The sequence below is a fragment of the Alistipes sp. AF48-12 genome, assembly GCF_003477565.1.
Taxonomy (GTDB): domain Bacteria; phylum Bacteroidota; class Bacteroidia; order Bacteroidales; family Rikenellaceae; genus Alistipes_A; species Alistipes_A hominis.
The window spans coordinates 57,672-173,014 of the sequence record NZ_QUDJ01000004.1 but is presented as its reverse complement, the minus strand read 5'-3'; the positions used below and the strand labels follow the sequence as shown (position 1 = coordinate 173,014).

The 115,343-nt window shown below is 55.1% G+C and carries 99 protein-coding genes, 1 tRNA gene, 1 other RNA gene and 8 pseudogenes (1 of these 109 only partly in view); 50 read left to right on the top strand and 59 right to left on the bottom strand.

Annotated elements, in window-relative coordinates:
* Positions 1–694 carry the 3' portion of a malonyl-ACP O-methyltransferase BioC gene (gene bioC, locus DW082_RS04085; RefSeq protein WP_055204125.1) on the top strand. It extends 68 nt beyond the left edge of the window, so the window shows 694 of its 762 coding nt (coding positions 69–762); its start codon lies off the left edge, out of view; it ends in the stop codon at positions 692–694.
* Between the two features lie 3 nt (positions 695–697).
* On the opposite strand, the gene rnpB is transcribed toward bioC, so the two are convergent.
* Positions 698–1,098: RNase P RNA component class A (gene rnpB, locus DW082_RS04080), an RNA gene on the bottom strand.
* A 160-nt stretch (positions 1,099–1,258) separates the two neighbouring features.
* Positions 1,259–2,416 carry an FN3 domain-containing metallophosphoesterase family protein gene (locus tag DW082_RS04075; RefSeq protein WP_118457474.1) on the bottom strand — a complete coding sequence of 386 codons (1,158 nt, stop codon included), beginning with the start codon at positions 2,414–2,416 and terminating at the stop codon, positions 1,259–1,261.
* A gap of 131 nt (positions 2,417–2,547) precedes the next feature.
* Between DW082_RS04075 and DW082_RS04070 the strand changes: the two genes are divergently transcribed.
* The 12 genes and pseudogenes from DW082_RS04070 to DW082_RS04020 all read left to right on the top strand — a co-directional run bounded on the left by DW082_RS04070 (position 2,548) and on the right by DW082_RS04020 (position 16,304).
* Positions 2,548–3,753, top strand: coding sequence for an S-adenosylmethionine:tRNA ribosyltransferase-isomerase (locus DW082_RS04070; RefSeq protein WP_118457472.1), 1,206 nt, complete (start codon positions 2,548–2,550; stop codon positions 3,751–3,753).
* 2 nt (positions 3,754–3,755) lie between these two features.
* On the top strand, positions 3,756–5,498 hold the full coding sequence (locus tag DW082_RS04065; RefSeq protein ID WP_101570661.1) for a YgiQ family radical SAM protein: 1,743 nt from the start codon (positions 3,756–3,758) through the stop codon (positions 5,496–5,498).
* A gap of 74 nt (positions 5,499–5,572) precedes the next feature.
* Positions 5,573–7,164: pseudogene (dnaB, locus tag DW082_RS04060) on the top strand (replicative DNA helicase).
* A 73-nt stretch (positions 7,165–7,237) separates the two neighbouring features.
* The gene (locus DW082_RS04055; protein ID WP_118457471.1) at positions 7,238–8,773 is read left to right on the top strand and encodes a YifB family Mg chelatase-like AAA ATPase; all 1,536 of its coding nucleotides are present in this window, start codon (positions 7,238–7,240) and stop codon (positions 8,771–8,773) included.
* 15 nt (positions 8,774–8,788) lie between these two features.
* The gene (locus tag DW082_RS04050; protein ID WP_118457469.1) at positions 8,789–10,309 is read left to right on the top strand and encodes a ComEC/Rec2 family competence protein; all 1,521 of its coding nucleotides are present in this window, start codon (positions 8,789–8,791) and stop codon (positions 10,307–10,309) included.
* Positions 10,310–10,330: 21 nt separating this feature from the next.
* Positions 10,331–11,518: a THUMP-like domain-containing protein gene (locus DW082_RS04045; protein ID WP_118457467.1), complete on the top strand. Its 1,188-nt coding sequence runs from the start codon at positions 10,331–10,333 to the stop codon at positions 11,516–11,518.
* A 6-nt stretch (positions 11,519–11,524) separates the two neighbouring features.
* Positions 11,525–12,184: a hypothetical protein gene (locus DW082_RS14945; RefSeq protein WP_259335498.1), complete on the top strand. Its 660-nt coding sequence runs from the start codon at positions 11,525–11,527 to the stop codon at positions 12,182–12,184.
* Entirely contained in the window at positions 12,075–12,998 is a 924-nt protein-coding gene (locus tag DW082_RS14940; RefSeq protein WP_259335500.1) for a Na+/H+ antiporter NhaC family protein, read from the top strand. The genes DW082_RS14945 and DW082_RS14940 overlap by 110 nt, the downstream gene beginning before the upstream one ends.
* 33 nt (positions 12,999–13,031) lie before the next feature.
* Positions 13,032–14,339 carry a YhjD/YihY/BrkB family envelope integrity protein gene (locus tag DW082_RS04035; protein ID WP_101570652.1) on the top strand — a complete coding sequence of 436 codons (1,308 nt, stop codon included), beginning with the start codon at positions 13,032–13,034 and terminating at the stop codon, positions 14,337–14,339.
* A complete protein-coding gene (locus DW082_RS04030) occupies positions 14,323–15,135 on the top strand; it encodes a Rossmann-like and DUF2520 domain-containing protein (RefSeq protein ID WP_153498052.1) in 813 nt (270 codons plus the stop codon). The genes DW082_RS04035 and DW082_RS04030 overlap by 17 nt, the downstream gene beginning before the upstream one ends.
* On the top strand, positions 15,111–15,647 hold the full coding sequence (locus tag DW082_RS04025) for an HAD family hydrolase (protein ID WP_055204144.1): 537 nt from the start codon (positions 15,111–15,113) through the stop codon (positions 15,645–15,647). The genes DW082_RS04030 and DW082_RS04025 overlap by 25 nt, the downstream gene beginning before the upstream one ends.
* A gap of 36 nt (positions 15,648–15,683) precedes the next feature.
* On the top strand, positions 15,684–16,304 hold the full coding sequence (locus DW082_RS04020; RefSeq protein WP_118457465.1) for a DUF4923 family protein: 621 nt from the start codon (positions 15,684–15,686) through the stop codon (positions 16,302–16,304).
* A gap of 16 nt (positions 16,305–16,320) precedes the next feature.
* On the opposite strand, the gene xerD is transcribed toward DW082_RS04020, so the two are convergent.
* Positions 16,321–17,223 (bottom strand): site-specific tyrosine recombinase XerD, encoded by a 903-nt coding sequence (gene xerD, locus DW082_RS04015; RefSeq protein WP_118457463.1) that lies wholly within the window; start codon positions 17,221–17,223, stop codon positions 16,321–16,323.
* A 131-nt stretch (positions 17,224–17,354) separates the two neighbouring features.
* On the opposite strand from xerD, the gene prmA reads away from it, so the two are divergent.
* The gene (prmA, locus tag DW082_RS04010) at positions 17,355–18,206 is read left to right on the top strand and encodes a 50S ribosomal protein L11 methyltransferase (protein ID WP_118457501.1); all 852 of its coding nucleotides are present in this window, start codon (positions 17,355–17,357) and stop codon (positions 18,204–18,206) included.
* Between the two features lie 24 nt (positions 18,207–18,230).
* A complete protein-coding gene (locus DW082_RS04005) occupies positions 18,231–18,803 on the top strand; it encodes a porin family protein (RefSeq protein ID WP_118457462.1) in 573 nt (190 codons plus the stop codon).
* Positions 18,804–18,891: 88 nt separating this feature from the next.
* On the opposite strand, the gene DW082_RS04000 is transcribed toward DW082_RS04005, so the two are convergent.
* Positions 18,892–19,938 (bottom strand): DUF2776 family protein, encoded by a 1,047-nt coding sequence (locus DW082_RS04000; protein ID WP_118457460.1) that lies wholly within the window; start codon positions 19,936–19,938, stop codon positions 18,892–18,894.
* A 204-nt stretch (positions 19,939–20,142) separates the two neighbouring features.
* On the opposite strand from DW082_RS04000, the gene DW082_RS03995 reads away from it, so the two are divergent.
* From DW082_RS03995 to DW082_RS03960, 8 genes are all read left to right on the top strand, one after another.
* Complete coding sequence (locus DW082_RS03995) at positions 20,143–20,595, top strand: DUF2059 domain-containing protein (protein WP_118457458.1); 453 nt, start codon at positions 20,143–20,145, stop codon at positions 20,593–20,595.
* Positions 20,596–20,817: 222 nt separating this feature from the next.
* Positions 20,818–22,146 carry a TolC family protein gene (locus DW082_RS03990; RefSeq protein WP_118457456.1) on the top strand — a complete coding sequence of 443 codons (1,329 nt, stop codon included), beginning with the start codon at positions 20,818–20,820 and terminating at the stop codon, positions 22,144–22,146.
* Positions 22,147–22,167: 21 nt separating this feature from the next.
* Positions 22,168–23,343, top strand: a complete 1,176-nt coding sequence (locus tag DW082_RS03985) for an efflux RND transporter periplasmic adaptor subunit (RefSeq protein ID WP_055204158.1) — start codon at positions 22,168–22,170, stop codon at positions 23,341–23,343.
* Positions 23,344–23,369: 26 nt separating this feature from the next.
* Positions 23,370–24,116 carry an ABC transporter ATP-binding protein gene (locus tag DW082_RS03980; protein WP_055204160.1) on the top strand — a complete coding sequence of 249 codons (747 nt, stop codon included), beginning with the start codon at positions 23,370–23,372 and terminating at the stop codon, positions 24,114–24,116.
* A gap of 10 nt (positions 24,117–24,126) precedes the next feature.
* Positions 24,127–25,347 carry an ABC transporter permease gene (locus DW082_RS03975; RefSeq protein ID WP_055204161.1) on the top strand — a complete coding sequence of 407 codons (1,221 nt, stop codon included), beginning with the start codon at positions 24,127–24,129 and terminating at the stop codon, positions 25,345–25,347.
* A gap of 57 nt (positions 25,348–25,404) precedes the next feature.
* Positions 25,405–26,463, top strand: coding sequence for a sensor histidine kinase (locus tag DW082_RS03970; protein ID WP_118457499.1), 1,059 nt, complete (start codon positions 25,405–25,407; stop codon positions 26,461–26,463).
* Positions 26,464–26,465: 2 nt separating this feature from the next.
* A complete protein-coding gene (locus tag DW082_RS03965; RefSeq protein WP_118457454.1) occupies positions 26,466–27,194 on the top strand; it encodes a LytTR family DNA-binding domain-containing protein in 729 nt (242 codons plus the stop codon).
* Positions 27,195–27,250: 56 nt separating this feature from the next.
* Entirely contained in the window at positions 27,251–27,505 is a 255-nt protein-coding gene (locus tag DW082_RS03960; protein ID WP_055204168.1) for a TIGR03905 family TSCPD domain-containing protein, read from the top strand.
* A gap of 21 nt (positions 27,506–27,526) precedes the next feature.
* On the opposite strand, the gene DW082_RS03955 is transcribed toward DW082_RS03960, so the two are convergent.
* Both DW082_RS03955 and feoB read right to left on the bottom strand, forming a co-directional pair.
* Complete coding sequence (locus DW082_RS03955) at positions 27,527–27,706, bottom strand: hypothetical protein (RefSeq protein WP_055204170.1); 180 nt, start codon at positions 27,704–27,706, stop codon at positions 27,527–27,529.
* Positions 27,707–27,718: 12 nt separating this feature from the next.
* Complete coding sequence (gene feoB, locus DW082_RS03950) at positions 27,719–30,190, bottom strand: ferrous iron transport protein B (RefSeq protein ID WP_118457453.1); 2,472 nt, start codon at positions 30,188–30,190, stop codon at positions 27,719–27,721.
* Positions 30,191–30,545: 355 nt separating this feature from the next.
* Between feoB and DW082_RS03945 the strand changes: the two genes are divergently transcribed.
* From DW082_RS03945 to DW082_RS03925, 5 genes and pseudogenes are all read left to right on the top strand, one after another.
* Positions 30,546–32,675, top strand: a complete 2,130-nt coding sequence (locus tag DW082_RS03945; protein WP_118457451.1) for a DUF5722 domain-containing protein — start codon at positions 30,546–30,548, stop codon at positions 32,673–32,675.
* A 92-nt stretch (positions 32,676–32,767) separates the two neighbouring features.
* Positions 32,768–34,609 (top strand): hypothetical protein, encoded by a 1,842-nt coding sequence (locus tag DW082_RS03940; RefSeq protein ID WP_118457449.1) that lies wholly within the window; start codon positions 32,768–32,770, stop codon positions 34,607–34,609.
* A gap of 17 nt (positions 34,610–34,626) precedes the next feature.
* Positions 34,627–36,771, top strand: coding sequence for a hypothetical protein (locus tag DW082_RS03935; RefSeq protein ID WP_118457447.1), 2,145 nt, complete (start codon positions 34,627–34,629; stop codon positions 36,769–36,771).
* Between the two features lie 69 nt (positions 36,772–36,840).
* Positions 36,841–39,146, top strand: a pseudogene (locus DW082_RS15415) (GH92 family glycosyl hydrolase).
* A 5-nt stretch (positions 39,147–39,151) separates the two neighbouring features.
* On the top strand, positions 39,152–40,243 hold the full coding sequence (locus tag DW082_RS03925; protein ID WP_228385774.1) for a PKD domain-containing protein: 1,092 nt from the start codon (positions 39,152–39,154) through the stop codon (positions 40,241–40,243).
* A gap of 209 nt (positions 40,244–40,452) precedes the next feature.
* On the opposite strand, the gene DW082_RS03920 is transcribed toward DW082_RS03925, so the two are convergent.
* The 7 genes from DW082_RS03920 to DW082_RS03890 form a co-directional block, all read right to left on the bottom strand.
* Positions 40,453–40,893 carry an N-acetyltransferase gene (locus tag DW082_RS03920; protein ID WP_101570626.1) on the bottom strand — a complete coding sequence of 147 codons (441 nt, stop codon included), beginning with the start codon at positions 40,891–40,893 and terminating at the stop codon, positions 40,453–40,455.
* Between the two features lie 111 nt (positions 40,894–41,004).
* Positions 41,005–41,367: a preprotein translocase subunit SecG gene (secG, locus tag DW082_RS03915; RefSeq protein WP_055204184.1), complete on the bottom strand. Its 363-nt coding sequence runs from the start codon at positions 41,365–41,367 to the stop codon at positions 41,005–41,007.
* A gap of 35 nt (positions 41,368–41,402) precedes the next feature.
* Positions 41,403–41,774, bottom strand: a complete 372-nt coding sequence (locus DW082_RS03910; protein WP_118457443.1) for a hypothetical protein — start codon at positions 41,772–41,774, stop codon at positions 41,403–41,405.
* Between the two features lie 112 nt (positions 41,775–41,886).
* A complete protein-coding gene (locus DW082_RS03905; protein ID WP_055204553.1) occupies positions 41,887–42,399 on the bottom strand; it encodes an LptE family protein in 513 nt (170 codons plus the stop codon).
* A 35-nt stretch (positions 42,400–42,434) separates the two neighbouring features.
* Positions 42,435–43,655 (bottom strand): sigma-54-dependent Fis family transcriptional regulator, encoded by a 1,221-nt coding sequence (locus DW082_RS03900; protein ID WP_101570622.1) that lies wholly within the window; start codon positions 43,653–43,655, stop codon positions 42,435–42,437.
* Positions 43,656–43,726: 71 nt separating this feature from the next.
* Positions 43,727–43,972, bottom strand: a complete 246-nt coding sequence (locus DW082_RS14680) for a hypothetical protein (protein ID WP_220452635.1) — start codon at positions 43,970–43,972, stop codon at positions 43,727–43,729.
* Positions 43,973–44,394: 422 nt separating this feature from the next.
* Positions 44,395–44,643: a hypothetical protein gene (locus tag DW082_RS03890; protein WP_118457440.1), complete on the bottom strand. Its 249-nt coding sequence runs from the start codon at positions 44,641–44,643 to the stop codon at positions 44,395–44,397.
* Positions 44,644–44,905: 262 nt separating this feature from the next.
* Between DW082_RS03890 and DW082_RS03885 the strand changes: the two genes are divergently transcribed.
* A complete protein-coding gene (locus DW082_RS03885) occupies positions 44,906–46,297 on the top strand; it encodes a decarboxylase (RefSeq protein WP_055204192.1) in 1,392 nt (463 codons plus the stop codon).
* A gap of 141 nt (positions 46,298–46,438) precedes the next feature.
* Here the strand turns inward: DW082_RS03885 and DW082_RS14935 are convergent, their stop codons facing one another.
* Genes DW082_RS14935 through DW082_RS03870 form a run of 4 tightly spaced genes read right to left on the bottom strand, consistent with a single transcriptional unit; the run spans position 46,439 to position 51,928 of the window.
* Complete coding sequence (locus tag DW082_RS14935; protein WP_259335497.1) at positions 46,439–47,092, bottom strand: TolC family protein; 654 nt, start codon at positions 47,090–47,092, stop codon at positions 46,439–46,441.
* Complete coding sequence (locus tag DW082_RS14930; protein WP_259335496.1) at positions 47,089–47,775, bottom strand: TolC family protein; 687 nt, start codon at positions 47,773–47,775, stop codon at positions 47,089–47,091. The genes DW082_RS14935 and DW082_RS14930 overlap by 4 nt, the downstream gene beginning before the upstream one ends.
* Complete coding sequence (locus tag DW082_RS03875) at positions 47,772–50,891, bottom strand: efflux RND transporter permease subunit (protein ID WP_118457438.1); 3,120 nt, start codon at positions 50,889–50,891, stop codon at positions 47,772–47,774. The genes DW082_RS14930 and DW082_RS03875 overlap by 4 nt, the downstream gene beginning before the upstream one ends.
* A complete protein-coding gene (locus tag DW082_RS03870) occupies positions 50,891–51,928 on the bottom strand; it encodes an efflux RND transporter periplasmic adaptor subunit (RefSeq protein WP_118457436.1) in 1,038 nt (345 codons plus the stop codon). The genes DW082_RS03875 and DW082_RS03870 overlap by 1 nt, the downstream gene beginning before the upstream one ends.
* Positions 51,929–52,133: 205 nt before the next feature.
* Here DW082_RS03870 and DW082_RS03865 point away from each other — a divergent pair, with 205 nt between their 5' ends.
* Positions 52,134–52,985 (top strand): helix-turn-helix domain-containing protein, encoded by an 852-nt coding sequence (locus DW082_RS03865; protein ID WP_101570612.1) that lies wholly within the window; start codon positions 52,134–52,136, stop codon positions 52,983–52,985.
* Between the two features lie 130 nt (positions 52,986–53,115).
* Here DW082_RS03865 and DW082_RS14925 read toward each other — a convergent pair.
* A pseudogene (locus DW082_RS14925) lies at positions 53,116–53,344 on the bottom strand (phage integrase SAM-like domain-containing protein); the annotation flags it as partial.
* A 203-nt stretch (positions 53,345–53,547) separates the two neighbouring features.
* On the opposite strand from DW082_RS14925, the gene DW082_RS03855 reads away from it, so the two are divergent.
* A complete protein-coding gene (locus tag DW082_RS03855) occupies positions 53,548–55,113 on the top strand; it encodes a hypothetical protein (protein ID WP_118457434.1) in 1,566 nt (521 codons plus the stop codon).
* 131 nt (positions 55,114–55,244) lie between these two features.
* On the opposite strand, the gene DW082_RS03850 is transcribed toward DW082_RS03855, so the two are convergent.
* Positions 55,245–55,658 (bottom strand): thioesterase family protein, encoded by a 414-nt coding sequence (locus DW082_RS03850; RefSeq protein WP_055204196.1) that lies wholly within the window; start codon positions 55,656–55,658, stop codon positions 55,245–55,247.
* 5 nt (positions 55,659–55,663) lie between these two features.
* Complete coding sequence (locus DW082_RS03845) at positions 55,664–56,230, bottom strand: L-threonylcarbamoyladenylate synthase (RefSeq protein WP_118457432.1); 567 nt, start codon at positions 56,228–56,230, stop codon at positions 55,664–55,666.
* A 106-nt stretch (positions 56,231–56,336) separates the two neighbouring features.
* Here DW082_RS03845 and DW082_RS03840 point away from each other — a divergent pair, with 106 nt between their 5' ends.
* Both DW082_RS03840 and DW082_RS03835 read left to right on the top strand, forming a co-directional pair.
* Entirely contained in the window at positions 56,337–57,071 is a 735-nt protein-coding gene (locus DW082_RS03840) for a YebC/PmpR family DNA-binding transcriptional regulator (protein ID WP_055204200.1), read from the top strand.
* A gap of 174 nt (positions 57,072–57,245) precedes the next feature.
* A complete protein-coding gene (locus DW082_RS03835; RefSeq protein ID WP_118457431.1) occupies positions 57,246–59,267 on the top strand; it encodes an FAD-dependent oxidoreductase in 2,022 nt (673 codons plus the stop codon).
* A 70-nt stretch (positions 59,268–59,337) separates the two neighbouring features.
* Here the strand turns inward: DW082_RS03835 and DW082_RS03830 are convergent, their stop codons facing one another.
* From DW082_RS03830 to DW082_RS03820, 3 genes and pseudogenes are all read right to left on the bottom strand, one after another.
* Entirely contained in the window at positions 59,338–60,639 is a 1,302-nt protein-coding gene (locus DW082_RS03830) for an NAD(P)/FAD-dependent oxidoreductase (protein ID WP_118457429.1), read from the bottom strand.
* Between the two features lie 111 nt (positions 60,640–60,750).
* Positions 60,751–62,154, bottom strand: a complete 1,404-nt coding sequence (locus DW082_RS03825; RefSeq protein WP_055204207.1) for a CCA tRNA nucleotidyltransferase — start codon at positions 62,152–62,154, stop codon at positions 60,751–60,753.
* Positions 62,155–62,156: 2 nt separating this feature from the next.
* Positions 62,157–62,869, bottom strand: a pseudogene (locus DW082_RS03820) (pyridoxine 5'-phosphate synthase).
* Positions 62,870–62,929: 60 nt separating this feature from the next.
* On the opposite strand from DW082_RS03820, the gene DW082_RS03815 reads away from it, so the two are divergent.
* The 5 genes from DW082_RS03815 (at position 62,930) to DW082_RS03795 (ending at position 68,328) form a co-directional block, all read left to right on the top strand.
* Positions 62,930–63,817: an NAD(+)/NADH kinase gene (locus DW082_RS03815; protein ID WP_055204211.1), complete on the top strand. Its 888-nt coding sequence runs from the start codon at positions 62,930–62,932 to the stop codon at positions 63,815–63,817.
* An 87-nt stretch (positions 63,818–63,904) separates the two neighbouring features.
* Positions 63,905–64,630 (top strand): isoprenyl transferase, encoded by a 726-nt coding sequence (locus DW082_RS03810; RefSeq protein WP_055204213.1) that lies wholly within the window; start codon positions 63,905–63,907, stop codon positions 64,628–64,630.
* Positions 64,631–64,764: 134 nt separating this feature from the next.
* Positions 64,765–67,203, top strand: coding sequence for an outer membrane protein assembly factor (locus tag DW082_RS03805; protein ID WP_101570596.1), 2,439 nt, complete (start codon positions 64,765–64,767; stop codon positions 67,201–67,203).
* Between the two features lie 16 nt (positions 67,204–67,219).
* Positions 67,220–67,732 (top strand): OmpH family outer membrane protein, encoded by a 513-nt coding sequence (locus DW082_RS03800; RefSeq protein WP_101570594.1) that lies wholly within the window; start codon positions 67,220–67,222, stop codon positions 67,730–67,732.
* Positions 67,733–67,749: 17 nt separating this feature from the next.
* Positions 67,750–68,328, top strand: a complete 579-nt coding sequence (locus DW082_RS03795) for an OmpH family outer membrane protein (protein ID WP_070103301.1) — start codon at positions 67,750–67,752, stop codon at positions 68,326–68,328.
* A gap of 70 nt (positions 68,329–68,398) precedes the next feature.
* Here DW082_RS03795 and DW082_RS03790 read toward each other — a convergent pair whose 3' ends face one another.
* From DW082_RS03790 to DW082_RS03775, 4 genes are all read right to left on the bottom strand, one after another.
* Entirely contained in the window at positions 68,399–69,562 is a 1,164-nt protein-coding gene (locus DW082_RS03790; RefSeq protein ID WP_118457427.1) for a Gfo/Idh/MocA family protein, read from the bottom strand.
* A 165-nt stretch (positions 69,563–69,727) separates the two neighbouring features.
* Positions 69,728–71,620 (bottom strand): membrane protein insertase YidC, encoded by a 1,893-nt coding sequence (yidC, locus tag DW082_RS03785; protein ID WP_118457425.1) that lies wholly within the window; start codon positions 71,618–71,620, stop codon positions 69,728–69,730.
* An 18-nt stretch (positions 71,621–71,638) separates the two neighbouring features.
* Entirely contained in the window at positions 71,639–73,276 is a 1,638-nt protein-coding gene (locus tag DW082_RS03780; protein ID WP_055204223.1) for a CTP synthase, read from the bottom strand.
* Positions 73,277–73,280: 4 nt separating this feature from the next.
* Positions 73,281–75,287, bottom strand: a complete 2,007-nt coding sequence (locus DW082_RS03775; protein ID WP_118457497.1) for a DUF349 domain-containing protein — start codon at positions 75,285–75,287, stop codon at positions 73,281–73,283.
* Between the two features lie 212 nt (positions 75,288–75,499).
* Between DW082_RS03775 and DW082_RS03770 the strand changes: the two genes are divergently transcribed.
* From DW082_RS03770 to buk, 5 genes are all read left to right on the top strand, one after another.
* Positions 75,500–76,147 (top strand): DedA family protein, encoded by a 648-nt coding sequence (locus tag DW082_RS03770; protein ID WP_101570586.1) that lies wholly within the window; start codon positions 75,500–75,502, stop codon positions 76,145–76,147.
* Positions 76,148–76,330: 183 nt separating this feature from the next.
* Entirely contained in the window at positions 76,331–77,335 is a 1,005-nt protein-coding gene (gene pta / locus DW082_RS03765; protein WP_055204228.1) for a phosphate acetyltransferase, read from the top strand.
* Between the two features lie 31 nt (positions 77,336–77,366).
* Complete coding sequence (locus DW082_RS03760) at positions 77,367–78,584, top strand: acetate/propionate family kinase (RefSeq protein ID WP_055204229.1); 1,218 nt, start codon at positions 77,367–77,369, stop codon at positions 78,582–78,584.
* A 103-nt stretch (positions 78,585–78,687) separates the two neighbouring features.
* A complete protein-coding gene (locus tag DW082_RS03755; protein WP_101571571.1) occupies positions 78,688–79,593 on the top strand; it encodes a phosphate acyltransferase in 906 nt (301 codons plus the stop codon).
* 6 nt (positions 79,594–79,599) lie between these two features.
* Positions 79,600–80,676: a butyrate kinase gene (gene buk / locus DW082_RS03750; RefSeq protein ID WP_118457423.1), complete on the top strand. Its 1,077-nt coding sequence runs from the start codon at positions 79,600–79,602 to the stop codon at positions 80,674–80,676.
* A 58-nt stretch (positions 80,677–80,734) separates the two neighbouring features.
* Here the strand turns inward: buk and DW082_RS03745 are convergent, their stop codons facing one another.
* The 3 genes and pseudogenes from DW082_RS03745 to DW082_RS14670 all read right to left on the bottom strand — a co-directional run bounded on the left by DW082_RS03745 (position 80,735) and on the right by DW082_RS14670 (position 84,415).
* Positions 80,735–82,069 carry a serine hydrolase gene (locus DW082_RS03745; RefSeq protein WP_228385775.1) on the bottom strand — a complete coding sequence of 445 codons (1,335 nt, stop codon included), beginning with the start codon at positions 82,067–82,069 and terminating at the stop codon, positions 80,735–80,737.
* A gap of 181 nt (positions 82,070–82,250) precedes the next feature.
* Positions 82,251–82,760, bottom strand: a pseudogene (locus DW082_RS15410) (cytochrome c biogenesis protein); the annotation flags it as partial.
* On the bottom strand, positions 82,643–84,415 hold the full coding sequence (locus tag DW082_RS14670) for a cytochrome c biogenesis protein ResB (protein ID WP_118457421.1): 1,773 nt from the start codon (positions 84,413–84,415) through the stop codon (positions 82,643–82,645). The pseudogene DW082_RS15410 and the gene DW082_RS14670, both read right to left, overlap by 118 nt.
* Before the next feature lie 437 nt (positions 84,416–84,852).
* Here DW082_RS14670 and DW082_RS03730 point away from each other — a divergent pair, with 437 nt between their 5' ends.
* Both DW082_RS03730 and DW082_RS03725 read left to right on the top strand, forming a co-directional pair.
* Positions 84,853–86,130, top strand: a complete 1,278-nt coding sequence (locus DW082_RS03730; protein WP_118457419.1) for an aldose epimerase family protein — start codon at positions 84,853–84,855, stop codon at positions 86,128–86,130.
* 93 nt (positions 86,131–86,223) lie between these two features.
* A pseudogene (locus DW082_RS03725) lies at positions 86,224–87,671 on the top strand (tryptophanase).
* A gap of 161 nt (positions 87,672–87,832) precedes the next feature.
* Here the strand turns inward: DW082_RS03725 and pyk are convergent.
* Together pyk and aroQ are read right to left on the bottom strand one after the other, a co-directional pair.
* Positions 87,833–89,290 carry a pyruvate kinase gene (gene pyk, locus DW082_RS03720; protein WP_055204242.1) on the bottom strand — a complete coding sequence of 486 codons (1,458 nt, stop codon included), beginning with the start codon at positions 89,288–89,290 and terminating at the stop codon, positions 87,833–87,835.
* 55 nt (positions 89,291–89,345) lie between these two features.
* On the bottom strand, positions 89,346–89,762 hold the full coding sequence (gene aroQ, locus DW082_RS03715; RefSeq protein ID WP_055204244.1) for a type II 3-dehydroquinate dehydratase: 417 nt from the start codon (positions 89,760–89,762) through the stop codon (positions 89,346–89,348).
* Positions 89,763–89,888: 126 nt separating this feature from the next.
* On the opposite strand from aroQ, the gene thiL reads away from it, so the two are divergent.
* The 3 genes from thiL to DW082_RS03700 all read left to right on the top strand — a co-directional run bounded on the left by thiL (position 89,889) and on the right by DW082_RS03700 (position 92,133).
* Positions 89,889–90,839 carry a thiamine-phosphate kinase gene (gene thiL, locus DW082_RS03710; protein WP_182424083.1) on the top strand — a complete coding sequence of 317 codons (951 nt, stop codon included), beginning with the start codon at positions 89,889–89,891 and terminating at the stop codon, positions 90,837–90,839.
* A 165-nt stretch (positions 90,840–91,004) separates the two neighbouring features.
* Positions 91,005–91,808 (top strand): bifunctional hydroxymethylpyrimidine kinase/phosphomethylpyrimidine kinase, encoded by an 804-nt coding sequence (thiD, locus tag DW082_RS03705; RefSeq protein ID WP_118457417.1) that lies wholly within the window; start codon positions 91,005–91,007, stop codon positions 91,806–91,808.
* A 40-nt stretch (positions 91,809–91,848) separates the two neighbouring features.
* The gene (locus DW082_RS03700; protein WP_055204248.1) at positions 91,849–92,133 is read left to right on the top strand and encodes a septum formation initiator family protein; all 285 of its coding nucleotides are present in this window, start codon (positions 91,849–91,851) and stop codon (positions 92,131–92,133) included.
* Between the two features lie 103 nt (positions 92,134–92,236).
* Here the strand turns inward: DW082_RS03700 and DW082_RS03695 are convergent, their stop codons facing one another.
* Positions 92,237–92,866 (bottom strand): 7-carboxy-7-deazaguanine synthase QueE, encoded by a 630-nt coding sequence (locus DW082_RS03695; protein ID WP_055204250.1) that lies wholly within the window; start codon positions 92,864–92,866, stop codon positions 92,237–92,239.
* Positions 92,859–93,407 (bottom strand): hypoxanthine phosphoribosyltransferase, encoded by a 549-nt coding sequence (gene hpt, locus DW082_RS03690; RefSeq protein WP_055204252.1) that lies wholly within the window; start codon positions 93,405–93,407, stop codon positions 92,859–92,861. The genes DW082_RS03695 and hpt overlap by 8 nt, the downstream gene beginning before the upstream one ends.
* Before the next feature lie 121 nt (positions 93,408–93,528).
* Between hpt and purE the strand changes: the two genes are divergently transcribed.
* Positions 93,529–94,041 carry a 5-(carboxyamino)imidazole ribonucleotide mutase gene (gene purE, locus DW082_RS03685; RefSeq protein WP_118457415.1) on the top strand — a complete coding sequence of 171 codons (513 nt, stop codon included), beginning with the start codon at positions 93,529–93,531 and terminating at the stop codon, positions 94,039–94,041.
* Between the two features lie 113 nt (positions 94,042–94,154).
* On the opposite strand, the gene DW082_RS03680 is transcribed toward purE, so the two are convergent.
* From DW082_RS03680 to DW082_RS14920, 10 genes are all read right to left on the bottom strand, one after another.
* Positions 94,155–95,948, bottom strand: a complete 1,794-nt coding sequence (locus DW082_RS03680; RefSeq protein ID WP_118457413.1) for a hypothetical protein — start codon at positions 95,946–95,948, stop codon at positions 94,155–94,157.
* 106 nt (positions 95,949–96,054) lie between these two features.
* Entirely contained in the window at positions 96,055–96,630 is a 576-nt protein-coding gene (gene rsxA / locus DW082_RS03675) for an electron transport complex subunit RsxA (protein WP_055204258.1), read from the bottom strand.
* A 2-nt stretch (positions 96,631–96,632) separates the two neighbouring features.
* The gene (locus DW082_RS03670) at positions 96,633–97,220 is read right to left on the bottom strand and encodes an RnfABCDGE type electron transport complex subunit E (RefSeq protein ID WP_118457412.1); all 588 of its coding nucleotides are present in this window, start codon (positions 97,218–97,220) and stop codon (positions 96,633–96,635) included.
* Positions 97,213–97,794 (bottom strand): RnfABCDGE type electron transport complex subunit G, encoded by a 582-nt coding sequence (locus DW082_RS03665; RefSeq protein ID WP_101570561.1) that lies wholly within the window; start codon positions 97,792–97,794, stop codon positions 97,213–97,215. Before DW082_RS03665 ends, DW082_RS03670 begins: the two co-directional genes overlap by 8 nt.
* A gap of 6 nt (positions 97,795–97,800) precedes the next feature.
* Positions 97,801–98,844 (bottom strand): RnfABCDGE type electron transport complex subunit D, encoded by a 1,044-nt coding sequence (locus DW082_RS03660; protein WP_055204264.1) that lies wholly within the window; start codon positions 98,842–98,844, stop codon positions 97,801–97,803.
* Between the two features lie 17 nt (positions 98,845–98,861).
* Complete coding sequence (gene rsxC / locus DW082_RS03655; protein WP_118457410.1) at positions 98,862–100,205, bottom strand: electron transport complex subunit RsxC; 1,344 nt, start codon at positions 100,203–100,205, stop codon at positions 98,862–98,864.
* Positions 100,206–100,219: 14 nt separating this feature from the next.
* On the bottom strand, positions 100,220–101,080 hold the full coding sequence (locus DW082_RS03650) for a Fe-S cluster domain-containing protein (RefSeq protein ID WP_118457408.1): 861 nt from the start codon (positions 101,078–101,080) through the stop codon (positions 100,220–100,222).
* Positions 101,081–101,162: 82 nt separating this feature from the next.
* Positions 101,163–101,585 (bottom strand): SoxR reducing system RseC family protein, encoded by a 423-nt coding sequence (locus DW082_RS03645; protein WP_153498063.1) that lies wholly within the window; start codon positions 101,583–101,585, stop codon positions 101,163–101,165.
* 21 nt (positions 101,586–101,606) lie between these two features.
* Entirely contained in the window at positions 101,607–102,761 is a 1,155-nt protein-coding gene (gene nadE, locus DW082_RS03640; protein WP_259335495.1) for an NAD(+) synthase, read from the bottom strand.
* A gap of 94 nt (positions 102,762–102,855) precedes the next feature.
* The gene (locus DW082_RS14920) at positions 102,856–103,314 is read right to left on the bottom strand and encodes a nitrilase-related carbon-nitrogen hydrolase (RefSeq protein ID WP_259335494.1); all 459 of its coding nucleotides are present in this window, start codon (positions 103,312–103,314) and stop codon (positions 102,856–102,858) included.
* On the opposite strand from DW082_RS14920, the gene DW082_RS03635 reads away from it, so the two are divergent.
* A tRNA-Phe gene (locus DW082_RS03635) sits at positions 103,307–103,379 on the top strand. The genes DW082_RS14920 and DW082_RS03635 overlap by 8 nt on opposite strands.
* A gap of 128 nt (positions 103,380–103,507) precedes the next feature.
* Here DW082_RS03635 and DW082_RS03630 read toward each other — a convergent pair.
* The 15 genes and pseudogenes from DW082_RS03630 to DW082_RS14250 all read right to left on the bottom strand — a co-directional run bounded on the left by DW082_RS03630 (position 103,508) and on the right by DW082_RS14250 (position 115,105).
* A pseudogene (locus DW082_RS03630) lies at positions 103,508–106,509 on the bottom strand (helicase-related protein).
* An 82-nt stretch (positions 106,510–106,591) separates the two neighbouring features.
* Positions 106,592–107,717, bottom strand: a pseudogene (locus DW082_RS03625) (hypothetical protein).
* A gap of 13 nt (positions 107,718–107,730) precedes the next feature.
* Positions 107,731–108,039 (bottom strand): hypothetical protein, encoded by a 309-nt coding sequence (locus DW082_RS03620; protein WP_118457406.1) that lies wholly within the window; start codon positions 108,037–108,039, stop codon positions 107,731–107,733.
* Positions 108,026–108,649, bottom strand: coding sequence for a hypothetical protein (locus DW082_RS03615; protein ID WP_118457404.1), 624 nt, complete (start codon positions 108,647–108,649; stop codon positions 108,026–108,028). The genes DW082_RS03620 and DW082_RS03615 overlap by 14 nt, the downstream gene beginning before the upstream one ends.
* 98 nt (positions 108,650–108,747) lie before the next feature.
* On the bottom strand, positions 108,748–109,269 hold the full coding sequence (locus DW082_RS03610) for a hypothetical protein (protein ID WP_147386957.1): 522 nt from the start codon (positions 109,267–109,269) through the stop codon (positions 108,748–108,750).
* Positions 109,270–109,333: 64 nt separating this feature from the next.
* Complete coding sequence (locus DW082_RS14460; RefSeq protein WP_182424082.1) at positions 109,334–109,498, bottom strand: hypothetical protein; 165 nt, start codon at positions 109,496–109,498, stop codon at positions 109,334–109,336.
* Between the two features lie 159 nt (positions 109,499–109,657).
* Complete coding sequence (locus DW082_RS03605; RefSeq protein ID WP_118457401.1) at positions 109,658–110,440, bottom strand: PRTRC system ThiF family protein; 783 nt, start codon at positions 110,438–110,440, stop codon at positions 109,658–109,660.
* Positions 110,437–111,129 carry a PRTRC system protein B gene (locus DW082_RS03600; RefSeq protein WP_101572921.1) on the bottom strand — a complete coding sequence of 231 codons (693 nt, stop codon included), beginning with the start codon at positions 111,127–111,129 and terminating at the stop codon, positions 110,437–110,439. The genes DW082_RS03605 and DW082_RS03600 overlap by 4 nt, the downstream gene beginning before the upstream one ends.
* The gene (locus DW082_RS03595) at positions 111,126–112,241 is read right to left on the bottom strand and encodes a hypothetical protein (protein ID WP_147386956.1); all 1,116 of its coding nucleotides are present in this window, start codon (positions 112,239–112,241) and stop codon (positions 111,126–111,128) included. Before DW082_RS03595 ends, DW082_RS03600 begins: the two co-directional genes overlap by 4 nt.
* Before the next feature lie 43 nt (positions 112,242–112,284).
* Positions 112,285–112,506 carry a PRTRC system protein C gene (locus DW082_RS03585; RefSeq protein ID WP_055204290.1) on the bottom strand — a complete coding sequence of 74 codons (222 nt, stop codon included), beginning with the start codon at positions 112,504–112,506 and terminating at the stop codon, positions 112,285–112,287.
* A gap of 29 nt (positions 112,507–112,535) precedes the next feature.
* Positions 112,536–113,246: a PRTRC system protein E gene (locus DW082_RS03580; protein ID WP_118457395.1), complete on the bottom strand. Its 711-nt coding sequence runs from the start codon at positions 113,244–113,246 to the stop codon at positions 112,536–112,538.
* 20 nt (positions 113,247–113,266) lie between these two features.
* On the bottom strand, positions 113,267–113,818 hold the full coding sequence (locus DW082_RS03575; protein ID WP_118457393.1) for a hypothetical protein: 552 nt from the start codon (positions 113,816–113,818) through the stop codon (positions 113,267–113,269).
* A 3-nt stretch (positions 113,819–113,821) separates the two neighbouring features.
* Positions 113,822–114,619: a DUF3560 domain-containing protein gene (locus DW082_RS03570; protein WP_118457391.1), complete on the bottom strand. Its 798-nt coding sequence runs from the start codon at positions 114,617–114,619 to the stop codon at positions 113,822–113,824.
* An 80-nt stretch (positions 114,620–114,699) separates the two neighbouring features.
* Positions 114,700–114,891, bottom strand: a complete 192-nt coding sequence (locus tag DW082_RS03565) for a hypothetical protein (protein WP_055204299.1) — start codon at positions 114,889–114,891, stop codon at positions 114,700–114,702.
* Entirely contained in the window at positions 114,869–115,105 is a 237-nt protein-coding gene (locus tag DW082_RS14250) for a hypothetical protein (protein ID WP_147386955.1), read from the bottom strand. Before DW082_RS14250 ends, DW082_RS03565 begins: the two co-directional genes overlap by 23 nt.
* Positions 115,106–115,343 lie beyond the last annotated feature (238 nt).

The window sequence follows — 115,343 nt, the reverse complement described above, 5'->3', positions numbered from 1 at the left end:
CGTCGTTCAGCAGGAGATCTGCGGCCAGTTGGACGAAATGATCGGGCGGATCTGCCCCGGGCGGATCGGCCGGGCGATGGAGGTCGGCTGCGGAACCGGCTTCCTTACGCGCTACCTGCTGCGGCGCTATCCGGACGCCGAATGGATCGTCAACGACCTGATCGAAGAATCGGAAATCTATTTGCGGCCTTATGCGTCCGGACACTATGTGGAATACCTGTGGGGCGATGCGGAACTGCTGCCGCTGCCCGGAGAGCTGGATATGATCGCGTCGGCGTCGGCCGTGCAGTGGTTCGACAACCTGCCGCTTTTTATCGACCGCGCGGTCGGGAGCCTTTGCTGCGGCGGTTACTTCGCGTTTACGACGTTCGGTACCGACAATTTCCGGGAGATCCGGGCTACGACCGGCGAAGGGTTGCATTACTATACCAGCGAGCAGTTGCAGGAGTTGTTGACCGCTGCCGGATACGGGATCGTCGAAACGCTCGAATACACGCGCCATCTGCCGTTCGACACTCCGGCCGACGTATTGCGGCATATCAAGGCCACCGGCGTGAACTCGATCCGCAAGGCGCGCTGGGGAAAGCAACAGTTGATGGATTTCGAAACGGCTTACCGGGAACATTTCAGTATGCCGGACGGTCGCGTCGCGCTGACCTACCATCCGATCCTCGTCCTGGCGCAGAAAAAGTAAAAAAGCACAGCAGGGCTTGTAAGCCGGGTTCTGTACCTTCGCGAGCGAAGGCCTCTGTCATTTATCTAGGCCGGCGGTCACCCGCACGGCTCGTCAGCAACCTACCCCCCGACATCGGACGAGCAGCCCTACAACTGCCGGTATACATGGTCTTGCAACCCGCGGGACGTACTGACCGGCACGTGTCGCCACGGCCGCGGTGGGCTCTTACCCCGCCTTTTCACCCTTACCGTCCTTGCGGACGGCGGTCGTTTTCTGTTACGCTTGCCATTCCCTCGCGAGAATCTTCCCGTTAGGAAGCGCGGCGCTCTGCGTTGCCCGGACTTTCCTCCCCTCCCGTATGCGAACCAAAATATCGTCGAATGCATTCCGGCCCCGGGAGCAGCGACAGAGCTTCCCTGCTGTGCCCCGCAAAGGTAATCAAATGAAACCGAAATACGGGCCGTCCCGCCGTTAATTTTATCTTCCGGAGAATCGTCGTCCGGAAGTTCCTGCCGGTAGGCCGTGAAAAAAGCCGGCACCTTATTTTCAGGCGCCGGCCTTGTAGAAAGTCGATACGGCGGGTTACTTGCTGATTGTAAATTCTTTGAGCGTGTTGCCTCCGGTGTCCGTCACCTTCGCTTTCAGCGTGCGTCCGTCGATATCGATCCGTGCGACGCTTTCGGTGCTGTTGACGATTACCGGGAAAGTCAGTCGGTCGTACTTGTCCGGCGACATGAATTCGTAAGCGTGGGTGTGCCCGGAAATCATCAGGTCGATCTTCGCTTGGTTGTACAGCGGTAGGAATTTGTCCGTGATGTCCTGTATCCCGTGGCGCTCGGGATTGTCGCTCTCCATGTGCGAAAGCGGCGGGAAATGGTTCATCACGATGCGCCATTTCGCGCTTTTGTACGCTTTCGAGCGTATCAGTTCGCCGAACCAGGCGGCCTGTTCGGTACGGTATCCGTCGAAGTCGGTCAGTCCGGCGTAGACCCAGAAATCGTCCGGCTTGTCCTCGCCGCAGTCGAACACGATGAACATGATGTCGCCCACGCGGTAGGCTCCGTAATATTTTCCGCTGCTTTTCGGAACGTAGCGGGCGTATTCGCGGGCCATGTTGCCGCGCGTTTCGTGGTTGCCGCGCACCAGTACGAACGGTTTTTCCGAGGCGAACAGCTCGACGCTTTTATCGATGAAGCTCCGGAACGGCGTTTCTTCGTTGTCGTAGTAATTCATCATGTCGCCGACGTAGAAAATCATATCGGCGCTGCCGACGCCGGCCTGGTTCAGCAGGCGGCCCAGTTTATCGGGCTGCTGATGCATGTCGCTCAGCGCGATGAACGAGCAGGCGGTCGCTTTCGGATCCGGAGTCGAGAAGCGGCGCCAGGGCGAGACGATGCTGTCGCCGAACGTCACTTTGTAAGGCTGGAAGTCGGCGATTTGCTTCGAACAGAGCCGGTACTGGTAACGGGTGTCCGGCCGGAGGTTTTCGACGCGAATCACGTTGAACGTGTTGTAGGCGTCGCGCAAGCCGTTCCTGACGGTGTAGTGTCGTTCGGCTTCTCCGCCGTCCGGTTTCACTTCCACCCACGAAAAGCCTTTGTCGCTGGTCGTAAAGACGAATGTGACCGCGTGTTCGGAGAGTTCTTGCAGATATGGGCCGTGGTTGAACGTGTACGACTGTGCCGACGCGGTATATAATACGGCCAGTAGGCCGAGAAAACAAAAGACGATTTTTTTCATCGAGATGTTCGTTTAGTGATTTTTCGAATACCAAAAGTACGAAAAAAAGGGATTCGCCGGTCGGATATGGCTCGAAACCGTTCGTTTTTTATTTCCTTTGCAGGAAAATCCGGTTCGCCGGTCAACTGTGCATGAAACAAAATATCTGTATATCCGATTACGATTATCCGCTGCCCGAGGAGCGGATCGCCAAATTTCCGCTGGAACGCCGCGAGCAGTCGAAACTGTTGCTCTGCCGCGACGGACGGGTTTCGGAAGACCGTTTTTTCGAAGTGGGGAAATACCTGCCCGAAGGCAGCCTGTTGGTGTTCAACAATACGAAAGTAATCCGGGCGCGGCTCGTTTTCTATAAGGAAACCGGAGCCCGGATCGAAATATTCTGCCTCGAACCGCATGATCCGGCCGATTACGAGCGGGCGTTCGCCGCCAAAGAAAGTTCCGAGTGGTCGTGCATCGTCGGTAACCTGAAAAAGTGGAAGGACGGCCCGTTGCATATCGATTTCGAACTGAGCGCATGTTCCTGCCGCCTGAGCGCCGAAAAGGTATCCGCCGGGGAGAAGGAACAAATCGTCCGGTTCCGCTGGGATGTCGACTTGTCGTTCGGGCAACTGCTCGAAACGCTCGGGCGGATTCCGATTCCGCCCTATTTGCGCCGCGAAAGCGAGGAACTGGACAACAGCCGCTACCAGACAGTCTATTCGAAGTTCGAGGGATCGGTCGCCGCGCCGACCGCCGGCCTGCATTTTACGCCCGAACTGATCGAATCGCTGCGTCGGGCCGGGCATCCGACCGACGAGGTGACCCTGCACGTCGGGGCCGGCACTTTCCTGCCGGTCAAAACGGACCGCGTGATCGACCACCGGATGCATACCGAGCATTTCGAGTTTTCGGTTTCCACGATCCGGAATCTGATCGCATACGACGGGCGCGTTACCGCGGTGGGAACGACCAGCGTGCGGACGCTCGAATCGCTGGCGGCGCTCGGCTACCGCATTGTCCGCGACGGGGAGCCGGATCCGGAACGAGTCGTCGGGCAATGGGAAATTTACGACATTCCCGACGGGCTGGACGGCCGGGAATTGCTGGCGGCGTTGGCGGACTATATGGAACGGGAGCGGTTGCAGAAGATCAAAACCTCCACGCGGATCATGATTATGCCCGGATACCGGTTTCGGGTCGTGAACAGCCTGATAACCAACTTTCACCAACCGAAGAGCACGCTGTTGCTGTTGGTGTCAGCCTTTATCGGCGAGGATTGGCGCAGGGCGTACCGCTATGCGTTGGACAACGGGTTCCGGTTTTTAAGTTACGGGGACAGTTCGCTGTTGATTCGGTAAAGATGGGGATTTCGTATAAGATAACGGATTGGCTGCCGACTTCGGTCAAAGAGGTTCGGGCGCGCGGGTGGGACGAACTGGATGTGATCTTGTTCTCCGGGGACGCTTATGTCGATCATCCGTCGTTCGGGGCCGCCGTGATCGGCCGGTTGCTGGAGGCCGAAGGACTGCGCGTGGCGATCGTGCCGCAGCCGAACTGGCGGGACGACCTGCGCGATTTTCGCAAGCTGGGCAAGCCGCGGCTGTTTTTCGGCGTGTCGGCCGGAAGCATGGACTCGATGGTCAACCACTATACGGCCAACAAGCGGCTGCGCAGCGACGACGCCTATACGCCCGGCGGAAAGGCCGGTTTCCGGCCCGATTATGCCGTAACGGTTTATACCCGCATTTTAAAACGGCTTTTCCCGGATACGCCGGTCGTGATCGGCGGGATCGAGGCTTCGCTGCGCCGGGCCGCGCATTACGATTACTGGAGCGACTCTCTGAAACCTTCCGTGCTGGTCGACAGCGGGGCCGATCTGCTGACTTACGGCATGGGCGAACGGGTGGTGCTCGACATCGCGCGGGCGATGCACAACGGTTACAACCTGAACCTGCTGCGCAAATTGCGTCAGGTGGCCTTCCTGGCCGACGATAGGTATGTGGATTCGCTCGGCGACGAGGCGTTGAGGCTGCACGGTTTTGAAAAATGTCTGAAAGATAGGCGGGCGTTCGGCGAGAATTTCGTCCGGATCGAAACCGAATCGAATCGGATGGAAGCCCGGACGCTGGTCGAGCCGGTCGGCGACCGTTTCGTCGTGATCAATCCGCCGTATCCGAAACTGTCCGAACAGGAGCTGGACCACAGTTTCGGCCTGCCCTATACCCGCTTGCCGCATCCGCGCTATAACGGCAAAGGCGATATTCCGGCTTACGAGATGATTAAATTTTCGGTGAACCTGCATCGGGGCTGTTTCGGCGGGTGCAGTTTCTGCACGATTTCGGCGCATCAGGGCAAGTTCGTTTCGAGCCGCAGCGAGGAGTCGGTGCTCGACGAAGTGCGGAAACTGACGCGGATGCCGGGTTTCAAAGGATATATTTCCGACCTGGGCGGGCCGTCGGCCAATATGTACCGGATGGGCGGGCGCAACGAAGCGTTGTGCCGCAAATGCAGCCGTCCGTCGTGCATCTATCCGTCGCTGTGCCGCAACCTGAACAACGACCACCGGCCGTTGATGGAACTGTACCGTAAGGTAGACCGGTTGGCCGGAGTCAAAAAATCGTTTATCGGCAGCGGAATACGCTACGATCTGTTCGGCGACAACAACCGGGATTACCTGCGCGAAGTGGTCGTGAACCACGTATCCGGGCGGCTGAAAGTGGCTCCCGAACATACCGAGGACGGCGTGCTGCGGCTGATGCGCAAACCGTCGTTCGCGCTGTTCCGCGACCTGAACGAACGTTTTCAGAAAATATGCCGGGACGAGGGATTGAATTATCAGTTGATCCCCTATTTCATTTCGAGCCATCCGGGGTGTACCGAACGGGATATGCGCAACCTGGCGGCCGAGACGCGGCGGCTGCATTTCCGGCTCGAACAGGTGCAGGACCTGACCCCCACCCCGATGACGCTGTCGTCGGTGATGTTTTACACGGGCGAAAATCCGTACACGGACGAAAAAGTGTATGTCGCGCGTTCGCAGGACGAAAAGCGAAGGCAGAAAAGTTATTTTTTCGGATGGAAAGACCGGCGCGGCGAACGGTAAGTCCGAAAAATCGCCGCGGTCTTTCCCCGTGTCGATTAAAATCGTATCTTTACATGACCGTTGAGAATTGAATTATGGCAAAACGTTACACCCCGAATCCGAACAATGAAGAGGCTGCGGCCGCGCTGACCGATACGGTCGGGTTGATTCCGCCGCAGTCCGTCGAACTGGAAGAGGCCGTGCTCGGCGCCTGATGCTCGAAAAGGACGCCGTGATCGAAATACAGGGGATCATCACTCCCGAAGCTTTTTACAAAGAGGCGCACCAGATCATCTACAAGGCGATCATGGAGCTGTCGATGGAACTCAAACCGATCGACCTGTATACCGTTACCGAAAAACTGAAGCAAACCCGCAAACTGTCTGCAGTGGGCGGTGCGGCCTACCTCGCGCAGTTGACCCAGAAGGTGGGATCGGCGGCGCATATCGAATTTCACAGCAAAATTATCGCCCAGAAGTTCGTCCAGCGCGAGCTGATCCGCGCGGCGACCGAGATACAGAAGAAAGCGTACGACGAGTCGATGGACGTAACCGACCTGATCGACTTGGCCGAAGGCGAGATTTTCAAAGTGTCCGAAGGCCACGTGAAGCGCGACGTGCAGAAGTCGCGCGATATCCTGACTAAAACGCTGCTCGCGATCGAGGAGGCTTCGAAACGCGAGGGCGGGTTTAGCGGCGTGCCGACCGGGTTTACGCACCTTGACCGGCTGACGCTCGGCTGGCAGCCTTCCGACCTGATTATCATTGCGGCGCGCCCGTCGATGGGTAAGACGGCTTTCGTGTTGTCGCTGGCGCGCAACGTGGCGGTCGATTTCGAAAAAGGGGTTGCCTTCTTCTCGCTCGAAATGAGCGCCGAGCAGTTGATGATGCGTCTGATCGTCGGCGAGTCGGGACTCGACTCGCGCGACGTGCGCAACGGACAGTTGACGCCCGAGCAGTGGAAGCATCTCGAATCGTCGATCAAGCCGTTGGCCGGTGCGCCGCTGTTTATCGACGATACGCCGGCCCTGTCGATTTACGAGTTTCGTTCGAAGGTGCGCCGGCTGAAGACGCAGTACGATATCCAACTGGTGATTATCGACTACCTGCAGTTGATGACCGCCGCGGTCGATACGCGCGGCGGAAATCGCGAGCAGGAGGTGGCGATGATTTCGCGTTCGCTGAAGGCGATCGCCAAAGAGCTGAACATCCCGATCATCGCGCTTTCGCAGTTGAACCGTTCGGTCGAGTCGCGCGGCGGCAACAAACGGCCGCAACTGTCCGACCTGCGTGAATCGGGCGCCATCGAGCAGGACGCCGACTTGGTGGCCTTTATCCACCGCCCGGAGTATTACGGGCTGATGACCGACGAGGACGGCACTCCCACGCAGGGCATGGCCGAGATCATCGTCGCCAAGCACCGTAACGGCGCGGTTGATACGATTAAGTTGCGTTTCCGCAAAGAACAGGCGAAATTCATGGATTACGACGATATTTCCGGCGACGGGTTTTCGATGGACAGCAGCATGAATTCCGAATTCGGATCGGCTATCGACGGCGGAAATGCCGGCGGCGGAGCAATGAACGATTTCGGCGGGTATGGCGAATTCGGCGTGCCGTCGGGATCGGCGCCGAACAAGCTCGGCGGTTTCGGCACGCCGCCGGACGATGAGAATCCGCCGTTCTAAACGAGAAAAGGATTTGATTTTTGAATAACCGCTTCGGATCTGTCCGGGGCGCGTAGCAACGCAACAGACTGTTATGTTCGTTAAGAGTTACGGAAGCGCCGTTGTCGGCATCGAGGCGATCACGGTCGCCGTCGAGGTGAATATCTCGGCGGGGATCGGACTCTACATGGTCGGACTGCCGGACAATGCGGTGCGCGAAAGCCAGGAACGTATCCGGGCCGCTTTCGAAAACTGTTCGTACAAGATGAGCGGTCGGAAGGTGATCGTCAACCTTGCCCCGGCCGATATCCGCAAAGAAGGGTCGGCTTACGATCTGCCGATCGCGGTGGCTGTTTTGGCGGCTACCGAACAGGTGGATTCGGCTCCGCTGGCTCGTTATGTGCTGATGGGCGAGTTGTCGCTGGACGGTTCGCTGTTGCCGGTACGGGGCGCGTTGCCGATCGCCATACAGGCGCAGAAAGAGGGATTTAAAGGGGTTATCCTGCCGAAACAGAATGCGGCGGAGGCGGCGGTCGTCGGATCGCTGGAGGTTTACGGAGCCGGTCATCTGCGCGAGGTGGTCGGATTCCTGTGCGGGGAGCATACCCTTTCGCGGACAACGGTCGATCTCGAAGGACGATTCCGGGAAAATGCCGAACGGTTCGACGTCGATTTCGGCGACGTCCGGGGGCTGGCGCATGTGAAACGGGCGCTGGAGATCGCGGCGGCCGGCGGGCACAACGTACTGATGATCGGGCCTCCGGGGTCGGGCAAAACGATGCTGGCGCGGCGTATGCCGTCGATTATGCCGCCGATGACGTTGCAGGAGGCGCTCGAAACCACGAAGATACATTCGGTAGCCGGGAAGCTCGGCGCCGAAACGGGTCTGTTGGTGACGCGGCCTTTCCGGTCGCCGCATCATCTGACTTCTCAGGCCGCTCTGGTCGGCGGCGGAACGTCGCCCCAGCCCGGCGAAATATCGCTGGCCCACAATGGAATCCTGTTCGCCGACGAACTGCCCGAGTTCGGACGCAGCCTGTTGGAGACGCTGCGTCAGCCGATGGAAGATAAAGTAATCACGGTCTCCCGTTCGAAATACACGGTGCAGTATCCGGCCAATTTCATGCTGGTCGCTTCGATGAACCCGTGTCCGTGCGGTTATTATAACCATCCGACCAAAGCGTGCGTCTGTTCGCATGGGGCGGTATCCAAATACCTGAACCGGATTTCGGGGCCTATGCTCGACCGGATCGACCTGCACATTGAGGTGATTCCTGTGGATTTTTCGGAGTTGTCGCAACCGGGGGCTGCGGAGAGCAGCGCCGCAATCCGCAGCCGCGTGGTGGCTGCACGGCAGGTTCAGACCGAACGTTTCGCCGGAACACCGGTATATACCAACGTCATGATGAACAGCCGTCAGTTGCGGGAATTCTGTCCGCTTTCGGCCGAATCGAGCGCTTTGTTACGCAAGGCGATGGAACGTTTCAACCTGTCGGCGCGGGCCTACGACCGGATTCTCAAGGTTTCGCGGACGATCGCCGATCTGGCAGGAGGCGGGCGGATCGAACCGGCGCATATCGCCGAGGCGATCGGTTACCGGACGCTTGACCGCGATACGTGGGGCGCTTAAAAACCGACGGACGCGATGCAACTTTCCGATAAAATCGACATAACGCCTTTTGCGAGGATACTTCCGTTTTTCGCGGCGGGTATTCTCGCTTTCCGGTATGTGACCGCCCCCGACTGGCTGATCGTCGCGGCCGCCGTTATCGGCTATGCCGTCGCATGGCGGCAGCGTAAAGGTTCCTGCCGGTGGTGGACGGTGGCTGTCGCGCTCTTCTTTTCGGGGATACTGGTTACGGCCGTGAGCGCCCGGAAGGAAGCGATGCCGCGCGGCGAAAGGCTGGCTATGGTGCTCGAAGTCGGACAGAATCCGGTTTCGAACGGCCGGTGGCGGCAGACCGTGGCTCGTGTGGGGGCATACCGGCCGCTGGACTCTGCCGGGAGCGGTTGGCGGGGCGTCGATGAAAAAGTCGAATTGCGGGTCGATACGGCGGAACGGATCGCCGTGGGCGAGCAATTGTACGTGGTGGGCTACCTGAATCCCGTAGATACGGCCGGGAGTCGCTACGGGACGCTAATGCGCAGCCGCGGAATCGGCGCGCGCGTCTATGTGCGCGGGGATCAGGTGATTTCGCGCCTGCCAGGGAACGGGCGCCGGGCGACCCGTTATGCGGCGGCGCTGCAACGGTGGGCGGTCGAACGTATCCACCGGCTGCATGTCGGCGAGAGGGAACAGGAATTGCTGTCGGCTCTGATCGCAGGGGATAAACGGAACCTTGACCGCAGGCTGAAAGCGGACTATTCGAAAACCGGCGTGGCGCATATTCTGGCCGTGTCGGGACTGCATATGGGATTCGTGCTGGTGATTGCCAACCTGCTGTTCGGTTGGACGGTGCTGCTGCGGTACGGTCATGTGGCGAAAAACGTACTGGTCATATCGGCGTTGTGGTTTTATGCCGTGATGGCGGGGCTGTCGCCGTCTGCTGTGCGGGCGGCGCTGATGCTTTCCGCCGCACAGTTGGCCCTGGCCTGTTCGGTTCCGGGAAACGGTTACAACGTCGTGCTCGGCGCGGCGACGCTGATGCTCGCCGCCAATCCGTTCTATCTTTACGACCTCAGTTTCCAGTTGTCGTTTATGGCCGTGCTGTCGATCCTGTTTTTCTATCCGCGACTGTATCGCAGAAAACTATGCCGCAACCGGATCGCCGATGCGGTGTGCAGTTCGGTGCTGCTCGGCGCGGCGGCGCAGATCGGGACGCTTCCGCTGGTCGCCTGGAATTTCGGGAATGTGCCTATAATTTCGCTGATCATTAATCCGTTGGTTATCCTGACGGCCTTTTTGTCCGTTTTTACGGGGATTTTGTGGGTGCTTTTCGCTTTTCCCGGACTCAGCGCGGTCTTCAGCGCAGTAGCGGGTGCTTTGTTGCAGGCGCAGAACGGGATCGTAACGTGGGCCGCCGGCACGCCCGTCGCTTCGGTTTCGGGCGTGCGCTTCGACGGGTACGGCGCGGCGGCCGCTTATGTCGTATTGGCGGCGTTGGCCGTCGGGTTGAAATGGCGGGAGGATTCTCGCAAAGAATATTTCGGGGGAGTCGCCCGTTGAATTTGGAACGAATGATCGAACATGACGCACGAAGAAGTTGATTGGTTGTTGCGGGAAGAGTCCCGGCAAACGGTTTTGAAATATCTGGACGAGCGGCCGGAACGACTCGCGCTGCGGCTGGGCGGCGGCGGAGCGTTGCTGGCCACCCAGTTGAAATATTTACAGCGTGCCCGGACCAAACTCCCGTCCTATTACCGGGCCCGCTGTATTTTGCCGCCGCTGGCGTTCGAGCAGGCCAGCAGCGAGGCGGTCGCCGCCGAAAAACGGTACGGAGGTGCGCTCTGCATCGATCTGACCTGCGGTCTGGGCGTCGATTCGGCCCATTTTTCGAAAAGTTTCGACCGGGTGATCGCCGTCGAACGCGATCCGGTTACGGCCCGGGTCGCCGCCGTGAATTTTTCGCTGCTGGGGATTTCGAACATAGAGGTGGTGAACGACTCCGCCGAACATTTCATAGAGTCGTTTTCCGGGACGGCCGATCTGGTGTATGCGGATCCGGCGCGGCGCGGCGAAGGGAACCGGAAAGTGTTCCGGTTCGAGGAGTGTTCTCCGGACATCGTCTCGCTATTGCCGGCGATCCGGGAGAAAACGCGCCGGGTCGTGGTCAAGGCGTCGCCGTTGTTCGACATAGACGAGGCGTTCCGACTGTTCGGCGACCGCATAACCGTCGATATCGTTTCCCGGCAGGGCGAGTGCAAAGAGGTGTTGATCGATGTTCCTTCGGCGCCGGACGCGCCGGCCGGAAGCGTCCGGGCGGTCGCGGCCGGCTGCGGTTCGCTCGTATTCGGACGGGGGGACGGCGAGCCGGCGCAGACGTCGGATTTCGAGCCGCCGTACGGGTATCTGTTGGTGCCGGACGTGTCGCTTTGCAAGGCCCGTCTGGTACGGAGATACGCTGCCCGGATCGGATGCTACGCCGTATCGCAGAGCGGTTACTGCCTGTCGCGGCAGGCGCCCGACCGGTTCTTCGGCCGGGTCTACCCGATCCGCGAGATGGCATTCTATCAGCCGAAAAAGCTGAAACAAGCCCTGAAAGCGGCGGGAATTTCCCGCTGCAATCTACTGAAAAAAGAGTTTCCGTTCGATGCCGAAAGAATTGCCCGCGCGCTGGGCATCCGTCAGGGCGGGGACGATTCTTTCGCTTTTACCCGGATCGAAGGAAAATTGTACGCCCTGATGCTCGGGGAGGAAATCCCATCAAAAAGATGACCGACGATGCGGAAGACCGTTAAATCCCCCACTGTTTTTCAGTCCCTTATTCCGGTCGCCGTACTGATCGTGCTGATCGGGCTTAACGTGACGCTGCTGGGCGACGAGACCCTCGCGGGAGCCAATCAGATGTCGCTGCTGATCGCTTCGGGCGTTACGGCCTGCATCGCGATTCGCAACGGGAAAACGTGGGGGGATATTCTGGAAGGAATCGTGCGGACGCTGACCGGAGCCATTCCGGCGATCTTGATTCTGCTGATGATCGGGGTGCTCTCCGGAACGTGGATGCTCAGCGGAATTATTCCCGCGATGATCCATTACGGGCTGTATGTGCTGCGTCCCGAATACTTCCTGCCGGCTACGGTGGTCATTTCGGCGCTGATTTCGCTGGCTACGGGCAGTTCGTGGTCGACGGTGCACCGTCGGGGTGGCGTTGCTGGGAATCGGACGGACGCTCGGGTTCGGAGACCCGGTGATCGCCGGAGCCATCATTTCGGGGGCATATTTCGGCGACAAGGTTTCTCCGCTGAGCGATACGACCAACCTCGCCGCGGCGATCGCCGGAACGAATCTCTTCACGCATATCCGTTACATGCTGTACACGACTCTGCCCACGATCTTCGTAACGCTGATTATTTTTACGATACTGTCGATCGGCGGCGGTAAAATTGCAGCGGATGTTTCGGTAGCCGATACGCAGCGGATGATTACGGATTATTATTACATTTCTCCGGTGCTGTTTCTCGTGCCGTTGGCGGCGGTGGCGATGATCGTGTTCAAAATGCCTCCGGTGCCGGTGCTTTTCGTCGGCAGCCTGCTCGGCGGCGTGATGGCGGTCGTATGCCAGCCGGAACTGATCGGTTCGCTCAGCGGCGACGGGACGTTGACGGCCGGGGGCGCTTACCGTGTCGTCAGCCGGGCGATGTACGGGACGGTATCGCCGGAAACGGGCGATCCGATGGTCGATTCGCTGTTTACGTCGAGGGGAATGGCCGGGATGCTGAATACCGTCTGGCTGATTATCACGGCGATGATTTTCGGCGGCGTGATGGAGGCCGGACAGTTTTTGGAGCGGATCACGACGGCGCTCATCCGCCGCGTACGTTCGACCGGAGGACTCGTGAGCGCGACGGCGGGAACCTGCGTACTGTTCAATTCGACCGCATCCGACCAGTACCTCGCCATCGTGATCCCCGGCAAAATTTTCGGCAGCGCGTACCGGCGCAAAGGGCTGGCTCCCGAAGTGCTGAGCCGGACGCTGGAAGACGCCGGTACGGCCACCTCGGTGCTGATCCCGTGGAATACCTGCGGCGCGACGCAGGCCGGCGTGCTGAACGTGGCGACGGTCGCTTACCTGCCCTACGCTTTTTTTTGTTACATCAGTCCGCTGATGTCGATCCTGTTCGCCTGGCTGGGTTTGCGTATCCGCAGAATCCCGCCGCAGGGCGCTTTGCCGGAAACGGAAAATCGAAATAAATAGTTACCTTTGTTACACGGCCAAGGAAGCGAAAATATGATTAGGAAAATCATTCAGTATATCACGCACGACATCTGGGTAAAGAAAGAACACGAATACAAGTCCCGGAAAATGCGTTGGGCGGTGCGCCAGTTCAAAGTGTTCATCTTTACGGCGCAGGGCTTCGGGCAGCACGGGATTCTGGTGCGCTCGGCCGCGCTGACTTTCTATACGCTGATGTCGATCGTTCCGGTCGCCGCGCTCGTATTCGGGATCGCCAAGGGGTTCGGACTCGAAACACGCCTGAACGAGTATCTTTACAACCAGTTCCCGCAGTATACCGTCGTGATCGACCAGGTGATCGCATTCGCCAACGCGATGTTGCTGCGTACCAAGGGCGGACTGATCGCTTCGGTGGGTTTGGTCGTGCTGTTCTGGGCCGTGCTGAAAGTATTCGGGAACATCGAAAGCGCTTTCAACAACATTTGGGAAGTGCGCCGTTCGCGCAGTTTCGCACGCAAATTCAGCGATTATACGACCGTGATCGTCGTAACGCCGATCCTGTGGATCATCTCCAGCAGTATCGGGCTGCAGATACAAAAACATCTAATGCACCTTACTTCGTCGCCCGTGGTCAGCGTATTCCTCGGACTCGCTTCGCTGGTGATGATCTGGCTGATGTTCGCATTCGTCTATCTGGTGATGCCGAATACGAAAGTGAAGCTGCGCAGCGCCGTTTCGGCCGGGGTGATTGCCGGGACGATCTTTCAGTTGTTCCAGATCGCCTATATTTTCATTCAGTCGCGACTGACCAGTTATAATGCGATATACGGCAGTTTTGCCGCCGTGCCGTTGTTCCTGATTTGGTTGCAGAGCAGTTGGCAGATCGTGCTGTTCGGCGCCGAGCTGTCGTTCGCCTACCAGAACATCCGGAAGTTCGAGTTCGAAAAGATCGCCAAGGAGATGAGTTACGAGTACCGCAAGAAGGCGCTGCTCGTGGTGATGCACCAGATTATCGCGCATTTTCTCGCGCGCGACGGAGCCGTATCGTCCGAAACGGTGGCTCAGGATCTGAACCTGCCGGTGCGCATCGTGCGGGATGCCGTTTTCGACCTCGAAAAGGCTGGGCTGATCGTGTCGACGGTCAGTAAAGAAGATAAGGTCAACCTGTACGTGCCGGCCCGCGACGTGCATACGCTGCGGGTCTGCGACGTGATCCAGCAGGTCGAGGCGAGCGGAATGGCGTCGCTCGATTTGCAGCAGAGTCCCGAGTTCCGGCAGATCGACGCGATCGTGAACCGGCTGAACCTGACGGTCAGTCGCAGCGCGGACAATGTTTTACTGATGGATGTACGAACGGAATAAAGATATTTACAGCCGGAACGGAGTGAAAAGAGTCGTTATCATAGGAAGCGGAAACGTGGCCGAGGCGCTGGCGAAAGCGATCGGAGCCAGTCGTTACGAATTGGTGCAGATCTATGCCCGCAACCGGGAACGCGGGCAGGCGATTGCCCGGGCGGTTCGTTGCGCCTGCGCCGACGATCCGAAGCGAATCGCCGAAGCGGATATCTACCTGATGGCGGTCAGCGACCGCGCCGTACCGAAATTGTCCGAGAGTTTCGACTTCGGGGATGCGGTCGTCGCGCATACGGCCGGCAGCGTCGCGCTCGGAGAACTGGCCCCCCGCATCCGGAACAAAGGGGTCTTTTATCCGTTGCAGACTTTTACGGCGGGGCGCAGTCTCGAACTGAGCGACGTTCCTCTTTTTATCGAGGGAAACAACGATTTTACGGTCGATGCGCTGGCCGGACTGGCCGGGGCGCTGAGTACGCGGGTGCGGATCGCCGATTCGCGGCAGCGGATGCGACTTCATCTGGCGGCCGTGTTCGCCTGCAATTTCGCCAACCACATGTTCGCCGTCGGGCAGCAGTTATTGCAGGAGTACGGCCTGCCCGCCGACCTGATCAAGCCGCTGATCCGGGAAACGGTCGCCAAGGCGCTCGACAGCCCGTCGGCTGCGGCCGTACAGACCGGCCCTGCGCGCCGCAACGACTACCGTACCCGGCACAAGCACATCGAAATGCTGCACAATCATCCCGAACTACAAAACCTTTATAAAAACATAAGCCTTAATATATGGGAAACTTCAAAGAAGATATAGCGCGCGTCCGGGTTTTCGTATTCGATGTGGACGGGGTGCTGACCGACGGCGGGATTTCCGTCACTCCGGAAGGGGATTTCATCCGCAAGTACAATTCGAAAGACGGTTATGCGCTGTCGCTGGCATTGAAAAAGGGCTATCACATAGCGATCATTACCGGCGGCAAGGGGAACAGCCTGAAGGTGCGTTTCGACATGCTCGGCGTCGATCACGTTTATATGGATTGCCACGAAAAGCTGAAGGCTCTGAAAGAACTTTGCGACGAATTGGACGTCTCCGCCGACGAGATTCTTTACATGGGGGACGACGTGCCCGATCTGGAGCCGATGCGGCATGTCGGTATGCCGGTTTGTCCGGCCGACGCCGTGGCGGAGATCGTCAATGCATCGCGTTACGTGTCGCAGTTCGGCGGCGGGCAGGGATGCGTGCGGGATGTGGTCGAGCAGGTGATGCGGGCCCGCGGCGATTGGTACAAGGAGGGCGACGCGCCGATCCGGGTCGCTTCGCGTTAAGGCGGGTTCGATTTTAGAAATTTTAATTCCGAAAAAATGAAATATTTTGTATTGATGTTTTTGTCGTGCTGCATGTCGTGCCTGACGGTAAACGCCCAGTGGTCGCTGAAAGACGTTTTGAACAAGGAAACGGTCGGAAATCTGGCGGGTTCGCTGATTTCGTCGAAAGTCACGGCGGCCGATCTGGCCGGGACATGGGCGTATTCGAAACCCGCCTGCGAGCTGGAGAGCGACGATGCGGCGAAAAAAGTGGGCGGAAGTCTCGTCTCTTCGCAAATCGAAGCGAAACTCGCGGAGTTGTATGCAAAAGCGGGCATCTCGGCCGACCGGTTTTCGGTGACGTTCAATACCGACAGCAGTTTTGTCTGCCAACTGAAGAACCGCAGTATCGGGGGAACCTTTTCTGTGGACGGCGAGACCGGGCAGATCAGTCTGAAATACGGAGCCGTGGAAGGGCTTGCCGGCGCCGGTTCTTTGAACCTTTACGTCCGCAAGACGGGCGACCGTATTCGGCTGCTTTTCAAGGCTGACAAGTTGCTGGAAATCGTTTCTGCGGTCGCTAATATGACCCAGAACGCCACGGTGAACGCAATCGGCAAGGTGGCGTCGGCTTATGACGGTATGCTGCTCGGCTGCGAGCTGACTCCCAAGGAGTAAAACGGTTCCCGCCGGGTCAAAAATCCGACAGCGGATGGTGCGATTCGACGTTGTCGCGTAGGTTTTCGCGATCGAGATGGGTGTATATTTCGGTCGTCAGGATCGATTCGTGCCCGAGCATCTCCTGTACCTGGCGGATGCTCGCCCCTCCTTCGAGCAGGTGCGTGGCGAATGAGTGACGGAATGTGTGCGGACTGATCGTCTTGGCGATCCCGGCGGCTTTCGCCGCTTCGCGGATGATGTGGAAGATCATAACGCGGGTCAGCCCCCTACCCTTGTTGTTCAGAAACAGCGTGTCGGCCGAACGCGGGTCGGTTTCCTGCCTGGCGCGCTGTTCGAGGTAACAGCCGATCAGCCGGACGGCCTGTCGGCTGACCGGCACGAGCCGTTGTTTGTCCCCTTTCCCGATCACGCGGATGAATCCGTCGTCGAAAAACAGGTCGCTGATTCGCAGCGATATCAGTTCGGAAACCCGCAGGCCGCAACTGTACAGCGTTTCGATCATCGCCTTGTTGCGGTGTCCGAAACGGCTGCTCAGGTCGATCGTATCCAGAATGGCTTGGATCTCCGCGACCGAAAGGACATCGGGCAACTTGCGTCCCGTTTTCGGCGGGTCGATGAATTCGGTGGGCAGGTTTTCGATCCGGTCGTTGATCAGCAGGTAGTTGAAAAAACTTTTCACCCCGCTCAGAATCCGTGCCTGCGTCGTCTTTTTCACGCCTTTGTCGTACAAGTATGCCAAAAACGATTCGATGTGCTGCTCGCGCACCTGTTCCGGCCCGATACCGAATTCGCTGTCCATATAGCCGGCCATTTGCCGCAGATCCCGCAGGTAGGCCTCGGCCGTATTGTCCGAAAGTTTTTTTTCCAGTTTGATATAAAAGGTGTAATCTTTCAACTCTTTATCCCAATCTCGCATGACCTGTGCTTATTTTCAGTCAAAATTACTATTTTTGTAAAATAATCAAGTTTTTTGAAAGAAACAAAGTACGGGGAAAGCTGGTATCGGTTTTGCAGATTCCGAAGAAACCGGTTGAATCGTTAGAGCGCATGAAATATACCGAATTTGTAATCGAGGCCGCCACCGAGTCGCAACGGGAGATGTTGATCGCCGAATTGAGCGACTATCCGTTCGACGGCTTCACCGAAGAGGAGGATTGTTTGAAGGCCTATATTCCCGAGGCGGATTTTCGGATGTGGAGATCCGCGATCGAGGAGTCGCTCGAACGCAATCGCTGCCGGTATACGGCGGCGGAAGTTCCCGACCGGAACTGGAATACCGTCTGGGAATCCAATTTCGAGCCGATCGACGTCGAAGGACGTTGCCGGATACGCGCTCCTTTCCATTCGAAAAATCCCGCTTGCGAGTACGATGTGGAGATTATGCCGAAAATGTCGTTCGGCACGGGTCATCATGCGACTACCTATCTGATGGCGGCCGAAATTATGGATGTCGATTTTGCCGGAAAATCGGGACTGGATATGGGAAGCGGCACCGGGGTGCTTTCCATTCTGGCCGTGAAACGGGGAGCCGTACGGGTCGATGCCGTCGATATCGACGAGTGGGCATATCGCAACGGGACCGAGAATATAAAGGCCAACGGAATGGAAGGACGGATCGTCCCGTTGCAGGGCGACGCGTCTTTGCTGGCCGGGAAACGTTACGATTTCGTGCTGGCCAATATTAACCGCAACATTCTGCTGGCGGATATGCCGGCTTATGCGGCGACGCTGACGCCGGGAGGAATGCTGCTGGTGAGCGGTATCCTCGAAGCCGATATTTCGGCTATCGAAAGCCGGGCGGCGGCGTGCGGGCTGGATGCCGACGGCGTGCGCAGGCGCAACGGTTGGGCGGCGGTGCGTTTTGTCAAGAATCGTATTACACCTGATAAAATCAATTGATTACTAATTAAAAATTATGCGATCATGAAAAAAATTGTTGTTGCAGTTGTCGCCATGCTGGCGATCGGAACCTCTTCGTTTGCACAGGGATTCGGCTGGGGTGTCAAGGCCGGTCTGAACGTTTCGGGAATGAATAATACCGGACTCGATTCGAAGACCGGACTCACGGCCGGCGTATTCGTCGACTACCGGTTCAACGATTGGATCGGGATGTCTGCCGACCTGCTCTTCTCGCGCGAAGGCGCTATGCTGAAAAGCGGCGGAGACAAGTACATCGCCAAGACCAACTACCTGAATTTGCCGATCCTGGCCAAATTCTACGTGCTCGACCAACTGGCATTCAACATCGGTATCCAGCCGGGCGTGCTGTTGTCCGGCAAAGATAAGGTCAAAGAGAGCGGCGAAGAGACGGCTTTCACGACGACCAATAACTATAAGTCGTTCGATTTCGCATTCCCCGTGGGCGTAAGCTATGAATTTTTCAATAAGCTGATTCTGGACGCCCGTTACAACATCGGTGTGGCGAACATTTCCGCCGGCAAAGGAGGGAAAGTTCATAACAACGTGTTCGCCCTTACGCTCGGTTACCGTTTCTAACCGGACGTGTCCGGCTATGTGGTCGGAGCGTATGAAAATAAAAACCCATCTTCCGTGAAGGAAGATGGGTTTTTGCTTTTTTTGAAGGTTATTTGGATTTTTTCGCGCCGCTTTCGAGGATGCTGACGATCGAGAAAAGCGTAAAGCAGATCGCTCCGAGACCGACGATTACCCGGGCGGGAACGAAAAATTTCTCTTTGTAAACAGCTTCTTCGAACAGAAACGAAGCGAGGAACAGGCAGATCAAGGCCGTCAGTACCGGGATCAGCGGGATACGCGCGGCCAGCGGAAATTCGGCTTTCCATATTTTAACCAGCAAGATGACCTTGCTGGAAATGCTGTAACAAACCAGGCCCAGGCCGATCAGGACGAATCCGACGAAGTCGCGGGTTTGGCCGTAATAGACGAAGATCACGATCAGTCCCCAGATCGTGGCGATCGTGCCCATGATCAGCACCAGTCTCGGCCAGATCTTTTTTTCCCGGTCCGCATAGACGTTCCTCTCCTGGCGGACGATGCTGGCGACCAATGCGATCAGCGAGGTGCAGATACAGGCGATACCCCCCATCACGCTTCCGGCTACGAAATGAGGCGTGCTGCCTCCGGCCAGCAGAACGATCGTCCAGGCCCAGGCCAGCGCCGCGAAGAATGCGGCGATCGATTCGAAAATCAGCTCCTGCTGTTGGGTAAATCCTTTGGCGTTGATCTCGCGGCTCGGCGAAGTGCTGTTTTCGGGGATCAGCGAGAAACGCGTGGATACGGTGGCCGCCGTCGCGACGCATCCGGTGATTAACCCCAGTCCGCAGACGATGTGCCCCGCCACGAAAAATTCGGCGACTTCGGTGTCTTTGAAAATCGCGATGCCGCAGATGAACGTGGCGAGGGCTACGGAGTATCCGAGAATCGGCAGAAAATACTTGGCGAACGGATTGTACGTGTGGATGATCTGGCGGATGATCGTGACGGCCGTCGCAAACAGTGCGATGCAGATCGATCCGAGGAAGAAAACGACCGGACCGGCGATCATCCGCGAAGAGTCGTCGCCCCACAGGTAGATGTAGCCGCCGTAAAAAAAGCAAAACAGGGCCATTACAAGCGGTATGGCTCTGAACAATACGCTGATTCCGTAATTCATATGTCTTGTTTTAATGGTTGAACATTGCCGGTTTTCATTCAAAAACTGCGCCCCGTTGTTTTTTTATAAAAAAGAGAAGATTATTTTGCGGATATTCGATTTATCGTTACATTTAACGTATTGCTATCTTTATTTATTCGGACGTACCGCACGACCTGCGGCGTAAAGAAGGAAATGATCGGGTATGGATTTTAAATCGAAAAAATGAAAAAGTTGGTTTTACTGTACGGAGCCCTTGCGCTGCTCGCGCTGGGCGTTCGGGCGCAGACGCCGGAGTATACGGCGAAAATGACGAGAATGCTGGAACTTTCGGGTTCCGATGCGGTTATGAAAGAACTGCCGAAACAGATGATCGGCATGATGAAGCAGCAGGTGCCCGCAATGCCGGATTCCGTTTCGCGGCAGATCGAGGATCTGATGGCGGAATACTTTCCGAAGATGCTCGAAATGATGACCCCGATCTACGCCAAGTATTACACCGAGGAGGATCTGGACGGACTGATCGCGTTTTACGAAAGCCCGCTGGGGAAGAAAATGGCTTCGACGCAACCGTTGATTTTAAAGGAGGTGATGGGCGTGGTGCCGCAGTGGGCCGCCGAATTCGGCAGTAAAATGTCAGAGATCGTAAAATCGGCCAAAATACAGACGCAGCCGTAATCGGACGGGCCGTCGTGCTACCGGGCGGCCGCTCCAAATGGGGCGGTCGCCTCGTTTCGGAAAGAGACGTCATCTGGATGAACTGCATCGGGTGCCGACGCGGAACCTGTCGATGAAAAAGGGGCGTTGGTCGATGGAAATGCGGGATATTTATATTTCATTTGCCGTACGGATCGGATAAAATTATGTTTGCATTGAGAAATCTCATAATGCAAACCGAATATGATAAACAGATTTAAACCGATTCCGGCCCTTTGTCTCCTGCTGTTCGCGGGACAGGCGGCGTGGGCCCAGTCGCCGGGAGGATGGTCGCTCCGCAAATGCATCGACTATGCGCGGGAAAACAATATCCAGGTACATTCGACTCAAGTGACCCAGCAGAGTTCACAGGAAGACCTGGCGGAAGCCAAGGCTAAGCGGGTGCCTTCGCTGGATTTCTCGACGTCGCAGAATTACGTCAATCAGAAAAGCGAAAAGACGGACGGGAATTTCGAAGCTAACGGAACCTATTCCGGAAATTATGCGTTGAAGACCGGCATCACCATCTACAACGGGAGCAAGCTGACCAATTCGCTGCGGCAACAAGAGGTGATCAACAAAAGCCGGCAGTTCCAGGTCGATATGGCTCGGAACGACATTGAGATTGCCGTGACGCAGGCCTATCTGAACATCCTGTACGCCAATGAAAACGTGAAGATCAGCCGACAGACCGTCGAGTCGTCCGCCGCGCAGTTGGAGCGTTCGAAGGCGTTGCTGGAAGCCGGCTCGATCGCTCCGAGCGATTATGCCCAGATGGAGTCGCAGTACAGCAGCGACAAATATCAACTGACGGTTAGCCAAACATCGCTGGATCAGAATATTCTGACTCTGAAACAGTTGCTCGAACTGGGATTGGACGAATCTTTCGACGTGCAGTTTCCCGACCTGAGCAGCGAGGACGTGCTGGCCGAAGTGCCGGCGCTGGACCGGGTGTACCGGCGGGCGTTGGAGGTGATGCCTCAGGTCGAAAACAGCCGTTTGAACGTGGAGTCGGCCCAGTTGGGCGAGAAGATCGCTGCCGGAGACGGACTGCCGAGCCTGACGGCCAGCGCATCGATCGGTACAGGGAATATTTCGGGAACGAACTACTCTTTCTACAATCAGTTGAATAACAAGTTGAATGAGAATGTGGGCATTACGCTCAGCGTTCCCATTTTCAACAATCGCAAGGCGAAGTCGTCGATCGCACGGTCGCGTTTGCAAACCCGTCAGGCCGAACTCGATTACCAGAGCATGGAAAAGGATCTGCTGAAAGACGTCGAGTCGCTGTACCAGGATGCCGTTTCGGCGCAGAGCCGCTACCTGGCTGCCAACGACAAAGTAAAATCGGCCGAAACCAGTTACGGTTTGGTGCTGGCTCAATTCAACGAAGGGATGAAAAATACGGTCGAACTGCTGACCGAGAAGAACAACTACCTGTCGGCGCAGCAGGAACAGATCCAGGCCAAGTATCAGGCCGTGCTGTCGATCAAACTGCTGAACTTCTACCAGAACGAACCGATTACGCTGTAAACAATCAAAAAAATATAATTCATGAAAACATTGAAGAAAATAGGAATCGCCATCGTCGTAATCGCCGTACTGGCTGTGGCTGCATTCCTGATCCTGCGCAAAAGCGAAAAGCCGCAGATGAAATACAAAACGGCGGAAATACACCGGGGATCGATCGTGAATACCGTTACCGCGACGGGTACCATCGAACCGATCGTCCAGGTGGAGGTAGGTACGCAGGTGTCGGGCATCATCAATCATATTTATGTGGATTACAACTCGGTGGTGAAAAAAGGCGAGGTGATCGCCGAATTGGACAAAACGACGTTGGAGGCGGATTTGGCGTCCAGTTCCGCGACTTTGCAGTCCAATAAGACGGAATACGAATATCAGGAGAAAAACTTTCTGCGAATCAAAGGGCTGCACGAAAAGAAGATGGTCAGCGATACCGATTACGAGACGGCCGAATACCAATACAATAAAGCGAAAAGCAGTTATGAAAAATCGCAGTCGGATATTACCAAGGCGCGGCAGAATCTGGAGTATGCGACGATCTATTCGCCGATCGACGGCGTGGTGATCGACCGTGCGGTCGAAGAAGGGCAGACCGTTGCCGCCAGCTTCAACACCCCTACCCTGTTTACGATCGCCAACGATTTGCGCCAGATGCGCGTGATCGCCGACGTGGACGAGGCCGACATCGGAGGCGTGGTCGAGGGGCAGCAGGCGACGTTCACCGTCGATGCCTTTCCGGAGGATGTTTTCAAAGGATCGGTAACGCAGGTGCGTCTGCAGCCGACCACCGAGTCGAATGTGGTTACCTATGAAGTGGTTGTCGACGCTCCGAATCCGGATCTGAAGCTAAAGCCGGGACTGACGGCCAACCTGACGATCTATACGATGCAGAAGGATAGTGTGTTGTTGGTGCCTTTGAAAGCGTTGCGTTTCCAGCCGGAGAATGCCCCGGAACCGGTCGCAGATTCGGCCAATCCGCGTGCGCGGGTTTTATGGACGCAGTCGCCGCAGGGATTGCAGCCGGTAAATGTCACGACCGGCGACAACGACGGGATTTTTGCTGAAATAACGGGCGATATCAAAGAGGGCGACAAAGTAGTTACCGGCGTGGATATCGGAGTGGCGTCGATTTCGGACGGACAGGGCGAAGCGAATCCGTTTATGCCGTCTCCTCCGGGGGCGCGTAAGAATGCGAAAAAATAGATTTTCCTACTTATAAGGATTTGATCATGGAAAAGTATATTATACGGGTCGAGAACCTCCGCAGGGATTTCGTCGTGGGCGGTGAAACGGTGCATGCGTTGCGCGGGGTGTCGTTCAGCATCCGGGAAGGGGAATTCGTTACGATCATGGGAACCAGCGGCTCCGGCAAGTCGACGCTGTTGAACCTGCTCGGGTGTCTGGATACGGCGACCGCGGGCGAATACTACCTGGACGGGATTTCGGTGCGCGAGATGAGTCGTAACGACCGCGCTACGTTGCGTAACCGTAAGATCGGCTTCGTATTCCAGTCCTACAACCTGTTGCCGAAGACGACGGCGCTCGAAAACGTCGAACTGCCGTTGTTCTACAATCCGTCGGTTTCGGCGCGCGATCGCAAAGAACGTTCTATCAATGCTTTGCATGAAGTGGGACTTGCCGACCGAATTCATCACCGGTCGAACCAGATGTCCGGCGGCCAGCAGCAGCGGGTGGCCATCGCGCGGGCCCTGGTGAACGATCCGGTGATGATTCTGGCCGACGAGGCGACGGGTAACCTCGATACGCGGACGTCGTTCGAGATCCTGACGCTTTTTCAAAAGCTGCACAGGGAAGGGCGTACGATCGTTTTCGTAACGCACAATCCGGAGATCGCCGAGTTCTGCAGCCGCAACATCGTGCTGCGCGACGGGCGGATCGTCGAGGACGTGCAGAATACGCAAGTCCGTTCCGCCAAAGAAGTACTCGATTCGCTGCCGCAGGACAGCGGCCAATAAAACGGGGATTATGAATTACAAGAATCTGATAAAAATTGCGCTGAAAGCGCTTTCGAACAATAAGTTCAGGGGCTTTTTGACGATGCTCGGGATCATCATCGGCGTCGCGTCGGTGATCGCGATGCTGGCCATCGGTCAGGGGTCGAAACGCAGTATTCGGGAGCAGATTTCCGAAATGGGATCGAACATGATCATGGTACATCCGGGAGCCGGCCGTTTCGGCGGCGTACGTCAGAGCGCCAGTAGTATGCAGACGCTGAAAATGGAGGATTACCAGACCATTATTCACGAGGCTTCCTATATCAGCGCCTGCTCGCCGGTGGTGAACAGCAGCGGACAGGTCGTCAACGGGGCCAACAACGCCCCTACTTCGGTCTACGGCATCAACCAGGACTATATGGAGATTCGAAAATATTCGGTCGGCGAAGGCGAAATGTTCACCGATCAGGATATCCGGCGGGCCGCCAAAGTGTGCGTGGTCGGGAAAACCGTGGTCGAGAACCTGTTTACGAACGGTGAGGATCCGCTCGGCAAGACGATCCGTTTCGGGAAAATTCCGTTCAAAATCATCGGCGTGCTGACGCCGAAAGGCTATAATTCGATGGGACAGGATCAGGACGACCTCATACTGGCTCCGTATACTACCGTGCAGAAACGTATTCTGGCGATCACTTATCTGCAGGGAATTTTCGCATCGGCTATCAGCGAAGAGATGTCCGGCGAGGCGATCGACGAACTGACGGCCATCCTGCGGCAAAACCATAAGATCAAGGCGGGGGACGACGACGATTTCAACATCCGTTCGCAGGAAGAACTGAGTTCGATGTTGAGTTCGACGACCGACCTGATGACCATCCTGCTGGCCTGTATCGCGGGCATATCGCTGTTGGTCGGCGGGATCGGGATCATGAACATCATGTACGTGTCGGTAACCGAGCGTACCCGGGAGATCGGGTTGCGGATGTCGATCGGAGCCAAAGGACGGCATATCCTGTGGCAATTTCTGATTGAAGCCGTGATTATCAGCGTGATGGGCGGTATTATCGGAGTCGTTCTCGGGATCGGGGCGTCGGCAGTGATTAAGCATGCGGCCGGCTGGCCGGTATTCGTGCAGCCCTATTCGGTGATTTTGTCGTTCGCCGTCTGCACCGTGACCGGAATCTTTTTCGGGTGGTATCCGGCCCAGAAGGCCTCGAACCTCGACCCGATCGAAGCGATCCGCTACGAATAGCCGGGCCGGATTGGCGGATTGAATAAAAACGCTTAAATTTACGGAAACAAAATGAACATGCCTCAGAGTAAAAAGAACCGGTTTTTCCAGATTGCAATCCATTCGATCGCCTGGGGATTGATGTTCACGTCGCCGTTCTTTTTTGCGTACGGAAGGAATGACGCGACCTTTTCGTTGAGTCGATATCTCGATTTCTGTGTCGTTCCGGTGACGTTCATCATCGTGTTTTACATCAATTACTGCGTGTTGATCGACCGGCAGTTGTTCCGCAAGCATCTGGGACGTTTTATTCTGATGAACTTGCTGCTGATCGTCGCGGTAGACCTGTTCCAGCATTTCTGGCACGAGATTTTCCGACTGTACGTTATGACCGATCTGCCCCGGAAGGGTGACGGACACCACGGCCCTCCGGCCTATTTTTTCCTGATGTGGAATTTTATGCTGCTGGCGCTGACGGTCGCTCTGAGCGTGGCGATCAAAATGACCGGTAACTGGTACCGTACCGAGGCCGAAAAGCAGGAGATCGAAAAGGAACGGACGCAGGCCGAACTGAAAAACCTGAAGAGTCAGTTGAATCCGCATTTCCTGTTCAATACGCTGAATAATATCTATGCGCTGATCCAGTTGAATCCCCCGCAGGCGCAGTATGCCGTCCACAGCCTGAGTCATTTGCTGCGTTACGTGTTGTACGACAACAATCAGAACTTGATCTCGCTCGACAAGGAGTTCGCATTTATGAAAAATTACATCGAGTTGATGAGCTTGCGGTTGTCGTCCGATCAGGTGAAATTGAATATCGACATTCCCGATGACGGCAGGGGGTATATGGTAGCTCCGCTGCTGTTCATCACGCTGATCGAGAATGCGTTCAAGCATGGGGTAAGCCCGTCCGAAAAATCGTTCGTCAGCATTGCTTTCCGGATTACCGAAGCCGATACGCTGGTCTGCACGATCGAGAATAGCTATTTCCCGAAAGACGACCACGACCGCAGCGGTTCCGGGATCGGGCTCGACAATCTGCGTAAAAGGCTGAACCTGATTTATCCGAACCGGCACATTTTGCGGACGGAACGGCTGGGAAATCGTTATATGTCGCAACTGATTATAAACCTTTGACGATGGCTATCGAATCGCTTGTCGTGGACGATGAACCGCTGGCGCGGGACCTGCTGGCGGGTTATGTAAAGCAGACGCCGTTCCTGCATTTTGCGGGAGCGTGTTCCAGTGCGGTCGAAGCGCTGACCGTTTTGCAGCGCGAAAAGATCGACCTGATTTTTTTGGATATCCAGATGCCGCAGCTCAACGGGCTGGAGCTTTCGCGGATGATCGGAACGCAAACGCGGGTGGTTTTTACGACGGCGTTTGAACAGTACGCGCTGGAAGGATTCCGGGTCGATGCGCTGGATTACCTGCTCAAACCGATCAGTTATGCCGAGTTCCTGCGGGCCGCCGACAAAGCGCAGCGTTGGTTCGGGCTTCAGGACGGCAAACAGGAGGGGCCAGTTGCCCAGGGCCGATCCGCGCAAACTCTTTTCGTCAAGACCGAATACAAGATGGTGCAGCTGCGCCTCGATCAGATCCTGTATATCGAAGGCGTGAAAGATTACGTAAAGATACATACCGAAGACGGGGCTTCCGTGATGACGCTGATGAGCATGAAGGCTATCGAGGAAACCCTGCCTGCCGACCGTTTCGTCCGGGTGCACCGTTCGTTTATCGTCCATGTGGACAAGATCAAAACGATCGAACGGAACCGGATCGTGTTCGGGAAGGTATATATTCCGGTGTCCGACTCTTACCGGGAATGTTTCATGCAGTTGCTGTCGCGTCGCTCGTTACTGTTGTGATGGATAAAACGGCCGGAATTTGCTACCTTTGCAAGTCGAATTCAAACTTTCATGCAATGAGCGCAAAAACGATTGATTATACTCCGGTAGGCGGGGTATGTTCCAAAATGATCCACGCGGCGGTCGAAGACGGTAAAATATGCGAAGTGGTCTTCGTCGGCGGTTGTCACGGCAATACGCAGGGGATCTGCTCGCTGGTAAAAGGGATGCCTGTGGACGAAGCGATCGCCCGTTTGAAAGGGATCGATTGCAGGGGAAAAGGCACTTCCTGCCCCGATCAGTTGGCCCGGGCACTGGAACAGGTCGGATAACCGGACGTGCCGGTATAAGAACTACCGCCTTCCCTCTTTCCGGTCGCGTTTATTGCATTCGGAACAGCCGTCGCACAGGTCGCACTCTCCGCTCTTTTTATCGGAGCATCCGCACCCTTTTCGCTTGTTCCACCGGTAGATGGAAAACAGCGTGTAAACGAATGCCGCCGCGATGATGATTGCCGTAATGATTCCCTGCATATTTACCGTTTTTTATAGCCAGCTTCCTATCTGGTAAACGACAAAAGACAATAACCATGCTAAGCCCGTCGAATAGACGACCGAAAGCACGGCCCATTTGCGACCGGCTTCGCGGCGTATGGCTACGATGGCCGCGATGCAGGGGACGTAAAGCAGGATGAATAACATCAGCGTGTAGGCTACCAGCGGCGAGTAGACCGGTTGTCCCGCCTTGTCGCCTTGCGTGTATACCTGTTTTTGCAGGTTCTCGGCCAGCGAAGCGTCGTCGTCCCCGCTGTTGCTCAACACGGCCATCGTACTGACGACGATCTCCTTGGCCGCCAGTCCGCTGAACAGGCTGATTCCGATCTGCCAGTCGAAGCCGAGCGGCCGGATCGCCGGCTCGATGAAACGACCGATTTTTCCGATATAGGACTGCTTTTGGTGTTCGGCATGGCGGATGTCGTTCAGTTCCTGCAGTTTTGCTTGCTCGTCTTCGGGCGACAGGCCGGAAGAGGCTATTTCGGCCGCCACTCGGTCGTAATCGACCGAATATTCCACGTTGCGCGGATAGTATCCGAGGGCCCAGATGATGATTGACGCAGTCAGGATGACCGTTCCCATTTTCCGTAGGTACTGCGATCCTTTGCTCCACATGTGGCGGACTACGTTGCGGGTCGTCGGTATCCGGTACGGCGGAAGTTCCATAACGAACGGAGCCTCCGCCTTTGCGAACAGCAGTTTTTTGAACAGGATGGACGACCCGATGGCGATCAGGATGCCGATCAGGTAGATCGAGAACAGCACCAGTCCCTGGTTCGACGGGAAAAAGGCCGAGATCAGCAGGACGTAGACCGGCAGCCGGGCGCTGCACGACATGAACGGGATGATCAGCATGGTCATCAGCCGGTCTTTTCTGCTTTCGAGCGTGCGCGTGGCCATGATGGCCGGAACGTTGCAGCCGAAACCCATCAGCAGCGGAATGAACGATTTGCCGTGCAATCCGATCTTGTGCATCAGCTTGTCCATGATGAAAGCCGCCCGCGCCATATAGCCGGTGTCTTCCATCAGCGAGATGAAAAAGAACAGGATCAGGATGTTCGGCAGGAAGACGATCACGCCCCCCACTCCGCTGATGATCCCGTTGACGATCAGCTCGCGCAAAGGGCCTTCCCGCATGATTCCGCCGATGAAGTCCCCTAACCATTCGACGCCGGTTTCCAGCCATCCGGCCGGGACGCCGCCGAGCGAAAAGGTCGTTTGGAACATGATCCACATGATCAGCAGGAAAATCGGGAGTCCCCAGACCTTGTGGGTCATGATCCGGTCGACGCGGTCGTCGGGCCGGTTTTTACGCAGGTTGATGCCCTGGCAGGTCTCTTCGAGCGCTCCGGCGATGAACCCGAATTTGGCGTCCGTAATGATCGTTTCGACGCAGTCTTTGTACTGGCGTTCGAGTTTCTGCCGTTCATGTTCCGCCACGGCGCTTATCTCGGCGAAGTTGGCGGCCGGTTCGACCACTTCGTATCCGTTTTTATCGTTACAAAGCAGTTTGATCGCCAGATAGCGCGACGAATAGCGGGCAACCAGGTCGGTATTTTTCCAGATCTCGTCTTGCAGCAGCCGGATGCTGTGTTCGATGTCTTTCCCGTAATTGATGTGGATATGCCGCACGATCGGTTCGTTGTCTTCGAACACGTCGATCACGGTTTTGAACAGTTCCCGGATTCCTTCGCCGCGGGAGGCGACGGTCGGCACGATCGGGATTCCGATCATCCGGCCCAGATTACGGTAGTCCAGTTTCAGACCCGACTTTTCGAGCTCGTCGTACATGTTCAGCGCGATCACGACCTTCAAGTCCATGTCGATCAGTTGCGTGGTCAGGAACAGGTTGCGTTCGAGGTTCGAGGCGTCCAGCACGTTGATAACCACGTCGGGCATGGCGTCGAGAATGTGCCGGCGCACGTAAAGTTCTTCGGGCGTGTATTCGGTGATCGAATAGGTGCCAGGCAGGTCGAACAGGTTGAACGTGTAGCCGTCCTGCCGGAAAACGGCCTGTTTGGCGTCGACCGTCACGCCGCTGTAATTGCCGACCCGTTCGTGGGAGCCGGACGCGACGTTGAACAGCGATGTCTTGCCCGAATTCGGATTGCCGACCAGCGCGACGTTGATGGTTCGGCCCGTTACGTGCTGAAAACGGTTGACCGATTCGTCCCGGAACGTTCCGCCGGACGGAAGTCCCGACCCCGCCGTTCCGCCGCTCGGCAGCGAAACTTCGATCAGTTCCGCCTCGCTTTTGCGCAGGGCGATGCGGTAACCCATGATTTCGTATTCGATGGGATCCGACAGCGGGGCGTTTTTGATGACCCGCACCGTTTTGCCGCGAACGAATCCCATTTCTGTGATCCGGTTGCGAAAAGAGCCGTGTCCGAACACTTTGGTGATGACCCCTTCTTCCGACGTCTTCAGTTCCGACAGGCGTTTATTTATGATTTCTTTTTCCATTTATCGTCAGACCGGGAAATTTTTTCCGGGCAAAGGTACGCAACCGGAGGATTCCGGAAAATACCTGAAGCCGGGGAAAAAGGCTTCCCTCGTACCTCGAATCGGTTATGACTGCCGCTGCAAAGATAAAACAGTATCCCGGTTGTTCTACCGGACGAAACGGAAAAAGGCGAAAAAAGTGTATGTACGGAGCGCTCCGTATGCTCCGTAAAATGATAATAATACTCCGTAAAATGATTTTTCGGGACAAATCGTCGGGCCTTTCGGCAAAAAAATCGTATTATTGTATTTGGTAAGGCGTGTGGTTTTGCATGCCGCCGGAGATAACTTTAACCTAATTTTACTGAACGAAGAGATGAGTAAGAAACGTTTTGTCGGCCTGCTGTTGATCGGGGCCTTGTTGTTTGTTTCGCAGTTGCATGCCCAAGATGCGGTGCCGTTGTCCGTCGCGCCGAAAGAGTCGAAGGGTTTTGTGATGAAAGAGGTCGAAAAGGGAGTGTTCGAGGTGACGACCGCTCCGAACGACGCGGTGATTGAGTTCGCCCCGCTGAAAGAGCAGTTGCCGGAAGATGTGGCGGTGCTGAGTTTCGATTATTTCTGCGCTTCGGGCATGGAGTTCATGGTCGTGACGGTCAATAACGACCGGTCGCGCATCGAGGAGAACATGATCCGCCTGCCGATCGCCGAAGGATGGAGCACTTTCTCGGTCGATGTGTCCGATAAGCTCAAACAGCTTAAAAGTCCCAATGATTTTCTGAGCTTGCTGATCGTTCCGAATGCGGCCAAACCGACCACCATGCGGATCAAGTCGCCGCGCCTGAGGGCTTATACCGAAAAAGAGATCGCTCAGAACCGGCAGAAAGCCGAACGGGAAGCACGCGAGAAAAGACTGAACTACGATATCGACGTTTACCTTAAGAAAGATCACCCGTGCCAGGTGACCGACGTGAAAGTGACCGACGAAGGCGTCGAAGTGGCCGGTAATATCAAAGGAATGCCGGGCGACGTTTATTTGTGCGAAGTGCCGATGTTCGGCGACCTGACCGATCTGACTTTCATTACCGAAAAGAAAATCGATAAGCCGACGAACTTCAAGCTGAAATTCGACCGCTATGCGCAGGTTGACGGGCGGCAGTACGACCGCCTCTATTCGCGCTGGGTGCTGGCCCAGAAGTCGCAGAAGGGATATCTGATCTGTTCGCACGGGCGTTATGCCGACGACGTGAAGGCTCAGTACGATCTGCCGCACGAGGTGGTGGCTACCAAAAAAGGGATCGGCGGTTTCCACGACGGTCCGTACGCTTCCGATGCGGACAGCCTGCAGGCGACCAGCATTACGGTCAATATATGGCTCGGCTTTATGCGCTTGACTCCGTCCGACAATTCGATTCCGTTCGAATACAACGGCAAAACTTATTATGCCGATAAGAAAACCATCGACGGATTCGACAAGACGCTGCAATTCGCGGCTTCGAAAAACATGATCGTCAGCGCGATCATTCTGGTGGCTCCGGAGCGCGCTTTTGCCGACAAAGCCGCCGGTAAACTGTTCGAACATCCGGATTTCGATCCGGCGGGTATCTATACGATGCCGAACATGACGACGCTCGAATCGCTGAACCTTTACGCCGCCGCGATCGATTTCCTCGCTTCGCGCTACAACCGCCCGGACAAGAAGTACGGCCGCATCCACCACTGGATCGCCCACAACGAAGTCGATGCCGGTTGGGTGTGGACCAATGCCGGGATCAAAACGCCGCTGCGGTTCATGGATATTTACGTCAAGTCGATGCGTTTGCTCTATTATACGGCTCGCAAATATAACCCGCATGCCGAAGTGTTGATTACGCTGACCCACTACTGGCAGTCGCGCCACAACGAGTATTGCTACCCGTCGGCCCAGTTGCTCGACCTGCTGCTCGATTACACCGAGGCCGAAGGCGATTTCAAATGGGGCGTGGCACACCATCCTTATCCGCAATCGTTGTTCGAACCGAAAGCGTGGCTCGATACCGAAGCGACGTTCGATTACAATACGCCGCTGATCACGTTCAAGAACCTCGAAGTGCTCGACGCATGGATCAAGCAGCCGCGCGCGCTCTATAAAGGCAAGGAGAAACGTACGCTTTATCTGTCCGAACAGAATCCCAATTCGAAAGATTACTCTGAAGAAGCGCTGCTGGAACAGGCTGCCGGAATGGCTTATGCGTTGAAGAAGCTCGAAGCCTGCGACGGAATCGACGCTTATCAGATGCACGGCTGGTTCGACCAGCGCGGCGAAGGAGGTCTCAGGATCGGTATCCGTCGCTTCCCGGACGATAAGGACGATCCGTCGGGACGCAAACCGGCCTGGTTCGTATTCCAGGCTTTCGGCACCGACCGGGAAGAAGAGGCATTCGAATTCGCTAAGAAAATCATCGGCATCGACAGTTGGGATCAGATTATTTACAAAGAACCGATCGCCATGCCGACCCAATCGAAATAGATTGTAATTGAATCATCCGCCGGTATCCTCGCCTATTTCGGGCGGGGATTCGGCGGATAAATAAGAATCCGGTTTTGATAAATTTGAATACGATGTTTACTGTTAAGATTTCGCGGGCGGCTCTGTTCGCGGCCTTCGGTCTGCTGTCGGGAAGCGTTTCCGCGCAAACGGCAGGTCAGGCTGCCGGATGCGGCGGCCGCGACCTGCAGGCCGATACGTGGGTGGCTACCGATGCGCTAGGACGGACGCTGCCCGGTTATGCGGAGTGCGGTCCGCGTAAAACGAACCGCACGGTGGCGATGTTCTATTTCGTAACCCACAACCAGAACGGGGCGAAAGACGGTCCTTATAACGTGACCGAGATACTGAAGGCCGATCCGGTGAACCCGAAATGGGGCGGCGGCGTCCATTACTGGGGAGAGCCGGAAGCGGGTTACTACATCATGAAGGACGAGTGGATCATCCGCCGTCATGCGCGGATGCTCTCCGACGCGGGTGTCGATCTGATCGTTCTCGACAATACGAACGACAATATTTACAAAGATGTTTTCGTCTTCATCGCCGAAGTGTTCCGCAAGATGCGTTCCGAGGGCGAGACCACGCCGCAGATCGCCTGCCTGGCCAGCCAGAATTCGGTGCAGCAGCTCTGGGATCAGATCTACAGCCGGGGGTTGTATGCCGATCTGTGGTTCCGCTGGAAAGGCAAGCCGTTGCTGATGTTCGGGCAGCATATCATCGGCGGGCGCCAGCAAATGGACGATGTCCGTTTCCCGAAAGAGATCCGGGATTTTTTCACGATCCGACAAAGCTGGGCGTGGACGACGCTCCGGTGGTACGACGACGGACATGACGAGTGGCCGTGGGTGGACCATTATCCGCAGTCGGTCGGCTGGCACGAGTCGCCCGACCGGGCCGAGTACGTGCCGGTGGCATCCGCGCAGCATCCGCTGTCGAATATCGGACGGAGTTTCCGCGACGGCGTGGAGCCGGAACACGACCGGTACGATGCGACGACCGATACCGATAAGGGGCTTTATTTCGATCAGCAGTGGCAGCGTGCGTTGGAGGTCGATCCGGAATTTATATTCGTGACCGGCTGGAACGAATGGACGGCCGGACAGATGAACCGGACGAATCCGGATTACGCCGAGGAGATGAAGAAATGGGACTTTTTCCCCGGAGCCAAATGCGGCAAAGGCGGCCGCGAAGTCAAAATGGGCGAAGGCTATTTCATCGACCAGTACAACCAGGAGTTCAGCCGAGACATCGAACCGATGAAGGGCGGCCATACCGACAACTATTACTACCAGTTGATCGCCAATGTCCGGAAGTACAAAGGGGTTGCCAAGCCCGAACCGGCCGGCGAACCGGTAACGATCGACCTGAACGGCGGTTTCGACCAGTGGCGGCAGGTCAAAAAGACTTATTACGATCATGCGGGCGATACGTATCACCGCGACAGTCCGGGTAATTTCGCCGCCGGGCCGTATGTGAATGCGACCGGGCGCAACGACATTATCGAGTCGAAGGTGGCGCGTGACGATAAGTATGTCTATTTCTACGTAAAAACGGCGCAGCCGCTTACTCCGCATACCGATCCGTATTGGATGTTGCTGTTTATCGATACCGACAGGCAGCATGCGACCGGATGGGAAGGCTACGACCTGCTTGTTAACGACGGTTTCCGAAGCGGTAAGAGCATGGTCAAAACCTACGATAAGACCGGATGGAGGAAAAGCCGCGAAGCAGCCTATCGCTACCAGGGTAACGAGCTGATGGTGAGCGTTCCGCGTAGCTGTTTCGGGCCCGGAAAACTGGCTTTCGATTTCCATTGGGCCGACGGCATCCAAAAGTTGGGGGATATCGACGAGTTCCTGCTCAATGGCGATCAGGCCCCGTCGCGCCGCGCGAATTACCGGTATGAAGAGGATTAACGATAACCTGAAACGATATGAAAAAAATGTTTTTCCCGGCTGTCCTGGCGGCGTTGTCCGTCTCGGTCTTTACGGCTCGCAGCGCGACGGCCGCCAACGGCAGCCTGGCTCCGCATTTCAAGCAGAGCAGTTATGTCAACGAGTCGGTGACGCTCGAAAACAAGTATGTCACAATGAACTTTTTCAAACGGATCAAAGGCTGGGGCTGGGGTGAAATTCTGACGCCCGAAGGCAAGCTGATGGCCGTGATGGATCATCTGGGCGAACTGATGATCCGCGATCAGGACATCCCGATGCGTTTCGAGGCCGATTCGGTGTCCCGGGTCAGGACGGCCGACGGCGAAAGTCTCGTATTCAACGTCAAATCGGTGGTCGTGCGCGAGATGTTGAAAGGCACTTCGTTCGACAACTGGATGCACTATCCGTACGGCGAGCCGGCCATTACCGGAACGGTGACGATTACCGTCACTCCGGATTCTCCTTTCGTCAAACTGAAATACGATCTGACGGCGACCGGTAATTACTACCTGCGCTACCTGCGCGGTCCATGGCTGAAGGTGGGCGAATCGTCGTTCGGGACGAAGAAGGACGATGCGATCCTGCCGGGTGTGGACTGGGCGATCGGCGACGAGTGGACGAGCGGTTCAGACTTTTTCAAAGACCCGTGGGCGCTGCGCGTCGTCCCCCACCCCAACAAGGTGTCTGTGCCGTTGATGGCGATCAGCTACGAGGGGGACGGTATCGGACTGGCATGGGACCCGAATGCGGTAGCGGCGCGTTGGTTCAACTACCGCACGCAGCATCCGCAACCGGTGTTCGCCTCGCCGAATTTCGTCGATCGGATGAATAACCAACTGATGGGTCTGATGATTCCGGACGCTTCGGTCGAAGGGCACGAGAACGAGATTTATTCGCAGATCGCTCCGGAACTGCGTATCGGCGAGAAGATCGAATTCGACGCCGAACTGTGGCTCAGCAAAGGGAACAGCGTCGATGTGGTAACCGACTGGGTGAAACGTCATGGCCTGCCTGAACCTTCGGCTCCGAAATGGGATTACCGTAAGGCGCTCGACTTGATGGCCGGCGCTTATAATACGAACCTGTGGCACGAGGGGCATGGTTTCGGCGTGGTGCAGCGTTCGATCGACGAGGCCGGCCCGAACATTCCAGGATTTTTGAGGCGTTACATGAACGAAAATAAAAAATCGCAGGTAGTTAAAGAGTTGCAGGCCAAAATCGAATCGTTGCAGCCCAAAGAAGTTCCTATGGTTAAGATCGAGACGCCCGAACAGAAGAAGGCCCGCCAAGTAAAACATGGGGACGAAATTCTGGCAATCCAGCGTGCCGACGGTTCGTTCGCTTTCGAACCGGACGGACGACACTACCGCAAGGACGATTTCAAGGTAGCGACCTCTTTCGTAGAGCCGATGGGACTCGACGGGGCTACGGCGCTCGACATTACGATTCTGCCGGCGATGGAACTGTTGCAAATCGGGAAGGAAACCGGCGAACAGCGTTTCCTGGACGCGGGTAAAAAGGCGATCGACTTCTGCATGTCGATGACGCGCCCCGAGGGCGGCGACTTCTGGGAAACCCCGTTGCATGCGGCCAACCTGTTCGCCGCGGGACATGCCGCCATCGCCAACTACAAGGCGTTCGAGCAGTTCGGCGATCCGAAATACAAGGAAAAAGCGGTTTACTGGATGCGTACGATCCTGCCTTTCACGCACCTGTGGGAGCCGGAGGAGATTCCGATGCTGTACAATACCAAACCGGTGCTCAGTTCGAGCGACTGGTACTTCGCCAACTGGGTGCGCGACCATGTGCAGTGGGAGGTGCTCGCCGTGTTCGCTCAGTCGATTGCCAACGGCATCCGCTGGGAGGAGGTCGATCCGGAGATCGACTGGATGAAGTTCCACCGCGGTATTACCAATGCGGCGATCCGTTGGATGAATGTGCATACCGACGACAACTGGCGTCCGCACAATATTCCGGAGACGTACGACCGTTACAAAGAGGGTGCGTTCGACTATTGTTTCCCCGATACGCACAATGCGACGACGGGCAACTACGGCGGTATGTTTATTCCTCCTTCCGCTATCGCGGACAACATCTACTACCTGTTGGACCGCGAAGCCGAGGCGGCAAAAGGTAAAAAGTAGTTATTCGGAAAATTTCATTGCGGGAAGCCTGTTGAACGGCAGGCTCCCGCTTTTTTAATAAAATGCGAGATGAATTATCGTAAAATCGTATCGGCTGTCGCCTTGCTGTGGTGTACGGCCGGGTTTGCCGCCGGATCGGAACCGGCTGCCTGCGTACGGCCGATGATGGGAACCGGGGCGGCCGGATGCGTCGTGCCGGTGGCGGCAGCTCCGTTTGGAATGGTGCAGTTGGGGCCGGATACTTATTTCACCGCTTCCGGCTACCACTACGACCATCCGTTGATCTACAGTTTCAGCCACACCCATAAATCGGGCGGCGGCGGAACCGATTATCAGGACATCATGTTCTTTCCGGTTACGGATGCCGTATGGACGCAGCAGCAGGTTTGTCCCGACCGCGTCGGCAGCCGTTATTCGCACGAGCAGGAGTTTATCGAACCGGGGTATTACCGGATCAGGCTCGATTCGGACGTGGATGCCGAACTGACGGCTACGGCTCGCTGCGGGATGCACCGCTACACGTATCCGGAAGGGGCGATGCGGCAGTTGATCATCGACTTGAAACACGGCTGCGAGCATTCGACGACCATTTTCGCCGACGAAGATTTCGATACCGTCAAAATCTCGCGGCTGGAATGGGTCGACGACCGTACGGTGCGGGGATACCGGGTTTCGAACGGCTGGGCGCCGGAACAGCACGTCTATTTCTACGCCGAATTTTCAGAGCCGATCGTTTCGTGCCGTCTTTTCGATCATAAGCATTTTCGGGACGGCGTCCGTGAGTTGGAAGGTACCGACGTGCGGGCCGTGCTGCGTTTCGGAGGGAAGGCGGGAAAACCGGTCGTCGTCCGTGTGGGCATCTCCCCGGTCAGTATGGACGGCGCGCGGCAGAATCTGAGGGCCGAGATCAAAGGATGGAATTTCGATAAAGTCCGGAAAACGACTTATCGGGACTGGAACGAAGCCCTGTCGGCTGTCCGGATCGCCGATGCCGATTCGCCGCAGAAGGAGGTGTTTTATACGAGTCTCTATTTCGCGATGCTCTACCCGATGCTCTATTCCGATGTGACGGGCGAATACCGCAGTTCCGACTCGAAGGTATATAAGGGCGATTTCCGTTATTTCGCCGGCGTGCTGGGCCTTTGGGATACGTTCCGGGCGCAGAACCCGTTGATCGCGATTCTCAGGCCGGACGTGACCCGCGATCTGATGAAAACCTTGCTGGAGCACTACCGCCACTGCGGTCAACTGCCGATCTGGACGCTGGCCGGCGTCGAGAACATGTGCATGATCGGTTATCATTCGATGCCGCTGGTTGCGACGCTTATTGCAAAGGGATTCGCGGTTACGATGCGGAAGCGCTTTACGAGGCGATGAAAGCGTCGGCCAACCGCGATACGTTCGGTTATTTTCTGAAAGCGTTCCGCGGGACGCGTTATTACAAGCAGTACGAGTACGTGCCGTGCGATCTGGAGGTGACTTCCGTTTCGAAGACCCTCGAATATTGCTACGACGACTGGTGCATCGCTCAGATGGCGCGGATGCTCGGGCACCGGGACGACTACGACTATTACATCGGCCGGGCCGGCTGGTATAAGAATCTTTTCGATCAGAATCTGAACTTTATGCGCGGCAGGAATTCCGACGGCAGTTGGCGGACGCCGTTCGATCCGTTCCATTCGAACCACTACCGGCCGGACGACGATTTCTGCGAAGGCACTTCGTGGCAGTGGACTTTCTTCGTGCCTCACGACGGCAAGGGGCTGATGAATCTGTTCGGCGGCCGCGATCCGTTCGTCGCCAAACTCGATTCGCTGTTTACGGTCAGTTCCGAGATACACGGCGACAACCCAGCGCCCGATATTACCGGCTTGATCGGACAGTATGCGCAAGGCAACGAGCCGGGGCATCACACCCTTTACATGTACAATTATGCCGGACAACCGTGGAAAGGGCAAAAACGGATCAGCGACGTGATCTACACGCTGTACGATACTTCTCCCGAAGGGATCTGCGGCAACGACGATACCGGTCAGATGTCGGCGTGGTACGTGATGAGTTCGATGGGGTTCTATCCCGTTACCCACGGTCGGGGCGTTTATTTTATCGGAACGCCGATTTTCGGGGAGATGTCGGTAAAGCATCCGAACGGGGTGTTGACGATCCGGGCGAACGGCGTATCGCGCGAAAATTGCTATATTCAGTCCGTAACGCTGAATGGCGCACCGTATTCGAAGAATTGGCTGCGACACGAAGACCTGTTCGGCGGCAATGCGACGCTGGCGTTCGAGATGGGGCCCGAACCGAATAAAAACTGGGGCAGTTCTCCGGAAGACCTGCCGCAGTCGATGTGCGACGAAACCTTTGAAAACTGACAGGGATGAGACGGATCAATTGTTTATTGGGAGTTTTGCTGTGCATTTTCGGCGCGCAGCAGGCGTTCGGGTTCGCCCGGCCGGAGAAGGAGTATCGGATTTTCCAGTTTCCGCGGACGGCTATTCCGCGTATCGACGGCGATTTTTCGGATTGGGACATGGTGCCCGATTCCTATGCGATTGGATTGTCGGAGTTGTACGATACGCATGGCGGACGCGGTGAGAACCTCGATCCGAAGGAGTTCGACCTGACCGTCAAGGTCGGTTGGGTGAACGGGGAGAACCGGCTCTATTTCTATGTGGAGGCTTACGACGATAGCTGGGACTTTACCGATCCGGGTTTGCGGCAGGATATTTTCGAATTGGTGGTCGACGGCGACGCGTCCGGCGGTCCGTTTATCAAGGAAGACAACGGCAATATCAACAAGCTGCCGGTTGCTGACCTGCATTTCAAGGGACATGGCGCCCATGCGCAGAATTACCACATTTTCACGCCGGTGCAGCACGGGAAAGACTGGGCGATGGTATGGGGTTCTACGCCGTGGATCAAGGATTTCCCGTATGCCAACGTCGCGTACGACTATGATTTCGGGCCGGGTGAATCCGGTGTGCTGAAAATGGAGTTCTGGATCACGCCGTTCGATTACGCGGCGGTCGAAGGGCCCGGTCGTTCGGTCGTTTCGCAGTTGACCGAGAACGAGTTGATCGGAATGTCGTGGTGTATGATCGATTTCGATGTGGATCGGCCGAAAGCCGATCCGGTGATGTGTCTGTCGCACGATTTCCGGATGATCCGCGACGCTTCGTTCCTAAACGCTTTCCGGCTGATGCCGCTGGAAGAGACGCTGCGGCCGAAAATCGCTGCCGACTGGGCGTTTACCGAAGTCGACCGCGACCGGCGGATCGTGCTGTTCGAAGATCGTTCGACCGGAGAGATCGCCCGCCGGGAGTGGGACTTCGGCGATGGAACGAAATCCTCCGAGGAATATCCGCTGCACCGTTATGCCAAAGCCGGCGAATGGACGGTGACGCTGACCGTCGAAGGCCCGGACGGGCAAGACCGCCGCATCAAGGTGTGGGAGGTGGTGACTCGGTAAGGGCAGATTGCCGTACTATTCTATTGATAAACGGATCGGGGAAGTTCATCGAACTTCCCCGATCCGTTTATTTGAATATTTTTATTCAATTAGCTGATTTTGCCTTGATTATCGTTTGGAAGCGTCGCGCCGTGTTTTCTGCGGGCGCAATTGCAAAACCGGCATCGCCGTAAACCTGTATGTGACGCGAGGATTGGACATAGGATGGTTCAATATCGCTTGTTTCGAAGCAGTAAATGCAGCTCTTTGCGGCCGGTATTCGCATCGGTCTGTTCCTGTCGGATTTCGAAACCTTCCCGGAGGTAAAAGCGTACGGCCCGTTTGTTTTCGGCGTATACGCTCAGTTCCAGCGTCGGATATTGCGCTGCGGCCCATTGCAGCAGGCGGCGTCCGATACCTTGTCCCTGCCGGTCGGGATGGACGAATAGGGCCGCGACATAGTTTTCGACCAGCGAGACGAATCCGCAGACGCTTTCCGCCGATTCGTCCTGGTAGACGAACGTGCGGGAGTCGGGCAGGTAACGGGTTCTCATTTCGTCCAACTTCCCTTCCCAATAGCTGCGCGGCACGAAGTCGTGTGCCGCGACGGAGCTTCGCAGCCATATTTCTAGTACGGTGTCCGTATCTTCCGGTTCGAGCGGTCGTATCATGTTGCGGGAAAATGAAAAAGGTGTTCAACATGCTTTGTTGGACACCTTTTTTGTATAAATTCATAAAACGTCCGGCGAAACCGGCCGATGCCGCCGCCGGATCGGAAACGTCTATTTTGCAGAGTCCGTCGTCTGTGCCGGAGCGGCTGCGTCCTGTCCGGCTGCCGGCAATGCCTGCGGCATCAGGTTTTCGTTGCTTTCCAGCGATTGTTCCAGCGCTCTTTCGACGCCGCTTTTGCTCGACGAAATGCTGGCCGACGGCATGGTCATCGTTGCGATCAGGCTCAGTACTACGATGGAAATAGCCAGCCCCCAGGTGAATTTTTCGAGAAAGTCGGCGGTCTGACGCACGCCCATGACCTGATTCGATGCTCCGAAATTGGCAGCCATGCCGCTTTTGGGGTTCTGAGCCAAAACGGCAAGAATTAACAGGATGCTTGCTATCAGGATCAATACGATGCAGAAAATATACATTACTAATATGGGTTTAAACGTTTATAATTGGTCAGTTAATCGGATTCGCTGTCGCCGAGCCCGGTAAGAATCTCGGCAAAATAAACACTTTTTTCCGGATATAGCAAACTTAATCTGGTATAAATTTCTCTGGCTTTGGAATAAAATCCCTGTTTTGCATAGATTTCGGCCAGTTCTTCGGAAATCAGGTCGGGGTCTTCGGTGACGGATTCCCGGGACAGATCCTCCCCGGGGAGCGTTCCCGTCGCCGGGGAACGGCGGGAAGGGGTTTCCTGCAGGAATTTTTCGATGACTTCGAACGGGTCCCGCGTAGCTGCCGTTTCGTTTTTTTTCAGTAAAAATCCGGCAACGGCCGGAACTGTTGTCGCAACCGGAGAGCAGGCGTGATTGTTCCTCCCCGTTGCCATAGAAGTAGTTGCGCGGCGACGAACCACGGGTAGCGGCCGGCCGCCTCTTCGGGCGGATCGCAAAGGAGCGGAGCGGTTCGGGATGCCGTTTCGTCGTTCATCTGCAGGCGGATTACTGCCAATTCGATACGGCAGCGTTGAAAATATCTTCTACCAACTGATCCACGATTTCCGGAATCAGTGTAGGTTCGACTTCCTGCAACAGTTTGCTGCTCTCGTAGGTGGAGAAAGCCGAAAAAGTTTTGTCGAAGTTCAGGGACGGGTCGACAGCGTTGGTGAACCGTACCCGTACGGTGATCGTCAGGTTATTGAGTACTGCGTACTCATCCCCGGAAATGGCCGCCGGCGTCGACGCGTAATTCGTGATTTCGCCTTCGAAATTCAGGTCGCCGTTTTCGGGCACCTGGATCAGTTTCGTCTGGCGCGCGAAACGTTCCTGCAGCGCATCCGTTAGCGTCGAGCTGAGGATCGGGGCAACCAACAGCGCATTGTTCGGGAAGCGGGCGATGCTGATCGTTTTCATTTCGGGCGACAGCGAAGCCCCCGAAAAGGAGTAACTCACGCTGCACGTACCCAACAGTAGCGGGCATACGAGCAGGATGATGTATTTCAGTCTGTTTTTCATGGCGTTTTCCATTTCCCTGCCGGCCATTTCCGGGATTACGGGATTTCGTCGATTCCTAATTCTTTGATTTTCCGGTACAGCGTGCGTTCCGAGATGAATAGTTCGCGGGCCGCGTCTCTGCGTTTCCCATTATGACGTTTCAAAGCCCGGATTATTGCCTCTTTCTGCGCTTTTTCTTTGGTCATCTCTTCCTTCGGGCCGTCGTCCACGACCTCTTCGGTGTCGGTGTAAAGCGCCTCGGCAGCCGGAGATTTAACGGCCGGTGCGATCGGGTAGCTGCCGCGAGGCAGCAACCCGGCGATATCGCTTTTGGGAGCGTCGTACGATTTCTCGGCCAGTAGTTCGGCGACCATTCGTTTCATTTCGCTCATGTCGCTGCGCAGATCGAACAGAATTTTGTACAGTAGTTCTCTTTCGGTATTCACCTCGCTGGCCGGGGCGCTGCCGCTCATGACCATCGGAATGGTGTTCGGCGCGGAATCCGGCAGGTATTTTTTGATGATCTCGCCGGTAATCAGACGGGTTTCCTCGACGGCGGAGATCTGTTCCGCCACGTTTTTCAGTTGCCGGATGTTGCCGGGCCAGCGGTAGTTCTCGAGCAGGTGCCGCGCCTCGTCGTCGAGGGTGATGACGGGCATCCGGTATTGCGTGGCAATATCCGTGGCGAACTTCCTGAATAGTAGCGTGATGTCTCCTTTGCGCTCCCTGAGCGGCGGGATGGTGATGGGCACCGTGTTCAGCCGGTAGTACAGGTCTTCCCGAAAGCGTCCGTTGGAGACCGCTTCGCGCAGGTTGATGTTGGTCGCGGCGACTACCCGCACATTGGTTTTGGCGGACTTCGACGCTCCCACCCGCATAAATTCGCCGGTTTGCAGTACCCGGAGCAGGCGCACCTGGGTCGTATGCGGCAGTTCCGCCACTTCGTCCAGGAAAATGGTTCCTCCGTCGGCTTCCTCGAAGTAGCCTTTCCTGCTTTCGGTAGCTCCGGTGAAGGCTCCCTTTTCGTGGCCGAAAAGTTCCGAATCGATCGTGCCTTCCGGAATGGCTCCGCAGTTCACGGCAATGTAGTTTCCGTGTTTGCGGGCGCTGTTCGCATGAATGATCTGCGGAAAGAACTCCTTGCCTACCCCGCTTTCGCCGGTCACCAGTACCGAAAGATCGGTCGAAGCGACCCGCAGGGCTATTTCGAGAGCGCAGTTCAGGCTTTCGTCGTTACCGATGATCCCGAAGCGTTGTTTTATGGTCGTTAACTCCATTTTCGTTTAAGTAAGTAGCCTGTGCCGGATTGTCCGGAAAGGAGTGCCGGCGCAGGCGTTTTTCGTACGGACTAATCGTTGTCCGGAGCAGGCGCGCTTTGTACGGTCGCGGTATCGGTCTGTGCGGGCAGGATGATCGACTGGATGTCGGGGCCTTCGCGACTTACCAGAAAACCGAAGATCATCACGGCGAGCGCGATGATGGCGGTGATGATCGCGATGACGATAAAACCGTCCGCTTTCGATCTCTTTTGAACCGGCCGTCCGGGCTGCTGCGGCCTGCGCGGATAACCGGGCTGTTGCGGCCTCTGGTTCATCGGAGGCCGGTTGCCTGCGTTCGGCATCGGCGGTTGATAGGGCTGTTGCGGAGCGCGGTTGGGAACTTGCTGCGCCGACGGCGTCTGCCGAACCGGATTGCCCGGATGCGGCGGCGTCTGTTGTTGTACGGGACGTTGTTGCGTCGGCTGCGGCACGGACCGTCTGGGCGGGATGCCGGATTGAGGTTGCGGCGCGGCAGCCGTCCGTTGCTCTGTCGCCGGCTGCTGCGGGACGGCCGGTTGCGGTTTTTCGACCGGAGGGACGGTCGTAGGCGCCGGGCGCTGTTGCCGTGCTGCTGCCGGAGGCGAGGATACGGGTGCGGCGGCAACCGGAGGGGGCGCAGGGATGGCCTGCGCTGCCTTTTGTCCGGAATCCAGGTAATAGATACTGTTCGAATCGATTTTCAGGGTTCCGATACCTTCTATAATATAAGCGCGCGCGCGGCGATGTTCTTTTTGATTTCGGCGGTAAATTCCTCGATCGCAGCCTGTGCGTCGCCCGGATTCAGGCCGTATGCCGAACCGATCAGTTGGATCAGCACCCCGTCGTCTTTTTTCAGGAACGGAACGAATGCAACGGTTCCGTCGTCCTTGTGGAGGAACGCGCCGAACTGAGGAACGATCAGTCTCTTGTTGGTTTTCAGGTAGTCCGCTATAATTTTGTTGACCATGGCTCGCAGTCGTTAGATTTGATTTCCAAAAATAGGGCTTTTTCGGAATAGAAACAACTCCCGGACGTATTTTCGTTCGTTCGGGATGGGTATTCGTCGGAAAAAAATAAAAGCGAAAATCAAAATAAATTCGGCCGAGTTGTTGTTTTTGTTGAAAAGAATTGTCTTCTTTGCGTCCTATAAGTTAAATGTAGCTTCGTTACTTCGCAGTTTATCGGATGAAGTAGCGGGGGCGGATTGGTCTTAAACAGGTTGTTTGAAGATGAAGAATAAGTATATCGATCTGATCGAGCAGACGTTCGAATTTCCTCAGGATGAGTTTTCCGTGGTCGACAACGAGCTGAATTTTCACGAAGTGCCGCTGATGGATGTGATCAAACAGTACGGGACGCCGCTGAAGGTGACCTATCTGCCCAAGATCACGTCGCAGATACAACGGGCCAAGCGATTGTTCAATGTGGCGATGGCCAAAGTGGATTACCGGGGGAATTACAACTATTGCTATTGCACGAAAAGTTCCCACTTCTCATTCGTGCTGGAAGAGGCGCTGAAGAACGACATTAACCTCGAAACCTCGTCGGCTTATGACATTCATATCATCGACGCGCTGTACGACGGCGGGATTATCGACAAGAATATCTTTATCATCTGCAACGGTTTCAAGCGTCCGCAGTATGTCGAGAATATTGCGGCGCTGGTCAATAACGGTTTCGAAAATACGATTCCGATCGTCGATAACAAAGAGGAGCTCGATCTGCTGGACGCCGCTATTCACACCGAATGCAAGATCGGTATCCGGATCGCGTCGGAAGAGGAGCCGAAATTTGATTTTTATACTTCGCGTCTCGGTATTCGTTACAACGACATCGTGGAGTATTATAAGACCAAGATCCGCAGCAATAAGAAGTTCAAGCTGAAAATGCTTCACTTCTTTATCAATACCGGGATCAAAGATACGGCTTACTACTGGAACGAACTGAGCAAATGTCTGAGCGTTTACTGCGAGCTGAAAAAAATCTGCCCCGAACTCGATTCGCTGAACATCGGAGGGGGGTTCCCGATCAAAAATTCGCTGGGCTTCAATTATGATTACGAGTACATGACCGAGGAAATCGTCGCTCAGATCAAGAATATATGCAACCTGGCCGAGGTCGAGGAGCCGAACTTGTTTACCGAATTCGGGTCGTTCACGGTGGGCGAAAGCGGCGCGACCCTCTTTTCGATCATCAACCAGAAGCAGCAGAACGACCGGGAGAGCTGGTATATGATCGATAGTTCCTTTATGACCACGCTACCGGATATCTGGGGGATCAACCAGCGGTACATTCTGTTGGCTATCAATAATTGGGACAAGGAGTACCAGCGGGTGTTTCTCGGCGGCCTGACTTGCGACAGCGAGGATTATTACAACGGAGAGTCGCATTCCAACGCGATCTTTCTGCCGAAGCTGAACGGCGGACCGCAATACATCGGGTTTTTCCATACCGGAGCTTACCAGGAGTCGCTGGGCGGGTTCGGCGGAATCCAGCATTGCCTGATTCCGGCTCCGAAGCACATTATCATCGACCGCGAAAAGGGCGATAACGAGTATTACACCCGCCTGTTCGCCAAGGAGCAGAGTTACCGTTCGATGATGCGGATATTAGGGTATTAGCCGTCCTGGCGCATACGGGGTCAAAAGCAGGAGTCCGGTGCGCCTCTTTGTCCCGGAGAGGCGCTTCTGCGGGTCATCATCGAGATAAAACGATATGAATCATTTTTGAAAGGACGCAGAAATATACCTCGATGCCGATCGTTAGTTAATTTTTCCAACCGCTTTCTGATACTCCAGCCATCTCAGATAGCAGTTTATCCGTGCTTCCACCTGTGTCTGCATGGCTTGTTGCCACAAGGTCTGCGCTTCAAGATAGTCGGACAGCGTTTCCACGCCTTTCTCATATTGCAGTCGGCTCGCACGCAGGTTCTCCTCCGCTGAGACAACGGACGATTCCGCTAACCTCTTTTCAAGGAATGCTTCGTCAAGGTTGTTGAACGACTGGGTCATCTCAAGCGTAAGCCGTTCGTTAGTATCTTCGCGTTCGGCTTGAACCTGTGTGTATTGCGCCTTGGCTGATTTGATCTTGTTGGTGCGGTGTCCGAAATCGAAAATAGGTATGGAGACTTGCACGCCGACAAGAAAGTTCCAACTGTCGAGCAGTTTTCTCCCATTTAGCTCAATGCCGTTCAAGTAGCCGTATTGACCGACCAATCCCACTTGTGGCAGATGCTCGCTTCTTGCTACGGCGATTTTCTGTTTAGCCAATTCGTTTTGCTGTTCAAGCATCAAGTATTCGGGACGGTTGGATATGCCGTCGTCCTGCATATAACCGGCATTCGTTTCAGGTAAAGAGCTATCTGTTTCTATCTTGTCCGTCAATGGGCGACCTATGTAGTGGCACAGATTCATCATGCAAGTCGATGCCCGTTTTCCGCACGGCGCAAGTCCAGTTCGCTTTCATTCAACTTTACCTTCACTTTCAGCACGTCGTTCTGCGATTTCATACCATGCTTGCGGGCACTTTCCACGGTACGCATCAGTTCCGTCAATAGCTCATTATAGGACTCCGCAACCAGCACCAGTTCTTTGGCGCGCACCACTCCGGCGTATGCACGTGACGTTTCCACGACCACTTCCGATTCCGTCAGTCTTTTGTTCTGCCGGGCTATTTCATCGCCGATCTTTGCCATGCGGTAGCTTGTCCGTATTTTCCCGCCCATGTAAACGGGCTGTTCCACTTTGACACCTCCGCTGTATATCCAGCCGAGGTCGTATGCAAGGTCGATGCCCGGAAACAAGGCAGACTGTCCTGTAGGGATTCCATCCGCACCTAATACAGGCAGTTGTCCCATACCGCTTGAATAGGAACCGTCGGCAGTAGAATAAAGAGCGTTTCCTGTCAATGATAATGACGGGAGAAACAGAGCCTTGGTACTGCGCTTTTCAAACAGGGAAGCCTGTAATTGCTGCTCGGAGACTTCCATCCTTTTATTGTTTTCTTTTGCCAACCGGATGCATTCATCCAGTGTCAGAACCGTTTGCGAATAGCATGCAAACGGTAATACGGCGAATATGTATATAAATAATCGTTTCATTTTATCTTGATTTTGAAGAACATGGCGTAAAGGATAGGCACAAAGAACAGCGTAGCCAGTGTGGAGAAGAGCAAGCCGCCCATGATGGTAGCAGCCATAGAGCCGAACATAGCGTCGCTCAACAGCGGTATCATGCCGAGAATGGTAGTAAGCGAAGCCATCATCACAGGACGCAAACGGCTTTCCGAACTGGATACAAGAGCTTCGGCCGGTGCGATGCCGGCACTTATCTGTTCCCCGATTTCATCCATCAGCACGATGCAATTTTTCATCATCATGCCGACCAGTCCCAATGCCCCGACAATGGCGCAGAACGTGAATGACTGTCCGCTTAGAAGCATGGCTCCGACGATACCGATGGCAAGCAATGGGACGCAGCAAAGTATGATTGCAGGCTTGCGGTAATCCTTGAACAGCATGATAAGGATGGCAATCATCAGGACGATACCCAACGGCACGTTTTTGAACAAGTAGTGCATGGTTTGCGTACTGGCATCTTTTTCGCCTTTCCATTGTAGTTGGTATCCTTCGGGAAGTTTTATCTGTTCGATCCTTTCGGCAATGGTTGCGCGTGCCTTTTCTGTTTCAATGCCAGGCGAAGGCGAACACATGACTGTCTGGGCACGCTGTCCATTGTAACGCGGAACGATGGGGTCTTCCCATTCCATGCTAATCCCCTTGCCGATTTGCTTCAACGGTGTCGTCTGCATGACCGATTCGATGAGGTCACTGCGGTCTGCCGTTCCTGATTTTATTTTCAGCAAAGCTTCTTCATCCAACACGCTGCTTATATTGGGCATCATTGAGAACAAAGGAACATTCTCCAGATTGTCCATTTTCTCTCCGTCCTCTCCTGTACATTTCAGATAAATCGTGTTCTTGTGTATGCCGTCATAGAAATTGCCAACGGGTATGCCTCCGGCTGCTGTCAGTACGGAAGTGGAAATATCTTGCCTGCTCAACCCGGAGCGGCGTGCGGACGATTGGTCGTAGTCTATCGTCAATAACGGCATGGACGGTTCCCAGTCTGTCGTGACCAAGCAGACTTCGGGGGTCTGTTCCATAATCATGCGTGCGGAATCCGCTAACGCATGGAGTACGGCAGGGTCGGGTCCTGTGAACAGGGCCTCGATGGGATACTTCTTGTACATGATGTTGTACTGTTTCAACTTGACGTAGGCATCGGGATACCGCTTCAGAAGTTCCCGTTGAATTTCATCCATGTTTTCCACCAGCGCGTCGGGGGACTCGAAGTCGATAATCAGTTCGCCGTACGACAATGAGGGCGTGGCGATGCTGCGTACCAGATTGTAACGGGCGGGCGTACCGCCGATGGCGGTCGTTACGTTGCGTATCTCCGGGCGGCTTTTCAAATAAACCCTGATTTCTTCCAACTCGCTCGCCACCTGTGTGGAGTTCGTACCTTCCGGCAGTTTGTATTCCATATAGAGCTGGTCGTACACCATGTCTGGGAAAAAGCCGTGGCGCATGAACCGATAGCCGTATGCGCTTAACAGGACGAGCGCGACCGCGATGAGCACAGAGGATACGCGATGACGCAGCCCGAAATTCAAGGCTGCACGCAGCCAGCCATATACCCGACCGTTGTATAACGATTCCTCTTTTTTGCCGGGCGCGTCGGCTTTCAGCCAACCGTTTGCCATCAAAGGCACATGCACGAGTGCCAGTATCCAACTCAACAACAACGACACGGCAAGGACGATGAACAGGTCTCTCACGTATACGCCCGCCGTATCGGGAGAAAGGAAGACGGGCAGGAAGGCAAGGATGGCAATCAAAGTTGCCCCCAGAAGCGGCATGGCCGTCCTTTTACCTATGGAAGTCATCGCTTCCATGCGCGGCTTGCCCCGTTTCAGGTCTATCAGGATGCCGTCAATTATCACGATGGCATTGTCTACCAGCATTCCCATTGCGAGAATAAAAGCAGCCAGCGATACCCGTTGCATGGAACCGTCCATCATGCCCAATAACAAGAATGAGCCGATAACCGTGACAATAAGGCTCGTGCCTATGATAACACCGCTTTTGAAGCCCATGACGAGCATCAATATCGCCACGACGATAACGACCGATTCTATCAGGTTGATGAAGAAAGTGGCAAGGGCATCTGTCACTCGTTCCGGCTGGTAGAACACGCGATGGTATTCTACTCCTGCCGGGAAATGCTCCGCTTTCAATTCCTCAAGCCGCCGTTCAACTTGTTTGCCTACTTTCACGATGTCCGTACCCGAAGCGGCGGCAACGGCAATGCCCAAAGACGGCTCGCCGTTATAAGCCATCGAGTTGCGTACCGGAGTGACATAGTCATTACCTACTTTGGCAATATCTCCCAAGCGGAGTTGGTCATCCTCATGGCCCTGTATAATCATATTGCGAATTTGCTCTACCTTGCGGAATTTGTCATTGACAGTCACGCGCACGCGTTTTGGCCCGTTGTCGTAATATCCGGTATAATAGATGCCATTCTGCCCTTGCAGCGTGGTGAGTACCTCCGCAGGCGAAACGCCCAATGTCGCCATACGTTCAGGCAGCATCTCAATGTTGATGCACTCCTCTCGTTCTCCGTATATAGTGACACGTCCCACGTCTTCAATGTTTGTCAACTCCCGCTGGATCAATCGGGCATAGTCGGATAGTTTGCGCTCGTCCGTTCCGTCACCGGTCAGGGCGTAGAACATGCCGTATACCAATCCGAAATCGTCTTGCACCTTGACCGACGTGCCTTCCGGAAGTCCGGCTCCGGCATCGGAAACTTTGCGCCGCAACATGTCCCAGCACTGCTCGATTTCGTTTTCCGGAACCGTGGTCTTCATTTCGACCTGGAGGATGGTTAAATCATTATACGACCAACTGCATACGTTGTTCACTTCACCGATGGTGCGTATGTTTTTTTCCAACGGTTCGGTGACTTCCATTTCCATCTCGTGTGCGGAAGCTCCGGGCCGGGTCGCCACGACCATCGCCATTTTCACCTTGATTTCCGGATCTTCCAGCTTGCTCATGTCGTATGCGGAATAGAGCCCGCCGACCAGCAAGACGACAATAAGAAAATAAACCAGTTTCTTGTTGTCGAAAGCCCATTTTCCTACATCCATCACAATAAGCCTCCTACATTCGTTTCAGATTCATCAGCCATAGGCTTTACCTTTTGGCTGTCCGTCAGTTTATGTACTCCAGCAGTCACGACAAGTTCCCCATCAGAAAGCCCTTGCGCAATGATTGCCTTGCCATTGGTATGGAGTTGCTTGACGGATACGGCACGTAATCTTATCACTCCGTCCTTCTTATTATAAACCCAGACGCAACTTTTCCCGTCTTTCTTGAATAATGCGGAAGACGGTATTTCCGTCTTCCCGCTCGCGGTATCGCTTATCACCATATCTACCATCGTATTCATTCCGGGCGAAGGCTGGGGCGACATGTCCTGCGGAATGGAAAGACGTACTGTGTACAATTGATTGGCATTGGCTTTCGGTGCTATGCTAATCAAGCGGAGCGGGACTTTCTGGTTCGGCATGAAATCAAATGAAGCATAGAACGATTCCATCTTGTTGCGATGAATATAAGTAGACGCCGGGATATTGATTTCTATTTCTTGCTTACCCCCTGATACAATCGTGACAATAGGCATACCTGCTGCCACGACCGTTGGCGGATCAAACAAGCGTTTCTGAATATACCCATTGAAAGGAGCATATATTTTTGTGTCAGCTAATTGGTTTTGGGCATTTTCATATTTTGCGGCAATCTGCTGTAAGCCAAATCGTGCCTTGTCATATGCATCGGCTGTGCTTACGCTGTCCGCATAGAGTGCTATTACACGTTCGGCTTCCGATTTTACGTTCATATACTCCGCCTTGATAGCGTCCAATTGCACTTGATAATCACGCGGGTCTATTTCCGCTACAAGCTGACCTTTGCTTACCCTGCTGCCTTCCTCGACATAGACGTTCATCAATGTTCCACTGATCTTGAAAGCCATGTTCACTTCTTCCGCAGCCTTCACACGTCCGGGAAATTCTTGAACCGATGTAGCACCGGCGTTTTCAACCATGAAGAGCCGGACATTTGCCGTGTCCGTTTCCTCCGTCTGCTTACTGTGGCACGAGCTGTTCAGCAATAACAGTCCCATGAACAGACATGTTATAACATAATTTTTCTCATATATGAATTGTCCTTAATTGCGGCTATAAAATTATGCAAATCAAAAATGGCGCGCAAGAGCAAAATTGAGCGAAAATTGTATGATATGTTCGATTTACGGAAGATTCATAGCGAAATATGAGTTTGTTTTGTTTGTTTTTTTATCTTTGCCGAGGTTTAGATATACAAAATAAATGAGTACAATTGAAGATTCCAATATCGAGTTATTCGATATAGACAGCAAAAATATAAAGCAAAGAAATCCTTTCAGCTATCTTAATCAAAATGGATTCCTGCTTTGTAAAAGAGGAAAAATTTCTCTTATAATGGACGAACGGCTATACAATGTGGAAAAAGGCGATTTGTACATATATCCGGCATTCTCGCTGACACAAATCCATAGTGTCAGCGATGACCTACAGGGAGTGGCGGGAACGGCGGATTTCAATTTCATATTTTCCTCGCTCGATTCCATATCCGACACTCAAAGTCATATTTATATACGTTTCCATCCTCTTGTTTCTTTGACGGTTGAACAATTGCAACGTATAGAGGAAATCATTTGGTTTGTCCGTAAAAGGAAAAATATCCAGACCCAATTGGGGACACAAATCGTGTTATCGCTTGTTCAAGCCTTTTGTTACGAAGTGATAGATGCCTATATAACCAACAAATCGATGCAGTCTATGAAGCAGACTCGCAAGGACAAGACTTTCCAGAACTTTCTCGTTTCACTGTATCAGAATTTCCATATTCACAGAAATGTACAGTTTTATGCAAAGCAACAAGGCCTTACGCCCCGCTATTTCACGACATTAATTCATAAGGTATCGGGCAAGACACCATCTCAATGGATTACGACGTTCGTCATCATAGAAGCCAAACGTTTATTGTCCAATCCTAAGATAAGCATCAAGGAAACATCATGCAAATTACATTTTACCGACCAGTCTTTTTTCGGGCGCTATTTTAAGTTGTATGCAGGCTGTTCTCCGTCTGAATATAAAAACGCTACATTTAAGAGGAATTGTAGTATGGATTTGTAGATGTCCAAATATAAACCGATAGGTACAAGAAACAAGAATTTGCCGGCAAGAGTATTCAGCGAATGAGAATGACAACGGGCAGGTTTCGACGCCTGCCCGTTTCTTTGTTCGGTTCAGTTCAGAAGCCTGTCCTTTCGGTTTTGAGGAACAGCTCGAAGTCGGTGATGAATGCGGGAGCAAGCTCTTCCAAGGCAATGGCGCTGACTTTATAGCGTTCTTCGATGGAACTCCGCGAGGTGTTTATACACGGTGCAGTATTTCCAATAACTGTGCAGACTTTTGAGCTTGCCCGCCTGCTTCTGGTAATCCTCGTTGTGCTGACGGAATATCGCTAACAAGGTTTCATGGTTCATACCTAACGTCGAAAATCCTTTATCCGAACCGAAGTAGCGGGATAGTAATGCAACTCCGGTCTCACTTGGCTTTTCAAAGGTTTCGCTTGGCTTCTTTGTCCTCGCAGTCTGTGTTTTCTCTAAACCCTTTGTTTACAACCTTCTTGCCTCTTTCAGCCTACTATCTCGTTTTTTTCCGTACCTTTGTCCTAAATCACTAACCCGTTTGTATGCAGATTTTCCGAAAAGTTCTGGTCGTTTTTTTATTGCTGGGAACCGCCGCTGCCTTGCAGGCGCAGGAACTTTCTTCGCGGCAAACCGCAACGAACGATTCTCTGAAATTGCGAAGGGATGAAAAAGGAGGAGTCGCCGGTATGGCCGATCCGCAGAAAACTTCGGCGTCTTTCCCGTCCGTCAAGCAACTAACCGGATCGTTACAGCAAGAGTCGGCGTCCGATATCGATGCGTTTCAGGATACCGTCTCCCGTCACAAAAAGAATTTCATCGCCCGCATCATCGATTATTACGGCCGGTCGAACGTGGACCGCACCTTCGAAAAGAAGCTCGACTGGAGCATAGCGCCCGGTCCGAATTATTCATCGGACGTGGGTTTCGGTATCGGATTCCTGATAGCCGGCCTGTATCGGCTGGATCGAACGGATTCGACGACGATGCCTTCCAATTTTGCCGTTTACGGAAACGTAACGACCCAGAAGTTCGCCTTGCTGCGTGTCAGCGGCACCAATATTTTCAAGCAGAATCGTTATCGTGTCTCTTATTCCGGGGCGATGGTCTATTTTCCCGGCGCTTTTTACGGCGTGGGTTACGACGCCGGAAAAGCGGGATACGTGCAGGAGCTGACCACGACGATGTATAAAGTCCGTGCGAGCGGCGGCGTTCGGATCGCGCCGAAGGCTTACGCCGGGATGACTTTCAGTCTGGACTATACGGGAGCCAAATCGAAAAAGTCCTCCGCTACCGAACGGTCGTTCCTCTATTACGAATCGGTGGTGGATAAGGTGCTCCAGGAGTCGGGCGGTACGATCGGCGGGGCGCAGGAGGCTTACGACCGTCTCGACGCGCAGGAAAAAGCGGTTTTCAACGGTTATTCCTACGGAGACGGGAAACGGTTGTACGATGCGTGGCGCAACGGTTATTACGATCCCGCGAAAGCCGATCCGTTCGACAACTATGTCGGATCGACCGGCGAAAATCCCAATGCGATGAATGTCGGTTTGGGGGCCTTCTTGCAATACGATTCGCGCGATGTGCTGACCAGTCCGTACAAAGGTATTTTCTTTAATCTGGATATCAAATATTTCCCGAGATGGCTCGGCAATTCGCTGCATACGTTCGGGAAGATACAGGTTACCTTCGACTGGTATCAGAAAACGTGGAAAGGGTGCGTGTTGGCTTACGACCTTTACGGGAATTTTACGATGGGAGTGCCGTCCTGGCACATGTATTCGTCGCTGGGCGGCATGGAGCGCATGCGCGGTTATTACGAAGGGCGCTACCGCGACCGGAACTGCGTGATGACGCAGGTCGAATTGCGCCAGCGGGTTTACCGTCGCCACGGGGTGGCCGCGTGGATCGGTGCGGGTAACGTTTGGGGCGTCGATTCTTTTGCCTGGAATCATACGCTTTGCAGTTTCGGCGTCGGTTACCGTTTCGAATTTAAAAAGCGGATGAACATCCGGTTGGATTACGGTTGGGGCGCGCACGGCAATCCGAATTTCCACTGGGACAAAAAAAGGTGTACGGCTTTCCTGTTTACCGCATCGGAAGCATTCTGATCCGGCGGAATATGCGCGGGCGAGATTCGTAAATACGATCCCCGGGAAACGGAATTCTGTTTCCCGGGGATCGTCGGTATTGCGGCGCGGCGCGCCCGGCGGGACGACCGGTTTCCGTCTACGGAACGGAGTTATCGGTCCGCGTCTTTTTCCATTTCGGCAGTCAGCTTGGCTTTCCATTCGTCCGGCATTTCGAAAGAGTGCTGCTCGTCGAAATTGTAAGCCACCATGACGGCCGTGCATTCGGTCTTGATCTGTTCAGTCTCGGAGTTGATGAGCTGGTGGTGCAGCGTGAAGCTTTTGTTACCCACCCGGATGATTCGGGTGCGTACGGAGATCGGCTCGTCGCGGCGGGTCTGGACGAGGTAGTTCGTCTGGCTTGCAACGATGATCAGTCCGGCCGTTTTCCAGTACGGAGTCAGGCCGAGCACCTGCTTGTAAAAGTCGCACTTCCCGAGGTCGAAATAGTGCTGTTGATTGACGTTGTTGACGTGCCCCAGTACGTCGATGTCGGCGAAGCGCATTTGTATTTGTGTCTCTATCATAGGCTTTATGGTCTGATGATTTCAATTTCTCCGTTCACGCCGACCTTGACGATCGACGATGCTTTTCCGGTGGGACGACCTTCCCACGCGCGGTCGATCACCAGATCGACGCCGTCGACGATCTCCTTTGCGATTTCGCTGAACGACATTGGGGACGGTTTGCCCGAAATATTGGCCGAAGTAGAAACGAGCGGTCGATTCAGTTTGTGAATCAGGTTGTTGCAAAATTCGTGATCCGGAATACGGATTCCCAGCGTCCCTTCGTCCGGAATCAGATTCGGGGCGACGGCGCAGGCTCCGGGCAGGATCAGCGTCAGCGGTTTGTCGGCTACTTCGTACAACTGCCACGCCACTTCGGGCACTTTTTGGATGTATAGCGATACTTTGTCGATCTGGTCGAGCAGTACGAGCATACTCTTTTTGTTGACGCTCTGTTTGAGGTCGTAGATGCGCGCGACTGCCTGTTCGTTGGTCGCGTCGCATCCGATCCCCCAGACCGTATCGGTCGGATAGAGGATGATCCCCCCCCCTCGGAGGACTTCCAGCGCCTGATAAATCGGATCTTCAGCCATGTTTTACATAATTTGGAATCGCACAAAAGTACGCTTTTTTTTGTCTATTTTTAAAAAAGAGTATAGCTTTGTACCTCTAAAAAAATGAAAACGAACAAAACATATTATGGGAAGAGCATTTGAGTATCGAAAAGCACGCAAACTGAAAAGATGGGGCAACATGGCCCGTACTTTTACCAAACTGGGAAAGGAAATCGCGATTGCCGTGAAGGCCGGAGGGCCTGATCCGGCGGGTAATACCCACCTCAGAGTGCTGATTCAGAATGCAAAAGCCGCCAATATGCCGAAAGAGAACGTCGAACGCGCGATCAAACGGGCCACGTCGAAAGAGATGGGCGACTACAAAGAGATGGTGTACGAAGGATACGCTCCGTTCGGGATCGCGATGATTGTCGAGACGGCGACCGACAATACGACGCGTACCGTAGCCAACGTTCGCAGTTATTTCAACAAGCTCGGCGGTTCGCTCGGGACTTCGGGATCGGTGTCGTTTATGTTCGATCACAAGTGCGTTTTCAAAACTCCGGTGAAAGAAGGGATGGATATCGAAGAGCTGGAACTCGAACTGATCGATTGCGGCGTGGACGAGGTGTTCGTCGATGGTGAGGAAGTGGTGATCTACGGGGCGTTCGAATCGTACGGAGCCATTCAGAAGTACCTGGAGGATAACGGTTACGAGATTATCAGCGGGGAGTTCGAGCGAATCCCGACCGACACGAAGGAGGTGACCGAGGAGCAGCGCGCTACGGTCGAGAAACTGATCGAGAAACTGGAAGAGGACGAAGATGTGGCGAATGTTTACCACAATATGAAAGAGGCCGAAGGCGGCGAGGAGGAGTAGCTTTCCGGTTTTGGCGAAAGAGACGACGAAAAACGGTCGCGGATCGAAATCCGCGACCGTTTTTTGTTGTGATTTTCAGTTTTTATGACCAACTTGCGGCAACCGGAGGATTTTCGCTTTTACGGATTTTTTGGAAGCAGCGGTACTCCGGTATTAACGGATCATACGATGAGGATGTCGAAAATAATCTCTTGTCTGGCGATGCTTTCGGTGACGGTATGCGCTTGCAGCCCTTTACAGGGAGAGAATGTGAAAAAGGTGGATATTTGCGTTTACGGCGGAACCTCGGCCGGCGTCATAGCCGCCTATACGGCCCGGCAGGCCGGGAAGAGCGTTCTGCTGATCGAGCCGGGGCGTCATCTGGGCGGAATGAGTTCCGGAGGGCTGGGATATACCGATATCGGGAACAAATACGTCATCCGGGGCCTGGCGCTCGATTTCTACCGTCGGCTGGGCCGGCATTACGGCAAGCTCGAACAATGGATTTTCGAACCGAAAGAAGCGGAAGCCGTTTTCAACGAGTACATCCGCCGGGCGGATGTGGAGGTGTGGTACGACAGCCGGATCGTCCGGGCGGCCAACCGGGGCGGAGTGATCCGGAATATCACGCTCGAAAACTCCGTTTCGCCGCGGTCGTCGCCCCGTAGAACGGTACGCGCAAAGGTATTTATCGATTGCAGTTACGAAGGGGATCTGATGGCGCGCGCCGGGGTTTCCTACACCGTCGGTCGGGAAGGTAATGAACGGTACGGCGAAACCTACAACGGGGCGCAGCGGATGAACGGCCACCAGTTTCCCGACGGGATCGACCCGTATATCGTCAGAGGGGACAGCGCCAGCGGATTGCTGTACGGCATCAATCCCGATCCGATCCTGCCCGACGGGACGGGGAACAAAAAAGTGCAGGCCTATAATTTCCGCATCGCGCTTACCGATCGTCCGGAGAACCGGGTTGAAATCACCCGCCCGGACAACTACGATCCGCAGCGGTACGAGTTGCTGGTACGGTTGAAGGAGAAGCTTCCGTGGAAAACGCCTTACGATGTTTTTATCTGGAGCAGAATGCCGAACGGCAAGACGGATATCAATAATTCCGGCGGTTTTTCGACCGACGTGATCGGTGAAAACTGGAACTATCCGGAAGCGGATTACCCGGAGCGCGAACGGATTCGAAAATTCCACGAGGACTACACGAAAGGGCTTCTCTATTTTATCGGACACGATCCGCGCGTCCCCGACTCCATCCGTAGGGAGATGCTGCGGTGGGGATACCCGAAGGACGAATATACGGATAACGGGCACTGGACGCACCAGATGTACGTACGCGAAGCGCGGCGTATGATCGGCCCCGTCGTGATGACCCAGCACCATTGCCTGGGCGAGGAGACGGTGACCGACGGCATCGGCTGGGCCGCCTATACGATGGATTCGCACAATTGCGACCGCCACGTCGTGAACGGCATGGTCAAGAACGAGGGTAATGTCGAGATCGGAGGGTTCGGCCCCTACCCCGTCTCGTACCGGGCCGTTACGCCGCGGGCCGAAGAAGCCCGGAACCTGCTGGTTCCGGTATGCCTGTCCGCATCGCACATCGCTTACGGTTCGATCCGCATGGAGCCGGTATTCATGGTGTTGGCGCAGTCGTCGGCCATAGCGGCCTGCCAGGCGATCGACCGGTGCGGAGGCTGCGTGCAGCGTGTCGACGTTGCGGCCGTGATGGATGAATTTGCGGGCAATCCGCTGGCGGATGGTAGCCAGCCCGAACTGTTCGTCGATAACAGCGATGCCGAAAACGTCGTCGTCAGCGGCGATTGGAAAACGGAGAAAAACGCCTGGTCGGCCTACGGGCCGGATTTCCTGTCGGACGATTCGAAGGGGACATTTCCCAAATCGTTGCGATACGTGCCGCGGCTTCCGGCCGGAAACGAATACGACATTTATGTCTACTTCCCGAAAGTGGGCGGAGCGACTACGCATACTTCGATCCGGGTTTTCGACGGGGCGCGGCGGTACGACCGGAGGATCCGGTCGTCGGACGTGGTCGTCGAAGGACAGACCGGCGGCGAATGGGTGCGTATCGGCCGCTATCGGCTGCCCGAAGGCCGGAAAGGGTATGTGGAGATTTCGAACGAAGAGGCGGACGGCATAGTCGTCGCGGATGCCGTATTGTTCATTCCGGCCCGGTCGGAGAACTGATCCCTTGCTTCCGAATAAAACCGCGGCGCGTCTATTTTCAGATGCGCCGCGGTTTTGTTCGCCGGTAAGTTTACGCCAGGCCGTCCTCTTTTTTCTGGCGTTCGTAGGAGCCGATGATCAGCCGGATCGGCTGGTCGTGTCCGAAATAATTCCATACCCAGCCCCAGAATACTTTCAGCTTGCCCTGGATGCCGAGCAGGAACATGATGTGGATCGTCGACCAGACGACCCATGCGGCAAAACCGCCGAAACGGATCTTTTTCCATTCGACGAAAGCCCTGTTGCGGCCGACGGTTGCCATGACGCCGTAATTGCAGTAGCGGAACGGTTTCATCGGGCGTCCTTTGAGTCCGGCCAGCAGGTTTTTCCCCAGACGTTTTCCCTGGGAAATTCCGACGCGAGCCAGTTGCGGGTGTCCGTTCGGATACTCCGCGTCGTCGTGCATCGCGGCGATGTCGCCGATGGCGAAAACGTCGTCGTACTCTTTGACCCGGTTGAAAGCGTCCACGCCGATCCGTCCGCCGCGTTCTTTGGTTTGCTGTTCGAGGCCCGGAACGGCGCTGCACCGGATGCCGCTCGTCCAGATCAAGTTCTGGGTCGGGATGCTCTCCCCGTCGTCGAAGATCGCGCAGCCGTCGACATAATCGGTCACTTTTCGGTTCAGCATCACTTTGACGCCTTTGCTCTTCAGGGTTTTCAGCGCTTCAGCAGAGGTCTGTTCCGACATGGAAGAGAGCAGGCGTCCCAGTCCTTCGATCAGGTAGATGCTCATGTGCGACATGTCCAGCCGCGGGTAATCCCTCGGCATCACGTAACGTCTCATTTCGGATAGCGCTCCGGCGATTTCGACCCCCGAAGCGCCTCCGCCCACGATCACCACGTTCAGCCGCGAGATGCGTTCGGCGTCGGAAGAGGCCGTTACGGCGATCTCGAAATTGCGGAGTACCCGGTTGCGGATATTCAGCGCGTCGGTGATGTTGGACATCGCCAGTGCGGTGCGCTTGATGTTTTCGATCCCGAAAAAGTTCGGAACGCAGCCCGTGGAGATGACCAGGTAGTCGTAGCGGATGTCTCCGACCGTGGTGTACAATCGCTTTGCAGTCGCGTCGACGCGTTCGATATAGGCCATCCGGAAGTAGAAGTCGTTCCATCCGTGGAACATTTTCCGGAACGGGAATGCGATATCGCCGACATTCAGCGCCGAACTGGCCACCTGGTACAGCAGCGGCTTGAACATGTGGTAATTGTGTTTATCGACCAGCACGACCTGCATACCGCTGCGGCGCAGGGTACGGATCAATGCGAGGCCGGCGAATCCGCCGCCCACGATGACGATGCGTTTTTTGTCGGTATCGGGAATGTTCGATGACATAGTTTTGGTGTTTAACGTTTGACAATGGCGGTAACGACCTATCCGGCAAATAGAATACCGAAAATGCAAAATGAGCCGGTTTTATGAATAATTTACCGGGAAGGGACGGCCCTACCCGATTTTTTTCAGCCCGAGTTCGGCGGCCTGCCGTTCCATGTAGGCGTAAGCCTGGTCGTAGTCGTTGGCGATCACGCCGTCCAGAATGGCGTCTTTGATGGCGCTCTTCAACTCGCCGACCGCCCGGCAGGGTTTCAGTCCGTAAATCTGCATGATTAGCTCGCCCGAGATCGGTGGCTGGAAATTACGGATCCGGTCTTTCTCCTCGATTTCGCGCAGTTTGACTCGTACCAGCTCGAAATTTTGTAAGTAACGTTTGACCTTGGCGTCGTTGGCCGAAGTGATGTCGGCTTCGCAGAGGGTCATCAGGTCGTCGATGTCGTCGCCCGCTTCGAACAGCAGCCGCCGTACGGCCGAGTCGGTTACGACGTCTTCGGCGAGGATGATCGGCCGCAGGTGCAAAAAAACCAGTTTCTGGACATACTTCATCTTCTCGTTCATCGGCAGTTTCAACTCCCGGAAGATCGCCGCGACCATTTTCGATCCGACGACTTCGTGCCCGTGGAACGTCCATCCCGTTTTCGGGTCGTAGGCTTTGGTTCTCGGTTTGCCGATGTCGTGCAGCAGCGCCGCCCAACGCAGCCAGAGTTTGTCGGTATGACGGGCTATGTTGTCGAGCACTTTGAGCGTATGCACGAAGTTGTCTTTGTGGGCGTGTTTCCCGACCCGTTCGACGCCTTTAAGCCGCGACAATTCCGGAAAGATCAGCGGCAGTAACCCGCAGCGGTCGAACAGGTCGAATCCGATCGACGGAACCGGCGACAGCAGGATCTTGTTCAGTTCGGTTACGATGCGTTCTTTCGAGACGATCGAAATCCGCTCGCGGTTGCGTTCGATCGCGTCGAAAGTTTCCGGTTCGATGTCGAAACCCAGTTGGGCGGCGAAACGTACGGCCCGGATCATCCGCAACGGATCGTCCGAGAACGTCGTGTCCGGATCGCACGGGGTTCTGATCAGCAGTCGCTCCAAGTCGCCCGTTCCGTCGAACGGGTCGATCAACTGCCCGAACGTATCGCCGTTCAGCGAGAAAGCCATCGCATTGATCGTAAAGTCGCGCCGTAGCTGGTCGTCTTCGATCGTCCCGTTTTCGACGATCGGTTTGCGCGAGTCGGCACGGTAGGACTCCTTGCGGGCCCCGACGAACTCCACTTCCCACTTCCCGCAGCGCAGCATCGCAGTTCCGAAGTTCTTAAAGACCGATACCCGGCTGCCGATCTGTCGGCCCAGCGTTTCGGCCACGTCGATTCCGCTGCCGGTTACCACGACGTCGATATCGGTGCAGGGACGCCGCAAGAAGTAGTCGCGGACATAGCCGCCGATCACGAAGGCCTGTAAGCCTTTGGCGTCGGCGATCGCTCCGATTTGTTTGAAAAGGGGATGTCGCAGCGCGTCGTTCATCGTTACCGAAGTTGTTTCAGGTAGAGCTGGATCGTATTTTCGAACCCGAGGTAGATGGCGTCGGCGATCAGCGCATGGCCGATCGACACTTCGAGCAGGTTCGGAATGTTTTCAGCGAAATATTTCAGGTTTTCGAGGTTCAGGTCATGACCTCCGTTGACGCCGAGACCGCAGCGTGCCGCTTCGCGAGCCGTTTCGACGAACGGGGCGATCGCCGCTTCGCGGTCGGCGGCGTAGTTCTTCGCGTAGGGTTCGGTGTAAAGTTCCACGCGGTCGGCTCCGGCTTCGGCTGCGGCCGGGATCATTTCGGGCCGTGCGTCGACGAATATCGAGGTGCGAATGCCGGAGGCTTTGAACCGGGCGATCACTTCTTTCAGAAAGGCTTTGTGCGTGACGGTATCCCAGCCGGCGTTCGACGTGATCGCGTTGTGCGCGTCGGGCACCAGCGTTACTTGGGTCGGGCGGACATCGAGTACCAGATCGACGAAACGGTCGATCGGGTTTCCTTCGATGTTGAATTCGGTCGTAAGCACCGGTTTCAGGTCGTAGAGTCCCGGTAGCGGATGTGTCGTTCATCCGGCCGAGGGTGCACGGTGATCCCTTGGGCGCCGAACCGTTCGGCGTTCAGCGCCGCTTCGACGACGTTCGGAATGTCCCCCCCGCGGGAATTGCGCAGGGTGGCGATCTTATTTATGTTAACGCTTAGCTTTGTCATATTTTTCGCTATTTTTGTGGGCATAAAGTTACAACACTTTTTTGAGTAATTGGAAATCGGATGAATATAGTTTTGTACAGCCGTGCTCAGCCGTCTTTTTCGGCAGAGGATTTGGACTTGCTGATCAATGCGTTGGACGAAACCGGGATGTCCTACCGGATGAACAAAGACTTTGCCGGACTGATCGGGGCGAAGACCGGCCGGACGTTCGGTGCGGAGCAGATTTACCGGGACAGCGCCGGTATCGGGGACGATGCGCGCGTGATGGTCAGCTACGGCGGCGACGGGACTTTTCTGGATGCCGTGCGGTTGCTCGATAACCGTCCGGTCCCGATCGTCGGGATCAATTCGGGACGTCTGGGTTTTCTGGCGAATATAACGAAAGAAAACATGAAGCAGGCGTTCGCCGATATAAAGGCGGGCGACTACACGGTGGCTCCGCGTTCGCTGATCCATGCCGAGGGCGAGTTTACGCAGCAGCCCGGGTTTCCGTATGCGTTCAACGAGTTTACGATCCAGCGGCATGGGCCGAATATGATCTCGACCGAGGTGTATGTCAACGACGAGATGATCGCTACTTACTGGGGCGACGGCGTGTTGGTTTCCACGCCTTCCGGTTCGACGGCCTATTCGCTGAGCGTCGGCGGGCCGGTGGTGGCGCCCGATTGCCGGTGTTTTTTGATTTCGCCGATCGCGCCGCACAACCTGACGATGCGCTCGGTGGTGATTCCGGACAGCAGCGTGATTACGCTGAGGGTGTCGAGCCGTGAAACCGATTTTGCCGTTTCGCTTGACAATCAGAACTACACGGCGCCCAATGGAGTGACCTTCCGGGTGTCGAAGGCCGAAAAGTCGATTTTTTTGGTGCATTTCCAAAATATATCTTTTTACGATACGTTAAGAAATAAAATGATGTGGGGGATCGACAGCCGGGATCTGGTCAAATAGCGTCGACGCTTTCGGAATCCCGTTGTTATTTTGACGGAAATCCCGGTAATAGTGTTATATTTGCACTCTACATTTTAAAACGAACAGATGGATAATCTCGATCCGGAAAATATACCCCGACACGTGGCCATTATCATGGACGGCAACGGCCGGTGGGCGGAAGAACGCGGGCAGGGGCGGGTATATGGCCATATCAACGGCGTGGAGAGTATGCGCAAAGCGATTCGCGCGGCTGTCCGTCGTGGAGTGAAGTTCCTGACCGTTTACGCCTTCTCCACCGAGAATTGGGGGCGTCCGAAAGAGGAGGTGCAGGCGCTGATGGAGTTGTTGTGCAAGTCCCTGTCGAACGAAACCGCCGAACTGAAGAGCCAGGGCGTGCGGATGCGGTTCATCGGGGATGTGGAAGCGCTGGCCGAAGATGTGCGTGCGGCGATTGCGCGCAGCGAGAAAGAGACGCACCGGAACGAGAAACTGACCCTGGTCGTTGCGGTCAATTACAGTTCGCGGTGGGAGATTACCCGGATGGCGCAGAAAATAGCCGTGCAGGTACGCGACGAAGGATTGCAGATTCACGAAATTACGGATCGTACCGTGGCCGACAACCTGGTTACGGCGGGGATTCCCGATCCCGACCTGCTGATCCGTACCAGCGGAGAGCAACGCCTGAGTAATTTTTTGTTGTGGCAGTTGTCTTACAGCGAGTTGTATTTTACGGAAACCTATTGGCCCGATTTTGACGAGTCTGAATTCGATAAGGCGATCGCGGAGTATCAGAAGCGGGAGCGCAGATACGGAATATTGATGAAAAAATAACCCTTGTTACACCAGTACAGGAAAAAATGAGAAATAAATTAAGGAACCTGGCAATAGCTTTACTGTTTATATTGACAAATGTTTCCGTTTTTGCTCAACCCGACGACTCGACGAAGCAGACTCAAACTCCGCCGATGATTGATTTCAAATCTACTCCCAAAGCATATATTATCAATAATATAACCGTAAGCGGAGCCACCTACCGCGATCCGCAGTTCATTTCGGCCATGACCGGTCTGGTCAAGGGCGATACGATCATGTTGCCCAGCGAGTACATTTCCAATTCCATTAAGAAAATGTGGGGACAAGGAGTCTTCTCGGATATCCAGATGCTGGTGTCTCCCGTCGGCGATAGCGTGAATGTCGAAGTGGTGCTGAAAGACCGCCCCCGGGTGTATAATTGGAATGTGGAAGGTATCCGCAAGGGGCAGAAATCCGATTTGTTCGAAACCTTGAATCTGAAAAAGGGCCGTGAATTGTCCGATTTTATCCTGAACAGTTCGAAAGAGGCGATTCGAAAATATTTCCGGGAAAAAGGGTTTTATAATACGGAGGTGAGCTACCGCGTGGAAAACGACTCGACGCTGGAGAATGTGGTGAACGTGACGTTTGTGATCAACCGCAACCGACGGGTGAAGATCGGCGATATCGTCTTCGATGGGAACGAAGCGATTTCGGACAGGCAGTTGCGCGGCGCGATGAAAAAGACGCACCGCAAGAGCATCAACTTCCTGCGGGGAGCGAAGCTGAAGGAGAAAGAGTATGAAACGGACAAGGAAAATGTAATCGACTATTACAATTCGAAGGGGTATCGCAACGCCACGATCATCAGCGATTCGATCTATCCGATCAGCGACAACCGGATCGGGATCGCGATCAAGGTGGAAGAGGGAAACAAATTCTACTACCGGAACGTAACCTGGACGGGTAACGACGTCTACGATACCAAACAGTTGAACGACATGCTGGGAATCCGCCGGGGAGAAACCTATGACAAAAAGTCGCTGTATAAACGGTTGGGAATTGGTAAGGAGGATAACCCGGAGGATATGTCTTCGGTGAACTCGCTGTATCAGAACAACGGTTATCTGTTCTCCAAGATCGATCCGGGCGAAGAGGTCGTCGGCGAGGATTCGATCGATATCAATGTCAAGATATACGAAGGTAAACAGGCCAAAATCAACGAAGTGGACGTGTCCGGAAACCGGAAGGTGAACGACAACGTGATTCGCCGCGAACTGTACGTGCGTCCCGGCGAATTGTACAACCGTTCGTTGCTGATGGCGACGATCCGGCAGTTGAACCAGATGGGACATTTCGACCCCGAAAAGATGTTGCCGGACGTTCAACCGGTAGAAAATTCCACCGAACTGGTCGATATCGCGTTCCCGCTCGAAGAGGTGGCCAACGACAAATTCGAGATATCCGGCGGTTGGGGAAGCGGCATGTTCGTCGGCTCGATCGGCGTTCAGCTGAACAACATTGCGATCAAGAATTTCTTTAAGAAAGGTGCCTGGCGACCTTTCCCGCAGGGGCAGGGGCAGTCGCTGGCCGTCCGGGCGCAGAGTAACGGTTCGTATTACAAGGCCTTCTCGGTGAACTTTACCGAGCCGTGGTTGGGCGGAAAGAAGCCGAATTCGTTTACGCTCGGACTCTTCTATTCCAACGAGACGAATGCTTACTACGCATGGCAGTCCGGCACCAAGCACTTCCGTACGATGGGTGTTTCGGTCGGCTGGGGACGGAGGCTCAAGTGGCCCGACAGGAACTTCTCGCTGTACCACGAGCTCAGCTACCAGGCCTATAACCTGAAAGACTGGACGTCGTTCATCGTGGAAAACGGCACTTCCAATATTATCGCGTTGAAAACCGTTTTCAGCCGCAATACGGTCGATTCGCCGATCTATCCGCGTACCGGTTCGGAGTTCTCCGTTTCGCTGGCTCTGACTCCCCCCTACTCGCTGTTCCAGAAAAATATCGATTATTCCGATCCCAATTTGCCGGATCGTAAACGGTATAAATGGATCGAATACCATAAATGGCAGCTCAAAGCGCAGTGGTTTTACCCGTTGACCAACAATAACAAGCTGGTGTTTATGGCTAAAGCCGAAATGGGTTACCTGGGATCGTACAACAAGAACAAACCTTCTCCGTTCGAAGGGTTCGATGTCGGCGGCGACGGTATGTCGGGGTATAATGTGTACGGTGTGGATATTATCGGACTGCGCGGATACGAGGATGGCGCCCTGACCCCCTATTCGTATACGACGGACGGACGAACCGATTATGCGCGGGCATACAATAAATATACGATGGAGATACGTTATCCCATTATATTGAAGCCGAATTCGAATATCTATGGTCTGGTATTTGCGGAAGGTGGAAACGCTTTCAGGTCGTGGCAGGAGTTCGATCCTTTTCTGATCAAACGTTCTGTCGGCGTGGGACTTAGAATCTTTATGCCGGTCGTCGGACTGCTGGGTATCGACTGGGGATACGGTTTCGACAGGGCCGTGGGAGCGAGCCACCGCAGCGGAAGCCAGGTGCATTTTATGATCGGTCAACAGTTCTAATTTAAATTATCAGGCTATGAAAAAGTTCGTGGTATTGTTTGCACTCGTATTCTGCGCGGCAAGCGGCGCATGGGCGCAAAGTTATGTATTCGTGAATTCCGAGACGATTTTCAAGTCGCAGGCCGACTACAATAGTGCGATCAAGCAACTGGACGATCTGTCCGCGGAATATCAGAAAAATATCGACGATGCGTATGCGGAGTTGGACGAGACGTTCAACAACTATGCTGCGCAGCGGGGATATCTGTCCGAGACGAGCCGCCAGAACCGGGAGGAACAAATCGTCAACCGGGAAAAAGAGATTAAAAAATATCAGCAGGACGTTTTCGGTCCCGAAGGCGAGCTGATGAAAAAACGTATCGAGTTGATCAAACCGATCCAGGAGCGGGTTTTCGCCGCGATCAACAAGTACGCCGAAACCAACAATCTGGGAATGGTAGTCGACCGGGCGAATAATCAGACCCTGCTCTACTATCAGCCGGCGTTGGACAAAACCGATGAAATTATCAAAATGTTAAACAACAATTAAAACTTAATGTGAATTTTATGAAAACGATTCTCAAATTAACCTTGGTTGCGACGCTGTTGGTAGCGGGGAGCAGTGCTTACGCTCAGAAGTTCGGCTATATCAAGATGGACGACCTGATCTCTCTGATGCCGGAGAACGATTCGGCAATGGTCAAACTACAGGCTTTACAGAAAGAACTGTCGGAGCAATTGGAAGCCGTCCAGGTCGAATTCAATACGAAGGCGCTCGATTATCAGAAAAATGCCGCTACGCTTTCCGATGCGGTGAAAGAGATGAGGCAGAAGGAACTGGACGGCGTTCAGCAGCGTTACCAGGAACTGAGCCAGCTCGCTACGCAGCAATTTCAGAAAGCGCAGATGGATCTGTTCGATCCGGTGCTGAAGAAGGCGCAGGCTGCGATCGACAAAGTAAGCAAGGAAAACAGTTTCACGCTGGTGTTCAATACGGCCAACGAACCGCTGGCTTATTACAACGCGGCAACGGTAACCGACATCCTTCCTCTGTTGAAAAAGGAATTGAACCTGAAAGACAAGCCGACTACTCCGGTGACCGACGCGGCGGCGCCTACGGCTCCCGCGACCCCGGCAGCGAAATAACCGGATTTATAAAATACAAAAAGGCTCCTCTTCGAGGAGCCTTTTTTATGCCGGTATGCCGCGCGGCGGGTTATCTTACCCATTCGGTCCATTTACGGTCGTCGTCCGATCCGGATTTTACGATGGTTTCGATGAACTGCATACCGCGGATTCCGTCGTTCACATCCGGAAAATCCGTCCATTCCGGCCGGGGCGCTTCCCCGCTCCGCCGGGCCCGCACGGTACGTGCGAAATTCCGGTAAATGTTCGCAAAGGCTTCGATGTAACCTTCGGGATGTCCGCCGGGCGTGCGGGTGTTGGCTTTTGCAGCGGCTCCCATGTAAGCATTCCCGGTACGTACGACCTCCATCGGTCGGTCGTTCCATTTGACGTACAGCGTATTCGGTTCCATCTGTGCCCATTCGATGCCGCCTTTTTCGCCATAGATCCGGATCGTCAGCGGATTTTCTTCACCGGCGGCTACCTGGGTTGCGACCAGCACGCCGGTGGCGCCTCCGTCGAAACGGAGCAGTGCCGCGCCGTCGTCGTCGAGCAGGCGTCCTTCCACGACTGTACGCAGGTCGGCGCAGAGCGATGTGCATCGCTGCCCGGAGATGTATTCGGCCAGTTGCAGGGCATGAGTGCCGATATCTCCCATCGTTCCCGCTTTTCCGGAGCGGGACGGATCGGTGCGCCATCCGGCGTTTGAGGCGGGATCGAGTTCGACGCGCGTGGAGAGCCATCCTTGCGTATATTCGACGAATATTTTCCGGATTTTCCCGAAATCGCCGCGGGCGAAACGTTCGCGCGCTTCTTTGACGCCCGGATAACCGGAATAAGTATGGGTCAGCGCAAGGGTACGGCCGGTTTGTTCGACCTTGTCCCTGAGCCGGTAAGCTTCTTCGAGCGAAAAGGTGATCGGTTTGTCGAGTACGACGTCGAAGCCATGTTCCATAGCCATCGCGGCCGGCCCGAAATGCAGTTGGTTCGGAGTGACGATCGATACGAAATCCATGCGCCGTTCTTCCGGCAGCGCGGCTTCGCGCTCGATCATCTGTTGGTAAGAAGTGTATATCCGGTCGTCCGGTAAGAAATATTCCCGGCCGGAAGCCAGTGAAACTTCCGGTTTGCTGCTGAAGCATCCGCAAACCAGTTCGATCTGGTTGTCCATCAGCGCGGCGGCCCGGTGGATCGCACCGATAAAAGCGCCTTTCCCGCCGCCGATCATGCCCATTCTCAGTTTTCGGTTTATCATGATTGTGCTTTTAAGTTGGTTTGTAACAAAAATAGTAAAATATCCGGTTTATGCGGAATCCGTACCCGAACGTGCCGCGTAAAAGTTACATTACAGTAATTTGCGGCTATAAAAAACGCCGGCTGTTCAGCCGGCGTTTTTCGGGTATCGCTTGTTTTGCAGTCGTTATCTCTTTCTGGCCATTTGTTCCCGTTGTTTCATCATCTCTTCGTACCGTTGCTGGAACTTGCTCAACTTGCGCGGTTTTTTGGCATTTTCTTTCATCCGGTGGTGCAGTTTGTCCTCGTTTACGATGTAACGGAACGCATAGGTTTGCCCGATCGTAATGATGTTGCTGACCAGATAGTAGTAACTCAGGCCGCTGGAGTAGTTATTGAACCAGAACAGCAGCATCAGCGGCATCAGGTACAGCATCATGAATTTCATGCCGGCCATCTGCGGGCCTGCTCCGGCCGTCTGCGCGTAGTTGATCTTCGACGAAATGAATACCGATACGGCCATCAGCAACGCGAACAGGCTGACATGGTCGCCGTAGAACGGAATGTTGAACGGCAGATGCAGGATGCTGTCGTACGACGAAAGGTCGTCGGCCCACAGGAACGATTTTCCGCGCAGTTCGATCGACGCCGGGAAAAAGCGGAACATGGCGATCAGGATCGGGAACTGGATCAGCATCGGAATACAGCCTCCCATCGGGTTGACTCCGGCGCTTTTGTACAGCGCCATCATCGCCTGCTGTTTCTTCATCGCGTCTTCCTGTTTCGGGTACTTCTCGTTGAGCTTGTCCATTTCCGGTTTCAGCAGGCGCATTTTGGCGGTCGAAAGGTAGGACTTGTAGGTCAACGGCGAGATGATGATTTTGATGAAGATCGTCAGCAGCAAGATGATCAATCCGTAATTCGAAATGTATTTACCCAGGAAATCGAACGTCGGGATTACCAGCCAGCGGTTCACCCAACCGATGATCCAGCCTCCGAGCGGAACCAACTTTTGCAGGTGCAGGTCGTCGTATTTTTTCAGCGTCGAGTATTTGTTCGGGCCGAAATAGAAACTGAAATCGTAATGGTCTGTCTGCGGCGTATAAGGGACGGCCAGTTGCGTATGGAACGTTTTGATCTCGCGGGCGGTAGGCGCAAAGGTCGTGAATTTGACCGAGCCGTTCTGGAAATCGTCTCCGGCGATCAGGATCGACGAGAAGAACTGCTGCTTGAATGCCACCCATTTGATCTTGGAATTGATCGTCTCCTCTTTCGTTTCGTTGGAGATGCCGAGTTCCTCGATGCCGTCGTCGCCCGGGTAATTATAGGCGATCGTCGTGTAACGGTTCTCGTTTTCGAACCCTTTTTCGTTCTGGGGGCCGACATTCTGCCACGTGATTTCCATGTCGCCCTGGTTCGGCGACAAGATTTGCTGCATACCGACGAAACGCACGTCGAAGTCGATCATGTAGTTGTCCTTGCGGATCGTGTAAACGTAATCCACATAGGCGGCCGAATCTACCGGCAACCGCAGGACGAATTCCTTTTGCTCCTGCCCTGCCCCGAAAGTCAGGTCGGTCGCCTCGGCGGGGGTGAAGTAGTAATCCCCTGTTCGTATCTGGGCGTCGTTGTATCCCTGTTTGATGAAGAATGACAGATCGAATACCGAAGTCGTGTCGGCGAACAGCACCAGAGGCTGTCCCCCGTAGGTTTTGTAATCTTTCAGCTCGACCGAAGCGACGCGTCCGCCTTTGTTCGAAAAGCGGATTTTCATCAGGTCGTTCTCGACCGTATAGAAAGTTTCGGTTCCTTTGGTCGCTTGAAAAAGAGAGCTCCCGAGGTGGCGTTCGAGGGCTTGTTCGGCTTGCGCCGTCCGGAGGCTGTCGCCCGCTGGCGAGTTCGTCGCGGAGATCTTTTCCTGTTCCTGCGTTTGCTGAACGGCTGCCGCATTGGCGGCGTTCAGCGAATCGACGAGCGTTTTGGCTTCGTCGAACTGCGACTGCTGTTTACTGTTGTACCACGAAAAACTGAAGAGTATGACACCGATGATCAGTAGGCCCAGTAGCGTTTTCTTATCCATGTTTTGACGTCTTCTGTTTTATTTACAACTGTTGCTTTCGCAATATTTTTCGGCAGCCTTTACGAACGATACGAATAGCGGATGCGGGTGCAGTGCCGTACTTTTATATTCGGGGTGGTACTGCACGCCGATAAACCACGGATGGTTTTCCAGTTCGACGATCTCGACCAGGTTCGTATCCGGATTTACGCCGACCGGTTTGAGGCCTGCTTGGACGAACTCGTCCAGGTAGTCGTTATTGAATTCGTAACGGTGGCGATGGCGTTCGACGATCTCGGCTTTCCCGTATGCCGCATAGACTTTCGTGCCTTTTTGCAGGGCGCAAGGGTATCCTCCCAGCCGCATCGTGCCGCCTTTTTCGGTCACGCCCTTCTGTTCTTCCATCAGGTCGATCACCGGATGCGTCGTGCTGTCCATCTCGGTCGAATTCGCATCGGCGTATCCGAGTACGTTGCGGGCGAATTCGATTACGCTGCACTGCATTCCAAGGCAGATCCCGAAGAACGGGATTTTCTGTTCGCGGGCGTAACGCACCGCTTCGATTTTGCCTTCGATGCCGCGGTGCCCGAAACCGGGCGCTACCAGAATGCCGCACATGCCTTTCAGTTGCGCGGCGATGTTCTCTTTGGTGATCTTTTCAGAATTTACGTATTGCAGTTTCACCTTCGTATGGTTTGCGGCCCCGGCGTGTATGAACGATTCGACGATCGATTTGTAGGCGTCGGGCAGTTCGGTGTATTTGCCGACTAACGCGATGTTGACCTTTTTCTGCGGATGCTTGACCTTTTCGACGAATTCGATCCAGGCTTTCAGGTCGGGCTCTCCGTTGTCCGGCAGCCGTAGTTTATCGAGCACCACCAGATCGAGTTTCTGGTTCAGCATCATCAGCGGCACTTCGTAAATCGTCGGTACGTCGATCGATTCGACGACCGCATTGACGTCCACGTTGCAAAACAGCGCCACTTTGCGCCGGATGTCGTTGGTCAGGTGCTTTTCGGTGCGCAGTACCAGTGCGTCGGGCTGCAGGCCGTTTTCGAGCAACTGCTTGACCGAATGCTGGGTCGGCTTGGTCTTGAGTTCGCCGGACGCGGCCATGTACGGAATCAGGGTCAGGTGCACGACCAGCGAGTTGTTCGCTCCCAGTTCGTAGCGGAGCTGCCGGACGGCTTCGATGTACGGCAACGATTCGATGTCGCCGACCGTACCGCCGATCTCGGTGATGATAACGTCGTATATTTTCTTGGCGCTCAGTAACTTGATTCGCCGTTTGATTTCGTCGGTGATGTGCGGGATGACCTGCACGGTCTTGCCGAGGAATTCGCCGCGCCGTTCTTTGTTGATAACGCTCTGGTAGATGCGTCCGGTGGTGACGTTGTTGGCCTGTGAAGTCGGGATGTTCGTGAAACGTTCGTAGTGCCCGAGGTCGAGGTCGGTCTCGGCGCCGTCTTCGGTGACGTAGCATTCTCCGTGTTCATAGGGATTCAGCGTTCCCGGATCGACGTTGATGTACGGATCCAGTTTCTGGATCGCTACTTTATAGCCCCGGGCTTGCAACAGCCGCGCGAGGGATGCGGAGATAATCCCCTTTCCCAGCGAAGAGGCGACGCCTCCGGTGACAAAGATAAATTTCGTTTTGTTCGTGTTACTCACAGCCATGTTTTTACTCTCCCTGCTTATCTATCATGTTAATCTTTTCAATCGTGGTTGCCATTTCCTCTTTCGCCTTGGCGATCTTCTCGTTGACGTCACGGATCATGGCCTCGGCGTTCTTGCTTTTCGAGAAGAAGCCGATGTTGTTTTCCAGCAGCGCGATGTCCGCTTCGAGTTGTTTCATCTTGTTGTACAGTCGTTCGCGTTCGTGGCGCAGGCGGCGGTCGTTGGCGTTGTCTGCCGCCAGGTTTTGGATTTTGCCTTTGAAGCGTTCCAGATGACGCTCTTTTTCATTGCCGCGCAACTTGGCGAAAGCGGCATCGACCAACTGACGCCATTCGTTTTGGATAGCTTCTTTTTGCCGGATCGGCACGAATCCGGTTTCGGCCCAGCGGCGTTGCAGTTCTTTCAGTTTGTCGAAAGCCTTTTCCTGTTCGTCCGCGACGAAGTTTTTCATCTCTTCGATCAGCGCGCGTTTTTTTGTCAGGTTCTCTTCGTATTGGGTGTCGATCGTTGCGAAGTGGGCCGCCTTGCGCTCGAAGAAACGGTCGCAGGCCGTGCGGAACCGTTTCCACACCGCATCCGAATGGCGGCGTGCGACCGGCCCGATCTCTTTCCACCTTTTCTGTAGCGCAATCAGTTCGTCGGTGGCTTTTTTCCACTCCTCGCTGTCCTGGACGGCTTCGGCCGCAGCGCATATTTCGTTTTTCAGTTGCAGGTTGCTTTCCATCTCCATTTTCGTCTGGAGATAGAAATTCCGTTTGTTTTCGAAAAATTTATCGCATGCGTTGCGGAAGCGTTCGTAAATTTTGGTGTTGTCTTTTTTCGGGGCGAAACCGATCGTTTTCCATACTTTCTGGATTTCGATCAGTTGTTCCGAGGCTTTGTTCCACTCCTTGCGGGAGATCGGCGCAGCGGTGACCAGTTCCTCGGTCTTGACGCAAAGCTCGGTTTTCAGGTCGAGGTTTTTCTTTTGTTCCTCTTTCAGTTGGTCGAAATGTTCCTGATGCCGTTTGTTGATTTTCGAACTGGCTTCGCGGAAACGGTCCCACAACTGTTCCTTGTATTCGTTGGTCACAGGGCCTATTTCGCGCCACTGTTCGTGCAGCTTCTGTAATTTGTGGAACGCGGTAATGACCGAGTTCTCCAGCACCAGCGCTTCCGCCTCTTCGCACAGGGCGATTTTGGCTTCGTAATTCTTTTTCAGGTCGAGGTCGCGCAGTTCCTTGTTGATCTTGATGAAATTGTAGAAATTCTCGACGTGCAGGTTGTAAGTTTCCCACAGGTCTTTCATGACCGACTGCTGTACGAGCCCTGTCTCTTTCCAGCGCTGTTGCAGTTCGCGGAACGTGTTGAATGTCTGATTGAGCGTTTCGTTACTGTTGACCAGTTCTTTCAGTTCTTCGATGATCTGGAGTTTGGTCTGGTAGTTGGCTTCTTTTTCGGCGTCCAGCCGGGCGATGAACTCATTGCGTTTCTCGCGGTATTCGGCGAATAGCGTCTTGAACTGCTGTTCCGCTTCGTTTGCGGGCGGAACGAAATCTTCGCTATTGCCGCCCGATTCGACGAACAGCTTGCGCAACTGATCCACCTCGTTGCGGTAATTCTTATAGAAGGCTATTTTGATGGCTTCCACGTCTGCGCGGATCGTCTGTACGGGCTTCGTCCGCAGCAGCGTTTCGAAAATCGCGAGCAATTGTTCTTTGTTCTTCCCGGAATAGTCGACCGTCTCCGAAACGCGATCCCCGCCGGCGTTTTCTTCCGCAGGTTCTTCGTCTCCCAGATCGAATTCCGGAGCGTCGGCCGCCAGGGCCGCCTCTTCGTCCGAGAAGTCTACGACCGGATCGGCGGCGTTTTCCGGGGCCGGAGCCTGCGGGTCGGCCGGTGCGTCTTGCCGGTTCTTGCTTTCTTTTTCGACCGCCGGTTCGGCAGTCGGAGCGGTATCCGTCGTATCCTCAATGCCGGAAGCATTGACTTGTTCCTCGGGAACAGGCAGTTCGTTGTTTTCGGTAACCATCATCAAACGTTTTTAGATTCAGAAAAGTCCCGCTGCCAGCGGGCAGCTTTAAATTACAAAAGTATATGATTTTTCCTAAAAAACACAGTTCCCGTTCAAAAAGTTACCGGTATTCACGCCCTTTGCGGGAATATATAGCGAGCTTCTTAACTGTTTTTTAACAATAATTGCCTAAAATTGCATTTCCAAATTTTGCGATAACTCGAACTTTTATGGAATATGTTCATTTTCTGATCGATTTTTTGCTGCACATCGACGTGCATCTGGCGCAGATGGTCGCCCAGTACGGCGTATGGGTATACGCGATCCTGTTCGCGATCATTTTCTGCGAGACCGGCCTGGTCGTAACGCCTTTTCTGCCCGGAGATTCGCTGCTGTTCGTAGGCGGCGCGCTGGCCGCTTTGCCGACCAACGAGTTGAATGTCCATTTGCTGGTGCTGGCGGTGGCTGTCGCCGCCGTGTCGGGAGATGCGGCCAATTACACGATCGGCCGTTTGTTCGGCGAAAAATTGTTCAGGAATCCGGATTCCCGGATTTTCAAACAGAGTTACCTTGAGAAAACGCACGCTTTTTATGAAAAATATGGCGGAAAAACAATTATTCTGGCGCGATTCGTTCCGATCGTGAGGACGTTCGCTCCGTTCGTGGCCGGCATGGGGCACATGAGCTATCGGCATTTCGCCCTTTTCAATGTGGTCGGCGGGTGTGCCTGGGTGGCCGTTTTCTGTTACGCCGGATTTTTGTTCGGCGGACTGGACGTGGTGCAGGAAAATCTGAAGCTGTTGATCGTCGTGATCATCGTCGTTTCCATTTTGCCGGCTGTGATCGAGATATGGCGCAATAAACGTAAAAAAAAGTAAAATACATTTTCATTTCGTCGGTAAATGGCTACCTTTGTGTGATTTTGTTGCGGCCCCGGGCTGTCCTCTTTTTATCTCGACGGATGAGAAGAGCGTTTTTTTGCAGGGTATCCGGTCGCTCTCACCTCTTTACGGCCGGTTGTCGTTTCGGATGAAAACACAATTTAAATAATAATTGGTATTATGGAATTTGTCGATAAAATCAAACAGAAGGCGAAAAGCAACATCAAAACGATCGTCCTGCCGGAAGCCTACGAGGAACGCAACCTGAAGGCTGCCGACCGGATTATCAGCGAAGGGTTTGCCGATCTGATCCTGATCGGGAATCCGGATCAGATCCATCATCTGGCTTCGGAACTCTATCTGGAAAATATCGGGAAGGCGAAGATCGTCGATCCGCAAAACAATCCCGATAAGGAAAAGTACGTGGAACTGATGCTGAAGCTTCGGGCAGCCAAAGGATTGACCCGCGAACAGGCCGAAAAGCAGATCGCCGATCCGCTGTATTTGGGCGCCGTGATGGTGAAGGCCGGCGATGCGGACGGAGAGGTAGCCGGCGCGAACAATGCGACCGGCGACGTGTTGCGTCCCGCTTTTCAGTATGTTAAGACCATACCGGGGATCAGCGTCGTGTCCGGAGCGTTCATTATGATGCTGAAAGACCCGATGTTCGGGGAGAACGGGATGATGGTGTTCGCGGATTGTGCGGTGCATCCGAATCCTACGGCCGAAGAGTTGGCGCAGATCGCTGTGATGACCGGGCGGACGACCCGCGTGATCGCCGGTTTCGAACCGCGTATCGCGATGCTGAGTTTTTCGTCGAAAGGTTCGGCCAAACATGAAATGGTCGACAAGGTGGTGCGCGCGACCGAATTGGCCAAGGAGTTGGATCCGACGTTGATGATCGACGGGGAGTTGCAGGCCGACGCCGCGATCATTCCGGGTATCGGCGCGCAAAAAGCTCCCGGCAGCAAGATCGCCGGCAAAGCGAACGTACTGGTATTCCCGACGCTCGAAGTCGGCAACATCGCCTACAAGTTGGTGCAGCGCATGGCGCATGCCGAGGCGATCGGTCCGATCCTGCAGGGAATGGCCGCTCCGATCAACGACCTTTCGAGAGGGTGCTCGGTGGACGATATCGTCGGACTCGTCGCGATTACGGCATGCCAGGCGGGAGGAATGAAGTAATCTGAAGGTTAATATAAAGTGATATAAACTTATGAAAATCCTTGTTTTAAACTGTGGTAGTTCGTCGATCAAGTATCAGGTGATCGACATGAAGAGCGCCACGGAATATTCGCTGTTGGTGAAGGGCATTATCGAACGGATCGGTCTGTCCGACGCGATCCTGACGCATAAGCCGGTCGGAAAACCGGTTTACGAAGTGGTGCGGAGCATTCCGGATCATACGAGCGGGATCAGCCTGATCCTGGACGCGCTGGTCGATCCGGAGTACGGCGTACTGGAAAGCATCTCGGAGATCGCGGCGGTCGGTCACCGCGTGGCTCACGGCGGAGAGTATTTTAAGGACAGCGCTTTGGTGGACAAGTCCGTCAAGCAGAAGATCGAAGCTTGCTTCGACTTGGCTCCGTTGCATAATCCGGCCAATCTGAAGGGGATTCTCGCGATGGAAAACATCCTGCCGAACACGCCGCAGGTGGCCGTATTCGATACTTCGTTCCACCAGACGATGCCGGCCAAGAATTTTATGTACGCCCTCCCCTATAAATATTACGAGGATTACCGGGTGCGCCGTTACGGTTTCCACGGAACGAGTCACAAATATGTGGCCCAGACGGCTTGCAAGTTGACGGGGATCGATATGAATCGGTCGAAAATCGTGACTTGTCATATCGGTAGCGGAGCGTCGGTGGCGGCGATCCTGAACGGGGAGTCTTACGATACGTCGATGGGATTCACGCCGGTCGACGGCCTGATTATGGGAACCCGTTGCGGCAGCACCGATCCCGGCGCGCTGATTTATATCGCCGAGAAAGAAGGGATCAATCTGGATCGCCTGAGCGTGATGATCAATAAGGAGTCCGGAATGCTCGGCATTACCGGCGTTTCGTCCGATATGCGCGATATCCGCGCTGCGGCCGAGAGTGGGAATCCGCGGGCCGAACTAGCGATCGAAATGTTTGCGGCGCGGATCAAGAAGTTCGTCGGCGCGTATGCCGCGCTGATGGAGGGGATCGATATGATCGTCTTTACCGGGGGAATCGGCGAAAACGATCCGGGAACCCGGGAGCGCGTCAGCAAAGGGCTCGAATTCATGGGCGTGAAATTCGATCCCGAGGTGAACCGGGGCGTGCGCGGAAAAGACGTCGTGCTCTCTGCGCCGGATTCGCGCGTCAAGGTCGTTACGATCGCTACGAACGAAGAGTTGGTCATCGCTTCGGATACGTTCCGGTTGACCAAAAAACGCTCCGAATAATACGGTTGTTGCGGCGAATGCAAACGAATGTTCGAAAAGTTTTCCGGAATGAAAAAAACGGAAAACTTTTTGATGTTTCAAAGGATTGTTAAATTATGAAACGATGATAACGAAACTGGAAGAAATCATTCAGACCGTCCAGGGGCAGCCGCGTAAAAAACTGGCGGTAGCCTATGCGCAGGATTCGCACACGCTGGAGGCCGTTGGCGCGGCGGTGGATATGGGAATCGTCGAAGCGATCCTCGTCGGCGACCGCGACGAGATCGAGCGGGTTTGCATGGCGGACGAGATCGACCCGGAAAAGTTTTCGGTGATCGACCAGAAGAGCGATGTCGCCTGCGTGGCGACGGCCGTGAAAATGATCCATGACGGAATGGCCGATATTCTGATGAAAGGGCTGGTTTCTACCGACAAATACATGCGCGGGATTCTCGACAAGGAATTCGGGTTGCTTCCGCCCAAAGGGGTGTTGAGCCATGTGGCGGTGCTGGAGCTGCCGATGTATCACAAGTTGCTGCTGGTGTCGGATGTGGCGGTGATCCCCTACCCCGACCTGGATCAGAAGGTGCGGATCACCCGCTATCTGATCGAGGCGGCTCGGGCGCTGGGCGTTCAGAAACCCAAGGTCGCGGTGGTCGCTCCGAGCGAGCAGATGCTACCGAAAATCCAGTCGGCGGTCGATGCGGCGATCCTGTCCAAAATGGGCGACCGGGGACAGTTCGGAAATGCGTTGATCGACGGTCCGTTAGCGGTGGATGTGGCGCTGGTGAAGGAGGTAGCCCAGACCAAAGGGCTGTCGAGTCCGGTTGCAGGCGACGCCGACTGCCTGTTGTTCCCGACGCTGGATGCGGCGAATGCTTTCTTTAAGGCGGCAAACCAACTATGCCGCGCACCGCTGGCCGGGATGGTGGTCGGCACCAAATGTCCGTGCGTACTGACGTCCCGCGGCGATTCTCCGGCGTCGAAGCTCTATTCGATCGCAATGGCTGCGTTGTCCGTTAAAAAGTAAGAAGTGATGAAACAATACGGAATATTGGCGATCAACCCCGGTTCGACTTCTACGAAAATTGCGGTGTATCTCGATGAAACGGAGGCGATGAGCCGGACGATCCGTCACTCGGCGGAGGAGCTGCGGCCGTTCGCCCGCGTGACCGACCAGTTCGGTTTTCGCCGGGATCTGATTCTGAAAGTTCTGGAGGAGGAAGGTATTGCGCTGGACTCGCTGTCTGCGGTTATCGGGCGCGGGGGATTGGTCAAACCGATCGCTTCGGGCGTGTACGAGGTGAACGACGCGCTACGTCGGGATTTGATCCACGCTCCGCAGGGCGAGCACGCCTCGAACCTGGGCGGACTGCTGGCTGTCGAAATCGCGTCGCGGGTTCCGGATGCGAAGGCTTATATCGCCGATCCGGTCGTCGTGGACGAATTGGACGACGTAGCCCGCGTCTGCGGGCACGCGCTGTTTCGCCGGGTCTCTATTTTCCACGCTTTGAATCAAAAAGCCGTATCGCGGATTTATGCCGCGCGGGTCGGGAGAAAGTACGATGAACTGAACCTGATTGTCGCCCACCTGGGGGGCGGTATTTCGGTCGGCGCTCACCGGGGCGGACGGGTGATCGACGTGAATAACGCGTTGGACGGCGACGGCGCTTTTTCGCCCGAACGGTCGGGAACCCTACCGGCCGGACAGTTGGTGAAGCTCTGTTTCAGCGGACAATATACCGAGGCCCAGATCCGGCGAATGCTCTGCGGCAGCGGTGGTCTGGTTTCGTTGGAGGGCTCCAACAGCGTGCAGGAACTGCTCGAACGAGCGAAACAGGGCGACCGGGCCTGCGAACGGATCATCTACGCGATGGCTTACAACGTGGCCAAGGAGATCGGAGCTATGGCTGCCGTACTCGGCGGTCGGGTCGATGCGATTCTGATTACCGGCGGCATCGCGTACAGCGGCACGGTTTGCGACGCGATCCGCGAACGCGTTTCCTTTATCGCTCCGGTCGAGGTGATTCCCGGTGAAGACGAGATGGGAGCGCTGGCCGAAAATGCGCTGCGGGTATTGCGGGGCGAAGAGATGCCGAAGAAGTACGAATAAAACGTGCCGAAGAGATGTTTCCGGGACGTTTCGAAAGACCGGCAGCCGGCGCTGCCGGTTATTTTTTTGCCGGCGACAGTCGGGACGACCGGACGGAATCGGCCGGCTGTTCGACCGAAAACAGATCGCGGTCGGGCCATTTTTTTATTTTGCCCATCGCTTGTTTCATCATTGCGGCGATTTTCCGGGGAAAGCGGGAACCCGACCAGGAACTCGTGTTGGTGATGAATACCCAGGTGTAACCGTCGTGCTGCCGTTTGAGCATTGCGCTCGATCCGGACAGCGACCCGGTGCGCGACCAGTCGTCGCTTTCGGTGGTTCTCATCCAGCCGATCGGGTATTTCGATTTGTCTTTTTCGGTCATGTAGGCGATGGTTTCCGGTTTCAGGATGTCCGGCCGCGAATCGCCGGGGTCGATCGCCGTAATGAACTTCATCAGTTCCGCCGGAGAGGCTACCCAGCCTCCTGCCCCGCTCAGCACCTGCATGTCGCAGCCGCCGTAGCTGCGCGGAACCAACCGGCCGCTGCCGTCGAACGCTTCGGTCGGCTCGGCGTCGGAAGGCTCGTAATAGCGGACTTCGTTCGGGAATTTCTGTTCGTAGGACGAGCGGCCGATGTGCATGTCGTGGCATCCGGCGGGCGACAGAATGCTGTCCCGGATGAAACTCTCGTAAGGCAGTCCACTCGCTTTTTCGATTACTTTGGTCAGTACCACGTAGCCGAGGTTCGAATAGAGGTTGCTGCTTCCCGGTTCGTAGCGCAGGCGGGTTTCGGCCGCATAACGCACCATGTCGTCGAATCCCACCGGCGGAGCGATGCCCAATTGTTTTGCGACGCTCACCGAGCAGAACAGCGGATCGCCGCTGCGGATCGAGTAGCCTCCCTGGTGGCGCAGCAGATGCTCGACGGTTATTTTTTCGATCCGTTTGTCCCGTATATTCCGAAACAGCGAATCGTTCAGGATGCCGTCGGCGCCGAAGACCCGGTCGCCGAGCGAAAGCCGTCCTTGTTCGCAGAGTTTCATGATGCCGGTCGCCGTGATCAGCTTGGAGAGGGATGCGATCCGGAAGATATGCCGGACGTCGGTACGGATGCCCTGTTCTTTGTCTGCCCAGCCGAATCCCTTGCTGTATAGTAGTTTGCCGTCTTTCATAATGGCGATCGACGCGCCGGTGATCTCCCATTGTTGCATGAAGCGTTCGACGATCCTCTCGAACTGCCGGGTCTCTTCGAGCTCCGAGTTGGAGTTGTCGAGCAGGTGGTTGATCCCTTCGGGTAGAATGATTTCCGGGATCGGGTTGTAAACGTTCCGCACGCTTTCGTGACAGCTCCGGTTTAGCGTGAAGACGGTCAATATCAAACACAGCAGTGCGTAAAAGTATCTGAATTTCACGGAGATCAGCTTGTTTTTTTGTTTTTATGATAACGGACGGCAGCAACGGCGACCAGCACGAGCACCCCTGCTCCCGCAGCCAGTACGATTTCCGGCGAAAAGCTTCGCTCTTTCCGTAGGAGTGCAATCCCGACAGGTAATAATTCACACCGAAGAAAGTCATCAGCACCGTCGAAAAACCGACCACCGACATAACGTCGAAGACCAGCGGGTTCGTATTCAGCCGCGGAATAAAATGCAGGTGCGTCGTGACCGCGTAAACGATCATCGTGATCAGCGCCCAGGTCTCCTTCGGGTCCCAGCCCCAGTAACGGCCCCAGGACTCGTTGGCCCAGACGGCGCCGAAAAAGATGCCGGTGGTCAGCAGCACCAGCCCGACGAGCATCGCCATTTCGTTGATGATCCTCAGTTCCGCGAGGTTCTTTCCTGCGATCGTGGCGATCAGCGAAGCGATGCCGCAGGCCGCGCAGATACCGAAAAAACCGTAGCTGGCGGTAATGACCGACACGTGGATCATCAACCAGTAGGATTTCAGCACCGGTACCAGCGGGGTGATCTGCGGGTCGAGCCAGTTCAGGTTCGATACGAACAGGACGACCCCGCCGAGCAGCGCGGCCAGCGCGAGGGCCAGTTTCGACCGGCGGGCGAAAACGATTCCCGACAGTACGGTTGCCCAAGCGACGTAGACCATCGATTCGTAAGCGTTCGTCCAGGGGGCGTGGCCGCTGATGTAGCTGCGCAGTCCCAGTCCGAACGTATGCAGTGCGAAAACGATGAATATGGCGATCGAAACGACCCGGGCGGCGAGCGTCGCTCGGCGTTTGTTCTTTCCGAACATCCCCCGTAGGCCGTTACGAGCAGGATTCCCCCGAGGATCAGGTAGGCCCGGAACGAAATCCGGAAAATATCCGCCCGGTTGTACAGGATTTCGGCTTCGATCCGCAGCGGTTGCAGCGACGGCGTCCGTGCTTGCTGGTATTGCCGGATGGCGTCGAGCGCCCGTCCGGCGGCCTGCGGGTCGGTTTGGGTCAGCGCGTTGCGGAATGCCGCGAACAGCCTCGGTGTCAGAACCGTGTCGGCTTCCGTCCGGTCGTCGCCCGGCGATATCCACCGCTGCGATCCGGCGACCGGGAAGATCGGGAACATCTGCCCGTTCAGCAGGGCGTACAGGATATTGACCTTTTCGTCCAGTTTCAGCAGCGTTTGTTCCGGCTTCGTGCGGTGCGCGGGCGGTTTGGCGTAAATGGTTTCCACCTGTTTCTTCAGCCGGTAATCGCCCCGATCGTCGAACATCGCATCGAACGATACGTATTTGTCCGGAAAACACGCTTCTTCCGGAAGAGGATTCTGTCCGATGTAAAGGATCGGTTCGCGGCCCCATGTCTGCCGGTCGGTCAGGATGCCGGCCAGCACCTGGTTGGCATTCAGATTTCCGTAGCTGTCGCGGTGATACAGCTTGCGGAGAATCTCCGAAGCGTAACTGTCCACCGGTTCGATGCGTCCGTCGGAAGATTGCAATAGCAATCGTCCGAACCGTTCGGCGGTTTCGGGCGCGATGCCGCCGGGAGTGGCGGGGCGGGCTGCGGCGACGGCTACGACGGACGAGCCGGCGAACAGAACGACCAGCGTCGCTTTTCCCAGTTTCGCGTAAAGCGTTCTGAAACGGGAGCCTTTCTGGCACAAGGCGGCTATCAGTCCGGCGATCAGCAGGAAATAGCCGGCGTAAGAAACGGCCGTGCCGACCGGATCGTGGTTCACCGACAGAATCGTGCCCTGTTCGTCCGGGTCGTAGGACGATTGGTAAAGGCGGTATCCCCCTACCCGCGCGATGTTGTTCATGTAGATTTTCCGGTGCGAGACATCGTCCCGGTAGCGGATCGTCACGTCGCTTTCATACGAAGACGGGCTTTGCGAACCGTGGTAGCGATGAAGTGTGAACCGGTTCAGCGTAACCGAAAACGGCAACGTCTGCACTTTGCGGTCGGGAGTCATCATCCGCCGGGCGGTTTCTCCCTCGCGGATGTGCATGTAGCCTTCTTCGCCCCACATGTGCGTGATAAAAGCTCCGGCGAGGATGACGACGAATCCGTAATGCAGCAATAACGCTCCCCACCGCCGCCGGCTCCAGAGGTTCAGCCTCCGGCCGATCAGCATGAAATTCACGCAGAGCAGTAATAGTAGCAGGTCGAACCACCAGGCGTTGTAAATGATGCCGCGGGCCGCCTGCAGGTTCATTCCGGCCTCGATCAGCGTGGCTCCGGCCATCGCGACGGCCAAGACCCCGAGTAGTACGAAAGCGGTGCTCCACCGTGTCAGCAGGATGCGGATGTCGTTCAACAGGTTCATAAGTCCGGGAAACAGATACTGTACAAAGATACATTCCCGGAAACAAAAAACGGCCGGTCGCTCGCATTAATTTGTTAAAATAGATGTAACTTTCAGATATTAAGGATCGGATGCGGCGTCGATCCGGGCCGGGATCAATTTTACCGCGCCGTTGAGTCCCTGCGGGACCGTTCGTCCCGGGACGCGTTCGGTTGCCGGTTTCCGGCCAGCCGGCCGTTTGTGCAAGGGCCGGCAGTGAAGGATGCAGGCGAAAATAAGGATTGTCAGTTTGTTCATCGGAGCGGTCGGAAGTCGGCTAAACAAAACTCGGCAAAAAATCCGATATAAACAAGCTTCGGAGCGGCCGGCGTTATCGGTAACGTTGCAGGTTCTGCGAATTATTATTACTTTAGCAACCGAATCACGCTCCGATCATTAACTTTTAAAATTATTACGGAATGAAGAAGATTTTTCCTTTGTGCATGGCGCTGCTGGGCGCTGTGTCCTGTTGTAAAAAGACGCAGCCGGGAGAGCCGGCGCTCTACTCGGCGGCCGATTTCGACTCGACGATCGACGGTAAGGCGGTGTCGCTCTATACGCTGAAGAATGCCAACGGAATGGCAGCGCAGATCACCAATTACGGCGGGATTATCGTGGACGTATGGGTTCCGGCCAAAGACGGCGCTTTCAAGGACGTCGTGCTGGGGTACCCGAAGCTGGCCGATTATTTCGTGCCGGAAAATACGTTTGCCGGAGCCATCACCGGGCGTTATGCGAACCGGATCGCCAACGGGAAATTCACGCTCGACGGCAAAGAGTATTCGTTGGCTATCAACAACGGCCCGAATACGTTGCACGGGGGGATCGTCGGTTTCAGTAAAAAAGTGTGGGACGCCCGCACCTTTACCAACGATGCCGGCGAACAGGCGCTCGAACTGATCTATGTTTCTCCGGACGGAGAAGAGAATTTTCCGGGTACGCTGACTACGAAAGTGGTTTATACCGTGACCGTGGATAATCAGCTCCGGATCGACTATACGGCTACGACCGACGCTCCGACGGTGCTGAACCTGACCAACCACGCCTATTTCAACCTGCATGGCGGCGATCATAAGACCAGCGTGAACTCCCATCGGGTAACGATCAACGCCGACCGGTACACGCCGACCGATTCGACGCTGATTCCGACCGGCGAGATCGCTTCGCTGGACGGTTCGGCCCTCGATTTCCGTACCCCGACGACGATCGGCGAACGGGTGCTGGGCCCTGACAGCGCGTTTAATTACCGCGACGGTTACGACCACAATTACGTGATCCGCCGTTCGTCGCCCGACGTGGTCGAGGCAGCCGAGGTCTACGAGCCTTCGACCGGTATCGTAATGACTGTGCTGACCGACACTCCCGGCATTCAGTTCTTTACCGGGAAATCGCGCGTGCAGCAGGACGAGACGGCTCCGTTCTATCGTTCCGCATTCGCTTTGGAAGCCCAGAATTATCCGGACGCGCCGAATCATCCGGATTTTCCGTCGGCCGTGCTTCGCCCGGCGAAACTTATCGCCAAACGACCGTTTACGGTTTTTCGGCGAGGTAGTTGTTCGATGATCATCCTGCGGAGGGAACCGGCAAAACGCCGGTTCCCTCCGCGTTTTTACGGATTCCGGTCGCCGTGCTTGTCGGAGACAGCTTTCGGACGGAATGAATCGCTGTTCGGTGAAAACGGATGGTCGGAATATTGATCGTTTTATAACAGAATATGAAAATGGATTTTTATTTCCCGGCAAAACGTTAATTTTGTATCCCGTAAAAATCTAACCAAAATTATATAAACGATGAGCCAAGTAAAATTTTATTTGGGGGAAGACATTCCCTTGGAATTGCACAAAGTGCGCGTGGTACAGAAACTCCACCTGGTTCCGATCGAACGCCGCCTGGACGCGATCAAAGAGGCCGGTTTCAATACGTTCCGTCTGAGTACGCTGGATGTATATCTGGACATGCTGACCGACAGCGGAACCAATGCGATGAGCGACAATCAGGTGGCCTCTATGTTGCAGGCCGACGATGCGTATGCCGGTTCGCAGAGTTTTATCAAACTTCAAAAGGCGGTCGAAGACGTATTGGGTAAAAAATACCTGCTGCCGGTTCACCAGGCCGTGCGGCCGAGAACGTCATTTGCCGGGCTTTTATTAAGAAGGGCGACATTATCCCGACCAACTACCATTTTACGACCGTGCTGGCGCATGTGCTCGAAAACGGAGGAAAGATCGAGGAATTGCTGCACGATCATGCGCTGGTGCTTCATTCCGACCATCCGTTCAAAGGGAACATAGATATCGAAAAACTCGAAGCCTGCATCCAAAAGCACGGCGTCGATAAAATTCCGTTCATCCGGATGGAAGCTTCCACGAACCTGATCGGCGGTCAGCCGTTCTCGATGAGCAACCTGATGGACGTTCGCCGCGTTGCGGACAAATACGGCATCATGCTGGTGCTGGATGCCAGTCTGCTCGGTGAAAACGCTTACCTGATCCAGCAGCGCGAGGAGCAGTGGAAGGAAAATTCGATGGCCGATATCATCAAGATGATGACCGGTTTGGCCGACCTGGTTTACTTCTCGGCCCGCAAGCTCAGTTCGTCGCGCGGCGGCGGCATCTGTACTAATCGCAAGGATTTGTACGGTAAGATGGAGGCGCTGATTCCGTTGTTCGAAGGATTCCTGACTTACGGCGGTATTTCGGTGCGCGAGATCGAGGCGATGGCCGTCGGTTTGCGCGAGACGCTCGACGAGACGATGATCAGCCAGAGTCCGTCGTTTATCAAATACCTAGTCGAATCGCTCGACAAGCTCGGTATTCCGGTAGTGACCCCTCCGGGCGTGTTGGGAGCCCACGTGGATGCGATGGCTTTCTGTCCGCACATTCCGCAGACCGAATACCCCGCCGGCGCGCTGGCAGCCGCGTTTTACCTGATTTCGGGTATCCGCGGAATGGAACGGGGGACCATATCGAGCGTCCGGGACGAGAACGGCGACGAGATCCTGGCCGACGTGGAACTGTTGCGTCTGGCCGTGCCGCGCCGCGTGTTCACGCTGTCGCAGGTCAAGTACGTGATCGACCGCCTGGCCTGGTTGTATGAAAACCGCGACATGATCGGCGGCCTGAAGTTCGTTTACGAACCGCCCGTACTGCGTTTCTTCATGGGAGGACTCGAACCGACCAGCGACTGGCCCGAAAAACTGATGATTAAATTCCGCAAGGATTTCGGCGAAAGCCTTTAGCGATAAGAAGTCATTCGCTTTTGGCCGGTGTCGGGGATTCCGGCGAAAAGTTTATAAACGAAAACGGAAGGGAAACGTTCCCTTCCGTTTTCGTTTTTGATTGTTAGTTGAGTTTTATCCAGGTGAGTTTGTGCCAGATTCCCTCGAAAGATTTGTTTGCTTTAAAGATTCTGTGCATTCAGCGCTTTGTGCTCCAAGTTTAGAACGTTTCCTATTTCGAGGAACGACGCGCCTTTGGCGGCCCCGAAACTTCCGCCGATCACGACGATCATATCCTCCTTACAAAGCCATTTCCGGTCTTCCAGGTAGTACAGCACGCCGAGTAGGAAACTTTCGTGGTTGATGGTCGGTTCGCGGTACATGGCGTGGATGCCGTAGGAGATTCCGAGCTGCCGCATCACGCTCTTGCGGTAGCAGACGGCGTACACCGGTTTCTCGCCGCGGAAGGCGGCCAGGTAACGTCCCGTGCGTCCCGAAAGCGTGTCGATGATGATGGCCCGGATCGGTAAGTTGATGCAGGCGCGCACGGCCGAACGCGAAAGCTGCGCGGTGATTTCGTTGTTGATGCGCACCAGGTTCATGTCGTAGTTCGGACTGTTCTGCGCCGTATCCTTTTCGATCTCGCGGGCCACGCGGGCCATCGTCTTCACCGCTTCGACCGGGTACTGACCGTTGGCTGTTTCACCGCTCAGCATCACGGCGTCCACGCGCTGGTAAATGGCATTGGCCACGTCGCTGATCTCGGCGCGCGTTGGACGCGGGTGTGTGATCATCGTATGCAGCATCTGGGTCGCAATGATGACCGGTTTTTTACTTTCGATGCACTTGCTGACCAGCAGGCGTTGGGCGACGGGAATCTGTTCGGCCGGAATTTCGACGCCCAGGTCGCCGCGGGCGACCATGATTCCGTAGGTCTCGTCCAGGATTTCGTCGATGTTGTCGACCCCTTCTTTGTTTTCGATTTTGGAGATGATCTTGATCGAACTGTTGCGTTTTTTGATCAACTCCTTGACGGCCAGCACGTCCTCTTTTTTGCGGACGAACGAGTGGGCGATGAAATCTACGTCCATGTCGATGGCCCAGTTGATGAACCGCGCGTCGCGTTCGGTGACCGATGGCAAGTCGATGGCCACGCCGGGGATGTTTACGCTTTTACGACCGTAGATGACTCCCCCGTTGCGCACTTCGCAGACCAGTTCGTCGCCGCGCTTTTCTCGGACGTACAGTTCCAGTTCCCCGTCGTCGACCAGGATTACCGAGCCGGCTGGCACGTCCCGGGAGATGTGTCCGTCGTTCAGATAGATCAGTTCGTTGTTCGACGGCAGGTCTTCCGACGTGCCCCTGAGCCGGACGATGTCGCCGGTCGAAACGGGAATACCCGCTTCGAATCCCGGAGCCATGCCCGTGATCCGGATCTCGGGCCCTTTCGTATCGATGATGATAGCGATCTGTTCCGACACTTTCCGCACGTTCTCGACAATCGTCGTGGCCCCTTCGGGCGTCAGGTGGGCCGAGTTGATCCGCGCGGCGTTCATGCCGGCTTCGTACAGGGCTCTGATAAATTCCGGTTCGCAATGTTTGTCCGAGATGGTGGCTATGATCTTTGTCTTTTTGTCCATGAGTAGGTGTCTTAAATAATCTGGTTTTATATTGAAAACGAATCGTCGGGGACCGTTAATTCAGGAAGCCGAGTATCCCCAGCCGGTAAGAGTCGAGTCCGAAACCCATCACCGATCCTTTGCATTTGGGGGCGATCAGCGAAACGTGGCGGAACTCTTCGCGGGCGAGGATGCAGGAAATGTGCACCTCGACGACCGGGATGCGGATTCCTCCGATGGCGTCGGCGATGGCGATCGACGTGTGGGTGTAGGCTCCGGCGTTCATTACGACCCCGTCGTAGGCCTCCTGCGCCGCGTGCAGCTTGTCGACCAACTCTCCTTCGATATTGGATTGGTAATAGTCGAGCGTGACGTCCGGAAACCGTGTTTTCAATTCGTCTAGGTAAGATTCGAAGGTTTGTTCTCCGTAGATGCCCTTTTCGCGTTGTCCCAGCAGGTTCAGGTTCGGGCCGTTAATAATTAGTAACTTCATCGGGATAAAAATTTTACGGATAGGATCAAAAACATTTTCTCAAATTCGGTACAAAAATACAACGGTAATTTGAATATTTAGCATATTTTTGTAATAATTTAACGAATTGATAACAAGCACAGACAGATGGAATTGCGAGAATTGGGCGAGTTCGGTTGGATTGCGGGTATCCGCGAAAAGTTTCGGGGCGTCCCTTCCGGGGAAAGTCTCGGAATCGGGGACGACTGTGCCGTAATCCCGTGCGGAGACGGAGAAGCGTTGGTTGTTACGACCGATATGTTGATCGAAGACGTTCATTTTTTGCGTGCGGTGATTCCTCCTTACCTGCTGGGACGCAAATCGCTTGCCGTAAATCTCAGCGACGTCGCTTCGATGGGCGCCGTTCCGATCGCATCGTTTTTATCGATCGCTCTTCCGGGGGATGTCTCCGCCGGTTGGGCCGACCGTTTTACCGACGGTTACCGTAGCCTGTCGGAAGAGTTCGGGGTTCCGCTGTTGGGCGGGGATACCACCTCTTCGCAGGATCGAATTGCGATCAACGTGACGGCCATCGGGCGTATCGCCCGTGCGAAAGTCAAATATCGGAGCGGAGCCAGAGAAAACGATATAGTCTATGTGACAGGGTATTTAGGAGATTCGGCTCAAGGATTGCTCGATATTCGGTCGGGCGTATACGACTCGCCGTTCATCGCCGTGCACCACGATCCGCATCCGTGTGTCAACGAAGGGATCTGGCTGGGGAACCAACCGGAAGTGCATGCGATGATGGATATTTCGGACGGACTCGCTTCCGACCTGCCTCATATTCTGGAAGAGTCGGAGACCGGCGCCGAGATTTCCATCGAGCGGATACCGACCCGTACGACCGTCGAGCTGGCCGTTACGGGCGGCGAAGATTACCAGTTGCTGCTGACCGTCGGAGCCGAAGCCGCCGACCGGATTGCGGCGGAGTACGTCCGGCATTTCGGGAAGCCGTTGTACGGGATCGGTCGGATACGATCCGGAGCGCCGGATATAATCTGGTCGGACAACGGGGAGGTCGTCCGACCGCAGTGGAAGGGATTTCGTCATTTTTGACCGATCGCCGGTACCGCGCGACGTCCTGTGTGTCGGCGGTCGGTTGTATCTGATCCGCGACGGACGGACTTTCCGGGTGCGGGAATGGGAAGACCTTGAGAAATTCGGTTACATTTCGGGACGGTGACGGAGGCGAATCCGCGGGGTTTTTCATAAATTTGCAGAATGAAAAAATACAAAAAAGTACTTTCGATAGCCGGCTCCGACAGCGGAGGGGGGGCCGGTATTCAGGCCGATATCAAGGCCATATCGGCCTGCGGCTGCTATGCGATGACGGCGATCACGGCCGTAACCGTTCAGAATACCGTAGGCGTACGGGGTTTTCATGTCGTTCCGGCGGACGTGGTCGCCGGACAGATCGCGGCGGTATTGGAGGATATCGGCGCCGACGCCGTAAAACTCGGCATGTTGCCGACTGACGAAATGATCGTTCCGATCGCGGAATCGCTGAAAAAATACCGGGTGCGCAGCGTGGTGATGGACCCGGTGATGGTGGCTACCTCGGGCGACCGTCTGATCAGCGAAGCCGCTGCGCAGGCGATCCGTCGGCATATTTTTCCGTTGGCGACGCTGGTGACGCCGAATGTTCCGGAAGCCGAATACATTACGGGGATTCCGATCCGTTCCGAGGCCGATTTTCCCGCCGCCGCCGTCGCGCTTCGCGATATGGGAGCCGGGGCCGTGCTGCTGAAAGCCGGGCATCTGGATGGAACGGAACTGACCGAATACCTTTTCGACGGCAACGGTTGCCATACCTTCCGTTACCCGCGAACCGACACGCCGAATACGCACGGCACCGGATGCACGCTGTCGTCGGCCGTCGCCGCTTTCCTGGCGCAGGACTATCCGCTCGAAGAGGCGGTGCTGTGTGCGGAAAACTATGTCCACGAGGCGATTGTCCGCGGCCGGGAGTATCGGCTCGGAAACGGACACGGGCCCGTACACCATTTTTATCGTTTTTGGGAGTAGATTTCCGGAGGAATAACTATTTTTACAAAAAATTGCGCGCGTGGAATTTGTCGGTAAATTTTTTAAAGACAGGCGTCTGTGGCTGATCAGCATCGTGGTGTTCGGCCTGCTGATCGTCGTGTTCGACAAAAACAACCTGATCGAAGCGTGGCGGCTGAAACAGAAAATCAATGCGCTGGAGGTGCAGGAAACCTATTACCGGCAGAAGATCGCCGAGGACAGTACGGTGCTCGAGAACCTGAAAAACGACCGTTACCTGGAGCAGTACGCCCGCGAGCATTATCTGATGAAGCGTAAGGAGGAGACGATCTATCTGGTACGGTGATTCATTAGGTTCCGGTCGCATGGGCCTAAAACAATATGCCGACAAGGGGGCTGCGAGATCCGAATTTTGCAGCCCCTTTGCTGTTTTCCCATCCGGAGTCGGGTCAGGGTATCCGCATGTATTTGTGGGTCTGCACGGAGATGTTCCAGCGCGGATGCGCTTTGGCGTATTCGACGATCTCGGCGATCATCCGGTCGTAACGGCTCCATTCGGGTTGCAGGTAGAGCATACACTCCGGCGTTACTTTCGCGGCGTTCTGTTCGGCCCACCGGAAATCGTCGGGCGTTTCGATGATGATTTTCAGTTCGCTGGCGCAGGCGAATACGCTGTCGACCGGAGGTTGCTGTTTCTTGGGCGACAGGCAGATCCAGTCGAACCGGCCGCTCAGCGGATGCGCTCCGGAAGTTTCGAGAAATATTTTGAGTCCGCGGGCCGCGAGTTGTTCGGTCAGGTAATCCAGCGGATACAGCGACGGTTCGCCGCCGGTAATGACGATCGCCTGCGCCGGGAAAGAGCAGGCGCGTTCGACGATCGAATCGACTTCCACGGGCGGGAAAAGCCGGGGATTCCACGTCATTTTCGCATCGCACCACCGGCATCCGACGTCGCATCCGCCCAGACGGATAAAATAGGCCGGTTTTCCGGTATGGAAACCTTCTCCCTGAACGGTGTAAAAATCTTCGACGAGCGGCAGTTTTCGTCCGCCGCAGAACAGGTCGTCGTGGTTATTCATGGTCGTCGGCGATTTCATAAATGTCTTTGTAGTTGCGTCCCAGTTGGTCGTAGTCGAGCCCGAAACCAACGATGAACTTGTCCGGAATAGACAGCGCGTAGTACTTCGGCGGCGTTTGTTTCCGGTAGCATTCCGGTTTGAAAAGCAGCGTCGCGACGGCGATGTCGGCCGGTCCCTGCTTTTTCAGCACGCCGGTCATGTATTCGATGCTGGCTCCGGTGTCGACGATGTCTTCGACGAGGATGACGTGCCTGCCCCGAATATCCTGCGAGAGGCCGATGAGCTCCCTGACGCGGCCGGTGGTTGCGGTTCCGCTGTACGAGGCTATTTTGACGAACGAGACTTCGCAGTCGAACGAGATGTGACGCAGCAGTTCGCCCATGAACATGAACGATCCGTTGAGTACGCCGACGAACAGCGGCGTTCGTTTTTCCCGGTAGTCGCTGTTGATGCGTGCGGCCACCTCCGCGATGGCCTTTTGCAGTTGTTCGCAGGAGATCGAACGCCGGAATGTCTTGTCGTGAAGCCGTATCGTGTCCATCTGTTTCGTTTTGATCGGTAACGGAAAAAAATAACGTCCGGTTGCTGTGATCCGGAGGTTTGTTGTTTATCTTTGCAAAGATAATGAAGCGAATCAAAAATAATTTAAAAAGCGTGATAAAATGACACCGAAAGTCAGCATCATCATGGGCAGCACGTCGGATCTGAAGATCATGGAGGCCGCTGCCGAGTTTCTCGACCAGATGGAAGTTCCTTATGAAATCAATGCGCTGTCGGCCCACCGCGTTCCCGAAATGGTGGCCGAATTTGCGAAGAACGCCCATACCCGCGGCGTGAAAGTAATTATCGCCGGCGCCGGCGGAGCGGCCCATCTTCCGGGCGTGATCGCCGCCACTACCCCGCTGCCGGTGATCGGGATTCCGATCAAGTCGTCCAATTCGATCGACGGCTGGGACAGCATCCTTTCCATTTTGCAGATGCCTGCCGGGATACCGGTCGCTACGATGGCGCTGGACGGGGCCCGCAACGGCGCGATCCTGGCCGTTCAGATCCTGGCTGCGGGCGACGAGGAGCTGATGCGGAAATTCATCGCTTTCAAAAGCGAGTTGGCCCAGAAGATCGGCAAGGCGAACCGGGAGCTCGCTCAGATCAAGCGTCCGTTCAAGACGAATTAGGAGTCGCTGCCGGAAGGCGTTTGTTTCGTTCAAAATACGTTACCGGGCGAAAGTCCGGTAACGTACTTTTATCGGGATGCCTGCCGTCTTTTTCGCGTACCGGTCGTCCCGGATTAATCCCAGCCGTACCAGGTATTGTCCTCGTAATCGGTGACGGTCGCTTTTTGCGGCCGGTACCGGATCGGTTGCCGCTTGTCCTCGGTATTGATATGGAAGTAATTGGCGTTCAGTAGGCCGGTTCGTCCTACGGCGAAACCGAGCCGGATGTTGATCGTTCGGAAAATCAGGTGTTCGTTTTTGATGCGTACGCCGATGCCGATGGTCGAGTAGAATCCGTTTTTAAACAGATTGCCGTTGTAGCCGAGAATGCCGAGATCGGCGAATCCGTACAACGCGAAACGAAACTGGTACAGGTGCCATGGGGTAAATACGACGGTTTCGGAATTGACCACGAGCCGGTTGTTGCCGTAAATTTCCTCTCCGAGTCCGCGCAGTTCGGCATTGTCTTCGAATCCGAACGATTCGCGGTATCCGTCCATCCGGTTCCATCCGCGGGTCAGGTTCACGTCGATGAACTGGCGGACGCGGTATCTTCCTTTGCCCATCAGGTTCGAAAACCAGTTCAGATTCGATACCAAGGCGGTGCGGTAAAACCGCCCGTCGCGGTTGTTCAGGTAGCTGCCAAGGGCGAAACTCCACCGCAGGTAGCCGAACGACGTGAAGTTACCGGCGCTGAACTTGCCGCCCAGGTACCACCGGTTGCCGAACTCGCCCCACGAAGGGCCTCCCGTCAGCGAGAACTGGTAGCCGTAAGGGATATCCTCGTTGACTCCGTACCCGTAGATCAGGCTGGAGGTACGGAACTGCTCTTTGTAGAAACCGGTGTTGAACAGCACGAGGTTCTCGTTGTGGAAATAGGGATTCAGCGACTGCGATACTTCCGGCCGTTCCCGATGAAGCACCGTATTGTAATGCGCCGTGATAAAGAAACTGCTTTTCAGGTTTTTTATGTAAAAGGATTTACCGCCCCATACGCCCCATTTGGCCAGGGAGGTGTTGATCGTCGAATCCAACGGGTCGATGTCGATCGGTTCCCGGCGGTAGTAGCCGTATCCTCCGAGCGTGTAGTCCGACGGTCGGATGAACTCTTTTTTGAATTCAGCTCCGTAGTCGGAGTAGTTGAATCCTTTGCCGGCGATGATGCGCCCTTCGACGAAGCTGCCCAGGATATTCGGGTTCTCGTATTCGAACAGGTTGCCGCCGTAGCTCCAGTTTTTCCAATTGAAATAGGTCTTGACGCTCAGCTTGTTCCCCCACCCCAGAATGTTGTCGTCGTAGAGTTCGAAATAGGTGTTCCCGTCGCTTTGCGAATTCAGGTCGATGCCGATCGTCCAGCGATCGCGGGTCGTGACGATCAGGTCTACGACCGACGAGTCCGGCGTCGCGGGGATTACGCGGATGTTTGCGTCGGCGATGTAGCTGCGAGAGCGGATCAGTTGGCGGTTGTTGGTGACCAGTAGCGGATCGAAGCGGTCGCCCGGTTTGATAAACAGGTCGCGGCGAATCTTGCTCTCCTGCGTGATCCGGTGCATGGCGTTCGTCTTGCGTTCGCCCCATACTTTCGAATGGGGATTGAAGACGTTCTCGCGGACGATCCGGATATCGCCGATCTTCTTCCCGGCGAATTGTTCGAAATATTCCTGATCGGCTTTGGCGGCGCGCATTTCGGCTTCCTTGTCGCGCGGGGTTACGGAGATTGTCTGGTAAAGCAGGCGGGAGAAACGTCCTGTTTTTTTCTCCCGAGCCGGCAGCGTATCCTTGGAAGGCCGGCCAACGTCCGGGCGGCCCTGCGCTCGGAGCGACAGAACCAGCACGGTAACGCATATGACGGCAATCCTAACGTTCATTACATCGACGGTCTTAACCCTTAAAGTTAACGTAAATTCGATGAAAAAAATACGGGGACGGAAAGATTTTCTTTCCCCGCCCCCGTATTTTATCCGGATCGGTCGGTTACCGCACCAGTCCCGAGAATCCCATGAAAGCCATTGCCAGAATGCTCGCCGTGAGCAGCGCGATCGGCATTCCCTTCATGCCGGCCGGGACGTCTTCCAGTTCGAGCCGTTCGCGGAGTCCGGCAAAAAGCACCAGCGCCAGCGAAAAGCCGATGGCCGTCGCGGTCGCGAAAACGACGGATTCGCCGAGATTGTATTCCTTTTGTACCAGCAGGATGGCGATCCCCAGGACGGCGCAGTTCGTCGTGATCAGCGGCAGGAAGATGCCGAGCGCCTGGTAGAGCGCCGGGCTTACTTTTTTCAGGATGATCTCGACCATCTGTACCAGCGCGGCGATTACCAGAATAAAAACGATGGTCTGCATATACTGGATGCCGAGCGGGACGAGCACGTAGTACTGGATCAGGTAGGCGACGATCGACGAAATGGCCATCACGAACGTAACGGCGGCGCCCATGCCCAACGACGTGCCGACCCGGTTGGATACGCCCAGGAACGGGCAGATCCCGAGAAACTGCGACAGTACGACGTTGTTGACGAAGATCGAACTGATGATAATGATGAAGTATTCCATGACTATTTCGTTTTAGCCGTTAGCTTTTTGAAAATGGCCATCAGGTAGGCCAGTACCATGAAGGCTCCCGGGGCGAGGATGAACAGCAGTATTCCGTCTCCCTGGATGAATTTCAGGCCGAACACCGAGCCGTTGCCGAGCGCTTCGCGGACGGCTCCCAGCAGAGTTAGCGACAGCGTGAAGCCGAGTCCGATGCCGATCCCGTCCAGCGCCGAGTCTGCGACGTTGTTTTTCGAAGCGAACGCTTCGGCGCGTCCCAGGATGATGCAGTTGACGACGATCAGCGGGATGAATACGCCGAGCGTCGCGTAAAGATCGGGTACGTAGGCTTCCATGCAGAGTTGCACGACGGTGACGAACGAAGCGATTACGACGATAAACGCCGGAATGCGCACCTTGTCAGGGATCAGGTTCTTGATCAACGAAATGGCGACGTTCGAGCAGGTCAGTACGAACAGGGTCGCCACGCCCATGCCCAGCCCGTTGATCGCCGAGGTGGTGGTGCCGAGGGTCGGACACATTCCCAGCAACAGCACGAACGTCGGGTTTTCCTTTATCAGACCTTTGGTCAGGATTTGCAGTTTATTCATGGTTTCCGCTGTTTTGGATCGATTTGTAAACTTCGTAAGCCCGACTCACGGCGTCGCTGAAGGCGCGCGAAGAGATCGTCGAAGCGGTGATGGCGTCGACGTCCCCGCCGTCCTTGCGCACCGCCAGTTTGAAGTCTGCCGGATTTTTGCCTTCGAACTGCACGGCAAAGTCGGATTTGCTGCGTTCGATTTTGTTGCCCAGACCGGGCGTTTCGTTGTGCGAAAGCGTTTCAACGCGGTTGATCGTGCCGTCCTTCAGGAAGCCGACCATTAGTTTGATTTCTCCGCCGAAACCTGTGTTCGTGAAGGTTTCGACGGCATATCCTACCGTATCCTGCCCCTGCGTGGCGGTGTAGACGACGACTTCTTTCCCGTCTACCGTCTGCACCGTTTTGGCCGCTCCGGGATCGTTGTCGAAAGTCGGCAACACCAGCGCGATCGCTGCCGTGATTTTGGCTGCCTTGGCGCGGGCGATCGGCTCGGCGGTGATTTTATAGACAAACCCTACGGCTGAGGCCGACACCAGCGTGATGACCAGCAGCGTGACGACCATATTTTTCAATGAACTTTCCATACGGCTTTAACGGGTTTTGGCAGAAACGACTCCGAAGCGTTTCGGTTTTACGTATTTGTTGATCAGCGGCACGACCGCGTTCATAATCAGAATCGCGAACGACATGCCTTCCGGATAAGAACCCCAGGTGCGGATCAGCATCGTGATGATTCCGATGCCGGCTCCGTACAGCAACATCCCTTTGTGCGTCATCGGAGAGGTGACGTAATCGGTGGCCATAAAAACAGCTCCGAGCATCGCTCCTCCGGTCAGGATGTGGAACAACGGATTCATGTAGTGCGACGGGTCGGCCGCCCACAGGATTCCGCCGAACAGCGCCATCGACCCGAGCACGGCTACCGGCGTATGCCAGGTGATTACTTTCCGGCACAGCAGGTAGAAGAAGCCGAGCAGCAGCGCCAGCGCCGCGATTTCGCCGACCGATCCGGATTTGAAGCCGAGCAGCATGTCGTTGTACGACAGTTTTTCGGCGATGTCGGCAGTGGTCGAGCCTCCGGCCAGCGCCTCTTTTACATATCCCAGCAGCGTAGGTCCGGAAACGGCGTCGGTGGCGGTTTCGGCATTGATTTCCACTTGCGTCGTCGTGGCTCCGGACAGCGAATCTACGTGTGCCGGCGTGACGAAGCCTGTCATTTGCACCGGGAACGAGATCAACAGGAACACCCGTCCGACCAATGCCGGGTTGAACGGGTTGCAGCCCAGGCCGCCGAACGACATTTTGCCGACGCCGATCGCTACCAGCGCGCCAATGACGATCATCCAGACGGGTAGCGTACTGGGTAGGTTGAAGCCGAGCAGCACGCCGGTGACGACGGCCGAATAGTTGCCGATCGTACAATCGCCTTTTAGCAGGTATTTCTGAATCAGATATTCGAATGCGACGCAGGCGGCGACGGATACTCCGGTTACGACCAGCGCGTCGACACCGTAGACGATGACCGATACGATGAAGGCGGGGATCAGCGCGATCAGCACGTCCCCCATCAGGCGTTTGGTCGAAAATGCCCCGTGGATATGCGGAGAAGGGGATACGACTAATTTTTTATCCATTTATTTTCAGTTCGGTTTTATTTTTTCTCCTGTGTTTTGCGTGCCCGGACGCGTTTGGCGACTTCCGTCTTGCCCAGGCGAATATAATCCAGCAGCGGCAGCATAGCCGGGCAGGTGTACGAGCACGAGCCGCACTCGATGCAGTCGGTTACGTGCGCGGCCTCCAGTTCGTCGAACCGTCCCATTTTTGCCAACTTGCTCATCAGGTACGGTTCGAGCCCCATTGTGCAGATGCTGACGCATTTGGCGCATTTGATACACCGTTGCGGCATTTTGCGTACGGCTCCTTTTTCGCGGATCAGCAGGATGCCCGAGGTACCTTTGGTGACCGGAGCGTCCAGATTAGCGATGGCGCGGCCCATCATCGGCCCTCCGCCGACCACTTTGCCTGCGTCTTCCGGAAAACCGCCGCAATATTCGATCAGCGAGGCGATCGGGGTGCCGATCCTGACCCGCAGGTTCGACGGCCGAGCCAGGCAGCGGCCGGTCACGGTGACGATCCGTTCGATCAGCGGCTTGTTTTTCTGTACCGCTTCGTAAACGGCGAATGCGGTGCCCACGTTCTGTACGACGGCTCCGACGTCGATCGGAAGCCCGCCGGACGGTACCTCGCGGCCGGTGATCGCTTCGATCAGCTGTTTTTCGCCTCCCTGCGGATAGCGCACCCGCAGCGGTACGATTTCGATGTGCGGATATTCGACGGCCAGTTGCGTTAGACGTTCGATCGCGTCCGGCTTGTTGTTTTCGATTCCGATATAGGCTTTTTGCGTGCCGAGCGCTTTTGCGAGAATATCGACTCCCACCAGTATTTCGGCTCCTTTTTCGAGCATCAGCCGGTGGTCGGCCGTCAGGAACGGTTCGCATTCGACGCCGTTGATGATCAGCATTTCTGCCGTTTTGCCGGCCGGAACGGCCAGCTTGACATGGGTCGGGAACGTAGCTCCCCCCATGCCGACCAGACCGGCTTCGGTGATTTTTTTGAAGATCTCTTCTTTAGAAAGATCGCACGTTTTTACCAGGCGGTCGCTGCGGTCGATCGTGTCGATCCAAACATCGCCTTCGGCGCGGATCGAGATCGAGGGACGGCGAATGCCGCCCGTATCCGGAGTTGCATCGACGGCCACTACCGTACCCGATACCGGAGCGTGAATGTTCGACGAGACGAATCCTGCGGCCGTGCCGATCACCTGGCCGACCCGCACCGCGTCTCCTTTTTTGACGCAGGCCGCCGCCGGGGCGCCGATATGTTGCGACAACGGCACGACGGCGATTTCCGGCAGCGGGAAATCGGCGATTGCCTCGGCTTTGCTGATTTTATATTCCGGCGTGTGAATACCGCCTTTGCTGAATCCTTTTAACATGTCAGACTCCTTTTTTAAGCTTGTGTTGTCGGATTGTCGGCCGCTGTTTTCCGGGGCGGGAAATTGATTTCTCTAATTCCTCCGGTCGGGCATTCTGCGACGCATTTGCGGCACAGTCGGCACTTTTCGGCATCGATGTAGGCAAGATTGTTTTCCAGGGTAATGGCTTCGAACGGGCAGGTCCTGACGCACTTGCCGCAGCCGATACACGACACGGCGCATACTTTCCGTGAGACGGCCCCTTTGTCGCGGTTCACGCAACCGACGTAAATGCGGCGTCCTTTGACTCCTTTTTTACGCAGTTCGATGATGTTCCTCGGACAGGCTTTTACGCAGGCGCCGCAGGCCGTACACTTGGTTTCGTCCACTTCGGGCAGGCCCGTTTCCGGGTTGACGACGATGGCCCCGAACTGACAGGCCGCCACACAGTCCCCGTTGCCCAGGCATCCGTACGCGCATCCCGTTTCTCCGCCGTACAGCGCCGCTTCGACGGCGCACGACGGCGCTCCGTTGTAAACGTTCGTATGCGGGCGTTTGTCGCACGAGCCGCTGCAACGCACCACGGCGACCATCGGTTCCTGTTCGGCAACGGCTTTGCCCAGATACTCTGCGATTTTTTGCATCGTGTCGGTTCCGCCGGCCGTGCAATAGAGCGACGAAATATCGTCGTTTTTGACCAGCGCGTCGGCCAGGCCCCGACAACCCGGATAGCCGCATCCGCCGCAATTGGCTCCCGGCAGCATACCTTCGACGGCATCGATTCTCGGGTCTTCGTGAACTTTGAATTTTTGCGCCACAAAATAAAGAACTACGGCGGCTATTACTCCGATGACGCATAATGTCAGGATCGTAGATCCCAGAACTCCGCTTATCATAAACAATCAATTATATCTACACAACCGACAGCGTCCGCCCCGAGGCGAACGGAAGTCGCCTTCGGACGGCGGCCTTCGTCGGTTAAGTGTTCAGCTTTTTTATTTTAAAAACAATCTCTTTCGACAGTTTCGACCTGAACAGGTACAAAACCAGGTAATATATTCCGAGTATGCAAAGCGAAACCGTTCCTGCCACGACTTCGCGGGAACCGGTTTGCAAAAGGATCAACAGAGCGGTCAATACCAGCAGGAAAGGAAGCATGTAAGCGAAAAAGACGGCTTTCAAGCCCATTACCTGATCGGTGTGTACTTCGACAGCTTCCCCCTCTTCGAAAAAAGGGGCTTCGGGGGTTTCGACGACCAGTAACTTTTCGCGGCTCTCCCCCATTCCGCATTTGTTCCTGACCCGACAGGACGCACATGCGCTTTCGGCCAGAATCTTCACTTCGACCGTTGCGCCCGTGACCTTCGTAACTTTCGCCGGATGTGTGATAATCCCGTTCACGTCGTTTTCTCCCCGGATCGATTAATAACCGTATTTGTTGGTTAGCGGAAGCCGACGGTTGATGCGTAACGTACAGGTCGACAACCGCAGCGTCGGACACGACTGGTAGCGTTTGAATTCGCTTTTCAGAACCAGGTTGTATACCTTGTAGACGTCTTTCTCGTTGAATCCGGCGTTGATGATCTCTTCGCGGCTCTGTCCCTCTTCGATCATACGGTACAGGATCGCGTCCAGAATATCGTAAGGCGGCAGCGAATCGGAATCTTTCTGTTCGAGCCGGAGCTCCGCCGAAGGAGCCTTGACGATCGTGCTGACCGGGATGATCTGCCGGTCGCGGTTGATGTAACGCGCCAGGTCGTAAACTTCGCTTTTGTACAGGTCGCCGATGATGCTCAGGGCTCCTACCGTATCGCCGTACAAGGTTCCGTAACCGACTGCGATCTCGCTTTTATTGGAGGTCGCCAGCAGGATATTCCCGAATTTATTGGATATCGCCATCATCATCATGCCCCGGATGCGCGATTGCATGTTTTCCTCGGTCACATCGAACGGAAGTTCCCCGAAAACGGGGCCGAGCGTCGTAGTAAGCGCCGCGAACGTTTCGTTGATCGGGACGACCTGGTATTCGATACCGAGGTTTTCGGCCAGCGCCCGCGCGTCCTCGACCGAATGATCCGATGAAAACTGGGAGGGCATCAGCAGTACCCGCACGTTCTCGGGGCCGAGCGCCTCGGCGGCCAGCGATACGACGACCGCCGAATCAATACCTCCCGAAAGCCCCAAACATGCGGTTTTAAATCCGTTTTTGGCGAAATAATCCTGCAATCCCAGTTTGATCGCATGGTATACGTTGACGGTTTTATTCTGCTCGGGCAACCGCACCGGTTCGTGGTCGGCGTCCAGTTCGATGATTCGAAAATCCTCCGAAAAACTTTTCAACAGCGTAACGGCTTCTCCGCGGCTGTTGATGATCCCCGACGAACCGTCGTAAACGATGTCGGTTTGCGCGCCGACGTTGTTGACGAAAACGATGCTTTTGCCGGTCATAAAAGCCAACTGCCGGTAAAAATCGTATCTTTTCTCGATAATTCCGCGCGAGTACGGGCTGTTGCACAGGTTGATGATCAAGTCGGCATATTCGCCGTATTCCTGTTCCGTATGGATGTCCTCCCCCACGACGACGGCGACTTTTTTGCCGGCGATTTTTATGTATTCGCAACCTTTGGAAGGAGACAGGTAGCTCGATTCGTCCCGCGAACGAATCGTTTTTTTACCGATGTAACGTTTGATTTTTTTTGTTCTCGATCAGAGCCGCTACGCTGATGGTCTTGTTCGAACACTGTACCGGCAGACCGATCAGCACCGATATGTTTTCGCAGTGGGATGCGATGTCGCGGAGCGTTTCTTCGCAGAGATCCAGAAACGAAACTTTGTTTAACAGGTCATATGCGGGTGCGCCGCTGATGGCCTGTTCCGCAAAAACGATCAGTTGCGCGGATTGGGATTTCGCCGAATCGATACACTCTACGATTTTTTTTCGGTTTGAATCGAAATCGCCGATTGTATAGTTTAACTGGGCGAGAGCTATTTTCATTACGTTTGTGGCCTTTAGTTTTAGTAGATGACGCAAAGATAAAACTTTTAGTCCAGAAGTAAAATTTAACTTGCCTATTGTTTTATTAAATTTTATCTCTATCTTTGCACCCGTCAAACGATAAACCGGTGCCATAGCTCAGTTGGTAGAGCAAAGGACTGAAAATCCTTGTGTCCCTCGTTCGATTCGTGGTGGCACCACTGAAAATCAAGCGGTTATAACGGAGGTTATAACCGCTTTCATTTTAAGCACCAAAAAAAAGCACCAAATCTCAATGATATTTATATTACACTAATTATCATTCATCCAGAAGATTGTTAGTCTATTCCTACCCTACTATTTGATTTCCCCAAGTGATATAAAAATGTCCTTGATCGTCCCGTTCCCTTCGGAGCAGGCTCTCGATCAGGTTCGGTGAGATACCGAACTCATCGAAGATTTCGGATTGCTCTTTGACCTCCCCCGTTTTGATAAAGTCGTTCAGCCGCTCCTTGGTCAGCACGAGCGCCATCAGGTTCTGTTCGATCGAATCTTCGTACAGAACGAAGTGTACGTGCGTGAACTCTTTCGAATCGAGCCGGATGAACCGGAAATAGAACTGCTCCATCTTGGAGATATTCCACTGGAGCGATTCGAGGATCGCATGGTTGCAGGAAGGGATGTTGGCCGAACTTTTCAGGCTTTGCTGCGTGCAGACCAGCAGCCCGTTCTCCGTAGCCTCGAACTCCGCGATGATCTTTTCCCTGCGTTTGAAGGCGACGTCCCCCCGGATGACGAACAGCGGCCTGTCTGCGAATAATTCCCGGAACAGCCGCTCGTACATGAATACCGCGCCGAGCGTCGTACACCCTACCGTAACCTTGCCCGGTATGCTACGGATCATCCGTACCACCTGCTTCGTTTTTCGCGGAAACCGGTCGCCGATATACCCCGGCATCGTATGCGGAACCGAACAGGCGCGGATCAGCAGCATGATCTGGCGGATCAGTCTCATCTGGGCCTCTTTTTTCCGGTCTTTCGAACAGGTAAAGTAGAGTTCGCACAGCCTCAGGAACTCCTTCATGACTTTCCGGTAAACGGCCCTCTCTCCCGCGCTCGGTACGACGTTGCATGTGTGCACGTCGTATTTCTCACCCGCGAATTCCCGGAATTTGCGCGTAAGTACCGTCATGGAGATCAGCCTTTGGAGTTCTTCCTTGTTATAAACATCCTGATTGTGCTTTTCGATCCCGAATACCGTCGTCCTGCATGGGGAGAAACAGGCCCGGAAGAGATTATGCCCGCCGTAAGCCGGGAAAGGCATTCCGCAGCGGTCGTTCCTGCGGGCAACGATGCCCCGATCCTTATCCTCGAAATACGCTTCGGAACAGTAATTGATCATGTTGACCGAATTGTTGTAAAGCATTTCGAACTGCGGGTAGAGTTCATTGACATGATTCCGTGTGACCGTTCCGGTCGCCAGCATTTTGTAGCGGGCCCTGCGAAACAGGGCCAACGACAGTCGGGTTCTGCGCGAAAGCGGATTGCTGATTTCGTCCGACTCGTCGAACAACAGGCAGACCTTGTCGGACCGCCGCTTCATAAAGGTTTTGAGTCCTCTTCGCAGTTTTTCGATCATCGACAGCGAGACGAGCAGAAAGACGCCTTCCGGAACTTCCGACAGTTTCGCGGAACTGTCGATACGAATATACTCCGTCCCGTTACGGATCAGGAAGGGTTCCCATGTCAGATTGACGGCAATGGCCGGAGCCAGCACGACCACGTTTTTGACCTGTTGCAGCCTATCCATCGCATAGCAGCCGAAATGGTAAGCCACGGCCGTCTTGCCCGATCCCTGCTGCCAGTTCAGCAGGGAATAGCGTTTCTGGAACAACAGGCCCATATCCCGCTTTTGCAGCGGGGTGAACTCGCACTCTTCCAATTCTTTGTTGCGGAATCGCAGCCGGTCGATATAGGCGTCGATCCGGGGATCGGGAGCCATTTCGGAGAAAGGGGCCTGCTGACGCAGAAACTCCTTTCGCTTGCGGGCGATCAGTTTTCCGGCCAGCCTGTATTGTTCCTTTTGCTTTTTGTTCATCCGGGGCAGTTCGGGCAGCCGTTCTCCGGCCGCGATCAACTCCCGGAAAGAGACTTCGCGCCGCTCGATCTTATCGAGCAGATGCGGAGCATAGGCTTTGAGCTTGTAGTCGTAAGAGGTCTTGACCAGCGCGATCTCCTTACGGGGGACCTCGTTCTGACGGCGGATATGCCGCCGCAAGACGGCGAGCACTTTGGCGTGAGTCAATCTGCGGCGTTTCCACTCCTCATACTCCGCGACGGTACAGTGCGTCGGGGGCTTTTGGTTCCGGAATCCGGAAACGAGCGCGACGGACTTATCGTAGTGTTTCCGCAGATGGGGATGAGTTTTCAGTTCGAACAGGTATTTATCGATTTTGTACTGAAACTCCCTTTCGGCCCGCCCTGTAATCTCATCGGCCTCGCGCCGCAGTTTCATCCGGACGGCTTTTCCCGCCTCCCTCGCCTCTCCGATCTTTTTCCCGAGTCTTCGAACGAGAGGAAGCATTCCGCATCGTACGGCCGCATTTCTATATGCTCCGACTTCCGCAGGAAAGCCATGATTTTTGTACCGAACTTTTCGACGCCCGACGCGGCGAACGCATCGTCCGGAAGACGGATCTGGCCGAGGAACGAGAACATGGTTTCCATCTCGTTTATCTGACGCTTGTTCCAGAACCCGTCGAGCATGAACGAGTGCGGAACGACGATCAGCATCAATCCTCCCGGATTCAGCAGATCGCAGGCTTTCCGGCAGAAATAGAGTTGCGACAGACAACCGTCGAAATAGAGGTTGTAGGGCGGATTGCCGAGCAGCAGGTCGAAGAGAAAGCCGGGATCGTAGCGCCGCAGGTCGCACTCCTCGATATGGGCCTGCGGATAGAGGTAGCGGGCTACCGTCACCGCATCGGGATCGACGTCGAAACCGTAGGCATTGTAGAGATTCGGAAGATGGTTCATGAAATTGCCGATTCCGCAGCACATATCGAGGACCATCTCCGAAGGATCGGGCGACGCGAGGGCGACCATGCGGGCGCAAAGGTCGTGCGGCGTAAAAAACTGTCCCATCTCGAACTCCTTTTTGGCCCGCGCATAGTCGTTGTACGAGTCGAAATCCTCTCTGTCGAGTCCGTGCAGTCCTCCGAGCCCGGTATAGCTGTTGTAGACCGTTTCTGCCGGAAGCTTTTTCGCAGAGGTTTTCAGAGATGCGAGAATCGACCGGTTGATCTCGGCGCGTTGCTCTTGGGGGATGTTTTGAGGGATATTTGCATAGATCATAACGAATATGGAATGAATAGATGAATAAACGAGGGAGGACGATTTTTTGTCGTCCTCCCCCGGTGAGTGTCGTTTCCGTTCAGGCGATCTTTTTGAACAGCTCGCCGGAGAGTTCCTGCATTTCCCGGCTGCGAGTCGGTTCCGTATCCCGGGCGAAAGCCGTCAGCGCCTGCGTCAGCTCCACAGCGTGGCTTCGCCCTGAAGTCCGTCCTCGGGCCGGTTCTGCATCAGCAGTTGCTCCACCTGCTCGCTCTCGTTTTTCAGCAGCCGGTTGTTCTTCACCAGCCGTTGGAGCTCCGCCGTGAAATCCACGTCCGTTTCGCTGGCCCGCTGAATTTCGACCGCCTTTTTGCGGATCGTCTCGCGGCTGTAAAGCTGCCGGGCCAGGTCTCGTACGGCCGACACCGTGGCCTGCGTGTCGAGCTCGTAGGTACGGTCGCTCAGCCGTAGGTTCCCGGGCAGCTTCGCTCCCAGATGGATCTGCTTCCATACGCTTTCGCGTACCATACCGTTCAGGCAAACTCCGTTGAGCAGGAACGCCCGCATGTCGAGCGCTCCGTCCCCGTAGTCCGAAGTGGAGAAGCGCGCGCCCATGAAAATCACGACATGGCCGTTTTTAGCCGTCGGGATAGTCAGCGGCGCCGGCAGGATCGTCTCGGCCCATACTTTCGTGTCGCTCATGTAGCGTCGCAGATTACCGCACCCTGCCGTTTCGCCTCCTCCAGAAAGGCGATCAGGGTACTTTGGCTGTCGATACGCCGGTAGCTGTCGCTCAGCACGCCCCGCACTTGTGCCCCGACCGTCCGGAGCAGTACCCGGGCTCGGGGCGTATGTATGGAGTGCCGGTTCAGCATGTCGGCCGCCAGCGCACGCTGCCACGGCTCCCCGGCAGCCATCTCGCGCAGGTAACGCGACGGAATGTCCATGCGGGCGGCCAGTTGTCCGATCGCATGTCCGTGCAGGCTGTACGCTCCCTGCGGAATGTTCAGCGTAACCGTTCCCTCGTCCCGGAACGATACGACGGGCGTTTGGTCGAAACGGTGGCGCTCCGTTCCTATGGGAACGACGTAATCGCGGAGCAGTTCCTGCTCCCTGTGCAGGCGGCCGATTACGGCGCGCACGTTCTCCTGACGGGCCGTGATCATTTTCTCTTCCTTGCGGACGACCACTTCGTTCAGGCCCTGTTGTTTTTCCTGTGCATTCATTTCCAGTAAAGATTTAACGGTTATAAATAAGATTCTCGTTGGGAACCTCCGTCCCATCGTAAGGATTGTAAACCCGAATGCTGTCGAGCGGTTCGGACTCGACGGCGAAGAGTCCCTGTCCTATGCCGTAAAACAGTTCGAGGGTGAGCGGGGTTGCGGTTGCTCTCCGGGCTTCATCTTCCGAAAGGCCGCTCTGCATCAGGCAGGCAACCCTGCGTTCATAGACTCCGGGAGTCGTTTCGGGGGAAAGGCTCACGTCGATGGTATCTCCGGTATCTTCGCCCACCGTCAGCGGGAACCGGTCTTCGCTACCGGTACTCATAGCCGTAAAATCTAAGATACCTTTCCGGGTCATCGACATTCGCGTATTGGGCGAAATACTCCTTCCAGCGGGCTTCGCATTTCGTGTGTTTCCGGCTGAGGCGGAATACGACCATCTCATCGCCGATGTAGTCGAACCGGCAGAGCTCTTCGCGGCCGGTCGTCTCTTTGCAGGCATCGCGCCATTCCCATTTTTCGTTCGCTTCCATCTTCCGCGGCGCGAAAGATTCGATCCACTCCCCGAATCCGTCCCGTGTGACATGGGGATAGTCCTTCCGGATACGCTCCCAAGCCTTTTGGCAGGCTTCGTCCAGCGTCGGATAGGGTTCCGCGAAACGTTCGCGGTCGTTGCCGTCGCGTCCTACGGGAGTCCAGTCTCCCTTGCAGATGATAAACTCTACGGAGCGGCTGATGACATAATCGCATTCGCAAAAGCCGTCGGGAGCGTCGCGCAGCGTTTGCCACAGATGGGCTCCGCAGTCCTCCCGCCCGACGTAGATGTTTTTCTTGCCTTCCCGCTGCATTTCCCATACCTCCAGACAGCGCCCGGGATCCGTATGGTGCAGGCGTACTTTGAACTCCTTGGATGCCGTTTTTGTTTCTTGTCCCATAACGATAGATTTTTAAGGATATAAAAAAGAGCGGCTCATCAGAGCCGCCCTCGGTTTACATGGTTTTCGATTTATTACGTCTTTCCCCAAAAAGCGTATCATTCCCTGCGTCCGTATAAATCCGGTTGTTTTTCACTCCGGCGTTGTTCGTATTTTCGTACTTCCTCGGCGATCATATCGCAAAAGCGTTGACCGTCCGAGTCGTTGCCTTCGAAACCGGCCAACATCCGACATAGGTCGAACCGAAAGCGACCTTTCCATTTTTTATAATAACGATCTCCCGCCGCATTACCGAAGTGGCGGACGAACGACTCTTCGGTAAGAGCCTCATGGGAAGCGCATTCGCCCTTCCATGTCAGTATCCGGACTATTTTCCGGTAGTCGATCTCGATTATGCGCCAATGTCCGGAAAGGGCGAATCCGTCGGCCCCGCTGTTCAATTCATCGTCCGGTAGATTTTCGAACGAACCTTCCCGTTCTCCGCATTCCATACGTTCTGAAAAGAGGTCTACGACAGAATTCGGTATCGACGCGTAACGTTTGTCGCCGTCATCGGCAGTGACGAGCGTCACTTCGACCCTATGGCCGAAAAAGCTGGTTGTTAGTTTTTGTGTGTTCATTTCGTCGAATATTTATTTAACTGGATTTGTTCAACTTCGGACTTTCCGATCGCTCCGCGGCGTATCAGATAAACGGCAGAGGTCGGTTACGAACGATCTCGGCCAGATCGCGGCACATTTCGTAGGAGGCCCGGTTGCGGTCGTCGACAGCGACGTTTCCGGGCCCGGCCATAAACAGGATGCACTCTTTGACCAGTCGAAAGAAACGCTGCTGGAGCGTACGGTGCATTTCGGGCAGGCAGGCGGCGAAACGCCCGAAATCGAACTGCCGTTAAGCATGTTTTCCACCTCCTTGACGTAGGCGTACTCGCGGGTTCGCATCGGCTCTTTCTGCTGAGAATAATCGTAAGGCATAACTTTTCGTTTTAGATGTCGTTCGACAATAAATTCATACGGAGATCGGATTGACGCGCATCGTATCGAGATTCATGTAGAATCCGTGACAGAAGACGACGCCCTCGCGGAACATCTTCCACAGCAGGCTGCACCCCAGATGCGCCAGCGTGGAGTTGACGAACAGATCCTGTTTGCCGAGCGCCTCCGCGAGCGAGCAGCTCGGCCCGGACTCTTCCTCTCTGATCCGGGCGTAGCTTTTCACGTATTCGGTTACGAACGGCAGCCGCTGCACGGTTTCGAACTTCTTCGATTCCGGCTGTTTGATATTCCTGCGGATCGTGCCCATTATAACTTGGCCTGTTTTCTGCGCGTTGCCGAAGTCGCACCAGTACAGCGGCGTACTGTAGTCCGTATAACCGTTTCCCGGCCGGTGCGCTTCGAGCAGCTTCGAGAGTTGCAGCCGGGAGCTTTTGCTGTCCGTACAGGTGATGAAAAGATTGGCGAACCGGTTATCTTCCGGCTCCCGGTAACGTTCCGGCACGGCCGCCCAGTCATTGCCGAAAAAGCGGTTGATCCTCGTGACGAGGCATTGCGCCTTGTTCAACCCGAGGTCCGCCTCGCTGAAAAGCTGGCGGCCGATATTGGACTCGCCGACCGTATCCGGATCATAGACCCGGACGAAAAGACCCGGATGGCCGAGTTTCCGTAAGGCCGTATCCATACGGGCGAGCGAGGTGACGACCTGCGAGCCGGTTCCTCCGGCTCCGATTACGTTCACCGTTACCGGATGCCGGGGATCGAGCAGGTAGCTGTCTGAAAAATGTGCGCGTGTCATAGGCATAATTGTTCGAGGGTTTTATCATAGGGTTTCAGTTCGTCGGGGTCGAACGGCCGGTCGCGGGCCGCTTTCGTGACGAGCACGAGGTTGTGTTTCGTCGGGTTTCCTTCCCCGCTCAGGTGGGAGAATTCCGACTGCCAGAACCGTTTTTCCCAATATGCCAGAAGCTCCGCATAGGTCGGATTTTTAGGCTTGTCGAGACGCGCCGTGCCGAGGCATACATGGCTGGAAAAAGTATTGAAGAACGGTCCGAGGAACAGCTTCTCCTGAGGCTGCGGCCGTTCGCCCCGGAACGCATATACGCGCAGCGTATCGTTTTCCACGACATACGCCACGCCCGGCATGTGGTATTCGGCATTCTCGATGCCCAGTCCTTCGCTGAAGTACATCATTCTTTTGCCGGGCGGATCGAACCAGACGTACTTTTCCCGGCCCATGCGGACGTCGCAGTAGAGCAGGCGTTCCGGCACAAAACCGAAAGGTGCGCCCGAATGCGATTCGCCGTAAGCGTTCAGGAGCCGGTTCATGAACTCATGGGATACGGGCCGGCCTTCGCCCATTTTGCCGTTCTCCAAGATCGGGCGCGTCTCCAGATAGTATTTCCGCTGCGGCTTCTCGCAACAGTATGCGATCAGCGCCGCTTCGGGACGAAGCAGCTCGTGGAACTCTTCGGTCAGTCTGTTCATGGTCGATCGGGTTTATAAGCGTTTAAATATTCGGCGAAACTCTCTGCCCATGCGGCGAAGCGTTCCGGATAGTCGTCTTTTGAAAACGGCTCCGTCAGTTCGGGAGTGAGAAACAGCGTCGTGGCGGGAGCGATGAGATAATCGCAGTTCTGAATCTCATGGTTCAGCATCTCGGAGAGATTGTCCGCAAGCAAATCGTGCGGATCGAAGACGACCCGGATCATCCGGTCCGGATCGACCGTAATCCCGTCCCCTATTCCTTCATCGTCGTACGGGTCGTAGAAGTAGCGCATGATCGAGGGCGTATCCGACCCGATGAACTGCAATCCCTCCCGAAACAGGGCGATCAATCCTTTTTCGTATTCATCCGCGGGACGATACCGTTCGACCGCCTGCCGCAGACGTTTGTAGTAACAGCGTTTTTGTACGCGCTCCAGCAGATGAACCGCATGGCCTTTGCAGTAGGATCGGATCGTGCGGCGGTACTCCTTACGTTCCTCTTTGTCGGGGTTCGGCCCCGACGCATATCCGTCCATCCACTCCAACGCCCACTCCAGATCGCCCCATTCGTCCAGATAGCTCATCCCGTTGCTTTGGGCGAACTCATGGATGAACGTTATGGCGATACGTTTGAGCGGTCCCTCCAGCCTGTCGATAAAGGAGACCGGAAGCCAGTGGAAAGTCCACTCCGGCCAACTGTGGTACTCGTACAGGCAAAAAGTCAGCCGATCTTGGTAAACTTCGAAATTGATCTCTTGCGGAACCAAGGCAGCCAACTCCTTGTATAAATTGACGAAGCTTCCGCACAGAGTCTCTCCGGAAGTATGCCGCAACTCCCTTCCCAGAAGCCCCGCGTAATGGCGGACGCATTCCAGCAGGTAACGGTAATTCTCTTCGGTCAGCAGATCGACGCAGCCTTCGTTCGTCTCCCGTTCGATCTTCGTGGGGGTGAGTCCGGGAAATTCCGTCCTTAGAAAATCATGACCGAACCTTCCGGCGCTGCGATCCGCTGTTTGCGGTCGGTTCCCCTTTCGTAGTCGCGGTCGGTCGCCTCGTCGATAATAAGACGGCAGAGGCTGTACCTCTGCCGGTCGTCCAATTCCCGTTCGCATGGTGGTTTCGGTTTATCGGTTGTCGTTTTCTTTTTCATACCCGTCATCCTTTCGTGCCGAGTGTCGTTTTGAACGTATAAACGCTTCGGTCGCCCCTGATCTCCGGGCCCCGTACGGTCGCCGTGGTCAGTTCCGCGTAGGTTCCCGCATAGAAGTTCATCACCTGTTCGGGCGTCATGGAAGGATTGGGATCGGAAAGCGTGATCGTCTCGTTTCCTTTTTCGAACGTAAAGGCCCGTTCGAGGCCGTTAACAGCAAGTGCCATAATCGATGTCTTTTATAAAAGGTTTAGGTTTAGAATAATGTGTCCCGGTCCATATTCTGGCAAGGGTCTTTCGCCCGGCATTCTTCCGGGAAATCGACGAACTCGCCGTAGGGATCGCCGGCGTCCTCCTCCACGTAAGAGGGAGCGGAGGCTGCCGGACGGACGGCAGGGACAGGCTGCGGGCGGGGTTGTAAAGGAGATTGTGCCGGCCGCTGCATCGCCGCTCCGAACAGGGTTCCCTGACTCGCTTTGGCCTGTACGGTGCGGATCTGCGCGTCGATCTTTTTCTTCTCTTCCTCCGTAGCGTGAAGGCGTGCCTGGCGCAGGTTGGTCAGCGCGTCGGCGTATTTGCCCGCGGCGGTCTGTTCGTCGGCCTTCTTCCGGTATTTGTCGCACTTTTCCTTACGCTCCTTCGCCTCTTTCGCTTCCTTGTCTTTACGCTCTTTCTCTGCCTTGCTGTTGGCACGGGCCGTTTCGAGCTGCTTCTCGTACTGCTTCAGGTTCGTCAGAAGACCCTGTGTTTTGACTGCGGGCTCGGCCAGTGCGGGAATGAAACCCGTATCCAACTCCTGCGGAGTGCCCGAGGCCGTGAACGGGGCGATGTAGTGCCGAGCCTCGTCCTCCACTCCGTTCATGCGGGTGTGCGCCGCTACGGTCAGCGTGCCGTCGTCTGTTTTGCGGATGGTCAGGATCAGGTCCGCATCCCGTCCCATCATCCGGTCGATCTGTTCGAAAAACATGATTGAAATGGTTTTATGGATTAATAATGGATGAACCGAACTTTGTACCCGGCGATCAGACCGCCTTCATTCAATCGGTGGGCGAATTCGTCGGGGGTAAGGTTTTCCACAGGTGCGGACGTTTCGTTTTTGCATGTCTGTCGCCATCGTTCGACGATCTCCCGGTCGGAAACGTCCGAAGGAAAATATTCTTCGGAATAAAGAAATACGCCCCATGTTTTTTCTTCAGGCAGGTTTTTCCGATTATCCTGCCTGCCGATTGTCTTCGTTTCTTTTGCAGCACCGGATGTATCCGTTCCGAAAGGTGCGTTGTCGATAATCGGAGTATCGTCCTCTGCGTAGATCCTGATCGTGGCTCTCCCTTCGTTCTTCCCGGGATCGATCTTTTCGGAATGTTCGAAAAGGATTTCGAGGGGCCCGAATTCGACCTCTTCCTCGTGGTTGTTTACATCGCAGTCGCAGAAATTTTTTATTATAGCGACCGCCGCTTCGTAGCTCTCCGCCTCTACTTTAAAATGGCAGCGTTCCCAGGTCCGTATTCTCGTGTCCTGATAAAAATCGAATTGCGGCATAATTCAGGATTTGGCAGTTTCATTTTTCAGTATTCGTTCGATACGGTATTTCTGGCGTTCGTTCAGATAGGACTGCCAGCACGCTGCGATCGACGCCCAACGAAAACCGTTGGATTTTAACTCTTTCCGTGCCGTTTCGGACGGTTTTTCCGGGAAAAACACCTGAAGGCGGTTGGCTTCGGTATTTTCGACGATCCGTACCTCCCCGATCGTGTATTCCTTCGTCGGGGTACTCTTCAGACGGGCGACGCTTTCGAGCCGTTTTTTCAGCCGCCGGATATTGGCCCCGTTGTTCCGGATCGTAAAGTCGGCGAAGCCGATCTGTCCGAAACAATTCGGGACAAACAGCTCTTCGGCGTTCCGTCTTTCGAAGCCGAGTCTGCACAGCGCCTCGATCTTCTCTTCCTGTGTCTGTTTCAGGTTTTTGATAATCCTGTTGGCCGCTTTCATACGCTCCTGAAGAGATTCCAACGCTGCGACTCTCGCCGTCAGATTCTCGACGGCGTCATCGTCTTCCGCATAGATTGCCCGGTTATGCTCGGCAGCCTCGGCTTTCGCCGCGTAATAATCCGCCTTCCGCTCCAGTTCGACGCTCTTCCCCAAAGCGTTCCATGAACATTCGAGAACCCGGCGGTGTCTTTTTTCGCTGTGATGCCCGACGAGTATCGGCTGTCCGGAAGGGATGTTCTTCGTGAGTTCTTCCGAACGCCTGTAAGCTGCGGTAGAACCGGCTTTCGCCTGTAATGCGCGTTCCCGATAGCGGTCGGCGCGTGCCTGTTTTCTCTCTTTTCCTGTTGCCATGATTTTTAATTGTTAATGGTTATGAAATGGCGAAGACCGGCTTCGGGCCGGTCTTCATGTTATTCGTATGAAGTGCGGGATCAGTCCGCCGGAATCATATCCCTCATATCTTCGATCGCCGAGACGAGTCCGTCGAAGTCTTCCTCGTCTCCCAGAATCCCGGCCAGTCCGGAGACGATCATCGGATTGACACAGTATCGCACGGCCAGGTCATTCAGGTAATCCTCGCGGGTTTCATACCCCGCTTTCTTATATCGGTCGGTGTTCGGCATGGGAATGACGGTTAAGCGTTACAGAACAGAAAATAAACGATGGCGATGCCAGAATCAGGCCGCGCCGTCTCCAGAGCAGTCTTAGAATAAAGCAGATGAGACCAGTTCCCAGAAGGAACCAGCCGAGCAGGTGCAGCAGCGGTTGCCGGTAATAGACGCACAGCGACAAAAGGAGAATCAGTACGATCCCCCTCACGATCTTTTTCTTTTCCATAGCAAATGTTTTTTAGATTCTATGGAACAGAAAAACCAATAAACTTTTTTTGACGTTTTATTAGATTTGGTTCCGTTCCGAAGGCAAGGGCCGTGAACGGGTCCCGATCCGCCCATGCAAGGTTTCGGGCGATACACCCGAAGGGTGCGATTTTTTCGCCCGAACCGCAGGGCAACCTTGTCAGGGGCGGTCGCCGTTCACGACCTTCGCGTAGGAACGGAATAAATCGTTATCCTTT

Excerpts from the sequence above, each read along its gene's own strand:
- DW082_RS04075 (WP_118457474.1), bottom strand. The coding sequence starts at position 2,416 with ATGAAAAAAATCGTCTTTTGTTTTCTCGGCCTACTGGCCGTATTATAT.
- DW082_RS04070 (WP_118457472.1), top strand. The coding sequence starts at position 2,548 with ATGAAACAAAATATCTGTATATCCGATTACGATTATCCGCTGCCCGAG.
- DW082_RS04065 (WP_101570661.1), top strand. The coding sequence starts at position 3,756 with ATGGGGATTTCGTATAAGATAACGGATTGGCTGCCGACTTCGGTCAAA.
- DW082_RS04055 (WP_118457471.1), top strand. The coding sequence starts at position 7,238 with ATGTTCGTTAAGAGTTACGGAAGCGCCGTTGTCGGCATCGAGGCGATC.
- DW082_RS04050 (WP_118457469.1), top strand. The coding sequence starts at position 8,789 with ATGCAACTTTCCGATAAAATCGACATAACGCCTTTTGCGAGGATACTT.
- DW082_RS04045 (WP_118457467.1), top strand. The coding sequence starts at position 10,331 with ATGACGCACGAAGAAGTTGATTGGTTGTTGCGGGAAGAGTCCCGGCAA.
- DW082_RS14945 (WP_259335498.1), top strand. The coding sequence starts at position 11,525 with ATGCGGAAGACCGTTAAATCCCCCACTGTTTTTCAGTCCCTTATTCCG.
- DW082_RS04035 (WP_101570652.1), top strand. The coding sequence starts at position 13,032 with ATGATTAGGAAAATCATTCAGTATATCACGCACGACATCTGGGTAAAG.
- DW082_RS04030 (WP_153498052.1), top strand. The coding sequence starts at position 14,323 with ATGTACGAACGGAATAAAGATATTTACAGCCGGAACGGAGTGAAAAGA.
- DW082_RS04025 (WP_055204144.1), top strand. The coding sequence starts at position 15,111 with ATGGGAAACTTCAAAGAAGATATAGCGCGCGTCCGGGTTTTCGTATTC.
- DW082_RS04020 (WP_118457465.1), top strand. The coding sequence starts at position 15,684 with ATGAAATATTTTGTATTGATGTTTTTGTCGTGCTGCATGTCGTGCCTG.
- xerD (WP_118457463.1), bottom strand. The coding sequence starts at position 17,223 with ATGCGAGATTGGGATAAAGAGTTGAAAGATTACACCTTTTATATCAAA.
- prmA (WP_118457501.1), top strand. The coding sequence starts at position 17,355 with ATGAAATATACCGAATTTGTAATCGAGGCCGCCACCGAGTCGCAACGG.
- DW082_RS04005 (WP_118457462.1), top strand. The coding sequence starts at position 18,231 with ATGAAAAAAATTGTTGTTGCAGTTGTCGCCATGCTGGCGATCGGAACC.
- DW082_RS04000 (WP_118457460.1), bottom strand. The coding sequence starts at position 19,938 with ATGAATTACGGAATCAGCGTATTGTTCAGAGCCATACCGCTTGTAATG.
- DW082_RS03995 (WP_118457458.1), top strand. The coding sequence starts at position 20,143 with ATGAAAAAGTTGGTTTTACTGTACGGAGCCCTTGCGCTGCTCGCGCTG.
- DW082_RS03990 (WP_118457456.1), top strand. The coding sequence starts at position 20,818 with ATGATAAACAGATTTAAACCGATTCCGGCCCTTTGTCTCCTGCTGTTC.
- DW082_RS03985 (WP_055204158.1), top strand. The coding sequence starts at position 22,168 with ATGAAAACATTGAAGAAAATAGGAATCGCCATCGTCGTAATCGCCGTA.
- DW082_RS03980 (WP_055204160.1), top strand. The coding sequence starts at position 23,370 with ATGGAAAAGTATATTATACGGGTCGAGAACCTCCGCAGGGATTTCGTC.
- DW082_RS03975 (WP_055204161.1), top strand. The coding sequence starts at position 24,127 with ATGAATTACAAGAATCTGATAAAAATTGCGCTGAAAGCGCTTTCGAAC.
- DW082_RS03970 (WP_118457499.1), top strand. The coding sequence starts at position 25,405 with ATGCCTCAGAGTAAAAAGAACCGGTTTTTCCAGATTGCAATCCATTCG.
- DW082_RS03965 (WP_118457454.1), top strand. The coding sequence starts at position 26,466 with ATGGCTATCGAATCGCTTGTCGTGGACGATGAACCGCTGGCGCGGGAC.
- DW082_RS03960 (WP_055204168.1), top strand. The coding sequence starts at position 27,251 with ATGAGCGCAAAAACGATTGATTATACTCCGGTAGGCGGGGTATGTTCC.
- DW082_RS03955 (WP_055204170.1), bottom strand. The coding sequence starts at position 27,706 with ATGCAGGGAATCATTACGGCAATCATCATCGCGGCGGCATTCGTTTAC.
- feoB (WP_118457453.1), bottom strand. The coding sequence starts at position 30,190 with ATGGAAAAAGAAATCATAAATAAACGCCTGTCGGAACTGAAGACGTCG.
- DW082_RS03945 (WP_118457451.1), top strand. The coding sequence starts at position 30,546 with ATGAGTAAGAAACGTTTTGTCGGCCTGCTGTTGATCGGGGCCTTGTTG.
- DW082_RS03940 (WP_118457449.1), top strand. The coding sequence starts at position 32,768 with ATGTTTACTGTTAAGATTTCGCGGGCGGCTCTGTTCGCGGCCTTCGGT.
- DW082_RS03935 (WP_118457447.1), top strand. The coding sequence starts at position 34,627 with ATGAAAAAAATGTTTTTCCCGGCTGTCCTGGCGGCGTTGTCCGTCTCG.
- DW082_RS03925 (WP_228385774.1), top strand. The coding sequence starts at position 39,152 with ATGAGACGGATCAATTGTTTATTGGGAGTTTTGCTGTGCATTTTCGGC.
- DW082_RS03920 (WP_101570626.1), bottom strand. The coding sequence starts at position 40,893 with ATGATACGACCGCTCGAACCGGAAGATACGGACACCGTACTAGAAATA.
- secG (WP_055204184.1), bottom strand. The coding sequence starts at position 41,367 with ATGTATATTTTCTGCATCGTATTGATCCTGATAGCAAGCATCCTGTTA.
- DW082_RS03910 (WP_118457443.1), bottom strand. The coding sequence starts at position 41,774 with ATGGCAACGGGGAGGAACAATCACGCCTGCTCTCCGGTTGCGACAACA.
- DW082_RS03905 (WP_055204553.1), bottom strand. The coding sequence starts at position 42,399 with ATGAAAAACAGACTGAAATACATCATCCTGCTCGTATGCCCGCTACTG.
- DW082_RS03900 (WP_101570622.1), bottom strand. The coding sequence starts at position 43,655 with ATGGAGTTAACGACCATAAAACAACGCTTCGGGATCATCGGTAACGAC.
- DW082_RS14680 (WP_220452635.1), bottom strand. The coding sequence starts at position 43,972 with ATGAACCAGAGGCCGCAACAGCCCGGTTATCCGCGCAGGCCGCAGCAG.
- DW082_RS03890 (WP_118457440.1), bottom strand. The coding sequence starts at position 44,643 with ATGGTCAACAAAATTATAGCGGACTACCTGAAAACCAACAAGAGACTG.
- DW082_RS03885 (WP_055204192.1), top strand. The coding sequence starts at position 44,906 with ATGAAGAATAAGTATATCGATCTGATCGAGCAGACGTTCGAATTTCCT.
- DW082_RS14935 (WP_259335497.1), bottom strand. The coding sequence starts at position 47,092 with ATGATGAATCTGTGCCACTACATAGGTCGCCCATTGACGGACAAGATA.
- DW082_RS14930 (WP_259335496.1), bottom strand. The coding sequence starts at position 47,775 with ATGAAACGATTATTTATATACATATTCGCCGTATTACCGTTTGCATGC.
- DW082_RS03875 (WP_118457438.1), bottom strand. The coding sequence starts at position 50,891 with ATGGATGTAGGAAAATGGGCTTTCGACAACAAGAAACTGGTTTATTTT.
- DW082_RS03870 (WP_118457436.1), bottom strand. The coding sequence starts at position 51,928 with ATGGGACTGTTATTGCTGAACAGCTCGTGCCACAGTAAGCAGACGGAG.
- DW082_RS03865 (WP_101570612.1), top strand. The coding sequence starts at position 52,134 with ATGAGTACAATTGAAGATTCCAATATCGAGTTATTCGATATAGACAGC.
- DW082_RS03855 (WP_118457434.1), top strand. The coding sequence starts at position 53,548 with ATGCAGATTTTCCGAAAAGTTCTGGTCGTTTTTTTATTGCTGGGAACC.
- DW082_RS03850 (WP_055204196.1), bottom strand. The coding sequence starts at position 55,658 with ATGATAGAGACACAAATACAAATGCGCTTCGCCGACATCGACGTACTG.
- DW082_RS03845 (WP_118457432.1), bottom strand. The coding sequence starts at position 56,230 with ATGGCTGAAGATCCGATTTATCAGGCGCTGGAAGTCCTCCGAGGGGGG.
- DW082_RS03840 (WP_055204200.1), top strand. The coding sequence starts at position 56,337 with ATGGGAAGAGCATTTGAGTATCGAAAAGCACGCAAACTGAAAAGATGG.
- DW082_RS03835 (WP_118457431.1), top strand. The coding sequence starts at position 57,246 with ATGTCGAAAATAATCTCTTGTCTGGCGATGCTTTCGGTGACGGTATGC.
- DW082_RS03830 (WP_118457429.1), bottom strand. The coding sequence starts at position 60,639 with ATGTCATCGAACATTCCCGATACCGACAAAAAACGCATCGTCATCGTG.
- DW082_RS03825 (WP_055204207.1), bottom strand. The coding sequence starts at position 62,154 with ATGAACGACGCGCTGCGACATCCCCTTTTCAAACAAATCGGAGCGATC.
- DW082_RS03815 (WP_055204211.1), top strand. The coding sequence starts at position 62,930 with ATGAATATAGTTTTGTACAGCCGTGCTCAGCCGTCTTTTTCGGCAGAG.
- DW082_RS03810 (WP_055204213.1), top strand. The coding sequence starts at position 63,905 with ATGGATAATCTCGATCCGGAAAATATACCCCGACACGTGGCCATTATC.
- DW082_RS03805 (WP_101570596.1), top strand. The coding sequence starts at position 64,765 with ATGATTGATTTCAAATCTACTCCCAAAGCATATATTATCAATAATATA.
- DW082_RS03800 (WP_101570594.1), top strand. The coding sequence starts at position 67,220 with ATGAAAAAGTTCGTGGTATTGTTTGCACTCGTATTCTGCGCGGCAAGC.
- DW082_RS03795 (WP_070103301.1), top strand. The coding sequence starts at position 67,750 with ATGAAAACGATTCTCAAATTAACCTTGGTTGCGACGCTGTTGGTAGCG.
- DW082_RS03790 (WP_118457427.1), bottom strand. The coding sequence starts at position 69,562 with ATGATAAACCGAAAACTGAGAATGGGCATGATCGGCGGCGGGAAAGGC.
- yidC (WP_118457425.1), bottom strand. The coding sequence starts at position 71,620 with ATGGATAAGAAAACGCTACTGGGCCTACTGATCATCGGTGTCATACTC.
- DW082_RS03780 (WP_055204223.1), bottom strand. The coding sequence starts at position 73,276 with ATGGCTGTGAGTAACACGAACAAAACGAAATTTATCTTTGTCACCGGA.
- DW082_RS03775 (WP_118457497.1), bottom strand. The coding sequence starts at position 75,287 with ATGGTTACCGAAAACAACGAACTGCCTGTTCCCGAGGAACAAGTCAAT.
- DW082_RS03770 (WP_101570586.1), top strand. The coding sequence starts at position 75,500 with ATGGAATATGTTCATTTTCTGATCGATTTTTTGCTGCACATCGACGTG.
- pta (WP_055204228.1), top strand. The coding sequence starts at position 76,331 with ATGGAATTTGTCGATAAAATCAAACAGAAGGCGAAAAGCAACATCAAA.
- DW082_RS03760 (WP_055204229.1), top strand. The coding sequence starts at position 77,367 with ATGAAAATCCTTGTTTTAAACTGTGGTAGTTCGTCGATCAAGTATCAG.
- DW082_RS03755 (WP_101571571.1), top strand. The coding sequence starts at position 78,688 with ATGATAACGAAACTGGAAGAAATCATTCAGACCGTCCAGGGGCAGCCG.
- buk (WP_118457423.1), top strand. The coding sequence starts at position 79,600 with ATGAAACAATACGGAATATTGGCGATCAACCCCGGTTCGACTTCTACG.
- DW082_RS14670 (WP_118457421.1), bottom strand. The coding sequence starts at position 84,415 with ATGAACCTGTTGAACGACATCCGCATCCTGCTGACACGGTGGAGCACC.
- DW082_RS03730 (WP_118457419.1), top strand. The coding sequence starts at position 84,853 with ATGAAGAAGATTTTTCCTTTGTGCATGGCGCTGCTGGGCGCTGTGTCC.
- pyk (WP_055204242.1), bottom strand. The coding sequence starts at position 89,290 with ATGGACAAAAAGACAAAGATCATAGCCACCATCTCGGACAAACATTGC.
- aroQ (WP_055204244.1), bottom strand. The coding sequence starts at position 89,762 with ATGAAGTTACTAATTATTAACGGCCCGAACCTGAACCTGCTGGGACAA.
- thiL (WP_182424083.1), top strand. The coding sequence starts at position 89,889 with ATGGAATTGCGAGAATTGGGCGAGTTCGGTTGGATTGCGGGTATCCGC.
- thiD (WP_118457417.1), top strand. The coding sequence starts at position 91,005 with ATGAAAAAATACAAAAAAGTACTTTCGATAGCCGGCTCCGACAGCGGA.
- DW082_RS03695 (WP_055204250.1), bottom strand. The coding sequence starts at position 92,866 with ATGAATAACCACGACGACCTGTTCTGCGGCGGACGAAAACTGCCGCTC.
- hpt (WP_055204252.1), bottom strand. The coding sequence starts at position 93,407 with ATGGACACGATACGGCTTCACGACAAGACATTCCGGCGTTCGATCTCC.
- purE (WP_118457415.1), top strand. The coding sequence starts at position 93,529 with ATGACACCGAAAGTCAGCATCATCATGGGCAGCACGTCGGATCTGAAG.
- DW082_RS03680 (WP_118457413.1), bottom strand. The coding sequence starts at position 95,948 with ATGAACGTTAGGATTGCCGTCATATGCGTTACCGTGCTGGTTCTGTCG.
- rsxA (WP_055204258.1), bottom strand. The coding sequence starts at position 96,630 with ATGGAATACTTCATCATTATCATCAGTTCGATCTTCGTCAACAACGTC.
- DW082_RS03670 (WP_118457412.1), bottom strand. The coding sequence starts at position 97,220 with ATGAATAAACTGCAAATCCTGACCAAAGGTCTGATAAAGGAAAACCCG.
- DW082_RS03665 (WP_101570561.1), bottom strand. The coding sequence starts at position 97,794 with ATGGAAAGTTCATTGAAAAATATGGTCGTCACGCTGCTGGTCATCACG.
- DW082_RS03660 (WP_055204264.1), bottom strand. The coding sequence starts at position 98,844 with ATGGATAAAAAATTAGTCGTATCCCCTTCTCCGCATATCCACGGGGCA.
- rsxC (WP_118457410.1), bottom strand. The coding sequence starts at position 100,205 with ATGTTAAAAGGATTCAGCAAAGGCGGTATTCACACGCCGGAATATAAA.
- DW082_RS03650 (WP_118457408.1), bottom strand. The coding sequence starts at position 101,080 with ATGATAAGCGGAGTTCTGGGATCTACGATCCTGACATTATGCGTCATC.
- DW082_RS14920 (WP_259335494.1), bottom strand. The coding sequence starts at position 103,314 with ATGGCACCGGTTTATCGTTTGACGGGTGCAAAGATAGAGATAAAATTT.
- DW082_RS03620 (WP_118457406.1), bottom strand. The coding sequence starts at position 108,039 with ATGAGTACCGGTAGCGAAGACCGGTTCCCGCTGACGGTGGGCGAAGAT.
- DW082_RS03615 (WP_118457404.1), bottom strand. The coding sequence starts at position 108,649 with ATGGGACAAGAAACAAAAACGGCATCCAAGGAGTTCAAAGTACGCCTG.
- DW082_RS03610 (WP_147386957.1), bottom strand. The coding sequence starts at position 109,269 with ATGAACACACAAAAACTAACAACCAGCTTTTTCGGCCATAGGGTCGAA.
- DW082_RS14460 (WP_182424082.1), bottom strand. The coding sequence starts at position 109,498 with ATGCACCGTACGCTCCAGCAGCGTTTCTTTCGACTGGTCAAAGAGTGC.
- DW082_RS03605 (WP_118457401.1), bottom strand. The coding sequence starts at position 110,440 with ATGACACGCGCACATTTTTCAGACAGCTACCTGCTCGATCCCCGGCAT.
- DW082_RS03600 (WP_101572921.1), bottom strand. The coding sequence starts at position 111,129 with ATGAACAGACTGACCGAAGAGTTCCACGAGCTGCTTCGTCCCGAAGCG.
- DW082_RS03595 (WP_147386956.1), bottom strand. The coding sequence starts at position 112,241 with ATGCGAACGGGAATTGGACGACCGGCAGAGGTACAGCCTCTGCCGTCT.
- DW082_RS03585 (WP_055204290.1), bottom strand. The coding sequence starts at position 112,506 with ATGGCACTTGCTGTTAACGGCCTCGAACGGGCCTTTACGTTCGAAAAA.
- DW082_RS03580 (WP_118457395.1), bottom strand. The coding sequence starts at position 113,246 with ATGTTTTTCGAACAGATCGACCGGATGATGGGACGGGATGCGGACCTG.
- DW082_RS03575 (WP_118457393.1), bottom strand. The coding sequence starts at position 113,818 with ATGCCGCAATTCGATTTTTATCAGGACACGAGAATACGGACCTGGGAA.
- DW082_RS03570 (WP_118457391.1), bottom strand. The coding sequence starts at position 114,619 with ATGGCAACAGGAAAAGAGAGAAAACAGGCACGCGCCGACCGCTATCGG.
- DW082_RS03565 (WP_055204299.1), bottom strand. The coding sequence starts at position 114,891 with ATGCCGAACACCGACCGATATAAGAAAGCGGGGTATGAAACCCGCGAG.
- DW082_RS14250 (WP_147386955.1), bottom strand. The coding sequence starts at position 115,105 with ATGGAAAAGAAAAAGATCGTGAGGGGGATCGTACTGATTCTCCTTTTG.